Genomic DNA, 115343 nt, shown 5'->3' with positions numbered 1-115343 from the left:
GTTCTCTACAAAGGTGGTGCCGGTTTCGGCCACTTCGCCTACGTTAAAATCGCTTTGCGGAAGCACATTTATATTAAGCGGGCTAAGCATATTGGCCAGCTCGTTAACTTTGCCAGGGTTGCCTGTGGCAAGCACTAATGTTTTGGTCATGTTTTTAATCTACGTAAAATTTTTGCTGAAACGTGAGTTTTTGAGACTGACTACCTTGCTGGATGTTTATCTCAAAACGTAAAATCTCTTCGTTGGTGTAGTCTACTTGCGCAAGGTAATAAATTGATTCACCTTCTTTTACTTCTTTAAAAGTAAGGGCTTGCTTATTGCCGAGTAGGTTTTTTGCCGTGCCGCTGAGCTGAGCGGTTTGCGCGGTTTTATCGCTATTGTTTTTCAGAACTGAAATATTAACAATGCCTTTATAACCACTACGCTCAAGACCATATGTTGTAGCTATTTGCGGCTGAATAAAGGTAGATGGAAAAGCAATATAATGCACTTGCCAAGGCCCTAGCTCTTTGTACTGTGCGCCTTGCATATCTTCACTGTGGGCATTAAAAGCAAAGGCTAAAAAACTAATAAAGCAAAACTTAATTAAACGGTTCATTATGATGTCCTATATAAAAAAGAGGCCAAAGGGCCTCTTTTGCTTATAACAAAAAATTTAGGCTAAAAAGTCCATTAGCAGCATTTGTAAAAACTGAATACCAATAATTAGTACAAGCACCGATAAATCTAAGCCACCCATTGGTGGAATAATTTTACGAAGTGGCTTGAGCATTGGCTCAGTAAGCTGATGGAAAACCGCTTCTATTGGGTTATAACCTTGACTTACCCAGCTTAAAATAGCGCGAATAATCAATACCCAAAATACAAGGTTTAAGCCTTCTTTAAGTACGGTAATAAGTGCTTGTATAAACACAGGTTGCGCAGCCCATGCGCCGTATATCACCAGCATTAAAGTACTAATTTTGGCAACGGCTACAATAAATGCCAGCAATAGAGAGGCTAAATCAAGCCCTCCTAGGCCAGGTATAATTTTACGTAACGGGTTAACTGCAAACGAGGTTGCTTTAACCACAAATTGGCTCATTGGGTTGTAAAAGTCGGCTTTTGCCCACTGTAGCCAAAAACGCAGTAGTACCACCATTAAAAACAAATCAAACAGGGTACTGATCAAAAATTGCATGGCATTCATAGTGTAACCTTCAATAAAAAGTAATTTTAAAGTTCTTTTTCCATTTGCATTGCACGCGCAATACACGCATCCATTGCATCGCTAACTGTTTGCACTAGGCCTTCGCCTTTTAAATGCTCAACCGCAGCATGGGTGGTGCCGCCTTTAGAAGTTACATTAGCGCGTAATTGCGAAATGCTTATCTCTGGTTGGCTCAATGCCATTTCGGCTGCACCTAGCGCAGTTTGCTGTACTAAGCGGCGCGCATCTTCATCGTTAAAGCCAAGTGCTTTCGCTTTTTCTTCAATGGCTTCCATAAATAAGAAAAAGTAAGCGGGTGATGAGCCTGTCACAGCAATGACATCGTTAATTTGCGACTCTTGCTCTACCCAAACAACAATACCTGTGCACTCAAACACTTGTTGTACAAAGTCGTGCTCTTCGGCTGTTTCATCTGCGCCAAATAAACCCGATACACCACGCCCTAGTAGCGATGGCGTGTTTGGCATACAACGTACCATTTTAACGTTTTGGCCAAGCATTTCGCGTAAACGCTTAACGGTTAAGCCTGCCGCTACCGAAATAAACAGTTTATCACTAAAGTCGATACCCGATTCTTGAAACGATTTACATAAATCGCCCATCATTTGTGGTTTAACAGACAATACAATGACATCAGCATCGCGTAAGGCTTCGTTATTGTCGCTGGTGGTTTTCACCTTGAAATCGTCTGCTACCTTGGCAAGCTTTTCTTGGTTGCGGTTTGTAGCAATGATGTTGTTTGCATTAAAACCGTTTTTTACCATGCCACCAATAATGGCGTAGCTCATGTTACCTGTGCCTATAAATGCGATTGTTTTATCTGACATATGTCTGTTATCACCTTTTAAGTTCGAGTTCCAAAAATATCTGTGCCGATCCTCACCATGGTTGAACCTGCGCTAACGGCGGCTTCAACATCATTGCTCATCCCCATCGACAACGTATCTATATGAGGATATTGGGCCTTTAGTTTATCAAAGCAAGTTTGTAATTGCTCAAAAGATTGACTTTGCTCACTCGGATCGTCGCTTTTAGCCGGAATAGCCATTAAACCACGCAAAGTGAGTTGCTCACATTGGTCAATAAACTCAGCTAGTTCGGGTATTTGCTCTACGCTACAGCCCGATTTAGCCTCCTCGGCGCTTATATTTACTTGAATAAGCACATTTAAAGGGGCTAGGTTTTCTGGACGTTGACTGTTTAAACGCTTAGCTATTTTTATTCTATCTACGCTTTGTACCCAATCAAAATGTGCAGCAACAAGGGCGCTTTTATTTGATTGAATAGGGCCAATGAAATGCCAAATGATGTCGCTAAATGTGTGTAGTTGAGCTATTTTATCTACAGCCTCTTGAACATAAGACTCACCAAATTGGCGCTGGCCATGCTCGTAGGCAGCAATAATATCGTCGCTTGGTTTTGTTTTTGATACTGCTAGCAGCGTAATAGCGTCGCTACTACGTTTAGCATTTTTAGCCGCGCTGGCAATTCTAGCGTAGGCGGATGTGAGTCGTTCTGCTATTGTAACCATATATTTATCAGTTAGTTGTGGAGTCATAAATGGATATTACCGAATTATTAGCGTTTAGTGTGCAACACAAAGCATCTGATTTACACTTATCGTCAGGTGTTTCACCTATGATACGCGTAGATGGTGATGTTCGCCGCATTAATATACCTGCACTTGCAGACAAAGACGTAAACAGCCTTGTTTACGACATTATGAACGATAATCAGCGCAAGGACTACGAACAAAATCTAGAAGTGGATTTTTCGTTTGAAGTGCCTAACCTTGCTCGATTTCGTGTTAACGCATTTAACTCAAACCGCGGCCCTGCAGCGGTGTTTCGTACCATCCCTAGCGATGTACTGACGCTTGAGGATTTAGGTGCGCCAGATATTTTTAAAACAATATCAGATAACCCGCGTGGTTTAGTATTGGTTACCGGCCCAACTGGTTCGGGTAAATCAACAACGCTTGCGGCTATGGTCGATTATATTAATCAAACAAAACATCACCATATCCTCACCATTGAAGATCCTATCGAATTTGTACACGATAATAAACTCAGTCTTATTAACCAACGTGAAGTACACCGAGATACGCATAGCTTCTCTAATGCACTGCGCAGCGCGCTGCGTGAAGACCCGGATGTAATACTCGTTGGTGAGCTACGTGACTTAGAAACCATTCGCCTTGCGATGACCGCCGCTGAAACCGGCCACTTAGTGTTTGGTACGCTACATACCACCTCGGCACCAAAAACGATTGACCGTATTATTGATGTATTCCCAGGTGAAGAAAAAGATATGGTGCGCTCAATGCTTTCTGAGTCACTGCGTGCCGTTATTTCGCAAACACTACTTAAAAAAATTGGCGGTGGACGCGTGGCCGCGCACGAAATTATGATTGGTGTACCGGCGATTCGTAACTTAATTCGTGAAGATAAAATTGCACAAATGTATTCGTCTATTCAAACGGGTGCATCACACGGCATGCAAACCATGGATCAATGTTTAAATAATTTAGTTAATCACGGTATTGTGACAACCGCAGCCGCAAAAGAAAAAGCCCAAGATAAAACCCAGTTTGGTGGCTAAGGACATATTATGAATTTATCTTTAAATCACTTTTTACACATAATGATTGATAAAAAAGGCTCGGATTTATTTGTCTCTAGCCAATTACCAGTCAGTGCAAAAATTAATGGTGAGCTTATCGCTCTTAGCGACGATAAGTTAAGTGATGAGCAATCGCTTGCGCTAGTAGAGTCAGCGATGAGCGATAAACAAAAAAACGAATTTCATACTACTAAAGAGTGTAACTTTGCGATAGCCACAGACGAAGGGCGTTTTCGTATATCGGCTTTTTGGCAGCGCGATAGAGCGGGTATGGTTATTCGCCGCATTGTAACGCAAATACCTGATATAAGTGATTTAGGGCTGCCCTCTACACTTACCGATGTGATTATGTCAAAACGCGGGTTAGTGCTGTTTGTTGGTGGTACTGGCACGGGTAAATCAACTTCACTGGCTGCCTTAATTGGCTACAGAAATCGTCATCAGCGTGGCCATATACTCACCATTGAAGATCCGATTGAGTTTGTACACGAGCACCGTAAAAGTATTATTACTCAGCGCGAAGTAGGGCTTGATACCGACAGTTTTGAGTCGGCACTTAAAAGCTCTTTACGCCAAGCACCCGATGTCATATTAATTGGTGAAATACGCTCGCAAGAAACCATGGAATACGCACTGAGCTTTGCCGAAACGGGTCACTTATGTGTGGCTACATTGCATGCTAATAATGCCAACCAAGCCATTGACCGTATTATGCACTTAGTGCCTAAAGAAAAACACGACAAGCTTAAGTACGACTTAGCGCTAAATTTACGCGCCATTGTTGCACAGCAACTTATTCCCACTTCTGATGGGGAAGGGCGTGTAGCCGCGATTGAAATATTATTAAACTCACCTATGGTGGCAGAGCTAATTAAAAATGGGGATATTGGTGGCATAAAAGAGGCCATGTCTAAATCTAAAGAAATGGGTATGCAAACCTTTGACCAAGCCTTATTTGAGCTATACAAACAGCAACGTATTAATTACGCCGATGCACTGCATCATGCTGATTCGCCAAACGATTTACGCTTAATGATTAAGCTGCGCAATAATGAGCAACAAGGTGCAGGATTTTTACAAGGTGTAACTATTGATGGACTAGATGATAAAAACAGCAATTAACATTGTATTTGTCCCGTCCTGAAATAGGTTGACGGTTTTAATGAAAGGCTTGGTGCGAAAGCGCCAGGTCTTTTTTATGCACTTGATTTGGTGTTTTCATATCCAAACTTAAGTGCGGTCGCATTTCATTGTATATAAATATCGATTCTTCAACGAGCTGTTTTAACTCTGCCATATTGCGACATTTATACAGTAAAAACTCTTGCTTTAATATCCCGTTAATACGCTCTGCTAATGCGTTTTGATAACAGTCATACCCATCGGTCATCGATGGTCTAATGCCCTCTTTTAATAGCGCATTTTGATATACTTCAGAGCAATATTGTAAACCTCTATCTGAATGATGAATGGCATCACGTTTATATACGCGTTGCTTAATTGTCATTTCTAATGCTTTGGCTACATCGGTTGCTTTCATTTCATCACTCAGCTCATAACCCATTATTTTTCGACTGTAAGCATCAGTGACTAACGATAGGTAATGCACGCCTTGCGCTGACTTTACGTATGTAATGTCACTAACGAAGACTTCCTCGGCCGCAGTAGGCATGTATTCCTTTAGTAAATTGGGATGCTTGCGCATCCAATGGTTACTGTTTGTTGTTTTAGTGTAATTTTTCTTTGGTTTTACAAGAAAGTCATGCTCTCTCAAATAATCAAAAAAACAATCACGACCTAGTTTAATGCCACGCTCTTGCAGGTCTGGCTTTATCATCAGATAAAGTTTCTTCCCACCAATACGAGGCATGAATTGCCGCCAGTACATCACTAATTCTTTGACTGGCTCCAATTCTTTATTCCGAGCATCTATTCTGCGCATAGCTTGATAGTAACCTTGTCGCGTTATGCCATATGCACGGCATAACGGAGTAAGCTTTATTTGAAGGTTTTCTTTTGCGCGCGTGATAGCTCGGATATGTACTTTTTTCGCAAGCCCGCTCCATATTCTTCATCCATAATATTAATCATTTCATCTTTGATTAAATCCTTTAGGCGTAACTCTTCTATCTCGCGCTCTAAACGTTTAATTTTTTGTGCTGGGGTTTCTTTCGATTTAGGCATGTTGGCTATATAAGTTGGTTTAGACCAATCTAATTTACCATGTTTTCGCAGCCATACCAGAACGGTACTGCGGCCTTGAATACCGTAATGACTTTGCGCTTGTTTATAGGTGAAGTCGCCTTTTTCTACTTGCTCAACAATAGATAATTTAAAGCCTAATGTATAATCTCGCTGAGTACGCTTAACGTCTTTAGTTTTAGTGGTTTTCATAAAATAAGTCCTAAATGTGTAAACACATTTCAGGACAAGACAATTTTATCCATAAAAAAAGCGCCACCGGGCGCTTTTTTTATGGATAAAATTACTTATAACGTTTTATACCACTGCAGTGTTTTTCTACCTTTAAAATAGATTACGTAATTAAAGGAGTCGGCATTACTTATTCACCATAACTGGCTTCAAAAAAACTCTCTAAAATAATCACTGCCGACATATTATCGACATTTCCTTTCCCTAAATTTTTATAGCCACCGTGTTCAAATAAACGCGCTTTAGCATCGGCGGTTGTGAGTCGCTCATCTTGTGTTTGCACCGGTATGCCGTAATGATTGTGCAAGCGGTTAGCAAACTTTTTAGCCTTAAAGGTTACCTCTTGCGAAGTACCATCCATATTAAGGGGTAACCCGACGACCATTAAGTCGGGTTGCCACTCTTTAACTTGAACCGCAATATGATCCCAATTAGGAATACCATCTTGGGCTTTTACCGCTTTTAAGCTAGACGCACTGCCTGTTAGTTCTTGTCCTATGGCAATACCAATGCTTTTGGTGCCAAAGTCAAAGCCCATTACGGTGCGCTGGCCTTGCGGCTTAAGGTTTTTTTTCGTCATTATCGTTCTTTAAGCGTGTCCAGCTTCGCTGCAAAGTTGGCTAACATCAAAGCCCAGCATCGAAACTGCTTTTTCCCAGCGTTTTTCTACCGGCGTATCAAAAATGATCTTCGGATCGGCTTTAATGATCAACCAACTGTTATCTAAAAGCTCTTTCTCAAGTTGTCCTTGCTCCCAGCCCGAATAACCAAGCGTAATAATAAATTGCTCAGGTGCGTGGGCGGTGGTCAGGTTGGCAAGTACGTCTTTTGATGTGGTGATCATTATATCACTGCTAAGCTTTTGGCTTGCAGAATAGCCTGGCTGAGGTGAATGAAGTACAAAACCTCGGTCGGTTTTAACCGGACCACCTGCAAACACAGAGACTTGCGCGGCTTGTTGGGTTTTGTCGTTGTCTATTTCTATTTTATCTAAAAGCTCACCAACGGTCACATCAATAGGCTGGTTGATCACCAATCCCATAGCCCCATCTTCATTGTGCTCACAAATATAGGTAACGGCACGTTTAAAAAAAGGGTCTTGCATCGACGGCATAGCGATTAAAAAATGATTTTCTAATGATTGCATTGATTTCACCCTTTTAGTTTATGAATACTTATTGAACTTTGAGTATGGCATAGATATATACGTAGCGTATAAAAAGTCCATTAATTGTATGAAATACTTAAATTAATGGACTTTTAAATGGTGTTTATTTAGCGAGCTTACGCTCAATTGCGTCAAACAAAATACCGGTAATAGATATATCGTAAGCGGCTTCAATTTCACGTACGCAGGTTGGTGCTGTTACGTTAATTTCGGTGAGCTTGTCGCCAATAATATCTAACCCTACAAACACTAACCCTTTTTCTTTAAGCGTAGGGGCAACTGCTTGAGCTATTTTAAGGTCTGACTCGCTAAGGGGGCGGGCTTCACCACGGCCGCCTGCAGCTAAGTTACCGCGGGTTTCACCATTTTGTGGAATACGCGCTAAACAATACGGAATAACTTCACCATCAACAACCAATACGCGTTTATCACCTTGTTTGATCTCTGGAATGTAATTTTGCACCATGGCAAAGCGACTACCATGCTCAGTTAAGGTTTCGCAAATAACGCCAATGTTTGCATCATCTTCTTTAATACGAAAAATAGATGCGCCGCCCATGCCATCAAGTGGTTTTAAAATAATGTCTTTATGCTCAGCTAAAAACGCGCGTATTTGAGCTTGGCTGCGTGTTACTAGCGTATCTGGCGTATGCTCGCTAAACCACGCTGTAAATAGCTTTTCGTTAGCATCACGCAGGCTTTGTGGTTTATTAATAATTAACGTACCTTCTTGCTCTGCACGCTCTAAGATATAAGTTGCGTAGATGTACTCCGTATCGAACGGTGGATCTTTTCGCATTAAAATAACGTCTAGGTCGGCAAGCGCGATTGTGGTTTTTTCTCCAAGCTCGTACCACTTTTCGGTGTTGTTAAATACCTGCGCTTTTGCTGCGGTTGCATACGATTTACCTTGGCGAAGCGATAAGTCATCCATCTCCATGTAGTAAATTTCGTAGCCACGTTTTTGCGCTTGCATCATCATTGCAAAACCGGTGTCTTTTTTGATGTTAAATCCACTAATAGGATCAGAAATAATACCTAACTTTATCGCCATGCGCTGTGCCTTAATCTAATTATAATGACTACTAGAGTGCTAATAGTTTTAATATGAGGGTGCCATTGAGCTATTTCAATTAGCTAAATCGCCAAATTGTAATTGTAATGCACTTAAGACCGTTAAAGCGGCCGTTTCTGTTCGTAAAACACGCGGCCCTAAGCGAATATCAATAAAGTGCTGATCTTTAGTTTGCAGCATTTCTTCATCGGTAAAGCCGCCTTCAGGGCCTACTAAAAAGCGTACACCGGTACTTGGAACGGTTATTGTTTTAATGCTGTGCTCGGCACGAGGGTGCAAAGTGAGCTTAATGGCGTCCGTTTGTTGTTCAAGCCATTGCTTTAAATCAACCGGTGTGTGAACAACTGGCACAAAGTTACGCCCCGATTGTTCGGCGGCTGAAATTGCAATTTTTTGCCATTGTTGGTGTTTTTTTTCTAACCTGTCGCCACTAAGTTTAACGCCACAGCGCTGACTAAAAATAGGGGTGATTTCGCTAATGCCAAGTTCAACAGATTTTTGGATGGTAAAGTCCATTTTGTCGCCACGTGATACACATTGCCCTAAATGAATTTTAAGCGGCGATTCGACATCATGCTCATCAAAACGTTGTGGCATAACAACAACTGATTTTTTAGTTACCTCAATAATTTCACTGAAGTATTCACCGCCTTCGCCATTAAAAATAGACACATGTTCGCCTACTTTCATGCGCAATACGCGGCCAATATGGCCCGCTGCATCGTCGTTTAAAGAAACCGGGGTGTTTAAGGCAATACTCGATGCCTGATAAATATGAGGTACTCGCATGGGGGTCACTTATTTTATAGCGTAAAGGTGTATAGCGCTATGGTAAGTAAGCAGGGCGTTGTACGCAATTATTTATTTTTGTTTAAGTGCCTTGGCAAGAGCGATTAAATCTTTAGGTGTTTCGGCAATATCGGTATCGCACGATAAGTGATTTTTAAAGCCTTCGTCAGTAATACGATTAAATGTATAGCCGTTGCCGTCAAAGCTAACTACGTAGCGCTTTTCATGCAGGGAGTTATATATAAAACGTTGTTTGTCGTCGGCAAGTAGATAGTCGGTGTTATTAAATAACACGCCCTGAATATCGTGGTGCTCGTGCAGGTAAGTGGCCAGTTCAGATACGCTAATTTCGTTTTCTAGGTCGCAATAGCAATAGTCTTTAATGAGTTCGTCAAACATCATTTTTACCAGCTTACGGGTGTTACTGCCTGCAACTATTAAGGTGCTGGGTGTATTGGGTGCCGCGTGCTTAAAATAATACTCGGCAAATGTACGACTAAATTCGTTATCTATATCAATTAACAAATAGTTAGTTACTTCAAATGACATAGGGCCCCGTTGCTTTATGCAAATGTGTTATGCCAGTTAACTAAATACGGGGCGCTTGGCGACTTATTTAATAGCGTGGCGTTAAAGTGAAAACATGCTAATAAGTAAATAGCCTATAGCACAAAAAACAGCAAACTCAATGCATGCTATGCCTATATTGTCCTGATGGTCGACCTCTAAAGCGGCATCAATATTGGGTAATGAAATAGCTTTTATTACAAAACTTAAACAATATAATAACACCCACATTACACCGCAATGCATTACCAGTGTAAATATATTTTCGACCATTTTTCCATTTTGAAAGGCCGCACTAGATAATCCTGCATACACGGCTAGAGCTAAACCTATTGATTTTCCAGCATATCTAATGCCGATAGAGGTGTTTTCAAGGTTAAAGTTACTTTGCAGTGAGGCACCTTGGTTTGCTTTAGCGAAGCGGTATTCACGGATTTTGCTATCTAGCGCAAACATCCCTTGTAGCGTAAAAAAGCTAACAAAAGCAATAAGTAAGTTACTAAACCCTTGTGCATGAGTCCAGGTATACAAGCCAAGTGCAATAATACAGTTGGCTAATAACATACCAGAATCAACCAATGCAGCGCATACATTTTGCTTTAATATGGCAGCTTCTTCATTAAATCTATGTAATATCCATTTTCTATGAATTAAATGTCCGGCTTTTATAAATGTAAATAATAGAACAATTAAAATAACCACTTTTAATGGATTATGTTGTGCCGTACTCATACTTATTTCATCAAATAAAAACGCCATAGTGGCAATAACCACGGTAATTTCTGAGGCGAAACTAATCCCCATTGCAAAATTATCATGCTGCGCTAGTTCGTCTTTAAGTGCCTGTTTTGCTTTTATTTGAGCGACAATTCTAAGACTAAAAATAGTAATGCATATAACCGCAAAACTAATGGCAATCGCAACTAAACTAGTGTTAGATAATGATAAATATGACATGCTGATCCTAAGTAGAGATAACCTTTCTTGGTTTTAGTTATTCTAGTATGGTTAGCGCATATATAAAAGAGAGGATTGATGAGTAACAAAATGCAACTTCCTATTCAATTACAAAAACTTGGCTCAACACGCTTTGCACAGCTGTATCCGCAGCAACCTATACAAGAAGAAGTTGTAAAATTATGTGCTTTGAGCGACTTTGCTTTTCGTAGTTTAGAGTCGCAACCTCAATTAAAAGACTGGTTAATAAACCCCGATGAGCAATTTAGCCGAGATGTTCCCGCGCCATTCGACGGCCTTGACTTACAGCAGGTAGATGAAAACCAGTGCAATAGGATTTTAAGACAGTACCGAGAAAAATACTGGTTAAAAGTAGCGTACCTCGATTTGTGTTGCGATAACCCAATCAGTGACAGCATAAAATACATAAGCCTATTAGCTGATATGCTTATTAATAGCGCAAATAGATGGGCCCATGCGCAAACGGCAAAAACAGCAGGGGAGCCATTAGATGAGCAAGGTAACTCTTTGCCTTTAATGGTTTTAGGCATGGGTAAATTGGGCGGCCACGAGCTTAATTATTCATCAGATATAGATTTGATTTTTGCCTACCCGCGCAATGTACCGACCCAAGGTGGGCGTAAACGTATTGAAGCCCAAGTGTTTTACACCAAAGTAGCGCAAAAACTGATTAATGCACTTAATCAAGTAACCGGTGATGGCCAAGTATTTAGGGTTGATATGCGCTTGCGCCCATTTGGTGAAAGTGGGCCTTTAGTGATGAGCTTTCACGCCATAGAAGATTACTACCAAGAGCAAGGCCGCGATTGGGAGCGTTACGCCATGTTAAAAGGGCGGCTAATTGGCACACCCAATCAATATTGGGATGAGTTTATACAGCTTTTAAAGCCCTTTGTTTATCGTCGATATATTGACTTTTCGGTGATTGAATCGCTCAGAAAAATGAAGCTTATGATAGCCCAAGAGGTTCGCCGAAAACGCCTGACCAACAATATAAAACTAGGTGCTGGTGGCATTCGCGAGGTTGAATTTATTGTACAAGCTTTGCAAATGGTGCGTGGTGGGCGAGAAGCTAACTTACAAACCCAATCATTACTGTACGCCTTAGAGCAGTTAACGTTAAACCAAGCGATGGATGAGCAAGAAGCGAATGAGCTAAAGCGCAACTACTTACACTTACGTAAAGTAGAGCAATACTTGCAAATGTTTGACGATCAACAAACACAAACCCTGCCCGATGATGACCTCAATCAAGAGCGCTTAAATTACTTACTCGAGTCTGAAAGCTTTGACCATACCATGAGCGATATTGAGCAGGTCATGGCTAAAATTCACGATGAATTTTTATTGGTGATAGGGGAGGAAACTGTTCCCCTTGATACCTGCGAAGGTGCGTTTATAAGTGCTTGGGATCATGGTGATGTTAGCTTTTTAAACGATATAAAAGAGCAATGGCAAGTGCCACTTCATGATTTTAAACAACGTTTGAGTAAGGTAAATATAGGTAATCGTGGGCGAGATATTCTCGACAAGCTAATGCCTTTATTGCTCAAACAGCTCAGTGACTTTAATGCCAGTGGTGAGACATTTACCTTGGTATGCCAAATTTTAAATAAAATTGTATCGCGTACTGCTTACCTTGAATTGCTTTACGAAAACCAAGGTGCGCTAAAGCAGCTTGTTTTATTATGTTGCCATAGTAAATGGATAGGGGAGCATATTTCCCGTTATCCTATTTTGCTTGATGAGCTAATAGACCCTGCTGCCCTTTACAAACCTACGCCGTTGAGCGCCTATAAAGATGAAATACGGCAATATTTTTTACGTATAGAACACGACGACCTAGAGCTACAAATGGAAGCGCTTAGGCAATTTAAGCAAACACATCAATTACGTATCGCGGCTGCCGATGCAACCGGTGTGATTGATGTTATGAAAGTAAGCGATCACTTAACTGCTCTTGCCGAGGCTGTGGTAGACCAAGCAGTTAATATAGCGTGGTATAACACGGTTAAGCGCTTTGGCATGCCACCAAACACTGATGATGAACACAAAGGCTTTGCCGTTATTGCGTACGGTAAAACGGGCGGCTTTGAAGTAGGCTACGACTCCGACCTAGACCTTGTGTTTGTGCATAATCACGACGGTAATAGCAGTACCAATGGCGATAAATCGATTACCTCACGACAGTTTTATTTAAAACTTGCACAGCGCTTAATGCATTTATTTAATACCCGTACCGCCTCGGGCATATTGTATGAGCTTGATACACGCCTGCGCCCTGAAGGCGCCTCTGGTTTATTGGCTATTAACTTAGAGAGCTTTAATCATTATCAGCAAACGCAAGCATGGACTTGGGAGCACCAAGCGCTTGTGCGCGCCCGCGTTATATTAGGCCAAGATGAGCTAAGAGCGCGCTTTGCACAAATTCGTAAAGAGATATTATGTGCCCCACGGGATGTAGATACACTCAAACAGGATGTGCTTAAAATGCGCGAAAAAATGCGCACGCACTTAGCTAAGGGAAACTCTGAGCAATTTGATTTAAAACAAGATGTAGGCGCCATGACCGACATTGAATTTATAACTCAATACCTAGTGCTCAAAAACGCAAATCAGTTTAGCCAGCTAACGGTGTTTTCCGATAATGTAAGAATACTTACAGACGCTGCCGCGATTGGTTGTATCACTAAAACCCAAAAGCAGCAGTTAATCCAGGCGTATATTGATTATCGCTCACGTTACCACGTTTTAAGCCTAAATCAGCAAGGTCGTTTGGTGTCGCGTAAGGAGTATCAAACCGATATAGAAAGTGTAACGGCATGCTGGAATACAATATTTGAACTAGGGCGTGTTGATCTTTGCGGATTGAAATTTGTTCAACCTAGGGACGATTAAATCGCGGCGCGAGGTTTGTAACCTAGTGGGCTCGATAACTGCTCCTGCGTTATTCTAATGACTTACATCCCTGTAAGAATAAGTAAAAACCGAGCAAAGCTTCCGCGTCCTGCTCACGCCCCTTACCTACATCCATGTAGGCAACAAAGAGTTTATCGCCCCTAGGCAGAACCCGAAGGGCAGCGCATGTTTGGCATTTATGCTGCGTTATCGCCTATTTATGTGGAATAACCACACTTCATAGGCTCTGTCTTGCCTAAAAACCAAACATGCTGCTGCAAATTCAACCATCAAAGTTCAACACGCCCTCGAAACATAAACACTAAAAGCCCAAGCACAGGCTTGGGTTTTTATTATGTATGGGGTTGGTTTATTTACGCTGCTAAGTATTAAGTTTTAAACAATTGCTGCGCACAAATTCAGAGGGCAGCTCAGTGATCACCGCTGCGCGCTGTTTGTGGCAAAGGTAGGTATACACTTCGTATTCAAAGTCATCATTAATTGCGCGGCCAACTTGATAAAGCGCTGAGGTAAAACTGCTATCAACCCTAAAATGATCTTTTACAACGTAGTCTTTACTCAAATACCAATATAATTGAATACCTTCGCTTTTTGCGTATTGGTTAAGTACGTCTTTTAACGTTGAGCCGTTTTCAAAGCGTCTTGGTGCACTTGTTCCTGTCCAGCTAGCAGGCATAGGGTCAACGGCTCTGCCGCGCTCTGCTAAAACACGATCAAGTGTTTGCTCGGGCTTTTTAAGTTGTAATACAAACTTATCGCGCTCCCTATCGGATTTAACTTGGTTACGGATAGACGAATAAAAGCGAGAAAGCCCCTCGGCAGCTGCGTTTTTACTCTCTTTTATGTCAAACAATGGACCCGTACCAACTAACACATAGGTAGCTAGTAAGATTAATGCAACTGCTAGTATTAAATGCTTAACCCAAAACCACATAACTCATGCTCATTTATTATCATTATTTATTTATACCACTACTTTTTATAAAAAGAAGGGGTATTTTTATCAGGGCGTGTTTTAAAACGGCGGTGCAGCCACATGTATTGCTCAGGCGCAGCGTTAATTGATTGCTCAACGCGCTGATTTACACGTGTTACATCTGCTTTATCATCGCCGCTTGGGAAATTTTCTAGCTCAGGTACAATTTCTAAATGGTATTTACCGTGCTCATCACGACGGCTAATTAGGCTCATGGTTTCGCAGTGTTTACTTGCTGCAAAAAGTAATGTACCTGTGGTTGTGGCTGTATCTGGCACTGCGTAAAAAGGCACAAATTCACAGCGGTTACGGCCGTAGTCTTGGTCGGGTAGGTAATAACACACCTTTTTATTTTTTAGTGACTTTAACAAGCCTTTTACGTCTTTTCGTCCAATTAAATACTCGTTAGAACGAAGGCGGCCATTGGTTGTAAAGTATTCCATGAGTGCATTGTTGTGTGGGCGGTAAAATCCCAGCCCTTGGCATTTGGTGCCCATAACACGACTCGCCATTTCTAAATGCAAAATATGCGGCACCAATAGCAATACGCCTTTACCTTGAGCCTGCACGCGCTCAAAGTGCTCTAATCCTTTAATAGAGCCATACGCTTTTTTAACGCGCCACTGCGGCCACCACCAAGCCATGCCAGTTTCAACCATGGCAATACCGGTGTTTTCCATGTTTTTTAGCACAAGCTGTTGTTGCTCGGCTTCGCTCATATCAGGAAAACACAGCTTTATATTAACCTCGGCAATATGGCGACGACGTTTCATAAATTTATGTACTAAGCGCCCCAATAACTTACCTAAGCTAAGCTGAATTTTTTGTGGCAGCCACGAAATCAAATACAAAAAGAAAACGCCAATCCAAGTTAGCCAATAACGAGGGCCTAAAAACGAGGCTTTAAAAGGAGATGAGGTGACCACAAAATACTCTCTAAAATAAAAACGCTAGTTTAACGCTTAGTGTTGTAAAATACAAAAGCCAGCAATGGCTGGCTTTATACGTTACTTTTTAACTTATTAGGCTTTTTTTAAGCCTTGGTTAATACTCAGTAAATCGGCAGTTGTTAGTGTACCTGCAGCTTGCTTTAAGCGAAGCGTAGATAACACGTAACGATAGCGTACATCAGCTAGGTTACGTTTTGCATCATACAAGTTTTGCGTGCTTACAAGTACATCAACAATAGTACGCGTGCCTACTTCAAAACCAGCTTCTGTTGCTTTAAGCGCACTTTGGGCTGATACCACAGCTTGCTCTAGAGCTTTGTAAGTCGCGATGTCTGATACAACCTGGTTGTATGAGGTAATAACGGTACGCGTTACGGCGCGGTAATTTGTTTCGTAATCTTGGCTGGCTGAAACATAAAACGCACGGGCTTGTTTAGTTGCAGCTACGGTTGCGCCGCCTGAATATAAAGGCACGCTAAAGTTAAGTGCTACAGAGCTTGAGTCCGAGCGAGGCTGATCATCAAAGTTAACCCCGTTTCTTTCTGTGTCAGTGAGTGAATCGCCGTAGCTTGCACTAAGAGTTAACTTTGGATAATGACCTGCTTTAGCAAGTACAATTTGATCTTTTGCAATATCAACAGTGACTTTAGCCACTTGTAAGTTAATATTATTTTCTTCAGCTATTTTTACAAAATCACTAGATTGTTTAACTGGCTTGGTCGTTGAAAACGTTTCAGTGTTTAAAAAATCAAGTTTTGCATGGTACTTACCGGTTATTTCACGCAGTTGCTCGCGTGCGGTTTCAACGGCATTACTGGCAATAATTTCTTGTGCTACAGAGTTATCGTATTGTGCTTGAGCTTCGTGAACATCTGTAATCGCTGTAAGGCCAACTGCGTAGCGCTGTTTTGTTTGCTCTAACTGGCGTTCAATGGCACGCTTTTCGGCTTGCACAAATTCAAGGTTATCAATGGCGCTTAATACGTTAAAATAGCCTTCAGCAACGCGTATAATTAAGTTTTGCTTGGCTGCATCGTATTGACCATTTGCTTGAAGTGCTTGTTTATCTGCAATGTCTAATGTGTTCCATGCACCTAAATCAAACAGAGTTTGGCTTAAGCTAACGCCTCGGCTGAAATCATCAGTTTCAGACTCAACTTTAACTTGATTAGATAAGTCTTCATTACTTTGAAAAGAAGTTGAGTCACTTTTTGTATAGCTCGCAGTTAAACCAATTTGCGGCAGTAATGCGCTCATTGCTAAATCGCTCTCGTACGATTGCGCATCTGCTTGGGCTTTTGCTTTTAAAACAGTGGGATCGTTAGCAGTAGCAATTTCAAAAACTTGCATTAAATCTTCAGCACTTGCTGTGGTTGTGCCTAATGCGCACGACAAACTAACGAGCGCTGCAAGGATGTTCTTTTTCATGTTAGGTTCAGTCCTTAGACAAATTTTGTACTAAAAGCATGGTAACGTGTTTTGCTTAATAACTAAAAAAGAAATTAGTAAAACTGTATGTTCAAATGTAACAGAATATATTAACAAACTTTAATCGTTTAAATAAGCGGGATGTATAATATGGCAGATAAAAGCTTGGTTCAATTTACACATAAAGATGTGAGCTTAAAAGCAGTTAAAAGTCTGTATAATGGCTTTTTTAAGGTGGATATGTATGAGTTTGAGCATAGCCTGTTTAATGGTGGTACATCGCAACTTATAAAGCGCGAAATACTAGAGCGGGGTGATGCAATCGCTGTTCTACCTTATGATGTAACTACGCAAAGTGTACTATTAATAGAGCAAATACGTATTGGCGCTATTAACAGCAAACACTCGCCCTGGCTGCTAGAATGTATTGCCGGTATGACCGATGGCAGTACCGATTACGAAGGGGTGGTAAAAAAAGAAGCCTATGAAGAGGCTGGACTTGAGCTTACTGATCTTGAATTTATGCTCTCTTACCTTTCAAGTCCGGGCGGTACCACTGAGCGCTTACATTTATACCTAGCGCGGGCAGATTTAAGCCAAGTACAAAGTGGTGTATATGGCCTTGAAAGCGAAGGTGAAGACATCAAAACCCATATTTTAAGCCTTGATGATGCGCTTTCGCGCCTCAATAACGGTGAAATAGATAACGCGGCAACGGTAATCTGTTTACAGTGGTTGGCGTTAAATCGTGAAAAAATAAGCAGTAAGTGGACATAATTTTAACTTTTTAATACGGCGGTACTTTGACAGCACTTTTAGCAACCCAACGATATATTCAGAGCCTCCCAAAGTACATGACGCTTTGCGAGCATAATTACGTACGTCTTTCAAAACTATTACCTAAAGAGCGCAGCGCTAATAGTGTGCGTAAAGTTAAACTAGGTCATAGTGAATTTGCCATTATCATTGACGATAGTGCTAAGTACACACTGGATATTTCTATCAAACAGCTAACAGGGATGGTTAAAGGCGTTTCTCCTTTGTATTTAACAGTCAGGCTTTATCAAGATGCAAAAGTGGCTGAAATTATTCACCACGATTATCATCAACGGATAAAGCCATCTTATGGTTATCCAAATCCTAAAATGCACCAAAAAGATGAAAAGTATCAACTTAATGCATTTTTATATGACTGGTTAGTAGCCTGTGTAGAGCATGGCCGAGCAGTACTAAACTGGGATATAAACAATGGCTTGGTTTGATGAGCATTATCACTTTAACCGCTCATCGCTGCGTGTTGCGCATATAACCGATAGCCATTTATTTGCCGACCCTAACGCTGAGTACTTTAACGTAAACACCGCCGCGCATTTTGCACAAGCATTAGCGCACATGGCCACGCAGTCATTAGATGCGGTTATATTTGGTGGTGATTTAACACAAGATCATAGTTTTGAATCTTATTTATTATTTGCTGAGCTTATTAATAACGCTGATTTGACCTGCCCAGTATTTTGGGTACCAGGCAATCATGATGAGATTACCATGCTTAATCGCATCAGTGGTGGGCAAATAGTGTCAGCTAAACGCATTATCGCACAAGGATTTGAGCTGCTACTTATAAATTCAAAAGGCCCTACACCTGCAGGGTGGGTGTCTAGCGAGCACTTAAATGAAATCGCGGATTGTTTAGCAAGTTCGCAATCACAGCATGTGGTGTTTTGTCATCACAACCCGCTTGCTATTAATGGCTATCTTGATAAACACATGCTTGAAAACGGCCCGCAGTTATTAAACGTGTTAGTTAATAGCGCTAATGTAGCGGCGTTGCTGCACGGTCATGTGCATAATCACTATACGCAAACTTTTAGAGAGCTGAGTATTTATGCAACGCCCGCCAGTTCGGTGCAATTTACAAAAAATTGCCCGCAATGGCAGCAAGAAAACCACGGCCCCGCTTATCGAATGTTGCATTTAACTACACAGGACAATGCTTTAACAGTTAAAACGGATGTTGTATGGTTAAACGCGTAATTTATATTCATGGCTTTAATAGTTCTGAAAAATCATATAAAGCTGTGCGCTTTGGCGAGCTTATGGCAAACTATGACGTTGACTATTGCGTACCGCGTTTAAATCACGAGCCCTTACAAGCTATTTTACAGCTTGAGCATTTATTAACGCCAGATACCGCGTTACTTGGGAGCTCACTAGGTGGATTTTATGCCACCTATTTGTCGCAGCGTTATAACCTGCGAGCAGCATTAATAAACCCAGCAGTAGCACCGTTTAACTTATTAGCGCCGCTTATTGGCCACAATTATAATCCGTATCAAGATTATCATTATGAGTTAAATACCAGCCACATGGATGCTTTAAAAGCATTGTATGTGCCTAAATTAACATCCCCCGAATTGCTCTATTTGTTGCAGCAAACGGGAGATGAAGTGTTAAATTATCAACACGCAGTAAATTATTTTTCACAATGCAAACAGTTAGTTGAGTTTGGTGGCGATCACAGCTTTGTTGGTTTTGAACGCACCTTAGATAGTATTGTAGAGTTTCTTAAATTACCTAAAACAAATTAGCCTAAGCGCATATAAAGATAAAAATTATGAGTCAGCAAAATTATAACGCCGAAGCCATTGAGGTTCTCAATGGATTAGAGCCGGTAAAACGCCGCCCTGGTATGTATACCGACACGGTACGTCCAAATCATTTAGGCCAAGAGGTTATCGATAACAGTGTCGATGAAGCCATGGCGGGCCATGCCACTAAAATTGATGTGATCTTACACGAAGATAACTCTCTTGAAGTTATAGACGATGGCCGTGGTATGCCTATAGATATTCACCCTGAGGAAGGTATTCCTGGGGTGGAGCTGATTTTTACCAAGCTGCATGCAGGTGGTAAATTCTCTAACAAAAACTATCAGTTTTCGGGCGGTTTACACGGGGTAGGTATTTCGGTTGTAAATGCGTTATCGCACCGTGTTGAAGTAACGGTAAGGCGCGACGCTCAACAATTTAGAATGGCCTTTGAAAACGGCGATAAAGTTGAAGACTTAAATGTCATTGGCACTGTTGGTAAGCGCAACACCGGTACAACCGTTCGATTTTGGCCCGATGCGAGTTACTTTGACTCAGCTAACTTTTCAATTACTAAATTAAACCACCTATTAAAAGCTAAAGCGGTTTTATGCCCAGGCTTGCGCATTAAGTTTGTTAATAAGCAAACTAAAGAAACTCAAGAATGGTTTTACGAAACAGGCTTAAAGGATTACTTAATTGAAGCTGTTAAAGGCTTTGAAGTACTGCCAAAAGACCCATTTGTAGGCGAGTTTTCAAGCTCGATTGAAGGGGCTGATTGGGCTGTTGTATGGCAACCTGAAGGCGGCGAGTCGATTGCTGAGAGCTATGTAAACCTTATTCCTACCGCACAAGGTGGTACTCACGTAAATGGTTTGCGCCAAGGCTTACTTGAAGCAATGCGCGAATTTTGTGAATTTAGAAACTTATTACCGCGTGGCGTAAAGCTTACCCCAGATGATATTTGGGAGCGCTGTAGCTATGTGTTATCGGTAAAAATGCAAGACCCACAATTTGCTGGTCAAACTAAAGAAAAGCTTTCTTCTCGCTCATGTGCAGCGTTTGTATCGGGTGTGGTTAAAGACTCATTTAGCTTATGGTTAAACGAGCACACAGACACTGCAGAATTGCTTGCTGAACTGTGTATTTCAAATGCACAGCGCCGATTGCGAGCGGCTAAAAAAGTGGTGCGTAAACGCGTTACCTCAGGCCCTGCGTTACCCGGTAAACTAACCGACTGTAGTGCCGCCGATAACGACCGTACAGAACTATTTTTGGTAGAGGGTGACTCAGCAGGTGGCTCGGCTAAGCAGGCGCGCGATCGTGAGTTTCAGGCAATAATGCCACTGCGCGGTAAAATCTTGAATACGTGGGAAGTTGAATCAGGGCAAATATTAGCCTCGCAAGAGGTGCATGATATTTCGGTGGCGCTGGGTATTGACCCAGACTCAACTGATTTAACCGGCCTGCGTTATAATAAAATTTGTATATTGGCCGATGCTGACTCGGATGGACTACACATTGCCACCTTATTGTGTGCTTTGTTTGTGCGTCATTTTCCGCAATTGGTTAAAACAGGGCATGTATACGTGGCTATGCCACCACTGTTTAGAATCGACATTGGTAAAGAGGTGTATTACGCCCTCGATGAAGATGAAAAAACAGGTATTTTGGCCCGCATAGAAGCAGAGAAAAAACGCGGTAAAGTAAACGTGCAACGATTTAAAGGGTTGGGCGAAATGAACCCGCTGCAGCTGCGCGAAACGACAATGGACCCAAATACTCGCCGCTTAGTGCAACTTACGCTAGATGAAGAAGAGCAAACATTAGAAATGATGGATATGCTACTTGCTAAAAAGCGCTCGTCAGACAGACGCCAGTGGCTAGAAGATCACGGTAATAAAGCACAAGTATAATAAGCTTGTGTTTAACACTTGGAGAGGCAAATGAATAAAATACTAGGAAGTTTATTATTGCTTGGCTTAACAACAGCACCAGCAATGGCAAAAGACATACTAGACAAACTCACCGTAGCACCTGGGTTTGAGGTAAGCTTATTTGCTGATGATGTTGAAAATGCACGCCAAATAGCAGTATCAAAAAAAGGCATTGTTTACGCAGGTTCGCGCAAAGCAGGAAATGTGTATGCGTTAATCGATCATAACAGTGATGGCGTAGCAGATAAAAAAATGGTGATTGCTGAGGGGCTAAACATGCCCTCTGGTTTAGCAATTAAAGATGGCGACCTATACGTAGGTGAAGTACACCGTATTATTCGCTTTAAAAACGTAGACACGCAGTTAAAAGACCCTAAATTTGACGTGGTTTACAACGCGTTGCCATCGGATCGTCACCACGGGTGGAAGTTTTTACGCTTTGCACCCACCGGAGAGCTTATTATTCCGGTTGGTGTTCCGTGTAATATATGCGCCGAAGATGAGCGTTACGGGCGTATTTTTGCACTTGATGTAGAAACCAAACAAATTAAAACAATAGCCCAAGGGGTACGCAACTCAGTGGGGTTTGACTTTCATCCAAGCACGCAAGCATTATGGTTTAGTGATAATGGCCGCGACATGATGGGTGATGATATTCCACCTGATGAAATTAACCGCGTAAGTAAAGAAAACGAGCATTTTGGTTTTCCTTATGTTCACGCCGGTGCCATTGTAGATCCTGAGTTTGGTAAAGGTAAAAACATTAGCGACTACAGCCCGCCAGCGCTTGCGCTAGGTGCTCACGTTGCGCCCCTTGGTATTCATTTTTATACCGGTAAACAGTTCCCGGGCTCTTACAAAGAGCAACTATTTGTTGCTGAACATGGCTCGTGGAATCGTACTAAAAAATCAGGTTATAAAGTGGCTGTAGCCAATGTAGAGCAAGGGCGTATTACTAAATACACGCCATTTATTACCGGCTTTATGCATAACGAAACAACCTTTGGACGCCCAGTTGCATTTGCACAATTAAATGACGGCAGTCTGCTAATAAGCGACGATTACGCAAACGTGATCTACCGCGTAAGCTATAAGAAAAACTAGGTAAGCTTTAATGAGTGATACAGATACCTTGCTAATGCAAGGAATTGAACAACAAACAATGGGGCGTTTTACTGAAGACGCCTACTTAAATTACTCTATGTACGTAATTATGGACCGTGCATTACCGCATGTTGGTGATGGTTTAAAACCGGTTCAACGTCGTATTATTTATGCTATGAGCGAGCTGGGTTTATCGGCCGCTGCTAAATATAAAAAATCGGCTCGTACGGTAGGTGATGTATTAGGTAAATACCACCCACATGGCGACAGTGCCTGTTACGAGGCTATGGTATTAATGGCGCAGCCGTTTTCTTACCGTTACCCATTAGTCGATGGGCAAGGTAACTGGGGGGCAGCAGATGACCCTAAATCGTTTGCGGCAATGCGTTATACCGAAGCACGCTTATCAAAGTTCTCTGAGGTATTACTTAAAGAGCTAGGCCAAGGCACCGTTGATTGGACGCCAAACTTTGACGGCACCATGGACGAGCCATTAGTATTACCGGCGCGCTTACCGCATATTTTGTTAAATGGCGTAACGGGTATTGCAGTAGGTATGGCAACCGATATTCCACCACATAATGTGCGTGAAGTAGCCAGTGCCTGTTGTTTATTACTTGATAAGCCTAAAACCGAGCTTGATGAGTTACTTGAGCTTGTACACGCACCTGATTATCCAACCGACGCTGAAATAATTACTCCAAAAGCCGATATTCATAAAATATACAAAACCGGCCGAGGCTCAATTAAAATGCGCGCGGTGTATACTGAAGAGCATGGCGATATTGTTATTACTGCGCTACCGCATCAGTGTTCAGGGGCTAAGGTGCTTGAGCAAATAGCAGCGCAAATGAATGCTAAAAAGCTGCCAATGGTCGCTGATTTACGAGATGAGTCTGATCACGAAAATCCAACCCGTATTGTGATTGTACCGCGTTCAAACCGCATTAAAGCTGAGCCGTTAATGGCGCACTTATTTGCCACCACCGACCTTGAAAAAAACTACCGTGTAAACTTAAACATGCTAGGCCTTGATGGCCGCCCGCAAGTAAAAGACCTACGCAGTATTTTATCTGAGTGGCTAACGTTTAGACGCGAAACAGTACGTAGGCGCTTACAGCACCGTTTAGATAAAGTACTGGCACGATTGCATATTTTAGAAGGTTTACTTGCTGCCTTTTTAAATATTGATGAAGTAATTGAAATTATTCGCACAGAAGATAAACCAAAACCTGTGTTGATGGAGCGCTTTGATTTAACCGATACTCAAGCCGAAGCCATTTTAGAATTAAAACTTCGTCATTTAGCAAAACTAGAAGAATTTAAAATACGTGGCGAGCAAGATGAGCTGGCCAAAGAACGTGACAAGTTAGAGCAAACGCTTGGCTCAGACCGTCGTATGTCAACGCTTCTTAAAAAAGAAATTCAAGAAGCGGCCGACATGTATGGCGACGATCGCCGCTCACCTGTTATTGAGCGCGTAGAAGCTAAAGCACTGAGTGAAAAAGATTTAATTCCTTCAGAGTCGGTAACAGTCGTGCTTTCTGATAAAGGCTGGGCACGTGTTGGTAAAGGCCATGACATTGACGTAGAAGGGCTTAATTACCGTGCTGGCGATGAGTACAAAGCCTCCGCTAAGGGTAAGAGTAATCAGCCTGCGGTATTTTTAGACTCAGCAGGGCGTGCATTTGCAACCGATGCACACAGCTTGCCATCGGCACGTAGCCAGGGCGAGCCAATGACTGGGCGCTTTAACCTCACCACTGGGGCTAATTTTGAGCACGTGGTAATGGGTGAAGACAATCAGGTGCTACTTATGGCCTCTGACGCGGGTTATGGTTTTATTACTGACTTTAAAGATTTAGTAAGTAAAAATAAAAACGGTAAAGCCTTAGTGAGCGTGCCTAAGGGCGGAATTTTACTCTCACCAATCAGAGTAAACGATGTAGCAACCGATTACTGCATGGCCATTTCGAACGAAGGACGCATGCTGTTGTTCCCACTGCGCGACTTACCAAAACTAGGTAAAGGTAAAGGCAATAAAATTATCTCTATACCAGGGGCTAAAGTGCAAGCACGTGAAGAGTTTGTCAAAGTGCTGGCGGTGGTACCACAAGGCAGTAGCGTTACCCTTCATGCTGGTAAACGAAAGCTAACGCTTAAACCGAGCGACTTGGAGCATTATCATGGTGAGCGCGGGCGTAGAGGTAATAAGTTACCGCGAGGCTTACAGCGTGTTGATGAAGCAGTGGTGGAGTTTACGCCGGCAGATGAGCAAAGTGATGACACATTAGCCGAAGAATAAACCCGTAATATATACCTCTAACGGCCTGCTTTTGCAGGCCGTTTTTGTTTATCCTGTATTTTTCAGCTTACAGCTGTTCGCTATTGTCTCGTGATCGTCATAAAATCACGTTATAATAGTGAAATATGCGTGGCTTATAGCGCATTGCACACACATTTTGGAGAGAAGTTTGTTAGCTGTTATACGTATTTTAATTATGGTGCTGTTTATATTTTTCAGCTGCGTGTTTGGGTTGTTATTGTCGATTGTGAGACCGTTTCACCCTAATAATGTGCATGTGATAGCCGGCTGGTTTGGCTCAATGGCTAAAATGTTAGGGGTTAAACTTGTCCTTAAGCGCCACCCAGATGCGCTCAATATTGGCCCTGCGGTTTACCTATCAAACCATCAAAACAATTACGATTTATTTACTGTATCGGCTATGGTGCCTGAAAACTGCGTTAGCTTAGGCAAAAAAAGCTTAAAGTGGATCCCATTTTTTGGACAACTTTACTGGTTGTCGGGCAACATACTGATTGATAGAGCTAATCGCTCAAAAGCGGCAGGTACAATTTCAAAAGCCGCTGAAAAAATTAAACAAAAAGGCCTATCTATTTGGGTATTTCCCGAAGGCACAAGAAGCTATGGCCGCGGTTTACTGCCATTTAAAACCGGTGCATTTCACACCGCTTTAAGCGCAGATGTACCCATAGTACCGGTATGTATGAGCACAACTGATAAAACTATTAAGCTAAACCGCTGGGATAATGGTACAATTTACATTGAAATGTTAGCGCCTATATCACTTGATAAAAAAGTGAGTGCCCGTGAACAGGCCACACAAGTGCATAGTATTATGGCTGCTAAAATAACTGAATTAGATGCTCAAGCGAGAGATAAATAATGGAAAACTGGCGTGAAATAAGTGAAGACATCGTAAGTTCACTACTTGAAGATGGCTCTGATCCTGAAATACTTTATGAAGTTGAGCATCATTTTGTATGCGAAGATTTTAGCAAATTAGAGCAAGCGGCACTGGCTGCCTTTAAATTAGGCTACGATGTTGAAGAACCGGCAGAGCTTGAGTTAGAAGATGGCAGCAAAATTTGGAGCTTTGATATTGTAGTCGAAGCTGAGCTAGACGTTGAAGTTATAATGGAAGACGTTGATAAACTTGCAGCGCTAGCTGTTGAGTGTGACGTTGAATACGACGGTTGGGGCACTTACTTTCAAGAGTAAGGCGTTAGCTAGTTGATAAAGGCGAGCATTTATATATGCTCGCTTTTTTTGTGCACAGAGTAAACATGACTCTTTAAATCGCAGCCTATTTTCAGATATTAATTCATTTTTAGTGTAATGGCGCATTAATACCCCCTTTATTTTGCCTTATTTAACGGCAAAAATTTAATACTTTTCGTGTTACCAATTTTATTTTTGTTATAACCAATTATTATCTTTCATATAAAAAACTTAATTCTCCTTAATTTATTCATTAAAAGTTAAGCTTGTTCATATTCCTATTGGTAATAGGGCTTATTTCGACGTACTACTTATTCATTAAATTGAAAAAATATTTTTATTTATTGCTAACCTGTCCCTAATATATAACCTGTTGAATAGACATAACTATTTACAAGTTGTAAATGCAATATTTAATAAAACTAATACTTATTTGCTATTACATCCTCTGTTGACATATTGGTAACAAAAAATATAGCCTTTAGCTCGCCATATGGCATTAATATTGGTAAGGCCAATTTAAGGGTTTTAGATTGATTTTTGTAACCCGAGTGTTCTTGCCAAATCTATTCATACACAAAAATAGAAACCTGTTTACACAGGGTGATCTAAGTTTTAGTGACTGACACAAAACTAGGTAGTTAGGTTATTTTTATATTCAGGTTTAAAGGAATAAAGATAATGATTAACCATAAAAAACTGTTTTTTTACAGCGCAATTGCGACAAGTTCAGCGCTATCTCATGCTGCAACAATTAATAATGCAGGCTTTGAAAGTGGCTTTAGTAACTGGAACGAAACCGACCCAGCCGCTATTTCTTCAGATGCTTACAGTGGCTCAAAATCGTTAAAAATTCAGGGCAGTCCAGCACGGGTTTATCAAGTGGTAGATATACAGCCTAACACTGAATACACCCTAAGTGCTTATGTGCTGGGTAAAGGGCAAATTGGTGTAAACGATTTAAATGGTTTATTTAAAAACCAAACCTTTAATGTTTCTTCGTGGACTAAAGTAACAAAAACATTTACCTCAGCAAACACCAATTCACTTCAGGTTTTTGCTAAACATTACAACAACACCAGCGATGTAAGGTTTGATAATTTTGCCTTGGTTGAGGGTAGCGGCAGCAATGATGGTGGCTCAGATGGCGGCAGCGATAACTCAAATGGTTCAACAATTCCTAGCAGCATAACCAGTGGTAGCATTTTTGATTTAGAAGGGGATAACCCAAATCCTCTCGTTGACGATAGCACCTTAGTGTTTGTGCCGTTAGAGGCACAACATATTACGCCTAATGGTAATGGCTGGCGTCATGAGTATAAGGTTAAAGAAAGTTTACGCGTTGCTATGACTCAAACCTATGAAGTGTTCGAAGCTACGGTAAAAGTTGAGATGTCTGATGGCGGAAAAACAATTATATCGCAGCACCATGCTAGCGATACCGGCACTATATCTAAAGTGTATGTGTCGGATACTGATGAATCGGGCTTTAATGATAGCGTAGCGAACAACGGAATTTTTGATGTGTACGTACGTTTACGTAATACCAGCGGTAATGAAGAAAAATTTGCTTTGGGTACAATGACCAGCGGTGAGACATTTAACTTGCGGGTAGTTAATAACTACGGCGATGTAGAGGTTACGGCATTCGGTAACTCGTTCGGTATACCGGTAGAGGATGATTCGCAGTCATACTTTAAGTTTGGTAACTACCTGCAATCGCAAGACCCATACACATTAGATAAATGTGGTGAGGCCGGAAACTCTAACTCGTTTAAAAACTGTTTTGAGGATTTAGGCATTACAGAGTCAAAAGTGACGATGACCAATGTGAGTTATACGCGCGAAACTAATTAATTAGTGACTTATTATGGCCACTCAATTGAGTGGCCATAATAAAAAAACTTTATCTTATAACCATTTTTTATTTTTAAAGTACACGCCAATACCGCCAGTAAGCACAATTAAAAAAATCACAAATGCACTAAATGCATAAGGGTTTTCGGTACCAGGTATGCCACCTACATTTACCCCTAAAAGGCCCGTTAAAAAGCCCAGTGGTAAAAAAGCGCAGCCACAACTGACATTACATACATGCGTTGATTTAATTGCTCAGACACCTGGTTAGTAATGGTTTGCTGAATAATTTGCGCACGCTCTATGGCGCTATCTAGCTCTTCTAAATAACGAATAAGTAAGTTAGTGGTTTCGTTTAGCTTTGCTTTATCTTCATCTAAAAGCCAAGGGTAATGGTTATTTACCATTAAACTCAACGCTTCTTTTTGCGGTTTTAAGTAACGTTTTAAGGCAATAGTTTGACGGCGTAGTTGAGATAAACCTTGGTTATCAAACTTTTTACTTGGCTCGTCTATTTCTTCTTCAAATTCATCCAGGGTTTCATCAAGCGTATCAATGACACTTTGCATGCGCGATGTCAGTTTTTGCGTAATAGAGCCGACCAACTCTGATATTGAGCATGGGCCGTGGCCAGCATTAAGCTCTGCTAATATATCTTGAATCGAAAGTAAGCGACGTTTGCGCGTTGTAATAACCACAGATTCGCTAATAAATAAACGTATTGACACCATGTCCTCAGGGCTTTGCGCTGGGTTTAAATTTACACCACGCAAAAACAGCATATGGCCATTGGTGCTAGGTGTTAAGCGAGGGCGAGTTTCATCAGCAATAAGCGAATCAAGCTCAAAGTCGGTAAGGTGAGCCTGGCTTTTAAGCCACGTTACTGCCTCGCTTTGGCTGTAGTCCATATGTATCCACAGTTTACCTTGGCTAGGGTGCCAGTTATTTAAATCGCGGGTGTTTTCTATGGCGAGCGCGCCGCCTTTTTCATCAAGCACCAGTGCATGCAGTAAACCATTAATCATATTTTAAACTCATATAATAGTGTATTTTTAATACAGTTAACTATAGTGTATCTGCATAGTGCTTTACAAACTTACCTTAACTTTTAATAAGTTAGCGTTCAGGTAAAACCTATATGCAGGCTTTAATTGCTAAATAAGGCACTAAATAGCAAGGCGCGCATTGTGTGATTAGTTCCTATAAAAGATCAATTTAATTTACTCATCGACTAGATAAATTTATTTCGCTGGTGTTTTTTGCACCGTAGCGTATAAGTCACTTTTTTATTAAGGGCACATTTATGACAGCAAAGTTAACTGTTGGTTGGCGTGAGTGGTTAAGTTTACCCGAGCTTGGCATCGAAAAGATAAAAGCAAAAGTTGATACTGGCGCCCGTACTTCATGTATTCATGCAATTAACATTGAAGAGTACGAAGAGGGCGGTGAAAAGTGGGTAAAATTTATAGCCCAGCCTTTGCAAGACGATGAGCAAGCACGCATTACTTGCAAAGCAAAGGTTAAAAAAATTAAGGCGGTAACCAGCTCAAGTGGGCAAAAAGAGTTACGCTACTTTATAGAAACAACATTGCATGCAGGGCAGCACAGCTGGCCAATAGAAGTTACTTTAACGAGTAGAGCAACAATGAAGTTTAGAATGTTACTAGGGCGTACAGCCATGGAAAATCGTATAGTCGTTGATCCGGCTTTATCTCATTTATTAGATAGTTAAGGTTTTAACTATGAAAATTGGTATTTTATCTCGCAACAGAAATTTATATTCAACGCGTCGCTTAATTGAAGCGGCAGAGGCACGCGGTCACGAGGTAAAGGTGATTGATGCGCTTCGTTGCTATATGAATATAAACTCAGAACAGCCAGAAATTCACTACCGTGGTGAAAATTTAAAAGATTTTGACGCCATTGTTCCGCGTATTGGCGCATCGGTGACGTTTTATGGTTGCTCTGTTTTACGTCAGTTCGAAATGATGGGGGTTTATCCTGTTAACGAATCGGTGGCTATTTCTCGTTCGCGCGATAAATTACGCTCACTTCAGCTGTTATCACGTAAAGGGGTAGGCATGCCGGTAACCGGTTTTGCCAGCAAACCAGATGACGTTAAAGATTTACTAGAAATGGTAGGCGGTGCTCCGGTTGTTATTAAATTACTTGAAGGCACACAAGGCATTGGTGTTGTACTTGCTGAAACACGTAAAGCGGCTGAAAGTGTTATTGAAGCGTTTATGGGTTTAAAAGCCAATATTATGGTTCAAGAATACATTAAAGAAGCCGGCGGAGCCGACATTCGTTGTTTTGTACTTGGCGATAAAGTAATAGCGGCCATGAAGCGCCAAGCGCAAGAAGGCGAGTTTCGCTCAAACCTTCACCGTGGTGGTAGCGCTACATTGGTACGCATTACCCCAGAAGAGCGTAAAACCGCCGTTGCTGCAGCAAAAGCAATGGGCTTAAATGTAGCGGGCGTTGATTTACTTCGCTCATCTCGTGGGCCGTTGGTAATGGAAGTAAACTCTTCTCCAGGCCTTGAAGGGATTGAAGTGGCAACAGGTAAAGATATTGCCGGTATGGTGATTGATTTCATCGAAAAAAATGCTGCTATTAAAGGAACCGCAACCCGTGGCAAAGGTTAAAATTAATCGTCCTTTTACCTTACTAGGTGAAAGTGTAGGCGTGGGCGAGCGTAAAACCCTTGCCTTAGAGGCTGCTAAACTTTACACCCATTCACCGCTCAATATTCCTATTGAAGTGGTTAATGGTGTAATGGAAGGTCCAGTGCTGATGGTGTGTGCCGCTATTCATGGGGATGAGCTAAATGGTGTAGAAGTTGTACGCCAGCTGCTCTCTAAAATAGATGCAAGCCAACTGCGCGGAACCATAATTGCTGTGCCGATTGTTAATGTGTTTGGATTTATTCATAAATCACGTTATTTACCCGATAGACGTGATATGAACCGCAGCTTTCCGGGCTCTGAGCGTGGATCGCTAGCGGGGCGTATGGCACATATGTTTTTTAATCAGGTGGCGGTACATTGTACCCACATTATTGATTTACATACGGGGGCTATTCACCGAACTAACTTACCGCAAATACGCGCTAACTTAGATGATGAAGCAACCGCTGATATGGCCAAAGCATTCGGTACGCCAGCGGTTATAAATGCATCCCTTCGTAATGGCTCATTACGTAGTGAAGCCGCTAATTTAGGTATACCGGTTATTACTTACGAAGCCGGTGAAGCCTTACGCTTTGACCCTATTGCCATTGCAGCAGGTGTGCAGGGTGTGGATTATGTGATGCGGCATTTAAAAATGATCCGCGGCAAACGTCCTAAAAAGCTGCCCGATCCTATTATTGCAGGGTCTACAAGTTGGATACGCGCTGAGGTAGATGGCATTGTACGTGCACAAGTATCGCTAGGTGAACACGTAGAAAAAGGCCAAGTGCTGGCGTACATAAGTAGCCCATTAGGTGATGCCGAACTTGAGCTTTTAGCGCCTAAAGGCGGTATTGTGATAGGCCAGCAAACTATGCCATTAGTAAACGAAGGGGATGCGGTATTCCACCTTGCTTACTTTGCAAATGATAACAGCTTAGTAGAGCAGCAATTAGAGCATTTTATTGACGAAATAAATGATTTAGATGAAGAGCTTAAAACAGCTGAGCTAAATAATTAGCATTATGTTAGCTAGTAAAAAGCCGCAGTGAGGTTTGCCTTACTGCGGCTTTTTTGCGGATATGACTTTTAAAACTATGTCTTTTTAGGGCCAATAATCCGTTTTATTACCGGTGCCTTTGTAGGCTTAGGTTCTTTATTTAATACCATAACCGGGCGTGTCACAAACAGGTTATTTGGGTAAACAACTCGGTGCCCATCCACATGCTCAAGTAGCACGTTCATTAAACCTAATTCGACAATGCGCCCTTCTATATGGTTTGCGCCATCAACAATACGCACCCAATTTCCCACATGAAAACCATTTTGAATAAACATGAGTAAAAAAGCGGTAAGGTTACTAAGCAGCGACCAAGCGGCAAATAAAGCGACTCCGAGCATAGCAAATAATGATGAGCCCAAAACTAATAGCCCGCGCAGCTCTATACCCCAAAATATAAGCACTAAGCACAGCACTACAAACGCGAGTATTATTTTTAATAACAGCTCAGCTCTAAATTTACGATGAACATCTACTTTTCCTTTTATGGTTTTTTCGAGCAACTTTTTAGTGACTTTTAATAAAAGAGGAAAAAGTAAAATGGCCATAAGGGTAACAATCAATTTATATTGCGTACCCATTAGCTCTAAAAGTGCAAACAATTCCAAAGTGTGATCCCGTACTTTTTTTAGGAAAATTAAAGCGCTAGTGTAACGCTTTCGTTTATTGCTCGCTATTTAAAAGGTGTTTTTAACACTCACGAGCCACTGCACCGAATCAACATCGCCGTAGCTATCAAGCGGGGCGGCAATATCAAGGTGGATCATGGTGCCGGAGTTTGCTCTGCTAGGTGCTAAACGCAAACCCACCCCAACATTTTTTAAAACATGATCGTTTTCGCCGTTGTCTTCATCGTTAAACCAAGCGCGGCCAACATCAACAAAGCCCGCTGCACCGACTTTAAATAGCTGCAGTAAATCGTACTCCCAGTAATAGCGTTTTTCTAAGCTGACTAAAAAGCTTCGGTCGCCATGCTGGTAATCCATAGGATAGCCACGAAGGCCCGTTTCGCCGCCAAGTGTTAGCTGCTTATCGGCGGTTAGGTTTTTAGCATACTGAGCACGGGCTTTAACAAACCAGGATTGGTTTTCGCTGGTATTTAAGTAGTACTGCACTTCGCTGGTGGCTAAAAAGTTTTCTAGTTGTTTTTGCTCTTTATTCCAATAACCATCCACTTGAGCACTAAAACGCCACAGCGTTCTGTCGGTAGTAAAGTGTGCTTTTTTAGCTTTTAACGAATACACGGCTCTGCTGTCATCATTACTTAGTGATTCATCTGAGTAACCTAATAGGGCTTTAATATTCCACCCTAAATTTAAATCTTCGGTGCGCGAAATACTGTCAAAATTACGCACTTTTATATAACTGTCTTCAAACCAATGACCACTCACATAGGGGTAACTTAGTTGTCTGTTTTTGGCCAAGGGAGCAAAGGTTGTTTCTATTTCTGCAAAGCTGTCTTCTTGGTTTACATAGCCAAGCGTTAAGCGCTGTGTCCAGCTATCAGATAATGCTTTAGAGTGGCCTAAAAAAGTGCTAAAAAAATCGGTTGTTTGATCAAACTCACTGTATTCATCACCACGGCGATACAACGACTCTTCTCGCTGTTCAGAAAAGCTTTTAATACCATAGCTATAAGGTGTATCTATGGCGTAAAACGGATAGGTTAGCTCTAATAAGTGGCGTTTACCGTCACTGTTGTCGGCATACTCTAAGCGCCCGCGATACCGGCTAGATAATATATTAGGATCGTCATAAACAAATAAATAACCATTACGATCACTGTCGGTGGTGCGTGAAAACGACAAACGCTTACCCCAACCCAGTAAATTGGACTCACGAAAACCAATGCTCGATTTATTTTCGCCACCGCTGCGACTAAAGCTTATTTCGGGTAGTAAGGTCCATAAATCGCGAGTTACCACCGTTACATCTACGTTGCCGTCGCAGTTTTCAACCGCGCTTATTTGCGCATCATATAAATAGTTTTGTTGGCGTAATAAACGCTCTGACTCAGCGAGTTTTCTGGCATTGTAATTATCGCCTTGTTTAAATAACAGAATATTACTAATAACGTCTGGCTCGGTTTGAATATGCGCGCGGTTGGCAAAACGAAAAAGCGCGTTATTTTCCTCCTCCAACTCGGTATTAAAAACGTTAAGTTGTTTAAGGGTAATTGAGGTTATTTGGGCGTCGCTGCGACTATTAATCAGTGTGGTTTTATCTTCAACCTCACGGCGTAAATTATTGCTTTTGTCTGAGTGAGTTTGCACAGCGGAGCAGGTATTAGTTTTATTGGGTGGTTGTTGTGCAAAGGCCTTAGGCGCACTAAAGCTTACAAGGGCTAAGCTTATACAACAGTGTGCAATCCATTTTCTATTCACCATTCAACCTCTTCAATACTACTGCAAATATGAGTCGTAATATCAGCTTACATCATTGTTATTACAATGTAAGTAAAAGGTATGGATTTTGAAACTAATTAATTGTTACCGTTACGCACCTTTGTTAATTAGTGCATATGCGAAGTGTTTTAGCTTAAGTAAAAAGCAAGGGCTGCTAATAAATGCTCGGCTTCTTGGCCTTCGCCATTAATCCAAATACTTTCGCTGTAGTGTTCAAAATTTAAATTAAAGGTTTGCTGTTGATAGCTAAAGCGCAATTGATGACGGTCAGCACCCCCTGCGTAGTCAATAATTGTTATTTCATCGGCGTGTAAAAACAGTGTGCTCCACAGCTCAAAGTCTTCATCGTGTGGGGCTTCTACCGGGCTTATAACAATGCATTTATGGGCGTGATTATATTCAATTTGGGTCATAGTTTACTTAATTGCTAGCAAGGTAATTACGAATGGCCGTTAAAAATTCGCCGCCATATTTATTGAGTTTGGTAAAGCCAACGCCCGATACCTTTAAAAATTCGCTGTCGTTGGTGGGCATTAATTGCGCCATTTCGGCTAAGGTTTTATCGTTAAATACAACGTACGGCGGTACATCGTCGGCATCAGCGAGTTCTTTACGCAGAGCCCGTAACCGGGCAAATAGTTTTTTGTCGTAGTTAAACTGCGCCAGTTTATCTTGGTATACGTGTTTAGCTTGTAAGCGCGGCTCGGCAAGCTGTAGAGCGTATTCACTTTTAAGCACTGCGCGTGCTGCTTCGGTTAAGCGCAGCGAGGCGCCTTGGGTAATATCTTGGCTTAACAAGCCTTGGTGTATAAGTTGGCGTAATATACTGAGCCAAAATTCACTGCTTTTGTCTTTGCCTATGCCATAGGTGCTGAGTTCGTGGTGGTTGTTGTCGCGTATGCGGCTGGTATTAGCCCCGCGTAATAATTCTACAATATAGCCTAAGCCAAAACGCTGCCCAGCTCGATACACACACGAAAGCGCTTGTTGCGCTACTAATGTGCCATCAAAGCTTTTTGGTGGGTTAATGCAAATATCACAGTTGCCACATTGCTCGCGTTTATACTCGCTAAAGTAGTTTAATAGTATTTGCCGGCGGCATGTTTGCGCCTCGGCAAAGCTGGCCATGGCATTAAAGCGTTGTTCTTCTACGCGGCGGCGTTGTTCATCGTCTATGTCTTCAAAAAAGCGCCTAACGCGGCCTATATCGGCGGGATCAAAATACATAATGGCTTCTGCGGCTAAGCCATCACGCCCAGCGCGGCCAGTTTCTTGATAGTAGGCTTCAATACTTTTTGGAATATCGTAATGCAGAACAAAACGCACATTTGGTTTATTTATGCCCATACCAAAGGCAACGGTCGCAACGACTATTTGAATATCATCGCGGGCAAATCCGGTTTGCACAAATTGGCGTTGCTCGTTGCTCATGCCGGCATGGTACGCGGCGGCATTTAAACCTGCATCAGCGAGTTTTTCGGCAATGTCATCAACGCGTTTACGGCTAGTGCAGTAAATAATGCCACTTTGATTTTTTTGCTCTTTTAAATAGCGCAGTAGTTGCGCCATTGGCTTGAACTTTTCTTCGATGGTGTAACGAATATTCGGTCTGTCGAAGCTGCCGGTATGTATATAGGGCTGTTGTAATTTTAATTGCTCAACTATATCAAAGCGGGTCGCTTTATCGGCCGTGGCGGTCAGTGCCATCATAGGTACATGGGGAAAGCGCTGCTTAAGCTCATTTAATCTAAAGTAATGAGGTCTAAAGTCATGCCCCCAATGCGATACACAATGTGCTTCGTCAATTGCAAATAAGCTGATATTTAAGTGGCTGAGTCGCTCAGTAAATTCATGCTGAAGCACTTTTTCAGGGGCTACATACAGTAATTTTATTAGCCCTTGGTGCAATTGTTGGTACACTAATTGTTGCTCTTCGCGAGCCAGGCTATTATTAATGTAAGCGGCTTTAACACCTAATGCTTGCAGTTGCGTTACTTGGTCTTGCATGAGCGAGATAAGCGGTGAAATTACCACAGTAACCCCTTCAAGCACTAACGCTGGTACTTGGTAACACACTGATTTACCGCCGCCTGTAGGCAGTAGTACCAAAGAGTCTTGGCCATTAATGGCCGCGTCGATCACCGCTTTTTGGCCATCACGAAACTCGCTGTAGCCAAACACTTGTTTAAGAACCGTGTCGGGCTTGCGGACCAATGTGCTAGGTGTAGGGGTTAGAGTATTCATCGGCGGCTATTTTAGTGGTTTTTTTATAGGATGTCTTTAGCTTAGAGGTAAATGATTTAATTAGTGCCTCGTGGTTTTGCTTCAGGTATGCTTAACTCATCGTACCAGTGTTAATTTAAACATAGAGAATAATAATGAATAAAGAAATGTTAATTGAACAAGTTGGCGCACTGTTTGTAAATGGCATGCCATTTAATCAGTTTTTAAATATCTCGGTAGAGTCGCTCAGCCCTGAGCAAGCTAAAATTACCTTTCCTTGGCAGGATGTGTTTATAGGCAATCCTGCGCAAAAAATTCTTCACGGCGGTATTATATCGGCGGTGCTCGATAATGTGGGCGGCATGCTTGCAGCAGCCAGTGTTATTGATAAATTAACCGAGCTCGATATCCCTAGCGTTCAGCAAAAGCTGGCTACCTTAGGCACTATTGATTTGCGCACAGATTATTTGCGCCCTGGCAAAGGGGAGACATTTACAGCCAGTGCTACTTTGATCCGCTCTGGAAATAAAGTGTGTGTATGTAGAATGGAGCTACACAATGAAAAGGCAATCCAAATCGCCTTTGGTACAGGTACGTATTTAGTAGGTTAAAGCTGCTAATTACGCACGGCTAAAATAAAAAGCTTTGCCTTACGCTGAGCTTTAGTTACCGCAAAATAAATCACTTAATAGCGCGAATTGGTATAAACTGTCGGCCTTTTAGTATGAATAAGTAGTATGTATGTCGATTGCAAACGAGCAGCGTAAAGGTGGTATTTTTGCCTGTTTAGCTTTTTTAATGTGGGGCTTAGCGCCTATTTATTTCAAACAAATACAACATGTTTCTGCTTTTGAAATTTTAACTCACCGTGTTGTCTGGTCTGTGGTTTTTTTAGTACTTGTGGTCAGTGTGCTTAAATACTGGGATAAGGTTAAGCGCATAGTTGCCCAGCCAAAAATTATTTTAATGTTAGTACTTACCTCCTCTATATTGGGTTTTAATTGGGGGCTGTTTATTTGGGCGGTTAATAATAACCATATGCTCGATGCCAGTTTAGGGTATTACATAAACCCATTACTTAATGTGCTGTTGGGCATGCTATTTTTAGGCGAGCGGCTGCGAAAGTTACAAGGGTTTGCAGTGTTTTTAGCCTTTGCGGGCGTAGTATTGCAATTGGTCAGTTTTGGCTCGTTTCCGGTGGTGGCGTTTTCGCTTGCCACGTCTTTTGCTATTTATGGCTTACTGCGTAAAAAGTTACCTGTTGAAGCGCTGCCAGGCATTTTACTCGAAGCCCTAATTTTACTGCCGGTTGCATTAATTTACTGGTGGGTAATGGCACCAACGCCTACTTCCGATTTAGCCCTGAACGATTGGCATACCAATGCGCTGTTAATTAGTGCCGGTATTATTACTACGTTGCCGCTGCTTTGCTTTACCGGAGCGGCCAAGCGTTTGCAGTACACAACATTGGGCTTTTTTCAGTACATAGGGCCAAGTTTAATGTTTATGCTTGCTGTGGTGTTTTACGATGAAGTATTTGATGCAGAGCGGGTGATTACGTTTGCCTGTATTTGGAGTGCGCTGGCTATATTTACCTGGGACTCTTATCATCAATCGCGTAAGCGTAAAAAAGCGGCTGTAACCGCCGCCGAAGTTTAATACCTATGCGCAATAATAGTTTAAGCAAGTTGCTATAAAGCAGCGTTAAGGTTTAGCTTATTACTTTATTACGGCCGGTTTCTTTTGCATCATATAGCTTTAAATCGGCCTGTTTAAGTAACTCATCTATTTGGTAAATAGGGCCGCTTGCAAAACCAATAGAAATTGTAAATTTAATTTTTTCTTGGCTAAACTCTTGGCTATTAAGCTCTATAAATTGCCTAAATCCTTCAAGGCGTTTTAGCGCTTGCGCTGTGGTTGCATCAGTAAAGTAAACGGCAAATTCTTCACCGCCTAAGCGAGCGACTAGCTGCTTTTCAAAGTACTTTTTAAAACACACCGCCAACCCTTTGAGAACCTCATCGCCTGAATCGTGACCGTATGTATCGTTAATCGATTTAAAGTGGTCTATATCAAGCATGGCGAGTGCGCCATCTTGATTTGATTTTTTTAAATACTTGAGAGACTTGCTCGACTCTTCAAAAAAGTAACGTCGATTAGGCAGGTTAGTTAAGTAGTCAGTATTTGCTTGGCGTTTGATTGTTGCGATTTGCTCAAGCATGTCGACGTTTTGACTTAGTCGGCAGTAAAACTCTTCGCTGTTAAAGGGTTTATGAAGGTAGTCGTTGGCACCATTTTTTAAAAATAGGCTCGATAATGCTGACGAGTCAGCACCTGAAATACCGATAATGGCTTTTTCATCATTACTGTAAAGCCGGCGAATTTCGGCGCATAGCTCATCACCATTCATGTTTGGCATTTCGTTATCGGTAATAATAACAGACACATCTTTTTGGCTTTCAAGTACCTCTAGCGCGTCTTTGCCGTCCTTTGCTTCGAGTATTTGATACTTATGGCGCTTTAGTAAACTGCAAATGTATCTACGGGTAGAGGTTGAGTCGTCGACGACCAACACTTTTACGTTCTCGTTACGTGGTAAACGGCTTAGTTGTTTTTCTAGGTATTGGTAAGCCTGTTTGTTTTCTTTGATTATGTAATCAATTATTGGGTATTTTTCTACCGTGTCGCGAGTTTGTTTATCTATGTTGCCAGTCATTACTATGGTGGGAATGTCGGCATTAATAGTATACGGAATCGCCTCACCGGCAGGAGCATCGGGAAGGATAAAATCAACAACAGCGCAAAAGTAGCTATTGTGTTTTATTAGCTCTTTTGTTGCCGCTAAAGACTCGGCTATATCTACTTCGTAACCTGCTTTAAGCGCGATATGCTTTTGCACACGCGCTATAGTAGGCGTATCTTCAACTATGAGTATTTTTCGCGTCACGTAACAACCTTGTTTGATATTTTGCAAAAGTATTTGCTTATACAAGTTGTAACTGTTAAAACGCAAAAAAGCAAATATCTTAGAGGCTTATACGCTATCTGATTCGCTATAATCGTCTTGGCTTATTGGTACCGGCCCTGACATTTTTGAACGGCCAAAAAGTGTATGAAACTTGGTTTTACAGGTTGTTAGTTTTAAATATTTAACCCAGGCTTTTTCGATTGGGTTTGTAGGTTCTTTACTGCCACAAACTACGTCAACAAATTGCTCTTGTAGCGTATTTTGGGGTGCTAAAGTTTTATTATAAAGGCCTTTTAGTACAACGCCGTGTTGCTCTAATATGCTGGCTTCTAATAAGGTGAAGTTTCCGCTGCGGCTAAACCCGCGAGGAAAGTTTTGATCATCATAAAATTGACGTTGGCTAACAAACGCTTGGCGAAGTAGTGAAATATCGTTGCTCATAACTGTATCCTCATACCCTGTTTATTGCTGGAGTATGATGCAAGTTTGACAATTTATTAAACAAGTTATTTTTATCGTGAGGATAAAAAATTGGATATAGATTTATTAAAAACATTTGTAGAGGTTGTGCGCACGCGTCACTTTGGTAAAGCGGCCGAAAACCTGTATATCACTCAATCGGCAGTAAGCTTTCGAATTCGCCAATTAGAGCAGGGGTTGGGTGTAAACTTGTTTATTCGCCAGCGTAACAATATTCAATTAACGGCGCCAGGAGAGCGATTGCTTCCGCACGCTAAAATGATCATCACCGGCATGCAGCGTGCCAAAGTCGATGTGGCACTTGCCGATAACATGCACAAGCAAATAAGTTTAGCGGGTACGCCTAATATATGGGATGCGTTTTTACAATTTGGCATTACTAATATTGTGTCGGCTATGCCTGGGGTCTCGTTGGTCGCAGAGGTTAAAGCCCAACAAGAAAGCACGCGGTTATTATTAGAGCGTACGCTTGATTTGGCCATTTTATTTGACCCCCCTAAAGTAGACGAGCTTGTGGTAGAGCGAATTTGCGAGCTGCCAATTATTCCGGTTAGTGGCTATGACACGGCCACTAACGAGAACTTTTTTGATAACCAATATGTATATGTTGATTGGGGTACTACGTTTTCGCTATGGCATGCGCGCCAATTTACCGGTAAAACGCCGCCTTATTTTAGAACCAGTACGGGGCGTATTGCCCTTGATTTAATTCTTCAGTGTGGCGGCAGTGCGTTTATCCCCGAGGTACTTGTTGAGTCTCACCTAGAAAAGGGTGAGCTGTTTCATGTAAAAGATGTAGAACATACTTCGCGTGATATTTTTGTGGCTTACCACAGAGACAACGAACAAAAAGAGTTAATAGAAACCCTGATTAACTTATTACCTAAAATAAATGCTTATCAGCCTGTTGATGAACACTAAATACCGACTATGATTTTTAATGAGGTTGAATAGGTACAATTTTGTTTATTAAATATTCATGTCGGTTTGTTTTCAGAATTTAGACACTTTTATTAAAATAAAAAGACAAAAATGTTTCCTTTGTAATATATCTGTCATTTAACGGTGACAAACTGCAGCTGTTTTAAAAATTAGTCTTGTGATTATCGAGGAAATAACATGAATTTTGTAAAATCGAGCTTATGTGTTGCACTAGTAAGTGGTTTATCTTTTAGCGCGTTTGCAGACGTTGATGTATACGGTAAAGCGAATGTTACTGTGCAATCGTCTAATGATGGTGAAGGGTCTTTCACTGAAATTAAAAGTAATGCATCTCGCTTTGGACTAAAAGGGTCTGAAAAGATTACTGATGGATTAGAAGCAGTTTATAAGTTTGAGTTTCAAGTTGATGTATCTGATGCTGACTCTAAAGGTGATAACGACGACAATATTTCTGCACGTAACCAGTATGTAGGTTTAAAAGGTACATATGGTCAAGTTGTTGTGGGTCGTAACGATACAGCGCTTAAACAATCGCAAGGTAAGTTAGATTTATTTAATGACCTTGAAGGCGATATTAAAAATGTCTTTAAAGGTGAAAACCGCCTAGGTGATTCAATCACTTATACATCTAAAAGCTACGAAGGCTTTAAAGTACTTGCTACATTTGTTGCCGAAGATGACGTAGATGCAGATAACGGCTATTCAATGGCGGTTACTTACGGTGACTCTGCACTTAAAAAGAGTGCGGTATACGCCTCGGTTGCAGCCGATAGCGAAGTAAATGGCTACGATGTAGTGCGTGCGTCAATTCAAGGTAAAGTAGAGAGCTTTAAATTAGGCGCTATGTACCAAACTCAAGAAAAAGTAGACGGTAGCGCAGAAGCTGACGGCTATTTATTAAACGCAGCCTACAGCATGGGTAAAAACACGTTTAAAGTGCAATACCAAGCAATGGACTTTGATGACAGCGACGACAAAACGGCAGTTTCTGTAGGTGTTGATCATAAGTTTAATAAAAACATTAAAGTATTTGGTTTTTACTCAAGCTTTGATATGGACAACAATGTTGACCAAGACTACGTTGGCCTAGGTATGGAATACAAGTTTTAAGCGTTGCTTAAACACTCCCTTTATTAACCGCGCTCTAATGAGCGCGGTTTTTTTTGCTTTAAATTATTTACTTACCCGCCCATAATAGACCCTCATTTGGAATGGGGTGAAATTCCTCAACTATTCCCGTAACTGTAATTAGCACCACGCTTTAAGTCAGATACAAATGAGACATATCAATCAGCATGAGAAGTTCTAGATTGGTATACTTTTTTAACGAGCGGGTAAACTCATTTTTATTGATGCACTAGTCTTTTAGCTGTGTGTTAGTGAGTGCACGCTTTCCAAGGACTCACTTTTGCAAACTACATTAGCGCCAAATACACCCTTATTAAACGTTCAAAATGTGTCGTGGGAAGTCGATGATCACGCCATTTTAAACAATATTAATTTACACATAGCTAAGGGTAAGTTTATTGGGTTAATTGGCCCAAATGGGGCGGGTAAGTCGAGCTTATTGCGCTGTTTGTATCGCTTTAATAAACCCACCGCTGGTAACGTTACCTTTAATCAGCAGGATATTTGGCAGCTTAAAAGTGAAGACTACGCAAAATATGTTGCTGTAGTTCTACAAGAAGCGCCTGCGCAATTTAACCTAACATTATTTGATGTGGTTGCCCTTGGGCTTACACCTCATAAGTCATTATTTAGCGCCACCACCCACAGCGACAAACAAAAAATTACACAGGCAATAAAAACCGTAGGGCTTGAGCAACAGTGTAAGCAAAATTTTGAGTCGCTTTCGGGGGGCGAAAAGCAACGTGCATTGATTGCCCGCGCTATAGTGCAGCAACCGCAATTGCTCATCATGGATGAGCCAACCAGCCATTTAGATGTTAAATACCAAATACAAGTGATGGAACTGGCAAAATCGCTAGGGGTTACTGTGTTTGCCTCATTTCATGATTTAAATTTAGCAGCCGCGATGTGCGATGAGCTGGTGGTTATTAATAAAGGTAAAATAACACATGCAGGCTCGCCTGCGCAGGTACTTAGTGAGGACATGCTAGCGGATGTTTTTGGGGTATGTGCGCGCGTAACTAGCCACCCTCAGCGCACAGAAAATGGCCAAACTATTCCTCATATTACTTACTTTTATGGCTATTAATTAAATGTATATAACAAAAATAAACCAGTGGACAATATTTATAGCAGCCGTATTAATTGCACTGGGCAGCCTTTTTAGCGCACTGAGCTTTGGCGCCGCAGATACGCCGTTAAGTGATGTGCTCACAGGGGTTTTATCAGCAGGGGAGGGCTCGTTTAACGCGCGTATTATTTATGAGCTTAGGTTACCTCGTACCTTACTTGCCTTTATGGCGGGGGCAGGTTTGGCTATTGCAGGGCTTATTTTACAAACGGTTACCCGTAACCCGCTCGCTGATCCGTATTTATTTGGCATATCGTCAGGCGCGTCGTTTGGGGTCGTACTGCTTATGGCTGTTGCGGGTATTAGTGCAGGTTTTATGTTATCGGCTGCTGCCTTATTAGGGAGCTTTTTAGCAATGGGCTTATTGATACTTATTGCTGGGCGGCAAAAAAGCACGCAAGTAGAGTCTATGTTGTTAGCGGGGGTGGCACTGTCGTTTTTATTTAGCGCATTTACAAGTTTATTGCTGTATTGGAGTGACCCGCAAGCAGTGGCTGGTATTTTGTTTTGGACGTTAGGCAGCTTTGCCCGCGCACAATGGGGCACGTTATGGTTGCCATGCGTGGTTATAGTGGTGTGTATTAGCTTTATGTTGAGCTTTAAAAGGCAGTTAAATGCGTTGCTTCTTGGCGATGAAAGCGCGATAACGCTTGGGGTCCGTGTACACCGTTTTAGAATTTTAATGTTGGTATTGAGCTCGTTAATAACGGCCGTGCTGGTGGCCTTATGTGGCGGTATTGGTTTTGTAGGTTTAATGGTGCCGCACATAGTGCGCTTTTTTATATCTCAGGGCAGTACTGCAGGCTTACTAATTACTAGCTTAGTGGGCGGCACGTTTATGGTGTGGGTCGATGTGCTTTCGCGCTCATTACTTAAAAACCAAGAGCTCCCTGTAGGGGTGATCACAGCAGCCATGGGTAGCGTATTTTTTTTAAGCTTACTCTTTTTTAGAAAAACAAAGGCATAGTGCTGATGAAAACCTTAATGATTCAAGGCACTACGTCAGATGCCGGAAAAAGCACCTTAGTTGCTGCGCTTTGTAGAGTGTTTGCAAAGCGAGGTGTAAAGGTCGCGCCTTTTAAACCGCAAAATATGGCGCTTAATAGCGCGGTTACAAAAGAAGGCGGCGAAATAGGCCGTGCGCAAGCTTTGCAAGCTATAGCCGCTAAAGTAGAGCCTCAAAACGACTTTAACCCCATATTGCTCAAACCCAATAGTGATACGGGGGCACAAGTCATTGTACATGGAAAAGCCATTAGTAATATGGAGGCCGGGGCGTATCATAACTATAAACAGGTTGCGATGGATGCAGTGCTTGCCTCGCATAAACGCCTAGCAAAGCAGTTTGATTTATTATTGGTTGAGGGCGCAGGCAGCCCCGCAGAAATAAACCTACGCGAGAACGACATTGCCAATATGGGTTACGCAGAAGCGGTAGATTGCCCTGTCATTATTATTGCCGATATAGACAAGGGCGGTGTGTTTGCGCATTTAGTGGGCACACTTGCGTTATTAAGCGAATCCGAGCAAGCGCGCGTAAAAGGCTTTGTTATAAACCGCTTTAGAGGCGATATAAGCTTGCTACAAAGTGGGCTAGATTGGCTTGAGCGCTACACAAAAAAACCAGTGCTTGGAGTGCTGCCTTATTTGCATGATTTAGCACTTGATGCCGAAGATGCTGTAGCAATAGATAACACGGTGACGACTGCCACCATTAATATAGCCGTGCTTTTATTGCCGCATATTAGTAACCATACCGATTTTGATGCATTGCGGCTGCACCCAAATATTAATATAAATTATGTACGCCACACACACGCGATCCCACCGGTTGATCTGATTATTATTCCTGGCAGTAAAAACGTGCTGGGCGATTTAAGTTTTGTAAAAAATGAAGGCTGGGATATGCAAATAAAGCGCCACATACGTTATGGTGGCAAAGTACTTGGTATCTGCGGTGGTATGCAAATGTTGGGGTATACCATAAATGATCCCAACGGAGTCGAGTCGTCCTTAAAGCAAGTAACGGGGCTTGCCCTATGCGATTTTGAAACCACACTTAGCACCCAAAAAGTACTCACTAAAGTAACGGCGGCTATGCAGTTAAATGATTTGCAAACACCGTGTAGCGGCTACGAAATTCATGCCGGCATTAGTGAAGGCGCAGCACTTGATAAGCCATTTTTAACGTTTAACGCGCACCCTCATGGGTTTGAAAACGATGGCTTTATTAGTGATGACAATGCCATTGCTGGTACTTATTTACACGGCTTGTTTGATGAACCTGCTGCCACACTGCAAATTTTAAAGTGGGTAAAAAGCGATGCAGCCATACAACCTGTGAGTATTGTAGCGCACCGCGAGCAACAACTAGAGCGCTTAGCCACTATGTGCGAGGCGCATTTGAACATACAACACATTATATCGATTTATGAAGGAGATAATAATGACGGATACAAATAACGATAAGCACCAGCAGCGCCAACAAAAAGTAAAAGAGCAGGTAGATGCACGCGTGGCTGCTGCGCAAGATGTTAAAGGGATATTTCAGGTAATTACGGGTAATGGTAAAGGTAAATCTACCTCAGGCTTTGGTGTGGTTGCTCGCTGCGTAGGTCATGGTAAAAAAGCCGCTGTTTGTCAGTTCATTAAAGGCACATGGGAGTGTGGAGAGCGTAACTTATTACAAGGCGCAGGGGTTGAATTTGCCGTTATGAATACCGGTTTTACATGGGATACGCAAAATAAAGAAGCCGACACCGCAGCCGCGCAAGCAACGTGGCAAGAGTCAAAGCGTATGCTTGCAGATAGCAGTATTGATTTAGTATTACTTGATGAACTTACCTACATGGTGACTTACGGTTATATTGATTTAGATGAGGTAGTAAACGCGCTAAATAATCGCCCTCCCATGCAATCGGTTATTATTACAGGTCGCGCAGCGCACCGCACGTTAACAGACCTTGCCGATACAGTAAGCGAAGTGCGCAATGTTAAACACGCCTTCGACTCGGGTATAAAAGCACTAGAAGGGTTTGATTACTAATGTATAAAGCGTTTTTTACTGCACTGCTGTTATTGTGTTCAGGGGGCAGTGCCGTGGCCAATGATACAGCTACGCCAGATAAACTGCGCGTTGTAGCACTTGCACCGCATATAGTAGAAAACCTATTTGCTATAGGTGCGGGAAGTAATATTGTTGGCACTGTTGATTACGCCGATTACCCAAATGAAGCTAAAAGTATTGAACGCATTGGTGGTTACTATGGTATTTCTCTTGAAAAATTATTAGCGCTAAAACCCGATTTAGTGATTGGTTGGAAAAGCGGTAATCAAAGTGAAGATTTAGAACAAATTAAACGCCTTGGTATAAAAGTACATTTAAGTGATCCCAAAAAAATAGAAGAAGTTGCAAACGAGCTGATTGCTTTTGGAAAATTTACAGGGCGTATTGAGCAAAGCAAGCAAGTAGCAAACGCATTTATTACTAAGCTCAAAAAAATTAAAAAGCAGCAGCAAAGCAAAAAAATATTAACTGGTTTTTATCAATTATGGCCAGAGCCAATGATGACGGTAAGTGAAAATACATGGATAAACCAGCTTATAGAAACATGTCATGTAAGCAATGTATTTGCACACAGCCCAACCGACTACCCGCAAATAAGTATTGAAAACGTGGTGATTAAAAAACCACAGATTATTATTATTCCTGATGAACAAGCCGATAAGCCACAACCTAAAATTAATTGGCAAAAATGGCCAGAAGTCCCCGCTGTAAAACAGAACCAATTTATACGTGTAAATGCCGATTTATTACATCGTTTTACACCGCGCATGCTAGATGGACTGGCAAATATGTGTGATAAAATAGACGCATCACGCAAACAAATTAAGAGTATACAATGAGCGATTGGCCAGCCTTTTTAGAATATGAATTACAGCAACCTTATATGCAGCAAACATTAGATTATGTAGCAAAACGCCGTGTCGAAGGTGTTGCTGTGTACCCACCCAAAGAGCAAGTATTTAGTGCCTTTGAAGCGACAGCCCTTAACAATATTCGCGTGGTTATTTTAGGCCAAGACCCATACCACGGAGAAGGCCAAGCCCATGGCTTATGTTTTTCTGTGTTGCCAGAGGTTAAAACGTTACCGCCGTCGTTAAAAAATATGTACAAAGAATTGGCAACGGATATTCCCGGTTTTGAAATACCAGACCATGGCTACTTACAAAGCTGGGCAGAGCAGGGCGTGTTTTTACTCAATACGGTACTCACGGTTGAGCAAGGCCAAGCGCACTCGCATAAGCATTTAGGGTGGGAGCAATTTACCGATAATGTGATAGCCCATATAAATGCAAACTGCAAAGGAGTGGTGTTTATTTTATGGGGCGCTCATGCGCAAAAAAAAGGTAAAAATATTAACAGCGCTCGCCATCATATTTTAAAAGGGCCGCACCCATCGCCGCTTTCTGCGCATCGTGGTTTTTTTGGCTGTAAGCACTTTTCACAAACAAATGAATTGTTACAAGCCCAAGGCGATACGCCCATTAACTGGCAGGTTTAATTGATATATTAAAAAAGGCTTTCGTATTATGAAAGCCTTTTGCTTAGTTATTGAGTATTAATGCCCATGCGCAATAATTATCAATTATTTTGAAGGGGTAAAACCTGGCGTTAGCTTTACTATCGATACGGTTTTCCTGCCGCAAAATAAATTGCCTAATTGAGCGCAATTAGTTTGAAATTAAAAATCTAACTCATCAATTTCAATGCTGTCTGTAAAAAAGTCTAACTCCTGTAGTTCTTTACGTAACCGTTGTTTGTCTTTTATGGCCTCAATCTCGCGCCACTTTCTTTTTTTATTCTTTTGAGAGGTTTTTCTTGTTGTATCAGGACCTTCTAATATCTCTAATATATCGTTTAGGCTATCCATGACTATCTCCTATTGATTTTAGTGAACCTCGAGAATACCTATACCACAGGCCTAGCTAAAATAGAATAAAAAAGTGACGAATTTGTTACAGATATGTGATGCATTGATGAAGTTTAATACTAACTAGCTTTATTGAGCACGTTATTTTTAGATAGAAAAAATAAATAAAAAAATACTAAAAGTTAGTTATTTAGCTGTGTAGGTAATGGTACATGCTGTGGCAGGTTAGTATAAAGCAGTGCGGATTATATTAAGGGCATAAAAAAACGCCGCAGGTGCGGCGTTTAATACATAATTAGCGCGTATTACATTGCTTTAAAACGTGCTTCTAGCTGCTCTTGTGCATCTGCGAATGAGCGGATACCTTCAGCTAGTTTTTCAGTGGCCATTGCATCTTGGTTATGTAACCAACGGAACTGCGACTCAGTAAGTGGAGCAGGCTTTGGCTCTTTAGGAATATCACTTTGTAGTAAGTATTCTTCTGCGCCTTCTAAATTGCTTAAGTCTTCTAGTAGGTTAGGGCTAATCGTTAGCTTGTCACAACCTGTAAGGGCAATAATTTCGCCAGTGTTACGGAAGCTTGCGCCCATAACAACGGTTTTGTAATCATGGCGTTTATAAAACTCAAAAATGCTACGTACAGATTGAACACCTGGATCTTGTAGCGGATCGGTTGGTTTTTCCATACCATTTGCTACGTGCCAATCTAAAATACGGCCAACAAATGGTGAGATTAAAAATACGTTTGCATCAGCACATGCACGCGCTTGAGCATCGCTAAATAATAAAGTCAGGTTACATTTAGTCCCTTCTTTTTCTAGCTGTTCGGCCGCTTTAATGCCTTCCCATGTAGACGCAACTTTGATTAAAATTTTGTCTTTGCTTACACCTTCTTTTTCATAAAGGCTAAGCAGGGTATGTGCTTTATCAATAGTTGCTTGGGTGTCGAATGATAAACGAGCATCTACTTCAGTAGAAATATAACCAGGTACAATTTCGCTAATTTCTTTACCAAGTAATACGGCAAAGTAGTCACATGCAAGTTCAAGCTGTTTAGCTGCATCTTGCTCTGTTTCTTTTGCATAGCTCCAAGCTTTATCTAAATAAGGCTTGTAAGCTTCAATCTCGCTCGCTTTTAATAAAAGCGACGGGTTTGTGGTTGCATCTTCTGGTTGATGCTTTTTGATCGCTTCAATATCGCCAGTGTCGGCTACGATAGATGAATGTTGTTTTAGCCTTTGTAGAGCGCTAGTCATTTGCCTTCCTCATTCCAAGCAAGTTAAAAGAAAATCTAAACTACCTTAATATAAGTATTCAATACTGCAACAGTGTGACAATGCTTGATAGGTCTTATGTCCTTATCAATAGAAAAACGACGATGCATGGTTTATTAAGGTAGGATTTAGGCCATTGCGATTAATTTTCAATGGTATTTTATAAACAAAACGTGCTTTTCGTCTCATTTAATGTTGAAATTGACATTAAATAAATTACAAGTCAATAGCTAACTATGATCACTGTTATTTCACCAGCAAAAAATCTTGATTACGAAACGCCACCCGCAACAGATAAGTTCACTCAACCTGAATTACTAGAGCACAGCGAAGAGCTCATGAAAGTATGCCGTGAACTAACTCCAGCGCAAATTGGCAGTCTAATGAAAATTAGCGATAAGCTTGCAGGGCTTAACGCTGCGCGCTTTAGCGAATGGTCGCAACCATTTACACAAAGTAATGCTAAACAAGCGGTACTAGCCTTTAACGGCGATGTGTACGGTGGTTTAGATGCCGCAACACTCACTGCCGCTAACCTCGATTATGCGCAAAGCCATTTACGTATACTTTCGGGTTTATACGGCTTATTAAAGCCGCTTGATTTAATGCAAGCTTACCGCCTAGAAATGGGCACTAGGCTTGATAACCCTCGCGGGAAAAATTTGTATGAATTTTGGGGCAGCATTATTGCTAATAAACTAAACGAGGAATTAAAAGCGCAAGACGCACAATACCTCGTTAATCTTGCTTCAAACGAGTACTTTAAAGCAGTAGATAAAAAAGCACTCAATGCGCAAATTATTACCCCGCATTTTAAAGACTGCAAAAATGGTCAATATAAGGTAATTAGCTTTTACGCTAAAAAAGCGCGCGGCATGATGGCCCGTTACATTATAGAAAACCAGGTAACACAGCTTAGCCAATTAAAAGAGTTTACTGTGGCGGGTTATTACTTTAGCCCTGAAGCAACAGCAAAAGAGCTTGAGCCAGTATTTATGCGCGACGAGCAAAACTAAGTATTTATACTCAGCAAACAATGAGTTAAAAAGCCATGCATTGCGTGGCTTTTTTTATGCTGGCGCTAAACTTGCTAACTTCACCTACTATTAATGAGATAAAAAATAGATAGGTGTAAAAATATGATCAGCATACCTTCAGTAGCCGAAGCCGAAAAACTCATCGAAGAAAAACTCGGAGGGTGGTTTGATGTAGTAATAAGCCACATCCCAAACTTTATTGTGGCAGTGGTGATAGCCATTGTATTTTCAATAATAGCGCGCTTTGCCGGCCAGCTAATGAAAAACCTATTAAGGCGCTCACTCGACTCTAAGCAAATTGCTGATTTAATGGCGTCTATTTTTAAGGTTATGGTGTTATGTGTGGGCCTATTTATCGCTTTAGATTTTATGGGGTTAAAAGGCACAGTCACATCGTTACTAGCGGGTGCGGGTATTGTGGGTTTAGCCATTGGCTTTGCTTTTCAAGACATGACCGAGAACTTAATTGCCGGTATTGCTATGGGAATACGCAAGCCATTTAAAGCGGGTGATGTAATTGAAACCGACGATGTATTTGGCTCTGTACATTCTATAAACCTGCGTAACACGCTAATAGAGAGCTTTTACGGGCAGTTAATACTGGTACCTAACAAGGTATTATTTAGAAACGTGTTAAAGAATTACACCACGTTAGGCGTTAGGCGCATAGAGGTACCGGTGGGTATTTCATACGGCGACGACATTGAAAAAGCCAAAGAAGTTATCGTTGATAAAATTAACGAGTTTGACTTTGTAATACGTAAAGATGAAACCGCTGTGTACGCAGAAGGTTTTGGCGACAGTAGTATTAATTTACTGGTGTGGTTTTGGATAAAATACCCAGGCGAGCCAGACTTTATGACAGTACGCCATAAAGGCGTAGTCGCTGTTAAACAAGCGCTTGATGCTGCAGATATAAGTATTCCATTCCCAATACGTACGTTAGATTTTGGCATTAAAGGCGGTGAAAAGCTCGATGCCATGATAAGCGATAAAATAAACCAACAGTCACCCAAACAACAAGGCGGGAGTAATACGGGTTCAAATCAAAGCGAATGAGCGACTAATACTGCTTTAAACTAGCCCAGTAATAGTTACCCACTAGCAGCGCATTTTTACATAAAAAGTGCGCTGCTAGTAATTTCAAAGCGCTAAGTCGGGTTAAATTTAACTACATACTTTTAATAAATTTATTTTAAGTTAATACTTATTTGCTTTTCGCTGCCATCGAATTTTTGATTAGTAGTAAAAGCGTTTCACCACTGCTTTTTGTCATCGATTTTTTTGTAACCTCAGCAGGGCGACCTGGAATAGCGCAGCCATCTAACTCTATTACCTTGTCGCCTACTTTTAATCCTGCCAAATCAGCAAAGACTTTTATAATATCTATTTCACTAATTTCTGGGCTAAAAAAAAGCCGGATACAGACACATCTGCAGCAAAGCCAAAAGTACCTTCCTCTGCATGGCCAATAAGAGGGATTAGCAGTAGTAAATAAATCGTTTCATGTATTAGCTTCCTTGTGTAAGTGATGGGGCATTTGCATGCGTTAAGCCATATATTATTAACTGCTATTCATGGTGAGGTTGATTAGCAAACACTTGTAGGTTGCCAACGGTATTAAAAATGCGCTGATTAGATGAACTTTACAGCCTTGTTATAGCATTCTTTTATCAAAGCTGTAGTAAGTCACTAATTTAAAAGAGTGGGAAAGGGCGGCTAAGTGTTTGCTCTATTTTTAATAGGGGAGCTAAAGCTAGAAGTTTAGATACTAAAGTGTGCTGTTAAGCATAAAAAAGCGCGGCTTGTGTTGGAGAAACAAGCCACGCAGAGGAATAAGTTATATAAACAAAAATTGTAATGCGGTATTAGATAACACTAATTTTATTACGGATAATTTTAACGCCATCCATATTTTCTAAAAACTTTTGCGCAAGTGCACGCTGAAAACCTGTTTGCGCTTCACCGTATAGGTCAACTTCACCGTCTTCAACCTGCACGCGAATATCGCTTAATGCTAAGTTTGGGTTAGTGCGTAACGTATTGGTGATTGTTTGTTGTAAGTTAGGTTGAGTAGCCACACTGCTTACTACGGCTAAGTTAGTTGCTGCACTTACTTTTGTAGCGCAAGCTAATAAAAATAAACAACAAAATGATACTAAAGCGATAGTTAACTTAAAGCGGTTCATAACTTCATCCTTACATTACGGTTAATCGTGCAGCTATTCTTAGCTGAGTTACTTTCTCAGTTACAATTTCGATGCCAGTTTTAATTTGTTGAAATATAAGGTTATTTTATTAAGTGGGAATTCAGGTGGGCAATAATTACATTTTAATGGGAATGAGTTACATGCTTGGGTTACATTTGTAACGGGTACAAAAAAGCCGGCAACTGCCGGCTTGTTTATTTATGGTGTGCTATTTCTTTTTAATTTTAGCTTTGGCTTTTTTCTTAGCTTTCATTTTTACTGGATCTTTACGCTTTTTAGCGGGTGGCTTAGCTTCTTTATGCTGTGGCTCAAGCCCTTTAATTATGCGGCGCTTAAGTTTTTGCTCTGTGTATCGCTCAACCTTGTATAAAATGCCAATGTCGTGCGCTTCAACTAATGATATAGCGATCCCTTTTTTACCTGCACGGCCAGTACGGCCAATACGGTGTACATAGACATCGGCAGTGCGCGGCATATCAAAGTTAATTACGTGGCTAATGTCAGAAACATCAATACCGCGGGCCGCAACATCGGTTGCTATTAATATGCGCGTTTTGCCACTGTGGAAATTTTCCATCGCTTTCATGCGCTTATCTTGCGGCATTTCGCCACGCAGCCACGCGGCTTTTACGCCATTGTTAGTTAGCTCACCAATTAGCGTTTCTAGGCGCTCACGGGTTTTTACAAATACAATGGCTTTACTTACATCTGGGCCGTTTAGGGTATTAACCAACAGCTCAAGCTTGTGGTGGTAGTCATCAGCAAGGTGAACCCATTGATGAATTTTTGCTTTTTCTTTGCGTGACGATTCAGCTTCAAGTAAAGCTGGGTCGTTTAAAATACGCTCAGCAAATAACTCAACGCTATCGCCTTCTAACGTTGCAGAGAATAAAAAGCACTGACGACGGTTTTTAGCTTCGTCACATATGCGCAGCATTTCTTTTCTAAAGCCCATATCTAACATGCGGTCGGCTTCATCAAGAATAAGCATTTCTACGTTTTCAGCATGGAAATTTTCGGTTTCAAGATATTCCATTAAACGTCCTGGTGTGGCGATTAAAATATCGTTATTGTTTTCAAAAATTTCTTTATGGGTGCCGTAGTTTATACCACCTGTTACTACACCAATTTTAAGGTGAGTGCCTTTAGCAAGTAGTTCACATTGCTCATGAATTTGATAAGCCAGTTCACGGGTTGGGGTCATTATTAACACACGTGCAAAACCTGGGTCGCGACGCGGAAAATCCATTAAGTATTGAATAGCCGGAATTAAAAATGCCGCCGTTTTACCTGTGCCAGTAGGTGCTGATGCTAAAATATCGCGACCTTGCAGCGCTTCAGGAATAGCTTGTTGTTGAATGCTGGTTGGTGTCTCGTAGCCCATTTTATCAATGGCGTTGAGTAGTTTAGTATCAAGATCAAATTCAGAAAATTGCATAGAGTGTCTAAAATAAGGGACAATTACCTGCAATTATACGCGCTATACGCCAGTTGGTGAATGAAAAGGTGAAAAAATGTCAGGGTTTACGTTTAAACAATTTAAGGTTGAGCACGATAGCTGTGCTATGAAGGTCTCAACCGATGGCATTTTACTTGGCGCATGGGCGTATTTAAAAGGCGCCAACACATTACTCGATATAGGCACAGGTACCGGTTTACTTGCGCTTATGTGTAAACAGCGCCAACCAGCACTTAGCATAACCGCTGTTGAAATTGATGAAGCTGCTTACAAGCAAGCGCAGCAAAATATAGCCTCTAGCCCGTGGCCAAATATCACAGTAAAGCACACCACTATACAAGCGTTTAAACAGGCGGCGCCATTTGATGTTGTGATTTCTAACCCCCCTTATTTTAACCGTAGTTTAAAAGGGCTAAGCGATGCCCGTAACACCGCACGCCATACCGATGGTTTAAGTTTTGACGAACTAATACATGCCTATATGCGTTTAAGTCATGAGCAATCGTGCTTTAACGTAATTTTACCTACCACAGAGGCGGGCTTATTCATTGAATTGGCAAAACAAAGCGGGCTTTATTTAAACGCGCATTGCCAAGTAAAAACCACACCAAGTAAAGCATTTAGCCGCAGTTTGATGCGCTTTAGCTTAGTAAACACTTTGCCTGAGCTTACCTCCCTATGCATAAAAGATGACAACAACCGCTACAGCGATGATTATATTGCGTTATGCAAAGCGTTTTACTTGAAAATGTAATTTTTTAGGCAGGTAATTATCTAGTAATAAAGGATAGTTTACCCATTATGCATACGTATTCAGTTTTTATTTGAGCAACTCTCAAACTAGTGTTAACTACTTGTAAATAACGTCGAGTATGTTGTTTAACTCGCCCAACACTGGAAACACACACTATGAAACTCAGTAAAATGATCACCACTGCAGGTTTTAGCTTAGGTTTAACCTTACCAAGTTTAGTATCGGCTGCGCCTACAACATTTGTGCATTTATTTGAATGGAATTGGCAAGATGTAGCCCAAGAATGTGAGCAGTTTTTAGGACCAAAAGGGTACGCTGCTGTACAGGTGTCTCCGCCTAACGAGCATATTACAGGTAGCCAATGGTGGACTCGTTATCAACCTGTGAGCTACCAACTACAAAGCCGAGGCGGTAACCGTTCGCAATTTATAGATATGGTTAATCGCTGTAACGCCGCAGGCGTCGATATATATGTTGATACATTAATAAACCATATGGCAGCCGGCAGTGGTACGGGCACTGCTGGTAACACTTTTGGTAATAAACAATACCCTATTTATAGCCCACAAGATTTTCACGAAAGTTGTTCTATTAACCCAGAAGATTACGGTAATAACCGTTATCGCGTGCAAAACTGTGAGCTAGTAGGGCTGGCCGATTTAAATACTTCTTCAAATTATGTGCAAAATACATTAGCGGCATATATTAATGACCTTCAAGCTATGGGTGTTAAAGGTTTTAGGTTTGATGCTGCTAAGCATGTTGCTGCAAGTGATATTCAAGGTTTAATGGCAAAAATAAATGGCTCGCCAGTGGTGTTTCATGAGGTGATAGATCAAGGTACTGAAGCGGTTGCAGCCTCAGAGTATTTAAGTACAGGGCTAGTTACCGAGTTTAAATACAGTACGCAGCTTGGTAATACCTTTAGAAATGGCTCGCTTGCATGGTTAAGTAATTTTGGTGAAGGCTGGGGCTTTATGCCAAGTTCATCAGCTGTGGTATTTGTAGATAACCACGACAATCAGCGCGGCGATGGTGGTGCGGGTAATGTAATTACTTTTGAAGATGGCCGTTTATACGACCTAGCTAACGTATTTATGTTGGCATACCCGTATGGGTATCCAAAAGTAATGTCGAGTTATGATTTTCACGGCGATACAGATGCGGGTGGGCCAAGTGTACCGGTGCACAATAATGGTAATTTAGAATGTTTTGCAAGTAGCTGGAAGTGCGAGCATCGCTGGTCTTATATTGCGGGTGGTGTCGATTTTAGAAATAACACAGCCGACAACTGGGTAGTAACAAATTGGTGGGATAACACCCATAACCAGATTGCATTTGGACGTGGTAGCTCAGGTCATATGGCAATTAATAAAGAAGACTCAACGCTTAATGCAACAATTCAAACAGATATGGCGCCTGGACAGTACTGCAATGTGTTAAAAGGCGAGCTTTTGGGTAATGCTACTAGCTGTAGCGGTGAAGTAATAACAGTTAATAGCAACGGCACCATAAATTTAAATGTAGCGCCATGGGGTGCAATAGCAATTCATAAAAATGCTAAATTAACCCAAGAGGCAGTGCCTAATAATAGCGACTGGCAAAGAACCGTTATTTTTATTAATGCTCAAACACAAAGTGGACAAGACATGTTTGTACGCGGTGGTATAGACCACACCTATGCAAATATAAACCTTGCTAGAAACTGCCAAACAACAAATGTTGAATGTGCTATGCCAATTCGCCATAACAATCTAAAAAACAACACCACAACACCTTGGAAAGCAAACGATAACTACCTAGATTGGTATGGAATTGAACAAGGCCAAAGCAGTGAAGCGCAAGGTACTGCCATGGATTGGACTACAAATGTTTGGCCAAGTGAATATGGCGCCCAAAAATCGGTAACAGTAGATGGCTTTGGTGTTACACCCCTTAATATATGGGGCGAACACTATTGGATGCTGGATGTTGATATGGATTGCAGTAAAGCTGTTAACGGATGGTTTGAATTAAAAGCATTTATAAAAAATGGCCAAGAGTGGGAAGGCGATATAAGCCAAGCAAATACCCCCTATACAAGTACTAACCATATGGCACAGTGTGGCAAAATTAATATGTTTGAATTTAACAGCTCAAATGTAGAGGTACGTAACTTTTAAATACGTACTTTAAAACGCGTACGTTAAAAAACTATCAGCCAATTTAAAACCAAGTGGGTTAACGCGTACTTGGTTTTTTACTTTTATAAGTACCTAAATAGCAGTTTAATTTAATAGTGCGTTTATAAATCAGCTGGTATTATCGTTTTATTCGCCATTTTTAATTTAGGCAACACAATGAAAAAGTTAAACAAATTACCGTTACTAACAACACTCGCTGCGGCTTTATTTATAAGCCAAGGTGCGCTTGCAAACATGACTCCTGTTGGGCTTTGGAAAACCATAGATGAAGACACCAACGAGGCTAAATCGTACGTACGCATTACTCAAAATGATAAGGTGCTCAGTGGTAAAGTTGAGACTATTTTAGACCCAGCTAAACAAACCGGTATTTGTAAAGAGTGTGATGGGGCATTAAAAAATCAGCCTATTTTAGGAATGACCATAATCACTGATGTAAAACCAGAAGATGATGGCGTGTGGGGCGATGGTGAAATACTTGACCCTACAAATGGTAAAACTTATACCGTGCAACTAACGCCACAAAACGACGGTAAAACATTGGAAGTACGTGGCTATATAGGCTTTTTTTACCGTAACCAATATTGGCAACGTGTGGAGTAGCACTACTCGTTTGCTGTTTTTAAAAACTCGCGTTTAAGCCATGCTCGTAATGCGCTTACCTGTGGGTGATTAAGCATGGCGTGGCTCGTTGCAAAATAAAACTGCTGATGCGGATTTACAATGCTTTGGCCAATTTGCGTGAGCATGCCGTGCTTTATATCGTCGCGTACAAATTGTTTGTGGGTGACCAAAACGCCAAGCTGGCGCATCGCGGCTTGTGTTGCTTGCACTGAAATATTAAAGGTTAAGTTATTATGCTGCTTAGGCTGCGCTAAATTATTAGCCTCGCACCACGTTTGCCAATCGTTTTGCCTACGTGGGTTGGTAACGTAGATTGCTTTAAAACGCTGCAGCAAATTTTGCGCGGTTAACTCATCTTTATTTAAGCCAACTAAAAGCTGTGGGTTACAGACTAAAATTAACTGATCGTCGGCTAGTTTTTCACAGTGATATTTTTGCCACTTATCGGGCTGGCCATGAATAATCGCTGCATCAATCCCTTCACGCTCTAAATCAAATTCTCCCACCAAGTTAGAAATACGAATGTCGCTGTTTGGCGAAATGCGCTGAAAATCAGCCACCCTAGGGATCCACCAGTGCAGAGCTAGCGAGTTAACCATATTGAGTGTTAAATAAGTTGGCTCATTCGCTGTGTTACTTGTCTCTTGGCTGGCTGCTAAAATTTCAGCCATGGCCGGGGCTATGCGTTTGTAATAGCGCTCACCCACAGGGTTGAGCTCAACGCGGCGACCAATGCGATTAAAAAGCGGTGTATTAAGTTGTAACTCTAACGCTTTAATAGACTGACTTACCGCCGAGTGACTAATACTTAGCTGCTCAGCCGCGAGCACCATGCTGCCAGTTTCGGCAACAGCTATAAACGTATAGAGAGATTTTAACGGCGCTGATTTGATCATAGGTTATTTATTAACAGTTAAGTTTTACTTACAGGTTAGTTTAATATTATTCGCTTTTAAATTTATAAAGTACACGTAAAATTAGCGCCATAAAAGCCAATGCCAATTTTTTGAAAAATAATAAATAGATTAAAAAAATTAAGCCTTTAATTTTGCTTTTTACATTCATTTTTTATTCAAAGGATAACTGCGGTGACGTTAAATTTTCGTGCTAGTGTGTTTATGCTGCTCTCTACATTTACCTTGGCGTTAAATAGCTTTATAGCCAAGTTACTTACCGATTACTTTAGCACCAGCGAAGTGGTTTTTTTACGGGTGTTTTTACCCGCGATTATTATGCTGGCTTTGGCGGCAGGTATTAAATGGCAGCTACCTAATAAATCAGCATGGCGAACCTTTGCTATTCGCGCAATTTTTATAGTGCTGTGCCAAAACTGCTTTTTAGTGGCGCTAAATACTTTAACGCTGGTGGAAGCGGTTATTTTATTTAGCACTGGGCCGTTATTTATACCGCTAATAGAACGGGTGCTTTTTAAAACTAAATTAAATTGGTTATTGCTACCTACAATGGCGCTGATGTTTGCGGGTGTGATTATTCAAAATATTCATAGCGACGGCATACAATGGCGCTGGAGCTTATTAATTGGTTTAGGGGCTGGTATTTTTAATGCCTGCTCGCAAATCACCTTGTTTAGAGCCAGTAAAATTAAGCTTCCGATGATGGTTATTAACGGTTGGAGTTTTACACTGGCTGCCATTTTTATGGTGCCAGTATTAATGTTTACCAGCGAAGGTGAGCGCTTTTACCAAGGTTTTGCAATCGATATAAGCAATTACAGTTTATTACTGATGGTGGCGTTAATTGGGTTTTCGACTGCTGCAACGCAGTTTTTTAGAGGAAAGGCGTACCGATTAGCCAGTTCTAACTCGCAGCTAGCACCGCTTATTTATTCTAACTTGTTATTTGCGTTGTTATTTCAGCTAATTTTTTACGATACAACATTAAGTCTATCGCAAGTAATAGGCTCAGCGCTTATTGTACTGGCATGTATTATTAATACCTTTGCGCCTAATTGGCTATTGCAAAGGCAAGCAAAAATACGTGAAAAAAAGTGCGCTAAAAAACTTAGTTATTTGTAATGTATTGGCCTAAACATGGTTTAGGCCAAACTCGTTATAGCGTTTCGCTATACTCTGTCATTATTTGTTCAACCCAGCTGGCTATGCGCTCATCGCTTAGCTCGTATTGGCTGTCTTCATCAAGCGCTAGGCCCACAAAGTGTTTGCCATCGGGGGTAAGTGCTTTTGACGCTTCAAACTCGTAGTTTTCATCGTTTGGCCAAAAACCAAGTTGCGTAAACGACTGGGTATTTATTTCATCGTGAAGCATACCAAGGGCGTCTTGAAACCATTGTCCGTAACCTTGTTGGTCGCCCATGCCAAATAAAGCAATGGTTTTACCATTTAGGTTTACATCTTTAATGTCGTCCCACTTAGACTCCCAGTCTTCTTGTATTTCTCCAAAATCCCATGTTGAAATACCAAAGATGATAAAGTCGTACTGCTCTGCATTTTTAAGTGGTTCGTCTTTAATATTGTGTAAGGTCACTACATCGGCGCCAATAAGGTCGCGAATTTTTTCTGCTGCCATCTCTGTGTAGCATGTAGTAGAGCCAAAAAATAAACCAATCTGCATCGTATTTATCACTGTGTAATTGCCTGTTATGATAGGGCGCAGTTTACCGTAAGGTATTTTTAATTGATACCTTCTACCGTGGGTATTACCAACATGAGATCACAACGTGACAACGCTACCTGACGATTTACCTGAACCAAATACCGAGCTAAACAGCAACAGCGACTTTTTAGAAACCTTTTTAGATAGCTTGTACTTAGAGCAAGGTGTAAGCGAAAACACCCTTAGCGCGTATCGCAGTGACCTAGATAAGTTTTGTCAGTTTTTAAAAGGCGAAAGCTTAATGACGGTAACCAGCTTAGATATAGAAAGCTACCTAGCGTATCGCGTAGATTTAGGGTTAAAACCACGTAGCACGGCACGCAGCATAAGTGCGTTAAAGCGGTTTTATCAGTATTTTGTACGTGAAAAACGTATTGCAAGCTCACCGCTTGAAAACATTGCGCAACCAAAAGCGGGTCAATCGTTACCTAAAACGCTCTCAGAAGCCGAAGTAGAGGCATTATTAAGTGCGCCCAATATTGAAGAGCCAATGGGGCTGCGCGATAAAGCCATGCTAGAGCTACTCTATGCTACGGGCTTGCGTGTAACCGAGCTTGTAGGGCTGCGTATGGAGCAAATTAACTTGCGCCAGTCGGTTGTGTTTGTAAAAGGTAAGGGCAACAAAGAGCGCTTAGTACCCTTAGGCGAAGAAGCCATGTACTGGCTTGAGCAGTTTTTAAAAGGGGGGCGTGCACAAATGATAAAACACGCCACCGATTTTGTGTTTCCTTCAAAACGCGGCGTAGGTATGACCCGACAAACCTTTTGGCATCGTATTAAACACTATGCTATTTTGGCGTCTATTGAGTCAGATTTATCGCCGCATACATTGCGTCATGCCTTTGCAACACATTTACTTAATCATGGTGCCGACTTAAGAGTGGTGCAGATGATGTTAGGGCACAGCGACTTATCGACTACACAAATTTATACCCATGTTGCCAATGAGCGATTAAAATCGGTACACTCAGAGCATCATCCGCGCGCGTAATATGAAATTTAATATCAGCTTAGCGGTCAATTTAGTACGTATTATTAGATAGAGAAAATTATGAAAAAATTAATGTTAGCAGGTGCAATGTTGTGCACAAGTATTAGTGCATTTGCAAATGGCGTAGCCACAACGCCAGATGCTAATGATCCTATTGTTACTAAATTTGCCACGTTAGGTGTAACAGTTAAGCAAATAAACCCAAGCCCTGTTGCCGGTTTAAAAGAGCTTATTACAAATAAAGGTGTACTTTACGCCAGCCCAGACGGCCAGTTTTTAATGCAAGGCACGCTAATTGATTTAAACAACCGCAGCAACTTAACCGAGCAAGCGTTAAATGGTGTCCGTGTTGAAGGTATTAAAGAATACCAAGATTCAATGATTGTTTATAAAGCGCCTAACGAAAAACACCAAATTACGGTATTTACTGATATTAGTTGTGGCTATTGTCGTAAATTACACCGCGAACTAGACGACTTGCTTGATGCAGGCATTACTGTTCGTTATTTAGCATTTCCGCGTGGTGGACTGCAAGGTTCGGGCTACGCCGATTTAATGAACGTATGGTGTGCACGCGACCAACAAGAAGCACTAACAGAAGCTAAATCAGGCGAAGACACTAAAGTAGTTGCCGGTTGTAGCGCACCAGTAGCTGAGCATTACCAGCTAGGCCAAAGCTTTGGTATTAGCGGCACGCCAGCCATTATTTTAGAAGACGGTACAATGATCCCAGGCTACCAGCCAGCCGCGGCATTAAGTGCAGCGCTTGAGGCGAACAAAGCAGGTTAATTAAAAATCTGAGTAACTGTTTAATACCAATCCGCGATAATATTTAATCATTTTGCGGGGCTAAACATGCTGCTACAGGCGTTAAAAAATGCTTATTTACGACTGCATGGATGCAGAAGATAGAGCAATGCAGGAGCAATTGCCGAGAACAACTAAATAGCGGATTTTTTGCCTAGCTATCAACACGTTTTTCCAGCCTCAAAATAGATTACTTAATTAAGCGAATTGGTTTAAAAAGGCCTTTATGGCCTTTTTTTGTCTTTTTATTATGAACACCATAAGTTAAAAACCAGCATGAAAAAACTGATCATTGCGCGCGAAAATGTAGACGATTCTTACCTGCCAAGCGATCTGCACCCTGTTATTAAGCAAATTTATGCCACGCGTAACGTGCAAAATGCACACGAGCTAAATAATAGTGCAGCCACGCTAATCGATTTTAAACTGTTTAAAGACATCGACAAAGCCACCGAGCTATTAATTGATGCGCTGAATGCGCAAAGCCGCATTTTAATTGTTGGCGACTTCGATGCCGATGGCGCAACCAGTACAGCCACCTTAATGCAAGGCTTGGCAATGTTTGGCTTTAATAACTTAGACTACCTTGTACCGGACAGGTTTAGCTTAGGCTATGGTTTAAGCCCTGCGCTTGCTGAGCAAATTGTTGATATAAAACCAGAGCTGGTCATTACGGTAGATAACGGTATTTCGTGTATTGCAGGCATAGACATACTGAAAAAAGTGGGCATTAAAGTACTGGTTACTGATCACCACTTGCAAGGGGAGCAGCTCCCTAATGCCGATGCAATTGTTAACCCAAACCGCCATGATTGCCGTTTTCCTTCAAAATCAATTGCGGGTGTCGGCGTTGCCTTTTACTTGCTTATAGCCCTTAGAAGCACGTTACGAGAGCAAGGTTATTTTGAACGCCATGCTATGCCAAATTTGGCCGACTTGCTTGATATAGTTGCCCTAGGCACCGTGGCCGATGTAGTCGCGCTTGATGCAAATAACCGCACTTTAGTACACCAAGGGTTGGCGCGTATTCGCAGCGGTAAAACACGCCCAGGTATTACTGCGCTTATTGAAGTGGCTAATCGTAATGCTGCGCGTTTAAGCGCCAGTGATTTTGGTTTTTCGTTGGCCCCGCGTTTAAACGCAGCAGGGCGACTAGATGACATGAGTTTGGGTATAGCGTGCTTATTAAGTACCGATATAAACCAAGCAAGGCGTATTGCCAGCGAATTAGATAGCTTAAACCATGCACGACGCGAAATAGAACAGGGCATGCAAGCCGAGGCGCAAGCTGTGCTTGATAGGCTCGCGTTTAGTGACGACAACATTCCCGATGCCATTTGTTTATACCAAGAAGATTGGCACCAAGGTGTTATTGGTATTTTGGCGGGTCGCTTAAAAGAAAAATACCACCGCCCAACCGTTATTTTTGCCGGTGGCGAAAACGGTGAAATAAAAGGCTCGTGCCGCTCTATTGAAGGGCTGCACATGCGCGATTTACTCGAAGGGCTAAATACCGCCGACCCGCACTTAATTAATAAATTTGGCGGCCACGCCATGGCGGCAGGGCTAAGTATTGATGAGCAAAACTTTAATGACTTTAAAAACGCGTTTGATGCAGCTGTAAGCGCGCAGTTAAGCGAAGAAAGTAAACGCTGCATTGTATTTACCGATGGCGAGCTGCCAAACGAGTGCTTTACAATGGACTTTGCTCAGCTATTAAAGCAATCAGGCCCATGGGGGCAGCAATTTCCTGAGCCGGTATTTGAGCACACCTTTGAAGTTATTCAGCAGCGTATAGTAGGCGAAAAACACTTAAAGCTGGTGCTTAAACATCAATCTGGGCGCTTAGTTGACGCCATTGTATTTGGAATAGATGTAAAAGCATGGCCCGACACCGAGGCCCGTTATGTCAAAGTGGCTTATCAGCTCGACATAAACGAATTTAGAGGTAAGTTTAGCCTGCAATTAATTGTTCGCGAGCTTGAAAAAGTGCATTAAAAAATATGCACAATGCATGCATAAAAGGCTAATAAAGCGCGCGGTTTTTTGTTAAAATCGGGCGTTTTTATCATTTGACGATAATTTATTGCGTTTAGTGCTAATTTTAGCGCGCAATAATCTAGCCATTTTGGAGTAATGTACATGTTTGAAGTGAATCCTGTGATTAATCAAATCAAGGAAATTCGCGAACGTACTGAACTGCTTCGGGGGTACCTTTGACTACGCTCATAAACAAGAGCGCCTAGAAGAAGTAAACGCCGAACTTGAAGATTCAGCCGTATGGAATGAACCTGAGCGCGCACAAGCACTAGGCCGTGAAAAATCAGCCTTAGAAGCGGTTGTTGAAACAATCGACAACTTAGTAGCAGGTGCTGACGACGTAGAAGGTTTATTAGAGCTTGCAGTAGAAGCAGAAGACGAAGACACGTTTGTTGAAGCGCAAACTGAACTTGAAGGCTTAAATAAACAGCTTGAGGGTTTAGAGTTTCGCCGTATGTTTTCGGGCTCTCACGATGCAAACGATGCTTACCTTGATTTACAGTCTGGGTCTGGCGGTACTGAAGCACAAGACTGGTGTAACATGTTATTACGCATGTATTTACGCTGGGGCGAAGCTAAAGGCTTTAAAGTTGAGCTAGTAGAAGCAACCGATGGCGATGTGGCCGGTATTAAAGGTGCAACAGTGCGCTTTGTAGGCGAATACGCATATGGTTGGCTGCGCACAGAAACAGGCGTACACCGTTTAGTACGTAAAAGCCCATTTGATTCAAGTGGTCGTCGTCATACCTCGTTTGCCTCTGCGTTTGTTTACCCAGAAGTAGATGACAATATTGAAATTGATATTAATCCGGCTGACTTACGTATAGACGTTTACCGTGCATCGGGCGCGGGTGGTCAGCACGTTAATACCACCGAATCGGCAGTACGTATTACTCACGTACCTACCAACACGGTTGTTCAGTGTCAAAACGAGCGTTCACAACACAAAAATAAAGCCCAAGCAATGAAGCAGTTAAAAGCAAAATTATTTGAGCTTGAACTTCAGCAGCAAAATGCTGAAAAGCAATCGCAAGAAGACGCAAAGTCGGATATTGGCTGGGGAAGCCAAATTCGTTCTTACGTACTTGATGATGCACGTATTAAAGATTTACGAACTGGCGTTGAAAACCGTAATACGCAATCGGTACTTGACGGCAACCTAGACAAATTTATTGAAGCCAGCCTAAAATCTGGCCTATAACCACCAAGCTAAAAAAGAGCTAAAAAATGACTGATCAAATCCAAGACGAAAATAAGTTAATCGCTGAGCGTCGCGGCAAATTAGACGCTATTCGCGAAAATTGCCCAGCCAACGGTCATCCTAATCAGTTCCGTCGTGAACATTACACGGCTGATTTACAGGCTGAGTTTGGTGATAAGAGTAAAGAAGAATTAGTAGAGCTTAAGCACGTTGTATCAATTGCTGGCCGTATTTTAGCTAAGCGTGGTCCTTTTATGGCCATTCAAGACATGAAAGGCCGTGTACAAGCTTACGCATCTAAAGATGTGCAAAAAGACTTAAAAGCAAAATATGGCCAACTAGATATTGGCGATATTATTGGTGTTAAAGGTGCGCTTAATAAATCAGGTAAAGGCGATTTATACGTAGAAATGACCGAGTACGAACTACTTACTAAGTCACTACGCCCATTACCAGAGAAGTTTCATGGTTTATCAGATCAAGAAACCAAGTACCGTCAACGTTATGTTGATTTAATTACTAACGAAGCAACGCGCGAAACATTCCGCATTCGCTCACAAGTAGTTGAAGGTATTCGCCGCTTTTTAGCAGAGCGCGACTTTATGGAAGTAGAAACGCCAATGCTACAGGTTATTCCTGGCGGTGCGTCTGCGCGTCCATTTGTGACTCACCATAACGCACTTGATATAGACATGTACTTACGTATAGCGCCTGAGCTTTACCTTAAGCGTTTAGTAGTAGGTGGTTTTGACCGCGTATTTGAAATTAACCGTAACTTCCGTAACGAAGGGTTATCAACGCGCCACAACCCAGAATTCACTATGATTGAATTTTACCAAGCCTACGCTGATTACATCGACCTGATGAATATTACCGAAGACATGCTACGTACAGTTGCAACAAACGTTTTAGGTAGCCCAATTGTTGTTAATACCACTAAAGATGAAAACGGCGAAGTTATCGACTCAGTAGAGTACGACTTTGGCCAACCTTTTGAGCGCCTAAGCATGGCTGATGCTATCTTAAAATATAACCCTGAGTTTGATGCTGCGGTATTTAATGACCCAGAAAACCACTTTGAAGAATTAAAAGCGTACGCTAAACAAGTGCATGTAAAAATTCCTGAAAATTGTGTATGGGGCCCAGGTAAGTTTTTATGTGAAATATTTGAAGAAACGGCTGAGCACATGCTTATCCAACCTACATTTATTACAGGCTACCCGTGGGAAGTATCGCCACTTGCGCGCCGTAACGACGAAAACCCATTTGTTACCGACCGCTTTGAGTTTTTTGTTGGCGGACGTGAGCTTGCAAATGGCTTCTCGGAGCTTAACGATGCGCAAGATCAAGCAGAGCGCTTTACTCGCCAAGTTGAAGAAAAAGACGCCGGCGATGATGAAGCAATGCATTACGATGAAGACTACATACGCGCACTAGAGTACGGCTTACCGCCTACTGCCGGTGAAGGTATTGGTATTGACCGCTTAGTAATGTTATTTACTGATTCACCAACCATTAAAGATGTTATTTTGTTCCCGCATATGCGCCCACAAGCTGACTAAGAAGCTTAAACAAAATAAATGTGATAAACGCCGCTAAATTTTAGCGGCGTTTTTGTGTGAGTACAAAAATAAGCGCCAATGCAGGAAAAGTTGGAGAGTAAATTGCTTTATAAAAACAGACGAAAGAGAGGATAAGATTGTTCGCTTTTTAATTAATTAGTACTAAGCTAAATTTTAAAGCTAGTTATTAGTACTTATTAATAGTTAATTCAGATTAGGTTATTTAATGTAGTCTTGTTTTAAATAACCTTAATAACAGTGCTATAACGTAATTTTATGACTGTTTTTTAAACATTATGTTGTATTTATGTAAAAAACTTAGCTAAAATACGCCAAAATTTTGAGCTGGGTAAAAATAGCACTCTAAATATGAATTCTCAAATGGACTTAGAATATAATATGAAAGACAACCGAGTTGAAGAATCGCCAGAAACTGACACCACAGAGCAAAAGCGACAAGCTTATTACCGAGCCTGTATTGCTGAGTTTCAGCAATTAGGTTACCAAGAGCAATATTTAGCGCAGCTCAAAGATGATTTAGTGCCTTTAATGGGCGTTAACCCACAAGACAAAAATATTTAAATCGTTTACTTTTCAAACCAATTATACAATTAAAGCTGACTTATGTGCGTTCTGTAACCAGATAGTCATTTTTGGCATAAAAGTGTTTGACATATTTTCTGAAATCTTTATTATACGCCCCACAAGACGGAGAGGTGTCCGAGTGGCCGAAGGAGCTCCCCTGCTAAGGGAGTATAGAGTTTGTAGCTCTATCGAGGGTTCGAATCCCTCCTTCTCCACCATTTCTTTTAATGGCAGTCTTGTAAAGTAAAGATTGGGCGCATAGCTCAGCTGGATAGAGTACCTGGCTACGAACCAGGCGGTCGGAGGTTCGAATCCTCCTGCGCCCACCACTCTTTACACACTCTGCTTAGAGTATAAATAAGTTAAAGTGTTTGGTTTAAAACCAAATCGGTCGGAGGTTCATTCTTACAAGATACGTCCTGCTTCCAGCACTTTTTACACACTCTGCTTAGAGTATAAACAAGCAAACAGTAAAAGTGGGCGCATAGCTCAGCTGGATAGAGTACCTGGCTACGAACCAGGCGGTCGGAGGTTCGAATCCTCCTGCGCCCACCACTTTTACAGACTCTAACTTAGAGTATAAAAAAGTAGAAAGTGTTGGCTAAAGCCAAACGGTCGGAGGTTCACTCTTAGAAGTTACGTCCTGCGTCCACCACTTTTACACACTCTAACTTAGAGTATAAACAAGTAACTAATGAAAGTGGGCGCATAGCTCAGCTGGATAGAGTACCTGGCTACGAACCAGGCGGTCGGAGGTTCGAATCCTCCTGCGCCCACCACTTTCATACATAAGCCGACAAAAGTCGGTTTTTTTGTGTCTGAAATAACATATAAGTTAAGCGCATATTTTACGATGTATACTTATATTTATTGTTTCAGAAACTCAACTTAGAGTATAAACAAGTAACTAATGAAAGTGGGCGCATAGCTCAGCTGGATAGAGTACCTGGCTACGAACCAGGCGGTCGGAGGTTCGAATCCTCCTGCGCCCACCACTTTCTATTACTACTTAAGTTAATAGAAAAGAAGCCGACAAAAGTCGGTTTTTTTGTGTCTGAATTTTGAGAAAGTTTTCAGCTATCAGCTATCAGTTAAGCCAAACAAACACCTCAGCTAAAAATTTCAGCGTAGATGTAGAGCTTGCTCACGTTAGAAGCGCAGCTTCTAATTACTTATGCATATATTCAAATCCATTTACATGCGATGCTCGTCGCGCTAGCAAGCTTAGCGCCTACGGGTGAACCCTAAATTCTGAGTTTAATTGTCTTAGATGTAAAGCTTGCTCACGTTAGAAGCGCAGCTTCTAATTACTTACGTACAGCTCAAAACCATTCACTGCTCTTTAACTTAAGCTGTGGTATTTTAAACACCTTGTTTAAAAGGAACTTGCTGTATGTTTAAAGCTGTATTCATCACCTTTGTTTTACTATTTATCACTATTTTTAATGTGGGCGCGCACGCTCACACAGCTCAAACAACGCCAATTGTTGGCGCTGCTCAATACAAACATTATTTGCCGCAGCTACAAAATAAACGTGTTGGCCTTGTGGTAAATCAAACATCGCTTGTCGAAAATACTCATTTGGTTGATGCTTTACTCACTAAAAATATAACCATAACCAAAATTTTTGCACCTGAGCATGGCTTTAGAGGCGATCACGACGCTGGAGCCCATGTTAAAAATGCGGTTGATAGTAAAACCGGTATCCCGCTTATTTCTATTTATGGTAAAAACAAAAAACCAAGCGCTGAGGCTCTGAGCGAAGTAGATGTTATTATTTTTGATATACAAGATGTGGGCGTGCGCTTTTATACCTACATAAGCTCTATGCATTACATGATGGAAGCCGCAGCCGAGCAAGGTATTGAGTTTATTGTGCTTGATAGGCCAAACCCCAATATTGCCTACGTTGATGGGCCAATACTTGAGCGCCAATTTAAATCGTTTGTAGGCATGCACCCAATACCCGTGCTGCACGGCATGACGGTAGGCGAGCTTGCAAAAATGATCAAAGGCGAAAGCTGGATCAATAAAGCGGCTGATTTAAAACTTACTGTGATCCCAGTTGATCATTACACGCGCTCAACATCCTACAATTTACCTGTAAAACCCAGCCCTAATTTACCGAACGATCAATCAATTGCGCTGTATCCGTCGCTTTGCTTTTTTGAGTCAACCCCTGTAAGTATTGGCAGAGGCACCGACTTTGCGTTTCAAGTCATTGGCTACTCGCCCGTTGCGCTTGGGGATTTTAGTTTTACACCGCGCTCTATTAAAGGGGCGGCAGCAAACCCTAAATTTAAAAATACTCCTGTAAAAGGGCTCGATTTACGCACAGCAAACACGCGTGGGCTTGATTTAAGTTATTTAATTACGGCTTATAATAAATTATCTAAAAACAATATTACCTTTTTTGAACGCGCTGATTTTATGGATAAATTGGCTGGCACTAACAAACTACGGTTAGCTATTGAAGCAGGGCAATCAGAGCGACAAATAAAACAAAGTTGGCAGCAAGGGCTTGCAGCATTTAAAAAGCAACGAGCGCCGTATTTGCTGTACAAGTAAGGGGTATAAATGGCTTTAGTAATAAACAAAAAATTAAGCAGCTGTTTTAAAACGGCTTTACTGGCGCTTGTTAGTGTTACTCTTGTAGCGTGCAGTACGGCAAATGAGCCAAATGAGTTTACAGCAAGTGAGCTTAAGCAAAGCAAATTAGTAACGCTTCCAAACGCCCAAGTTATTGTCACTTTTCCTGAGGCTAACCCAAGTAGCCGTGAGTACGTAAATAACCGTGGCACATTCAAAGCGTATAAAGGGCGAGGGCAGTTATTAATTCAAAATAATAACGCGATAAGCGCCGATATTTTTATAAATAACCAAAAGCTTAATATTACCAACCAATTAGCCGCTAATACTTTATATGAGTATTCGCTAGCAAGGCGCACCCACAACGGGGTAAATACGTTTAAGGTTGAAAATATTAAACCTAAAGGCGCAAGCCTTACCTTGCGCTTTGAGTTTCCGACCTTGAATACCGCTGCGCAAAGTAATATAGACTTTAGCCAGGTCGATGCCCTTATTGAAAAAGACATACAAGCAGGTTTTCCGGGGGCGGTATTAGCCGTTATTAAAAGTGGCGAACTTATAAAGCTTAGTGCCTATGGCGATGCCAAACAGTACCAGCAAAGTGATTTAATGCTACTACGCCCAGAGCCAATGCAAACACACACTCTGTTTGATTTAGCCTCTAACACCAAAATATTTGCCACTAATTTTGCCCTTATGAAACTTGTAAGCGAAGGGCTTTTAAATATAAACAACTCCGTACAAAGTTACTTACCCGAATACAAAGGTGATGGCCGCGAGTTGCGCACAGTTAAAAATTTACTCACGCATACTGCGGGTTACCCGCCTGTATTTGATTTTCATCGTAAAGGTGCTAAAACTGGCGATGCGTATTTTTCGCAAAATAGCCAAACCACAAAGCAGCTGTTACTTACGCAAGTACCGCTGAGCAATAAATACCCCGCACAAGCCGTTTACTCCGATATTGATTACATGATTTTAGGAGTACTGGTTGAGCGTATAACCGGGCAACCACTTGATGACTACCTCGAGCAACACATTTACGCCCCACTTAAACTGACCAATACGGTATTTAACCCACTTAAAAAGGGCTTTAAACGCGCTGAATTTGCAGCAACCGAGCTTAGCGGCAATACCCGTGATGGCCGTATTACCTTTGATAATATTCGTACTAATGTTTTGCAAGGCGAAGTGCATGACGAGCGAGCATTTTATTCGTTTAATGGCGTAGCAGGGCATGCCGGTTTATTTAGTAATGCACCCGATTTAGCTGTGCTTTGCCAAGTACTATTAAACCAAGGTGGCTTTGGCAATACCCAGTTATTTAGCGCATCAACCTTAGCGCAGTTTGTAACGCCACAATTAAACAACGAAACCTATGGCCTAGGCTTTAGGCTTGCAGGTAACAACCAAGCTAGGCGTTGGCATTTTGGCCCTTATGCAAGTGCACAAGCGTATGGTCACACCGGCTGGACGGGCACAGTAACGGTTATTGATCCAACCTACGACTTAGCCATTATTTTATTGACCAATGCGCGGCACACAAAAATAAAAGGAAGCCAAAAACATTACCAGTTTTTGGGCAAACAATACGAGACCGCGCAATATGGCTCGGTGGTATCGCTTATTTACGAAGCACTACTAAATCAATAAATTATCGTTTAGGTTAAAACGGCCTAAGTGCAGTGCCTGAAGTGATTTATTTGCAGGTGACTTAACTAAGCCAATCCATTAAGCTAAGCGGTTTACAAATTCAGGCCACATTTTTAAAACGGCCTGTAAAATAAGCGTTTCAACGTGAATAAAGCGAACGCACTTCGCTATTAATAAAGGTTAATTTATGTCTTGGTATTCTATATTACCGCCGCTCATTGCTATCGCTATCGTATTTTGGCGAAAAGAAGTAATAATGGCACTTTTGGTGGCCGTGGCTTCATCAGAATTTTTACTCGCTATACAAGGCGAGGGTAATACCTTATTTGCTACATTTTTAAATACCATTGAGCGCATAATATCGGTAGCCAGCTCGCCGGGTAACACTCGCATTTTAATATTCAGTATTATGATTGGTGCCTTGCTTGCCTACATACGTGAATCTGGCGGCGTAGCAGCCACCGTTAATATGCTTATGAATAAAGGCATTGCAAAAAGTAAGCGCCAAGTTGGCTTTTTAACCATGTTTACCGGCATCGCGGTATTTATAGAGTCAAACCTCAGCGTATTAACCTCAGGTATTGTATCGCGTGGCCTGTTCGACAAATTTAAAATGAGCCGAGCGCGTCTTGCTTATATTATTGATAGTACCAGTGCACCGGTGTGTATTTTAATATTACTTAACGGTTGGGGCGCATTTGTACTGGGTTTACTTGGCAATTACGAGCTAAGCGAATCGGCGGTTTCTATTTTATGGGGCAGCGTAGGGTACAACTTTTACGCCATTATCACGTTAGTCATTGTGTTTTACACTATCGCGTTTGATAAAGTACACGGCCCAATGAAAGAAGCCGAGCAAAAGCTAGAGCTGCAAAAAACCGACCTAAAAGAAGAAGTAAAAGGCTCTAAAGCGCGTTACATGCTAGTGCCATTACTTACCCTAATTGTGAGCATGGTAGGCTTTATGTTTTACACCGGCAACGGCGTACTTGCAGAAGGCAGCGGCTCTAAATCGGTTTTATACGCAACGGTACTAGCCATTGTAGTTGCATATGTTTTAATGATTAGCTCGCGCCAATTTACTCACCATCAATTAGTCGACACCGGCTTTAAAGGCATGGGCGAGTTATTACCGCTGGTGAGCATTGTATTGCTTTCACTTACACTGGGCGCAAGCTTAAAAGAGCTAGGCACGGGCGTATTTGTCGCATCACTAGTGGGCGATTACCTACCTATTTACTTAATTGTACCAGTGCTGTTTTTAACCGGCGCGGTTATGTCGTTTACTACGGGTACATCGTGGGGCACATTTGCCATACTTATTCCTATTGGCGTACCGCTTATTCAAGCACTCGGTTTGCCACCTTCACTGGTGGTAGGCGCTATTTTAGGCGGCGGTATATTTGGCGATCACTGCTCGCCTATATCCGACACCAGCGCCGTATCGGCACTCGCCTCGGGGTGTGACTTACTCACCCACGTTAAAACGCAGCTACCGTATGCGTTATTTGGCGGCGCACTGACGTTTATAGCGTACTTAGTAACAAGCATAATAGTGTTGTAAAATTTGCCCGTTTAAATACTCAAAGGCCTGCTTAATCGCAGGCTTTTTTGTTTTAAATATGCAGTTAAGTACCCGTATTTATATTTTTTAGGTTATTGTATGGCATGAGCTTTAAGCTTTTTAATAGCTATAAATTCTTACTTTTTAACTTATACAAGGCTGTAAACCCACACTATGTTTGTAATAGATAATATCATTCTTGTTAGTGCCATTTTAATTTTACTAGGGGTTATCTCGAGTAAGCTATCTGCGCGCGTTGGCTTACCCGTGCTGGTGCTATTTTTACTGGTGGGCATGCTTGCAGGTGAAGACGGTATTGCAGGTATATCATTTGATAACGCAGAGGCGGCGCATGCTCTGGGCACGTTAGCACTGGCTATTATTCTATTTGATGGTGGGCTACAAACGCCAACCAGCTCTATTAAACAAGTGTGGAAACCTGCTTCGGCTTTAGCAACGGTCGGGGTGCTATTAACGGCTGTAATTACCGGCCTTGTCGCCACTTATATTTTAGACTTACCCGTATTACAAGGCGTTTTGCTGGGCGCTATTGTGGGCTCTACAGATGCCGCTGCCGTATTTGCACTTTTACGTAGCGCCGGTATTCACTTAAATAAAAAGCTTAAATCAACCCTTGAAATAGAAAGTGCCTCGAACGACCCAATGGCTATTTTTTTAACGGTTGGTTTGCTCGAAATGCTAGTGAACGACATGCCAATAGGGCTGGGTTTACTGCAGTTATTTGCCCAGCAAATGGGCGTAGGCGCCGTTTGTGGGTTTTTAATTGGTAAGGTGTCGGTGTGGTTTATTAATCGAATAAAATTAAATGCATCAGGTTTGTATTTAGTAATGGTAACCGCATTTGGGCTGCTTTCTTTTGGCCTTTCTGCAACGCTTGGTGGCAGTGGCTTTTTAGCTGTATTTATAACCGGCGTTATTTTAGGTAACAGTAAATTTGTATATAAACGCGGTATTTTTCTGTTTCACGATGGTTTAGCGTGGCTTGGGCAAATAACCATGTTTGTTGTGTTAGGGCTTTTAATTAACCCCTCGTCGTTGGTTGATGTATGGCTAGAAGGGTTGTTAATTGCACTGGCACTTATTTTTGTTGCTCGCCCACTAGCGGTAGCGCCAATTTTAAAATTATTTGGCTTTAATAATCGCGAAACTTTATTTGTATCTTGGGTGGGGTTAAGAGGCTCAGTGCCGATTATTTTAGCTATATTCCCACTGTTGTTTGGCCTTTCAGGGGCAGAGCTTATTTTTAATGTGGTTTTTTTCGTGGTGTTAATCTCGGCCACGTTGCAAGGCTCAACTATGCCTTGGATGGCTAAAAAGTTAAGTTTAATAGAGCCGCCACCCGATTTAGCAGCTGCAACGCTCGAAATTACCGCCTTAAACGATATTGATATAGAAATTGTAGAGTACACGTTAAGTGAGGTTTCTCGCGTTTCTGGGCGCAGTTTGTCACATGCTGCACTACCAGAAAGTGTAGTTGTAGCCATGATCACACGAGGGCCTTCAATCATACCGCCACGCGGGTCTACTAAATTAAAACCAAACGATCATTTATTTGTTGTTTTAAAACCCGCTAACAGACCTTTTGTTGATTTAGTTTTTACAGCAACCGATAAAACAAACCACCAAGACAGTCACTTAGCGCGCAACGAACTTAAAGTGAAAGGGGTTACGCTAGTAGGCGATATATTTTACTCATATCACATGAAAATAGACGCCCCAGAGGGCATAAGCTTGGAAGAGGTGATCAACCAAAAGCTCTCAGGAGAAATCAGTAAAGGCTCAATTGTGGTTATTGGTAATGTTCAACTACGCGTTATAACAATGGTACATACACGTATAGTGACCATCGGCTTAAAGTACTTACACAATCCAGAACAACGACTTTTAAAGCAGTAGCCATTAACGCTGATTTATAAGATATTAGTGACGTAGGTTGGGTTGAGTGACACGAAACCCAACGTATCAACAATATATTTCACCGCTTTAAAGCCAAGTATATAAACTGTTTTGTAGGCGCTTAGCTTGCTAGCGCGTCGGGCGTTTACCGGAAATAAGTGCGAAAAAACTTAATCAGTTTTTGCTTGATTGATGAACGCAAGTCTACGTTTTAAAAGCTACCCTTTTTATATTCTTCGAATCTATTTGTTGTAACTAAGGTAAAGTCTTTTAGGCCCAAGCTATCTGCATATTTTTCTATAATTTTCTTTGATGATGAATGATCATCTTCTTTTTCTGAATTTCTAAGTAAGCTGATATCATCATTAAGTTCTTCACTAGATATACCAAGCTTTAAAGTAGATGCTAAAGATATAGCTTTATATTTTTTATTGTCAATTTCAACTATTGATTCGAGAATCTTTTCTCTATTTCTAGGTTGTATGAAATCATAATATTTTTTGAAATTAATAATATCTGATATGGAGTACGTTTTTACAGAAGTATCTATCCCATTACTTTGTAAAAAACCTTCAGCTTCGCTTGGAAATTTTTTCTGATCACCTTCTTCTTTGTCGATTAAATCTTGATACATACTTAAGCGATTGTTGTACTCTCTGATAATCTGATTCAATATAAATATAGATACTAAGGTTTCGATAAATTCATTTTCTTTTTGATATTTAAATTGGTCAAACCAAGAGTTTCCCGCTATGTAAGCCGCGACCAAAAGTAATGTAGTTGTGTACGCTATTATGAAAGTGAACGTAGCTATAATAACATCGCTTAATGTCCCCCACTTTCCGTTAGGTACCCAAAGAATATAGGAAATAAATACTAAAAGTAATAAAATAAAATTAGCAAATGTTAACCGTTGAAACCATATTTTAAAATTATCCATAGTTTTCCTTTGGCTTATTCATACTTTATTCTGTTTTTCTTTATCTTACACAAATTAAACTTTTTAATCTTCTCGAACCCTTGGTATACCTATGTTAGAAAATAGATTCAGATGAATAAACTCATTGTAATCTAAGCCCCACACTGCCTAACTCCAGCACCCGCATGTTTAAGTGCTACAATCTGCCCTTTACCGTTATGCGCCATAGCCAGCATATCGCCCGTATTTAGGCCAATTTCTACCGCATGTTTACCCTTTAAATCACTGAGCAGTGATTGCTTAATTTGCACCAGTACCTCGTCATTACAGCTGGCTATGTACCAGTCGTTATTAACCTTTACGAGCGTGCCGTATTCTATGTGGCGTTGTTGGTGTAAGCGCAAGCTATTAGCGTGCTGAGTATCGAGTGCGTGTTTTTGCTCGGTAATGGCGCTTGTGTAACTGCCCGATGGGGTTATTTCGTGGGTTTTAATAATTGAGTAGTTGTGAATATCGATAGTGTTAAGCACCGTTTTAGGTGCGTAGTTAATGCCATTGCTGTTATCAAATACAATAAATGCGAATACGCCCAGTGCGCAGGCAAGGCTGGTTAACTGTAGCGTAAAACTAAGCCTTGAGGGCTTTTTATGGCTGGCATTATTAAGTAACGCTTTTTGTTGGGAAGCGCTGAGTGTAGTGCGTGCTTTTCGCTCTTTGTAGTGTTGAGTGAGCTTTTGAGCAAACTGCTCATCAGGCTTATTCATTGTTTGCTCCTAATAAACGTTTAAGGTTTTGCTTGGCATAGCGCAGCCTTGTTTTTACGCTCTCATGGTTGCTTTGCGTTATAAGCTCTATGTCGGCAAGGCTAAAGCCTTCTTGTTGTAAGGTAATGGCTTCGCGTTGCACAAAGCTCAGTTGCTTGAGTGCGCTATCGAACGCTTGGTAATTTATATTGCTAATACTGTTGTTATTACCTTGCTCATTTTGCTGCGCGGGTAGGTGGGTGTTTTCGTCAAGCTCTACAAAGCGCTGCTGTTTGCGGTATTCGTCTACTAATGTGTTGCGCGCGAGTTTAAATAACCACGCTTTTGGCGTGGTTTGCGCTTGGTAAAGGTGGCGTTTTTCGATTACTTTTAGCCAGGTTTGTTGGCTTACGTCGTATGCTAAATGCGTATTAGATTGCGTCACTAGGTAGTGATATAAATCGTTACTGTATAGGGAAATAAGCTGCTCTAAGTAGCGGTTGTCGCCACTTTTTGCGTAACTTGCCATGCAATCCTTGCTTGGCGTTTCAAATAACCATGACTTAATACTGAGTAGCATAGGCGTTTAGTCCGTTAAATAGAGTTATCTAATTTAAAATCGAGCTGTACGGTTTGATCTGTTTGTAATTGTGCCACACCTTCTATTACTTTGGGGCGATATTTCCAGCGCTTTATGGCTCTTATTGCTTCGCGGTCAAAGGTGCGTTTGGGCTCGGCGTTTATTACCACTGGGTTTATTACTTCGCCGGTGGGCGAAATACTAAAGCTCAGTTGTACCCAGCCTTCTATGCCATTACGAGCAGCAGATGTTGGGTATTTTGGATTTATGCGCACTATGGGTGTTGCATCGCCTGTTGGGCGGTTAATCGTGCTATTTATATCATCTCCAAAATCATCAATAGTGATAGGTGTTAATTCGTTAATCGCTATTACAGGGTCGTTTGAGGTATCTATTGGTGGTGCTTTAGGCGGTGTTTTTGGCACAGGCGGTGGTGGCTGTATTTTTTGTATATGCCTTACTTGTGAATCCTCTGGTGCCTTAAAAATCTCTACTATAATATCGTCGCCGAGTTTTATAGGTGCGCGCTGCTCGCCACTAATTAAGTATTGCATAAATGCAAAGGCGACAAAGGTCATTACTGCGCCGCCAATAACGGCGGTTGATGTTTTAATAAATGCTGAATTATTGGGTATTTCAAGTGTGTGCATAAGCCGCTCCGAGTAAACTTATTGGGTTGTTTAAAAGCTATAACGGGGGGGAAATCAAAAAGGGGTTAAATAATTTTATAAAAATTGCGGGGTTTAGTTACAATAGCGTTCGCTATATTTTTACTTATTAATTTTTTAGGCTGTTATGCAACTCATACAAATAGATAAAGCACGTTACCGCAAACATTTAAATAGGGTAATTGCTGGGTGTGCGGCGGGTTTAGCTGTTGGCAGCTTGGCTATATCGCAAACGTTAATTGCGTTGTTTCCTGATGAAAGCGGGAGCCACTTTCATTGGAATTTAACCGGTGTTGTTATAACAAGTTTGGCCATTGGTTGGCTGTTAAATAAATACCGTACCCATAGTTTTATGACCGAAGTGGTATATGTGTGGGAGCTTAAACAAGCGCTTAATAAAATAACCCGCAAAATGCCAAAGCTAAAAGCGGCAGGGCGCGAGGGTAATGCCGATGCATTGTTAGCGATTCATTATAGTTATGCGGGCTCACGGCTTTTATGGCAGCTTGACGATAACACCATTACTATGGATGAGTTAGCTATAAAACAAGCCGAGCTTGATAGTGTGGCGGCCAAGTATAACCTGACTTTAAATGCCGATGACTATAACGAGGCTATATTAAAACAGTTTTAAAGCCAAGGTGGTTAAATTAGCTAAAGGAGCCTTAATGAAAAAAGTACTGATAGTGTGTTTAGGTAATATTTGCCGCTCGCCCACAGCAGAGGCGGTGTTAAAAGCGCGTGCTAAAAAATTAGGCGTTGAGGTAAAAGTCGACTCGGCAGGGACTATTGGCTACCACGAAGGTAAAACGCCAGATAGCCGCTCAATGGCTGCAGGCGAAAAACGCGGTTATAGCTTTAAAGGTATATTTTCGCGCCCAGTGCGCAGCAGCGATTTTACTGAGTTTGATTTAATTTTAGCGGCCGACACACAAAACTTAGCTGACTTAAAAGCGCAATGCCCCACCCATTTACATTACAAGCTGGCATTGTTTTTAGAATACGGCGAGCAAAGCCAAAGCGCCATACCCGACCCATACTACGGCGGCGATGATGGTTTTGAAAATGTGCTCGATTTAATTGAAGCCGCAAGCGATAAAATACTCGCAAAGCTTTGAGTAAAACTACCTGAACAAAAAGACGCTATAATACCTTGCGTGTTATCTGGCTATTTTAAAGTCGAGCTGTACTTGCGTGCTTGCAACAACTGGTTGGCCGTCTTCAAATTTTGGTGCATAACGCCACTTTTTAAGTGCTGTAAGTGCCGACCTTTCAAACTCTTTCCCCCCTTGTGAGCTAACTACCTCTGGGTTTTTAACAAAGCCTGCGGTATCTACGTCAAATTCAACAACGACAATACCGTCTCGCATTTGGCGCGCTTTGTTTTGTGGGTACTCAGGATTTTTGCGGTATATAGGTGTTTGCTCTTGTGTTTTTTTCCACGGCACCATTTTAGCAATTGCTAAACAATGCTTAGTGGCTTGTTCGCTTTGGCCTGTTTTTTCGTAAAGGTTAACAAGCTTTGAGTGCGCAGTAAGCTCAGCGCTGTGATCAAAGCTTAAGTTGTTATCAAATACCGATACAACATGGTTTAGTCGTTCAATGGCTTCATTGTATTTTTTCTTACCTTGAGCAAACGACGCCATTAAAAAGTCGGCTTTAATGCGCTCTACGGTGTTGTCGTCTAGGTTATTACGGTAGTAGTCATCGGCTTGGTTAAGCAGCGTTTTAGCTTTATGGTATTTTTTATGAGCAAATTTTTTGGCAAGCAGCGAGGCTGCTTCAAACTGCATGTCGGCAACAAATTTAGGGTTGTTTTGTGTTTTAGCTATTTCAATTATACGGTCGTAATCGTTATCGGCTTGATAGGCCGAGCGGGTGTTTTCCGCCTTGCCTATTAGGGCGTCGATTGTTTCTATTGCATTTTTACCGTGGTTATTTGCCAGTATTGTATAGGCTTGCGAGTAAAGTTCGAAGCGTTGCTCTGATACATTTTTTTTGTCGTTGGTAGAGCGCGGCGCTGTAATTGCTTTGGCGTAATTAATAGCAAGGCTTGCGGTGTTATCACTTTTATCACCATAAAGCGTAAGGCCTGTAATATAGGCATGTTTAGCTGCTTGCTCTATGTTATCGTCTTTTTTAACAGCCGTTAAATAACTTTGGTATGCATCAGAAAAGGCGGCTTTATCATCGCTTACTTGGCTTGCATTGGCCTGGCTTGCAAAAGCCGTAAAGGTTAATCCGATAACTAAGGCGAGGTGTTGTGCTTTCATAATAATCCCTATTAGTGTTCAATCTAGAAACAAAATACCACAAGTGATAATGGTTTTCATTATCTTTTGTGTGGGCGCTTGCTTATAAAACTAACTAATTACCTAACTACCAATGTGCACTAAGCTGTAACTAATTTTCGTCATTAAACTGTACTAAAAGTGCCTGCTGAGATAACTAGGTAACACCGTTTTAGCTTTTTATAGGTGCGGTGTATTAACTTAATGTATAAGCAGCGTGGTAAAAGTAATAAAATTAAAATAGCAAATGCGTTCAAGTTTGTCATTGTTTTGGGGAAATAGCCCTAGGTAGTGGGAGTTTATTGCATATTAAGATTGAAAATAGGCTGTGTAATCGCCATATATTTGCCATAAACCTAGTGTACTACGATCTAACTTTAAACATTTGTGATATTATCACCTTATGGTGTCGTAGTTATTTAATTATTTGGATTTGTCGTGGCGCAAGTAAGAGCAAGAGCCCAGCTTAATGTTGGCAAAAATAGTGATATTCCCGCAGAAATAGTGTCTTTTAGTGGCTTAAAAGACGGCCAAGAACACGTTGCGTTTGTATTTAACAATGCTGATGTAAATCAAAATGTGCCGCTTATTCGCATGCACTCTGAGTGTTTAACCGGTGATGTGTTTCATTCATCGCGCTGCGATTGTGGCGAGCAGTTAAATGAGTGTATTGAAATGATGCACGAGCAAGGCGGGGTGTTATTGTATTTACGCCAAGAGGGCCGAGGTATTGGTTTATATAATAAAATTGATGCTTACGTGCTGCAATCTCAAGGTATGAACACTTACGAGGCTAATAACCACTTAGGCTTTGCCGACGACTTACGTGATTTTTCGGACGCGGTATTAATGCTCAACGCACTTAATTTAAGCCACGTTAAATTAATGACCAATAACCCTAAAAAGCTTAATGCATTAAAAGATGCCGGCATTGAAGTAGACACCGTTATTGGTACCCATGCGCATATTAAAGCAGGCCTTACAGGTAACAAAGCTTACCTAGAAACCAAAATAAAACACGGCGCACATATGTTAGATATTAAAAAAATTAAAAAACCTTAACTATTTAATCATGTAGTGTCTGTTAATCCCCCCTCACGCCAAGTTATACTTGGCGTGTTTTGTTTAATTTAAGAGCCAGTATGTCTAACGAATTACGAATTTTTAAAGCCGATGCCGGGCTAAAGTGGTTTAAAGCCGGTTGGCATATTTTTAAAACCCAGCCATTTACCTTTGTAGTTATGCACTTATTAATAGGCATAGTGGGCATACTGTCGTTATTTTTACCTTTGCTGCAAGTTGTTGCGGCACTTGCTACGCCTTTTTTAACCGCCGGTTTTTACCAAGCGGTACTTAGCAAGCAGCAGGGCGGTAAAATTATGCTGGCCGACATACTCAAACCCTTTAGCGCAAAAGGTAACCGTTTAGGGCTACTACGTTTAGCGCTTTACCAAATGGGAGCGGGTATTTTAATGGCCTTATTGGCTAATGGCTTATTTGCCGATGCCGTGGCTATTATGAGCCAAGAGGGGCTTGATCCTAACATTGCGCTTGAGCAAACTTTAAATAGTATTTCGGGCGCCAGTGTGGTGCTATTTTTAGTGGCAATGGCGGTGTATTTAATGGCGTTTGCTTACGCGGTACCGCTTATTTATTTTAGTAAAGAAAAACGCATTTTAACGGCGCTTAAAAATTCGCTATTGGTTTTTTATCATAACCTGTTCGCATTGAGTGTTTTTGGCATTATTTGTGTGTTATTTATGGCGCTTTCTATGTTCTTATCGTTCTTACCGCTGTTGATTTTAATGCCAATTTGCTACATTAGTTTCTTTGTATCTTATCAGGCTATTTTTATGCCAGTTGTACCGCCAAGTGACGATAGTAATGTTAAACCACTTAGCAGTGAACAAAGCGGGCGCTTTGACGCTTAATGGATGATAAGTTAAAACAAAAGCTTAAAAACTATGTACTGTGGTTACTTGGGCGCCAAGAGTATTCGCGCCGCGAGTTAACCTTTAAGCTTCAGCAAAAAGAAGCCAGCGACGAGTTTATAGAAACCCTGCTTAATTGGTGCGAAGAGCACAATTTTATTAATGAGCAACGCTATTGCGAAGGGTTTGTCAGAAAACACATTTTTAAAGGCCATGGCTTAAAGCGCATTCAAAGCGAAGCCATAGGCAAAGGGATTGACCGTTCACTACTTGAAAGAGTGGTTGAAGAGCTTGAAATAGACTGGTTTGAGCTTGCGCAGGAAGCGTACAACAAAAAGTATTCAACTACACCGGCCAACCTCGAGTACAAAGATAAAGCTAAGCGCGTGCGCTACTTAATGTACCGAGGATTTAGCTACGAACAAATTGATTTTGCAATGCAAGCACAGTAAATACAGGTGAGATTTTCACATGCAGCACATGACTACGGCACAACTTAGGCAACAGTTTTTAGACTTTTTTGCCAGCAAACAGCACCAAATTGTCCAATCGGCTTCACTTATTCCGGGTAACGATGCCACGTTGTTATTTAACAATGCCGGCATGGTTCCTTTTAAGGATGTGTTTTTAGGCGCCGAAACTCGCCCTTACACGCGTGCTACAAGTGCACAGCGTTGTGTGCGTGCTGGTGGTAAACATAACGATTTAGAAAACGTAGGTTACACAGCGCGTCACCATACATTTTTTGAAATGCTAGGTAACTTTAGTTTTGGCGATTACTTTAAACAAGACGCTATTAAGTTTGCGTGGGAGTTTTTAACTGAGGTTGTTAAATTACCACAAGAAAAACTACTTGTTACTATTTACCACGACGATGAAGATGCATTTGGCTTTTGGCACAATGATATTGGCCTAAGCGAAGATCGTATTATTCGTATTGCTACCTCAGATAACTTTTGGTCAATGGGCGATACTGGCCCATGTGGTCCGTGTTCTGAAATATTTTACGATCACGGTGAGCACATTTGGGGTGGTCCTCCGGGCTCGCCTGAAGAAGATGGCGACCGCTTTATAGAAATTTGGAACCTTGTATTTATGCAGTACAACCGTCAAAGCGACGGTACTATGGAGCCGCTGCCTAAACAATCTGTTGATACAGGTATGGGCCTTGAGCGTATTGCTGCTATTTTACAAGGCGTGCATTCAAACTACGAAATCGACTTGTTCCAAGGCTTAATCGCAGCTGCGGCAAGTGTAACTAACGCACAAGATTTAAACGATAAATCGCTACGCGTTGTTGCGGATCATATTCGTTCGTGTGCGTTTTTAATTTCTGATGGTGTTATGCCATCAAATGAAGGCCGTGGTTATGTATTGCGTCGTATTATTCGTCGTGCAGTACGCCATGGTAACAAGCTTGGTGCACAAGGTGCGTTTTTCTATAAACTGGTTGCAGCGCTTATTGAACAAATGGGCCAAGCCTACCCAGAGCTTGCAAAGCAGCAAGAAATTATCGAAAAAGTACTGCGTATTGAAGAAGAACAATTTGGTAAAACCCTTGAGCGTGGCTTAGCTATTTTAGAAGAGAGCCTAAGCGAGCTTAAAGGCGATGTTATTCCTGGTGATTTAGTATTTAAATTATACGACACCTATGGTTTCCCTGCTGATTTAACGGCCGATGTAGCCCGTGAGCGCCAAATGACAATAGACCATGCAGGCTTTGAAGAGTGCATGGCTGTACAGCGTAAAACAGCGCAGCAAGCTGGTAAATTTGGTGCCGATTACAACGAGCAATTAAAGTCAGAAAAACACACTGAGTTTAAAGGCTACGACAGCACACATCATAGCGCTACAGTAGTAGAAGTGTTTGCAAATGGTGAGTCGGTTTCTATTTTAGAAGACGGCCAACAAGGCATTGTTGTACTTAACCATACGCCATTTTATGCTGAATCTGGTGGCCAAACAGGCGATACCGGTACCATTACTGTTGCAGGTGGCGAGTTTACAGTAACTAACACTACTAAGCTGGGTAATGCGTTTGCGCACCATGGTAGCGTACAAGGGCGCATTGCGGTTAACGATAAAGTAGATGCCACTATTGATGATGCACGCCGTGAACGCATTAAGAAAAATCACACAGCTACGCATATTTTACACGAAGCATTGCGCCAATTACTAGGTGAACACGTAAGCCAAAAAGGCTCGCTGGTTGAGCCTGAGCGTTTACGTTTTGACTTCTCGCACTTTGAAGCTGTTACTAAAGACGAGCTACGTGAAATTGAGCGTGTAGTTAACGATGAAATTCGTCGTAACTTTGCCCTAAACACTGAGCTTATGGCGATTGATGACGCTAAAGCAAAAGGGGCAATGGCGCTGTTTGGCGAAAAGTACGACGATGAAGTACGCGTAGTAACCATTGGCGATTACTCAATTGAACTGTGTGGCGGTACGCATGTAGAGCGCGCGGGTGATATTGGCTTATTTAAAATTGTATCTGAAAGCGGTATTGCTGCAGGCGTACGCCGTATTGAAGCAGTAACAGGCGCAGATGCAGTGGCGTATGTAAGCGAGCAAGAAAAACAGCTAAACGATGTAGCGGCGCTGGTAAAAGGTGATAGCGCATCGGTACTTGAAAAAGTAACTGCGCTTCTTGAAAAGTCTAAAGGTCTTGAAAAGCAAATTGCACAGCTTAACGATAAGCTAGCCAGTGCAGCGGGTGCATCTTTACTTGATTCGATTGTTGAAATTAATGGCGTTAAGCTACTAGTGGCAAACGTTGAAGGGACTGAATCTAAAGCGCTTCGTGGTATGGTTGACGACCTTAAAAACAAGATTGGCTCAGGTGTTATTGCACTGGGTGTTGCCAGCGGCGAAAAAGTAAGCCTAATTGCCGGTGTAACGAAAGATTTAACCGGTAAAGTTAAAGCTGGTGAGCTTGTAAACCACATGGCAGGCCAAGTAGGCGGTAAAGGGGGCGGTCGTCCTGATATGGCACAAGCGGGTGGTTCACAGCCTGAAAACCTAAACGCCGCGCTTGAAAGCGTAACAGCCTGGGTAAGCGAGAAAGTTTAAGCTTACGTGGCACTTATTGTCCAAAAGTTTGGCGGCACTTCGGTTGGCTCTATTGAGCGAATAGAAGCGGTCGCCGACCTTGTTGTTAAAACTAAGCAGCAAGGTCATCAAGTGGTTGTGGTTCTTTCGGCCATGTCGGGAGAAACCAACCGCTTAATTAACCTCGCCAAGCAAATAGATACTCGCCCGAGTAGCCGAGAATTAGACGTACTTATTAGCACTGGAGAACAGGTTTCTGTTTCGCTCCTTGCTATGGCTATTATAAAACGTGGCCATTCGGCTGTAAGCCTACTAGCCGATCAGGTTAATATTCAAACCGATAACATGTTTGGTAAAGCCCGTATTGAAGAGGTTGCTGCAACGCGTTTAAAGCATGAGCTTGAGCATAATCGGGTTGCGATTATTGCCGGTTTTCAGGGGCGCGATGTAGAGGGCAATATTACAACCCTTGGACGCGGCGGCACCGATACCTCTGCGGTGGAAATAGCCGCGGCAATAAAAGCCGATGAATGTCAGATCTATACCGACGTTGATGGCGTATACACTACTGATCCTCGTGTAGAACCAAATGCACAGCGAATGCGTCATGTAACGTTTGCCGAAATGCTAGAGCTGGCAAGCTTAGGCGCAAAAGTATTGCATATTCGTGCTGTTGAGTCGGCTGGTAATCATAAAATGCCGCTAAGGGTGCTTTCGAGTTTTGAGCCCGATGAAGGAACGCTAATAAGTTTTGAGGAGAGCGATATGCCAACTAAGGTTGTGTCGGGGATTGCGTTTAATCGTGACGAATGCTTGATAAAGGTACATGGCGTACCATACTGTGTTCATTCTCTTACAAAAATTTTGAAACTTTTTGCAGAAAATGGCATCGAAATAGATATGATTAGTCAAGTTAATCATAACTTTGAAAAAATAGACTATGCTTTTACTGTGCATTCAAATGACTATTTGCAAGCACACGATTTACTAACTCAACAACAGGTAAATCTGCAGGCTGATAGCATTTCTAGTGATACAACAGTTGCAAAAGTGTCGGCTGTTGGCATAGGAATGAAGTCTCACAGTGGTGTAGCGCATCAATTTTTTGATGCATTGGCGCAAGAAGGCATACACATAGTTTTAGTATCGACGTCTGAAATCAAGGTATCGGTTTTAATTGACGAGAAGTATTTAGAACTAGCAGCAAGAGCGTTACACTCAGAATTTTTAACAGAAAATGGATAGTTTGGGAGTTTTTACTTACTTTTCAATCAATTTTTCATTAAAATGGTCAAGCGGAATCTTATAATTTATTGGAACATGGGAGCAAGAGAATGCTAATACTAACTCGTAGAGTAGGTGAAACCCTAATGATTGGTGACGAAGTAACTGTTACTGTATTAGGTGTTAAAGGAAATCAAGTTCGAATTGGTGTTAACGCACCTAAAGACGTTTCAGTGCATCGTGAAGAGATTTACATGCGTATACAAGCTGAAAAGTCTAACCCTAATCCGGGCAATGCTTAATCAACACGTATACTTAGCTGAGTAATGCACTTAGCTATACCAAAAGCCACTCACTGAGTGGCTTTTTTGTTTATAAAATCGCGCATTTCATCGGTTAATACACTGCTAGAAATATATTGCATACCTTTATTATGGTGCACTAAGTAGCCGTGGTTGGTTTTAATAATATGGGTTATTTCTGCCCACTTAAATGTATGGCTTTTATAGTGGTTTTCGGTGCTAATAGCGTCATCGGTAAACGAAAGAGTAACCTCTGAGCCCGAAGCACGACTAAACATTTGGCGCGTAACCCACCAAGGCCTACGGTAATAAAAGGCAACGCATTCTAATACACCTAGCATTATTAAAAATGTACCTAGGTAATGATCGTCCATAGCGTAAATACTAATTAAACCTAAGCACACCAGTAATGCCAGCAAAAAATACTTTGGCTTAGCTGCTTTACTATAAGAGTGGGACTCGTCAAAGCATTCGTAGTAGTAGGGTTTATCGAGTGTGTAAGTGGTGGTCAGTGCCATAATTGCTAATAAGTAATAGTTTTCGCTATTTTAACAAGCTAGCGTAAAAATCACACCCGTTAATGTAGGCTATGCATTATAAGAGTTAGAAGCCGCTTTTTATTAGCGCACAAAAAAACGGCTTATTAAAAGCCGTTTTTTACGTTACCAAACAGATTAACAGTTAGTTTCTTCTGCGTTAACGCCTTCTTTTACATTTTCACATGCATCTTCAACAGAGTTTTGCACGTCAGTTACTGCTTCATCAATACGCTCACCTGCTTCTTCTGCGTGGTTGTCTTCACAACCCATCATAAAGAAACCTGCAAATACGGCGATTAGTGCTGCTTTTAAAGTTGTTGAGTTCATAATGTAATTCCTTGTATATGTTGATTGTTTAGTGTTTTAAGTATGTTAGTAGCTACCTGGGCGATTTACCGCGCAGCGCACCTGAAACTAAAGAAATCACTAAAAGTACTAAAAAGATAAAGAATATAATTTTTGCTATACCAGCTGCGGCACCTGCGATACCACCAAAACCTAACACTGCAGCGATTAAAGCAATAACTAAAAATGTAATTGTCCAGCGTAACATTGTTTTCTCCTTGGTTATCAAATTCGTTCGAAAGTAATAATGCCAGTTGCGTGCCAGAGTTTAATTTTATTAATTTTCAATATGTTATGGTTTTTTGAACGAAGGTTGTAAATTTAGGATTGGTAAGTTTTACGTTTAACGATGTAACTTATTCACACTATTGTAAAGAGAGTGAAAAAATAAATATTTTTTGTGCGCTGCTTTACTAGTCTTGGTAAGACCAATTTACATTTTAGCCCAAGCTGATTTTTTACCTGCCGTTTAACTTACTATTTTTTATGATTTTTAAGTTGTTTTGGGTTTAACCATATAACCTTTGCCTATAACGGTTATTTTTATCATCTATATCTAAGCTAATTTAACCCTGTATTAGCTATGTTAACTATTGTGGCTGTATGTTAGTTTAATTTTAATTGGTTTTACCAATTGACAGGTGGTGGACAAAGTTAAAAGTTTTGTTATCATTCGGTGAATAATTATTTAAATAAAGCGGTTTTTTATATCGCTATATAGTGCAGGGGGAGAAAAATGGATATAGGAGCTGTACTCACAACCGCAGGTAGCTTGATGCTTACGGGCATGGTGGGCGTGTTTGTATTTCTTTCAATATTGATTGGTGCTGTGTCACTCATGTCTAACTTGGTTGCTCGTTTTGACGAGGCTGAAGTTGCAATACCGGTTAAATCACCATCTTTAAAATCTCAAGGTGTGCCAAACGAGCACATCGCTGCTATTAGTGCTGCCATTGCTCAGTACAAATCAAATAATAAATAAGAGGCACACATGGCTAAATTAAAATTAACAGAACTTGTTTTACGCGATGCTCATCAGTCTTTACTTGCAACCCGTATGCGCTTAGATGACATGCTACCTATTGCTAGCAAACTTGATGATGCCGGTTATTGGTCTATTGAGTCGTGGGGCGGCGCTACGTTTGACTCGTGTATTCGTTATTTAGGTGAAGATCCGTGGGAGCGTATTCGTGCCCTTAAAAAAGCAATGCCCAATACTAAACAGCAAATGCTATTACGTGGGCAAAATTTATTGGGTTACCGCCACTATGCCGATGACGTGGTAGAAAAGTTTGTAGAGCGTGCCCACAAAAATGGTGTAGATGTATTTCGTATTTTTGACGCCATGAACGATGTGCGTAACTTAGAAACGGCAATTAAAGCGGCTGTAAAAGTAGGAGCACACGCACAAGGCACTATTTCTTATACTGTAAGCCCTGTGCATACCCTTGATATGTGGTTAACCCTTGCAAAACAGCTAGAGGATTTAGGTTGTCACTCTATTTGTATTAAAGATATGGCAGGCTTATTAAAACCATACGATGCAGAGCAACTTATTAAAGGGCTAAAAGAAACCGTTTCTATCCCTATTGCTATGCAGTGCCATGCAACCACAGGTTTAAGTACCGCTACGTATCAAAAAGCCATTGATGCAGGTATTGATATGCTTGATACCGCAATTTCTTCAATGAGTATGACTTACGGTCATTCAGCTACAGAAACCATTGTAGCGATTGTTGAAGGAACGCCCCGCGATACCGAATTAGATTTAAACCAGCTAGAAGAAATAGCGGCTTACTTTAGAGATGTACGTAAAAAGTACGCTGCCTTTGAGGGGAGCCTTAAAGGTGTTGATGGCCGTATTTTACTCGCGCAAGTACCTGGTGGCATGTTAACCAACATGGAAAACCAACTTAAAGAGCAAGGCGCAGCAGATAAGCTAAATGAAGTATTACTTGAGATCCCACGCGTGCGTGAGGATTTAGGTTTTATTCCGCTAGTTACTCCAACATCGCAAATTGTAGGCACACAAGCAGTACTAAATGTGCTTACGGGTGAGCGTTATAAAACAATTACCAAAGAAACCGCCGGTGTTTTAAAAGGCGAGTATGGTTTAACACCTGCGCCTATGAACAAAGAGCTGCAAGAGCGAGTGCTTGATGGCTGTGAGGTTATTACGTGTCGCCCTGCAGATAATATAGCCCCAGAGCTTGCATCGCTTGAAGCAGAGCTGCAAAAAGAAGCGCAAGAACAAGGTTTAACACTTGCTGATGAGCAAATAGATGATGTGCTTACCTATGCATTATTCCCACAGGTTGGCCTTAAATTTATTAAAAACCGTAACAACCCAGATGCCTTTGAAGCAGTGCCAAGTGCTGATGATGCAAACACTAAGCCTGCAGCAAAACCTGCAAGTAACAAAGGTGTTAGCGCTGAGCAATACAGCGTTAAAGTTGACGGTAAAGTTTACGATGTAGTGGTTGCGCAAGGTGGCGAGCTTAAAGAGGTAACGCTAAAAGATTCAGAGCACTTACCACAATCAGCATCGGTTGCATCAGGTGAAACACTGAATGCGCCACTGGCAGGTAATATTTTTAAAGTAAAAGTAAAAGCAGGCCAAGCCGTAAACGAAGGCGATGTGGTTGTTATTATGGAAGCGATGAAAATGGAAACCGAGGTTCGTGCAATGCACTCAGGTACTGTGGCTGAGGTCTTAGTGTCTGAAGGTGATGCTGTGACAACGGGCGATGCAATTATAGCGATGGCGTAGGAGTAGCTTTAATGGAAGGTCTTTTAAACCTTTGGCATGCTACCGGCATTGCTAACTTTACGTTTCCTGGCTTAATAATGATTGCGGTAGGGTGTTTGTTGTTGTTTTTAGCCATTGCTAAAAACTTTGAGCCCCTATTACTGCTGCCGATTGGCTTTGGCGCAATACTGACTAATATTCCGGTTGCTGGGCTTTCTGACCCAGGTGGTTTGCTTTATTACGTGTACTACGTTGGTATTGATACGGGGATCTTCCCTTTATTAATTTTTATGGGAGTAGGGGCGCTGACTGATTTTAGTGCGCTTATTGCCAACCCGCGTATGTTATTACTGGGTGCAGCCGCGCAGTTTGGTATTTTTGCCACCTTGTTTGGGGCAATTTTATTAAACTATGTACCTGGCTTTGAATTTAGCTTACAAGATGCCTCAGCCATTGCCATTATTGGTGGTGCCGATGGCCCTACAGCCATATTTTTAGCATCTAAGCTTGCCCCTGATTTACTAGGTGCCATTGCGGTTGCTGCTTATTCTTATATGGCGTTAGTGCCAATTATTCAGCCGCCAATTATGCGCGCATTAACTACACCTGATGAGCGTGCTATTAAAATGCCAGAGCTGCGCAAAGTATCTAAAAAAGAGAAAATAGTATTTCCTTTAATGGTACTGAGCTTAACCGCTATGTTTTTACCAGCGGCTATTCCACTGGTAGGCATGTTCTGTTTAGGTAATTTAATGCGTGAGTCTGGTGTTGTAGATAGGCTTAGTAACAGTGCCCAAAACGAAATTATTAATATAACCACGATATTTTTAGGTTTGGCAGTAGGCTCTAAACTAGCGGCTGATCAGTTTTTAACTGTAGAAACCATTGGTATTTTGGTGCTCGGTGCGCTGGCATTTGCTATTGGTACAGCATCGGGTGTGTTTATGGCAAAAGGCCTTAACAAGCTTTCTAAAACACCTATTAACCCTTTAATTGGTGCTGCGGGTGTATCGGCAGTACCGATGGCGGCGCGTGTAGTTAATAAAGTTGGGCTTGAGAATAACCCACATAACTTTTTACTTATGCATGCTATGGGGCCAAACGTAGCTGGGGTGCTAGGAAGTGCCGTAGCCGCAGGTATATTACTGGCGCTTGTTGGCTAGTATTTAGGATTTAATCCAACCGATTAGCGCAGTTTACTGCGCTTTTTTTATGCCTATAAAACTGCACGTATTAAAGTTTGTTTGCAGACGTGTTTTTGTTTACAGTGAGGGCTATGCACACTAATAAGGATAGTCATCATGCTTCACACCCCTTTGGCAAAATATTTACCTCATGTTAGTAGACTCGTTTTTGGCTGTATGGGCCTAGGCGGCGGTTGGAATAAAGACGCCATTACTAAGGCTCACTTAAAGCAAACTCACGAGTGTATTGATGCAGCCATAGCTGGCGGCATTAACTTTTTTGATCACGCCGATATTTATACCTTTGGCAAAGCCGAGCAGGTATTTGGCCAAGCACTAGCTGAGCGACCAGAGCTGCGCGAGCACATGTATATTCAATCTAAATGCGGTATACGCTTTGAAGATGATAAAGGCCCTAAGCGTTACGATTTTTCGGCCAAGTGGATTGAAGAGTCAGTTGAAGGTTCACTTAAACGTTTAAACACAGATTATCTTGATGTGCTTATGCTTCATCGCCCTGATCCGCTAATGGAAGTAGAAGAAATTGCACAAGTATTTAGCTGCCTTCAAGAAAGTGGCAAAGTACGTAATTTTGCCGTATCGAACATGCAGCAGCACCAAATGAACTTTTTACAACATGCCCTAGATATGCCAATTGTTGCTAACCAAATTGAAGCAAGTTTACAAAAACACCAATTTGTTGATGAAGGTGTTTATGCAGGTAATGCAGATGGAAAAGATCTTAACTTTACACCGGGCAGTGTAGAGTATTGCCGCCACTTTGATATTCAAATACAAAGCTGGGGGAGTTTATGCCAAGGGCTATACACAGGGGGCGATTTAATAAATGCATCGCAAGCCGATATAAATACCAGCATACTCGTAAATAAGCTTGCTGCACTTTACGATACAACGCCTGAGGCAATTGTTTTAGCTTGGTTATTACGCCACCCTGCATTAATACAGCCAATTATTGGCACAACGAACGTTGAGCGTATTGCAGCGTCATGCGGTGCGCTAAATGTTACGTTAAGTCGCGAACATTGGTATGCATTGTATGTAAGCGCCAAAGGCCATGAATTACCATAATTAAGGTTTAGGAATGAATATATTTGTTATTTTAATTTGCTTGTTTGTCGCTCTAGCGGTGCTGATACCTTTGCTTGAAAAGTACCAAGGTAAAATGGGGTTGGATGGCGCAACCAAATACAGCAAATATATTTGGCCGCTGGTTATGGTTTCTTTAGTCGTACAGCTAATTTATGTATTAATGAACTAATAAACTAATAAACTAATAAACTAATAAACTAATAAAAAACACAAAAAAGCCTTTGCAGGTTAACCCTGCAAAGGCTTTTTTAGTATCTATAACTTATACGTTACTTAAGTGCTAGCTGTAGTTCGCGATTGCGTTCAAGCTGTGCAATAAAGTTTTCGGCAATAGGTTTAAACTTAGCAAGTTCAGAGCGTGGTAATGGCTCAGACTTAGGTAACTTAACGGTTTTAGGGTTACGGTGTACACCATTTACTAAAAATTCGTAGTGTAGGTGCGCGCCTGTTACACGGCCGGTAGAACCCACGGTACCAATTTTGTCACCTTGTTTAACCTTTTGGCCTGTTTTAACAAGTTTTTTGTTAAGGTGTAAGTACTTAGTTACGTACTGTGTGCCATGGCTTATAAATACATAGTTACCATTGTACTTACTATAACCTGCTTTAATTACTTTACCGTTACCCGAGGCTACAACCGGTGTGCCTGTACGTGCTGCGTAATCAATACCACGGTGCGCTCTTACTTGCCCTGTTACTGGGTGTAAGCGACGTGGGTTAAAGCTCGAGCTAATATACTTAAAGTTTACCGGCGCACGTAAAAATGCTTTTTTCATGCTGCGCCCTTCAGGCGTATAAAAGCTGCCGTCGGTATGGCGAATAGCCGCATAACGCTGGCCTTGGTTTATAAATTCTGCAGCAATAATTTTACCAGTGCCAATAAACTCGCCATCAACATAATGCGACTCGTAAATTAGCCCAAACTGATCGCCCTTACGAATATCGTTGGCAAAATCCACATCCCAACCAAATATATCAGCAAAGTTCATTATTTGGCGCTCGCTTAAGCCTGCAGCAATTGCTGAGGTCCAAAAGCTGCTAGAAATTTCGCCACCGGCTGTTTTGCTCAGTGTTTCTATTTCTTTGCTATCTATTGATGTGTCGTAATTACCTTCGTCATTTAAGGTAACAAACAAAGTATCTGTTTTTGAAATAACATAACGAAGCTGAGCTAAATCACCGTTTTCTGCTGTTGCAAAACTAAGTATTTCACCTGGGTGAATTTTAGTTAGTTTGCGTGTTTCAGCATTGGTGTTAATTAGCTTGTGAAGCGTTTGCGCTGAAAAGCCAGCACGCTTGAAGATAATTGCTAAATTATCGCCGTTTTTAACTTGATGATCGACTAAGTCGTATTCTGGCAGCTTTTCTGCTGCTTCTGGCGAATTTAATTCAGTTAATTTTTCGTTGTCTTCAACTTTAACTTGTAACTCGTAACGCTTACCAATTTCTAGTGCATTTGCACTATTGTCTTTGGATGCAGTCGCTTTTTCTGAAGGAAGAAAGGCTAAGCCAACAATAGCAGAAACCAAACCTAGAATAAGCAATTTGTGTTTTTTGGGAAGCGTGTTAACCACGTGAACCATAACGTGCCTTTTCTGCTGTCGTGAAAATAAAATATATATTAATGCAGGATATACGTAATAAGGTACGAATACTAGTAAATAAAGCTAAAAGCCCCGCAAATGTTAGTAAAATGACAATTTATAGTTGTTTAAGTTTATCGATTTAAACTGTTTCTAAAGTGCGCTAAAATCGGCGTTTAAACACCATTTCTAATTGCCTAACACAGTGAGACTAAGCTTATTGAGTTTAGTTGCATTATTCGCATAAAAAATTGTTTTAATTAGGTAGAAATTTGTTATGTTAGCAACATAAGTGCTTTTGGTTTAAATCTGTTTTAAACCCTTATGTAGCAAGTCATCTAGTTGCCCCTTCGTTGGCAGAATTTTGGAGTAATACACAGTGGATTTACAAACCGCTCTAGCAGAGATAAAACGCGGTGCAGAAGAGATATTAATTGAAGACGAATTAGTTGAAAAACTAAAGTCGGGCAAAAAGTTAAAAATTAAAGCCGGTTTCGATCCTACCGCGCCAGACTTACATTTAGGTCACACTGTACTAATTAATAAAATGAAAACCTTTCAAGATTTAGGTCATGAGGTTATTTTCTTAATTGGTGACTTTACCGGCATGATTGGCGATCCAACAGGCAAAAATGTAACACGTAAACCACTGACCCGTGAAGATGTACTTGCCAATGCTGAGACTTATAAAGAGCAGGTTTTTAAGATTCTAGACCCAGCTAAAACCACCGTTGCCTTTAACTCTTCGTGGATGGAAAACCTCGGTGCCGCAGGTATGATCAAACTTGCAGCTAATCAAACTGTAGCGCGTATGCTAGAGCGTGACGACTTTAAAAAGCGTTACGGCAACGGACAACCCATTGCAATTCACGAATTTTTATACCCACTCGTACAAGGCTGGGATTCGGTTGCACTTGAGTCAGACGTAGAGCTTGGTGGTACTGATCAGCGCTTTAATCTTTTAATGGGCCGCGAGCTTCAAAAAGTAGAAGGCCAAAAGCCTCAAACAGTATTAATGATGCCATTGCTTGAAGGCACTGACGGCGTTCAAAAAATGTCTAAGTCGCTTGGTAATTACATTGGTATTACTGATGCGCCAAACGATATGTTTGGTAAAGTAATGTCGATTAGCGACGTACTTATGTGGCGCTACTACGACTTACTAAGTAGCTTATCAATCGAAGAAATTGCAGCGCAAAAACAACGCGTAGAGCAGGGCACTAACCCGCGTGATATTAAGATTGAGCTGGCGAAAGAGTTAATTGCACGTTTTCACAGTGAAGAAGCTGCGCAAGCCGCACACGATGACTTTATCAAACGTTTTCAGAAAAAAGCGCTACCTGATGAAATCCCTGAGCTGACAATTACCATTGCAGAAGAAGGTATTTTAATTGCTAACTTACTTAAAGAAGCTAATTTAGTAGCCAGTACCTCTGAAGCAATGCGCATGATTAAGCAAGGTGCAGTAAAACTTAACGGTGAAGATAAAATCACTGATACAAAACTTGAAGTAGCAAAAGGCACGACCGCTATTTACCAAGTAGGTAAACGTAAGTTTGCCAACATTACTGTAGCGTAAGCGCAGTTAAAACTAAAAAACCAGCTTAGGCTGGTTTTTTTGTGCGCGTATTTTGGCTGCTAAAAAACCACTAAATCAGCTTTAATATCTCAATACTGATAATAACTAACAGCCAAAAGGCACGCGCTTGATTTAATCTGTTTATAAACACGGGTACGTCTTCGGCTTTTGGGAGTCGCTCGGTTCCAATTCGCATTTTATTAAAACGCTTACCAAAATAAACCGCAGGGCCGCCTAGCTGTACGCCAATAGAGGCGGAGCACACACTTAAAATCCACCCCGTATTTGTTTGATAAAAGTGTCTGCCATAGTGCTTTATATAATGCATACTTTGTTTACTGGCTTTGTTTGCGGCAATGGTTAATGCAAGTAAGCGTACGGGGATAAATTCGATTATAAACAAAAGTATTTTAAGCGGTTTTAAAAAGTGGCTATTAGGTGAAATATCGGCGCGCCAAGCATGCTGCATTAAAGTCAGTAGCCGATACGCTAAAGTGGCAATTGGCCCAAGTAATAAAAATATAAATATAACGGTAAAGTAATTACGGGCAGTTCGTAAAATTAAGCTTTCAATTAAGGCTTTTATAATACCTGGCGCTGAGAGCTTATTGACCTCTCGGGCAAGCAGTGGCTTTACGAGTTCACGCGCGGTAGATTTTTGGTTTTGTTTTACTAACTTTGCAACACGCAGGGCTTTTTTTTCAATCGCTTTGCTTTCTAGGCACAAATATAAAATGAGGCCCGCTAGCAGCTCAGGATAAAAGGCAAATTCAAGCAGTAACACAATAATAATAAGAATAACGCTTAAAACTAGCGCACAGGCAAGAGTGGAGGCTAAATAAAGGTAACTTTTAGGCTCACTTGGTTTATAAACCCGTTTTCCTATAGCACTAAATACAGCGGTTAATACTGTATTAGGGTGATACCAGCTTTTTAACGGGAAAAAGCGCTCAGCAATGAGCGCCACAAAAAAGGCAATAAAGTCCAAATGGTTTTGAACAATATTGCTTAGCATTTACAGTGTAACTTTTGTTAGTTTTTCCAATAGTGCAACAACCATTTTTGATGAATTGATTGATGCAGTCTCTAAGTATTCTTCAAACGATTGCGGCGACTCTTTACCGGCAATGTCAGACATAGAGCGAATAACCACAAATGGCGTATTAAGCGCAAAACACGTTTGTGCAATAGATGCGCCTTCCATTTCTACTGCAAGCATTGTAGGAAAGTCGCTGCGTGCTTTATCAATTCGCACTGGGTCACACATAAATGAATCACCCGTACAAATTAAGCCTACTAAGGTTTTTACTTCGCTAATTTGCGCAATGGTTTGCTCGGCAGCTTCAACTAGTTTTGGGTGTGCGGCAAAGCCTGCTGGCATTTGTGGAACTTGGCCAATTTCGTAGCCAAAAGCGGTTACATCTACATCGTGATGGCGTACTTCTGAAGAGATAACAACATCGCCAACACTTAAAGAGGGATCAAAGCCACCGGCAGAACCTGTGTTAATAACACAGTCAGGATTAAAGTTATCAATTAATAACGTGGTTGCAATCGTTGATGCCACTTTACCAATACCCGATTGCACAAGTGTTACTGTATTACCTGCTAATTCGCCTGTGTAAAAGGTAAACCCTGCTTTAGTCAGCACTTGTGGGTTTTGCATTGCTTCACGTAAAATTTTAACTTCTGGCTCCATTGCGCCAATAATACCAACATTCATAGTGTTTGATTCCTGAGTTTGAATACGTAGATTATACGTGAAGTTAGCAATAAAAAACAAAAAAGCGAGCTGTTTTACGGCTCGCTTTAAATACTTTTAGGAGAGTATTTAATTCTATTTTAAATTTCGGCTAACGCAGTGGTTTGCGCTTTAGCCTGAGAAGGTGACAATACCGCAGGTTTACTTACACGATTACGTGTTGGACGAGCCGATTGCACCGCTGCAGGTTTGCCTAATTTAAACATAATTGCATCGCGCACCTCTGAAGGGCGGTAGCCTGATTTTACTTTCATACGAATATGTGGAATGCCAGCAGATTCTAAAGCGCCGTTTACAAACCAGTCGCGCTGCGCTTTGTGGCCATCTTTATTGGCGTTGTTAACTAAATCGACCGCAGCGACTATCGTCATTTTCTCTTTATCTACCAGCACAAAATCGAGTTGCTTATTTTTAGCTTTAGCTAAAGCTGCACGTTTTGATTTAGCAGAGAGGCCTTGCTTGCAGTCGATTACATCGATGAGTTTGACGCGGCTCACAATTTTGTATTGATCGCCTACCGCACGCTCTAAAAGATTTAAAAATGCACCCTCAACCTGTGTAAACACAGTTTGTTTGCGGGTAAAAGGATAGGGATTGCCGCCATCATCACTAAATTTTGACGCAACCACAGAGGCCCCAACCACTAATACTAAAATTGATAATAAAGCGAATTCCATACGGTAACTCCATAACAACAAATTGACACTGCTCAAGTAAAGCAATTTACGTGCCTAAAAATTGGTTGTTATAGCTAATTACCGTATGTATTTATTATTAATGCAGCAGGGCTGTTAGGCTTTGTAACCGCCCTCAATTCCTTTAACGGCAATCGCGACTGCATCATGCGCATGGAGTGATTCGTAATGATTAATTTGCAGCCAGTAATCACTAAAGTTATCGTTTTCAAGAACCGCTTTAATTTTACGTGCAGCGTCTTCACAAAACATTAAATTTTGACCGTTAAGGCGGGCAAATTCTTGCTCATCTTCACGTTTTACTGCCGCTTGTACGGGGGTTTTTAGTTCAGCTTCTAATGTATCAATTAAATTTACTACGTCAAATTCACTAATCGTGTTATCTAGTTTTACTTTAACGTTTGCAATTGAACGCTGTGAGTGAGGCGTTGCCACAATACCCTGCGTTGTACCTAGCCATGCTAAAACATCTTTTTGATTAAGTGTTTCTTGGTTAAACTTTTCGCTAAAAGCATTTTGAATAAGTTGGCGAGCAAGTGCTGCAGAGCATGGACAGGTTGATGAATAAGTAACATCAACGCTTAGCTCGTAGCTAATTACGCTATTTTCAATAGTGCTGGTTAGGGTAATTGGGTAGCTTTTCCAACCTGCTTTACCGCTTAACAACGATTTACGACGCAGCGGTAATTCAAATTTAAACTCTATTTGAGCTTTGTCACTTAATCCTTCGTGGCTGGTGATAAAGGTATCGAGTGCTTGAGCTAAAGTTTGTGGGTTAACTTGTTGCTCTGTTGAGAGTAAATCAAGCGCTAAAAATAAACGCGACATATGAATGCCTTTAGCGTCTTCTTTATGCAAATTAACAAAGGCACGCGCTTTTGCGTTAACGGTAACGGGTGCTAAATCTTTCGATTCAAAAATAAATGGCAGTTCTATTTCGCCCATACCAACCCAGTCTAACTTACCTGTTTGTAAGGCGGGAGCCGTATCAGCTATATCGGGCATGTTGGTTTGCATGTGCGCTACTCGTTATTGGTCATAATAAAGCGCAGCATTTTACACTAAATAATTTATTGCTGAAATGATGAGTTTAACAAGTAGGCAAAAGTAAACATGAAAATTTTCTGTTTTTGTCGCACAACATGAATATAGCTAATAGAAAAATGCTAAAATCTGCTGCAAAATGCGTTTGACTATTAATAGGCACTTTTTATTTATGCCTAGTAACGAGATACACTGACCTATGACCGATTCTTCTTTGAGCCCTTGGGCTCGAGTACTTTCTAGTTTAATAACTCGCTTTGGTGAGTTAAAAACCGCGGCAATGTGCTACGCGCTTTTATTAGGCGTGTCGCTTATATTGTCGAGTATGTTTTATTATGTGGCACTGGGTGAGGTTAATTTAGTTGATATTTTAGCTGTGGTATTTTTTACCGCGGTTGTATCTCCTTTTATGATCAGTATTTTACTCAACTCGATTAGACAATTAGATGCCTCATACGCTTATTTAGACAGCGCCACAAAACAAGAAAAGCTGTTAAACCAAACATTAAAAGATAATATCAACCGCCTCAACATTGAAATAGATGAGCGAAAAATGGCTTTTCATGCCAAGCATCGCGCCATTGAAGAGCTTCGCCGCGAAATAGCAGAGCGTAAAAAAACACAACAAGAACTTGCTCAGCAAGGCATGCTCCTTCGCTCTATTGTCGACTCTTCCCCCGATTTATTTTATTACCGAGATAACAACGGCGTGTTTGCCGGCTGTAATAAAATGTTTGAAGAGGTTATGGGCAAAACCAGTGCTGAATTAATTGGTAAAACAGTTGAGCAAATTTTCCCGAGCTACTTTTTAGCAGAAGTACTCAGAACCGATAAACAAGTAGAGCAAACGCATCAAGCGCTGACAATTGATGTTGAATATATGGTTAATGGTGAAAACCGTTGGTTTGAGCTGCGTAAATTACCGTTTATAAACGATCAAGGTGACTACATAGGTTTGCTTGCATTTGGCCGTGATATAACCAGCCGTAAAGAAGCAGCACAAGCGCTTGAAACAGCCTATAAGGATAAAGGTAAGTTTATAGCAACGCTTAGTCATGAGCTGCGCACGCCATTAAATGGCATTGTAGGTTTAACCCGAATGCTACTTGATACAGAGCTTAATAAGCAGCAACGCAGTTGGTGTAATACGGTATTTTCGAGCGCTGAAACCTTAGGTAATATTTTTAACGATATTATAGATTTAGATAAAATAGACCGAGAGCAGTTAGATATAGCAACCGACTCTATTAACGTTTCAGACTTTATTAACGATGTAGTGAACTTTGCAGGTTTAATTGCTGAACAAAAAGAGCTTGAATTTTCAATTGAGCGAAATGGCACATTAGATGTTTATGCACTCCTAGATCCAACGCGTTTACGCCAAGTGGTATGGAACTTAATTAATAATGCCGTTAAGTTTACCCAGCATGGCGAGGTAAAACTCACATGTAGCCGAGAAGAGCGTAACGATGGACCGTGGCTTGAACTTAAAATATCAGACACAGGGCAGGGGATCCCAGAGGATCAACTCTCGCGCATATTTGATATGTACTACAAAGCCCCAGATTTAAGCGGTAAAAACGCGATTGGCTCAGGCATTGGTTTAGCCGTTACCAAAGCGTTAGTCAGTGCAATGAAAGGCACTATTTCGGTAACCAGTGCAGAAGGTGAAGGCAGCTGCTTTACCGTGCACATACCGCTTAGCTTATGTGTAGCGCCTACTGAACAAAGCTATGCCGGTAGAGGTTTATATATTTTACTTGTAGAGGATGTGCCATTAAATGCTGAAATTGCGACTAACCTGTTAGAGCAGCGCGGCCATGAAGTAATTTGGGCCGAAACGGGTGAAGATGCACTCTCGTTTGTAGAAACCGAAGACGAGCTAGATTTAGTACTACTTGATATGCAACTGCCCGATATAAATGGTGATGAGGTGGCAAGACAAATACGTGCCGATAGCCATTTTGATAAACTACCTATCGTTGCGCTTACAGCGAATGTACGTAGCGCCGAAGAAGACTTAGAAGGTATTTCGGTGCAAGGGGCGCTTGCTAAACCGATTAATACAATAAAGCTTGATAAAATGCTAGCTGATTTGTTTGATATTCAACAAAGTGAATCAGACAAACCGCTGCTCACGGTAAGTAAAGAAGCGCTTGAGGGTATTAATGCAGGTGTGCTTGATGTTGAAACCATTGAAGACTTTGTAAACTCTATGGGGCTTGAAGTATTTAAGCGCAGCAGTGGTTTATTTGAAAAACTAAACCCGCAATATCAGCAAGAGCTGCAAAGCGCGTTAAATGAAAACGACAGGGAAGAGTACAAATCGGTGGCGCATAAGCTTAAAGGTGCTGCGGGCTCTGTAGGATTAAACGACGTACAGTTACATGCTAAAAAGATGGAACACGGTGCGCTTGATGAATCAGATGAAGTACTAAAAGAATGGTTAGATACATTGGCAGATAAAATAAATGAAGGACAAATTGCCCTTCATTCGTTTTTACAATTATTAGAGTAAGCGGTTTACTCTAATTAAGCGTCGATTTTACCAATAAAGCGGTAACCTTCACCATGGATGGTGCTGATTAGCTCAGAAGTAGAATTATCACTTTCGAAGTGCTTACGAATACGACGAATCGTTACATCTACTGTACGGTCATTAGCGCGAAGCTCACGGCCAGTCATATGCTTAATAAGTTGCTCACGGCTAAAAATACGCCCTGGAGAATCAAGCATTAAACGCAGCGCTCTGTATTCACCTTTAGGTAAACGCTTAGCATCACCATTTGGTGACGTTAAACAACGGCTGTTTTCGTCAAGTTCCCAACCGTTAAATGTAATTACACCGTTGGTTTCTAGCACTGACTCTTCGCCGCCTAGCGCTGTACGGGTAATTAAGTTGCGAGCGCGTATAGTCAATTCACGAGGGTTAAAAGGTTTAGTGATGTAATCATCAGCACCAATTTCTAAACCTAAAATACGGTCTACATCGTTATCACGGCCGGTTAAAAAGATTAAACCGACTTTACGTTTTTGGCGTAATTCACGTGCTAAAATTAGCCCGTTTTTACCCGGTAGGTTGATGTCCATAACTACAAGATTGACGTCATCATTATTTGTAAGCTTGTCATGCATATCATCGCCATCAATGGCTTCAATAACTTTGTAACCTTCAGCTTCAAATAAACTCACGAGGTTTAGTCGAGTTACGTCTTCATCCTCTACGATTAGAATGACTGGCGTTTGCATTATTAATTAACCTTTTTGGAATATTTTATTTACAAAAAATCGAATCTTAACTAAATAATTCGATTACTAGAGATTATAGGATTATACCCAAATGTTAACAAGAAAAAACAAGTTGGATAAAAATAAAACAGTAGGGGTGTTCCAAACTAACCAAAAGGCATTGTGCAAAAACTACTGTTTAATGATATATAACGGATGCAGCTTTTGAATTATGAAAACGAAGCCATTTCCTTTAATAATTGATACATCCACCAATCGCTTAAAGGTACTAAAAATAATCGCGCAAATTCAAAACGGAATTATATCATTTTATAACCTTTCATCAATGTATGTGATACTGCAAAAGCAATAAAGTTCAGAAATTGTATCGCTTAATTATTAGATCAAGTTAAATAATTAAACATGAAATACCACATGCTCTCTCTATAAGGTCATTAAATGGTAATTCAAGTAAAAAGCGTAAATAAATACTCTTTTTTTAAACACTTTTTATGGAATTGTAATAACAAAGCGTACGCCGGGTTTTGCATCTAGGTCATACAGTATATGCCCACCTAATGCTTGGGTTACTAAGTTGTACACTAAGTGCATGCCTAAACCACTTGCCCCTTGGCCTCGCTTAGAGGTTACAAATGGGTCAAATATCCTGTTTTTGACATTTTTATCAACGCCTTGGCCGTTATCTGTGTAGATTATTTTTATTTGTGGGCCTGTTATTTCTATATCAAACTTAATTTCGTTATTTTCGCTATTGCTAAAACCATGAATGGCAGAGTTTAAAATAAGCTGTTGGAAAATTTGTTGTAGTGGCTCAGACTTACTTTCAATGGTTAAATCACTCGGACAATTGATCACAACGTTAGGCTTTGACTTTATTAACTCTGATTGAATCGACATTAACACATCAGATATTAACCTATGGATGTTTACATGGGTTTTAATCCCATCATCTTGAATTACAGCTACCTTTTTAAAGTTAGAGATAAGGTCGGCCGCACGGTTTAGGTTTCTATAAATTAAATCAAGGTTTTCGATACCTTCGTCAATAAAGCGTTTTAGTTGGTTAGAAGTTAGAGACTTATTATCAAAACTAAGCTGAATATCGGCAAGTTTATCGCGCAGCAAGGTTGAGCCAGTAATACCTAGGCCAATTGGGGTGTTAACCTCATGGGCTACGCCGGCTACCATTTGCCCTAAAGATGCCATTTTTTCGTTTTCTACTATTTGTTCTTGGTATTGGTGCATTCGCTCAAGGGTAGAAAGCAGTTCTTGGTTTGCTTCGCGCAGGGCTATTGTTCTTTGGCTTACCTTTTCTTCTAAGCTTTGGTTGAGTTGTTTTATCTCTAGTTTGTCTTTTTCATGACGTTCTATTTGCTTACGGGTGCGAGTAAGCATGATATTTAAGCTGTTTGATAAGGCTGTAACCTCTTTTACGCTGGTGCTGGGTGCGCGTACGTCATAGTTATGATTTTTTGATACGTCTTGTAGCAATACACTTAAGTGTTCAATAGGGTTAGCGATACTTTTTTGTGTTTTTATCGCTATAAAGTACACAAAAAACAAAATAAACAGGGTAAGGAAAATATCTATAATAATTTTTTGTTTTATAAATTCATCTAGGCTTTCTAAACTACCACGCATGTAAACGTAACCCACCACCTGCTCGTTATTAAGCACAGGTGTTATTAGCTCAATGTAGTTGTTGGTCGCTCTTGGCTCGTTAAGCTCTTTAATGCTGTCTACGCGCAGCGGAACAGGTGGGGTTTTTTTAGCATTAAAGCTAATAAAAAATACAGGTTTACTCGATGTTTTCTCTATTGCGTAAATATGAATGTTTTTAACAAGGGGGATTTTATCAAACGACTTTAGGCGTTTTTCTTCTGTTTTTCTGTCGTCTTTTACCAATGAATCTGCGGCATCGAAAGCAACAATATCGGAAAGGATCACGAGCTTGTTTATGATCAGTTCCTTTTGTTCTTTTACACTCATATAAGTGGAAATTGAAACCGATAAAGTTAAACAAATAGCAGTGATAAGCATGATGGTGTTGATCAGCGCTTTTCGAATACTTTTTTGATGTACTTTTTTTGGCATTATTGCTGCATCGCCTAAGTATGAATATTTATATTTAGAACTTTAGTTTAGCAAAAACCATAGAAAGTGAAGGGAAATAGTGAAATTAATTCTGATATTTATTCGAAAGTTAGGCTAAGTATTAATTACACTTAGCCTAATTAAGTGTAATTAGTTAGCTACTGTAAACGGCAAATTTGTTATTTTTGTACACAGTGTGGAAGCTACCAAACTGCGCCTCTAAAATTGGCGGGTATTTTAAAAAGCTATTAGCCACTATGCTTAGCTTTCCTACCTTGGTTAAGTGCTGCTTAGCATTTGATAAAAATGCTTCTGCAATTGTGTAGTCGGTCGCTATGCCAGTATGAAAAGGCGGGTTACTAACTATTAAATCAAACTTGCCGCTAATACTTTTTAAGCCATCACTTAAAATAGTGCCGCCTTTAATATTATTAAGCTTTAATGTTTGCTCAGTAGCATAAGTTGCAAGTGCGCTCACATCGCTGCAAGTAAAAGTTAGTGCTGGGTTTTTAATACCTAAAAAAGTGGCTATTAAGCCCGCACCACAGCCAAAATCCAGTACATTACCTTGTTTAGTGGTCGGGGCATTTTCTAGTAGCATTTTTGTGCCAGCATCTAAAGCGCCGTGGTTAAATACTCCCGGAACACTGATAGCATCAAACTCTACTCCTGCTACATTTACTCTAAACGTTTTATGGTAGCGGCTAATCTCAAAGGTTGGGTTGTTCTCTAGTTGCTCAAATGAAAACAAAATACAATGTTTAGCAGAGTCAATTTTATTACTGTACTGCGCTTTGCCCGCGAGCTGTTTTTCTATCGATTTAACGCCACTTTTATTTTCGCCTACCACAAGTAGCTGTGCTTTTTCGTTAATAACGGCGCGAATATTATCAAGTGCCATTAATACTTCAGGCTTTGATTTTGGGTAGTAAAGAATGACTAAATCGTAATCGTTGGCGGCCATTTCATGGTTAACACACACGTTTATGCCATTTATTTTTTTAGCAAATTCCCCATTAGCATGGTTATAACTAAATGCGGTGATGGCACTTTGAGGATTTAGCTGCTTTAGCTCTGCTAAAAAGCCATCTTGAACAAAGTTGACAACCAAGATAGATTTTCCCACTAGTTCTTCGCTATTACGAAGTAACAGTAAACTTGGGTTGGTTAATACGCTCATAAATGGCTTTGCCTTACAAATTATTGATTAGTAAATTGGTGTAATTATTTTTTGCGCTCAAACATTAAGTCCCATACGCCGTGACCTAAACGGTGGCCGCGCTGTTCAAACTTAGTTAGCGGGCGCGAATCAGGGCGAGGTACGTAGTCATTGGTAGATGACTGATTTTTATAGCCTGGCGCTGCTTGCATAACTTCTAGCATGTGCTCGGCGTAGTTTTCCCAGTCAGTAGCCATATGAAAAACACCGCCAATTTTTAATTTGCTACGCAGTTTTTCAGCAAATTCTGTTTGTACTATACGGCGTTTATGATGACGCTTTTTATGCCATGGATCAGGGAAGAATAACTGCAGCGTTGTTAAGCTTTCATCTGCAAGGCAGTCAGCGAGTACTTCTACTGCATCGTGTTCAAATACACGTAAATTAGTAACACCGGCTTCATCTGCATCCATTAAACATGCGCCAACGCCTGGGCGATGTACTTCAATACCAATAAAGTTTAGGTGCGGTGCATTTTTTGCCATTTCAACTAATGACTTGCCCATACCAAAACCAATTTCTAATACTACATCATTGTTATTGCCAAATACTTGAGCTAAGTCGAGTAGGCCGTTTTTATGCTCAAGCCCCATAGTTGGCCAGCATTTTTCAATTGCGGCAGCTTGGCCTTTAGTTAAGCGGCCTTCGCGTTTTACAAAACTGCGAATTGTGCGGATATACTTACCTTCTTGCTTAGCTTGCTCAAGGTTGTTGTTACTTGATTCACTCATATTATTGGCCTGACAAAAACAATGTGTTTAAAAATGGTTGCGTATTATCCCTGACCACGCAGCTAATCACAAGTATTAGCGTGTTATAGCGCCTTCATAGCTTGATCTTTTTATTAACTGCAATAGACTGAGCCGCTATTGAGCATGAGTAAAAGTAGTATATGTTGGATTTAAATAAACAGCAGTCAGACAAATTTGCTAACCAAGTGGTTCAGTGGTATCACCTTCATGGGCGTAAAACATTGCCTTGGCAACTAGGTAAAACACCGTATAAAGTGTGGGTATCAGAAGTAATGTTACAGCAAACGCAAGTTGTTACGGTTATCCCATACTTTGAAAAGTTTATGGCAAGCTTCCCAGATATCATTGCTTTAGCAAATGCAGATGAAGATTTAGTGCTGCATCATTGGACTGGCTTAGGTTACTACGCACGGGCACGTAACTTACATAAAACGGCCAAAATAGTGCGAGATAAATACCAAGGTAAATTTCCAACTACACTTGAAGAGGTCATGGATTTACCCGGAATAGGGCGCTCTACCGCTGGTGCGGTATTATCGCTGTCGCTTGGCCAGCACCACCCTATTTTAGATGGTAATGTTAAGCGAGTGCTTGCCCGTTATTTTATGGTTGAAGGATGGTATGGGGTAAAAAAAGTAGAAAACCAACTTTGGCATTTGTCTACCCAGTTAACCCCTAAAAACAATGTGACTGAATTTAACCAAGCCATGATGGACTTGGGCGCCAGCCTTTGCTCTCGCAGTCGCTTTGATTGCCAAGCGTGCCCACTTAATAGCGATTGTGGTGCGTTTAATGCCGGTAAAGTAAAAGAGTTTCCTCATTCTAAACCTAAAAAAGCGGTGCCTAAAAAGAGTTGTCACCAATTAATTATTCAGCATGACGAGAAAGTTTTAATGGAAAAACGCCCAAGTAGCGGTATTTGGGGCGGTCTGTTTGGCTTTTTTGAGTTTAACGAATACAGCGAAATGGTGTTATTTTTAAATCAGCAAGGCTTAAAAACCGAGCTGGAAGAGCTAACGCCTTTTACTCATGTGTTTTCGCATTTTGAGCTGACAATAAATCCACATGTGCTTAATATTAATAACGTACCGGATGTAGTAAACGATAAACAACTTGTGTGGTACCCACTCGATCAATCTATAGAGGTGGGTTTAGCCGCACCGACTAAAAAGTTGGTTAAACAAATGAGCCCAATAGGTTAAACTATTAGCATTTAGCGCTTAAGAGAGTCAATTATGGCACGTACAGTATTTTGTCAAAAGTTACAAAAAGAAGCCGAAGGGCTTGGATTTCAGTTATACCCTGGTGAACTAGGCGAGAAAATTTTTAATAATATTTCTAAAGAAGCATGGGGCCAGTGGCAGCATAAGCAAACTATGCTAATTAACGAAAAGCATTTAAATATGATGGACCCAGAGCACCGTACGTTTTTAGAAGAGCAAATGGTTGGCTTTTTGTTTGAAGACAAAGACGTAGAAATTGAAGGTTATCGACCTCCTGAAAAGTAATTTTTAGGCATAAAAAAAAGGGCTGTGTAGCCCTTTTTTTATAGCTATATTTTATAGCGTTTCTTCATCAGTATTCGCTGAGCGTACTTGTTCTTTTAAAAACTGCGCAGCTTTAGAGTATTCAATTTCAAGGGTATCTCTTTGCGCTATTAGCTCATCAGTATCAAGCTCGGCATTTCGACACTTCTCTTCAAACTCTTCTGCACATTGTGCAACGGCCTCTGCACCAATAGTTTTAGAGATTGCCTTGAGCTGATGACAAGCACTGCTTATCTCGTCTCTGTCATTAACCATAACGCCGGAATTAATGCTTTTAATTAGGCTTTGGCTTTGCTCTAAAAACATTTTGAAAAAGCGTAATTGTTTGGCTTCGTCGCCGTTTACATAAGTAGATACCGCGTCCATATTAATAGGCATGGCAGGCTTTTGATGAATAACAACAGTTTGGTCTTTATTATGCTTATCATACCAACGCTTTAAGGTATCTTCTAAGGCATTAAGCTCTATAGGCTTAGTAATAAAGTCATTAATACCTACCGCCAGGCAACGCTCTTTTTCACCTTTGAGCGCATTGGCAGTAACCGCAATTATATAAGGCTGAGCGTCTATAGAGTCTAACAGCTCGGCTTCATCACGAATTTTTTCAACCATATCGTAACCTGACATTTTTGGCATATGTAAGTCGGTTAATATGAGCGAGTAATTGTTTTGACGCCACATATCTAAACCTTCTTCACCGTTATTTGCCACTTCAACGCCATAGCCAAGTATATGCAGTTGGTCGGTTAAAACTTGCTGGTTTAGTAAGTTATCTTCTACTAATAAAATGAGTTTATTTGCATCGCGTGCTTGTTCAACATTTAAATAATTGTTGAGAGTTTTTGTTTTTTTAATTTGTTTAGGTTGATGCAAGCCTGCTGCTACCAATATCGACATCATAAAGTTAGATTTACAAAGCGGTGAGGCATTAATATAAAATACATTTTTATGGTTTATAGCGGCTTCATCAAGCTTACTTAATACCACCACTTGTTGATTATTATCTTCAAGTGAGTAAATAAGACGACGCAGTAAAGAGTTAACTTTTTCCATATCATCTATGCCATCGACAACCCATATAATGTCGTGCTGCTCTTGTTGAGCTTCTATTTCTTGCTGGTTGTGCACGTAGGTAATTTTAGCGCCCATAAATGATAAATAGCGGTACATTGCTTTTTCGCGCTCTAAATGATTGCTCACTACCACTACATGTTTGCCATTGAGCGCATTTTTATGTGCGTACTTAATTTTTCCTGAGGTACCAAATGGAAGCTCAACGGTAAATTCGCTACCAATGCCTGCATGGCTAGTTACATTAATAGTACCGAGCATAAGCTCGGTTAAACTTTTACAAATAGAAAGCCCTAAACCAGTGCCGCCGTATTCACGGGTAATTGAGTTTTCGGCTTGCACAAACGGGTTAAATATTTCTCGCAGTTGCGCTTGGGTCATGCCCTTGCCGTTATCGGTTACGCAAAAACGCAGCGTAAAATGATCCGCCGTATTATGGGCCACTTCTACCGATATTTTTACGTGCCCTTGGCGTTTATCATCAGTACTGGTGAACTTAATTGCATTACTACAAAGGTTATACAGTACTTGGCGAACTCGTATTGTATCGCCAGTTAAATTAGTTGGAATATCTGGCGCAATAGAAAGCTCTAAATCTAATTTGCGCTTTTTAGCAACAGATGAAAGCACGCGAGCCACTTCTTCAATCGTATCAGTAACTGAAAAAGGCGTAGGGTCAATATTTAGCTTACCCGCTTCAATTTTAGAGAAGTCTAAAATATCATCCAAAATACTTAATAGTGAAAACGCTGATTCACGGATAATAGTACTTAAACGATGCTGCGCGCCATCAAGCTCTGTTTGTCTTAATAAATCTATAGTGCCAATAACGCCGTTCATAGGCGTGCGAATTTCATGGCTCATAGTGGCTAAAAAGGTCGTTTTAGTTTCGCTAGCGCGTTGTGCTTTTAATGTCGCTTGCTCTAATGCAATTGTTCTTTGTTGTACTTCGCTCTCAAGGCCTGTTTGTAATTTTTGAAGCTCTTTTTGCGCAGCTTCTTTTTCAGACATTACTGAGTTAACTTTATCTAGCAGCAAGTTTATGTTTTTAGCCACGCCAGATAAGCCTAGGTCTAGTTTTTCACTTACTTTACTGTCGTAATTGCCATTTTCGGTAATCGCTTGAAGTTCTTCATTTAATAAATGGCTACTTTTACGCAAGCGAGTATTTATGTAGGTATTAAATAGTAGGGCTAATGCAAATAAGGCAAACACGCTTACAATTGCAATAATATAGGCTATTACTTGCGAGTCTTGCTGCGTTAAAGGCGGTGCTGGTAACTGCTGTTTTATTATTAGCTCACCAATAGGCTGGTCGTTCAAAAGCAATATATGGTGCAATACACCTTGCTCAGTTAAATGCTCATTTACTTTTTTAGACTCGATAGCGGGTTTAGTGCTGCTATATACAAGTTGGGTTTCTGAGGTGGCATTAAAGCGATAGAGCGTATATTCAAACTTATCATCTAATACTGAAGTAAGCTCAAGTAGCTGGCGAACCTTGCCTTGCCCATACATAGTAAGTGCATCTACCATTGGTAAATCAAGTTGCTGTGCTAGCTGCGTAATACTTACTTTTTGTTTGGCTGCTGGTGCAGGTTGTGTGTTTTGCGAATAAAACGCAAAGGCAACAATAGCAAGCGCTGTTACTGCAATATTAATTATTAAAAAAAGCGGCAGTAAGCCTTTCACCGGCGAAGAGAATTTACTCTGCATTGATTGTTCCCATTGGTATTTGTTTGTACGATAAGCCCTTATCGTATTTTCACAGTAATCGTATCATTTACGTAAAATAATTCACTACGTTTTTAGTCTGGTTTAATTGATTAAATTAAGGTTTTTTGTGAGTTTTTGTTGGATAAATAAACATTAGTATATAAAAACACGCTTTGTTGTGTGAAAACCGTTCAAACAGTTATAAAGAGTAAAAAAAAAGTTGACTTGTAAGGGCAAAACTCGTTTAATACGCCGCACGCCCAGATGGCTCAGTCGATAGCGCTGAGTGGGAATTGCATTAAAAATCATTTATGATTTTTAATTAGCACTGTTAAAGTGCCTCGATAGCTCAGTTGGTAGAGCAGAGGATTGAAAATCCTCGTGTCCCTGGTTCGATTCCGGGTCGAGGCACCATTTATTAAAGTAGTGGTGTTTAATCAATAGTTTAAACGTTATTACGCGTGCCTTAGCACACAGTTTAGTGTGCCGACTTAGCTCAGCTGGTAGAGCAACTGACTTGTAATCAGTAGGTCAACCGTTCGACTCGGTTAGTCGGCACCATTTATTTTAGTAATTTGAAAAGAACATTGTAATCAGTAGTCTGTTCAAGTTACCCGTCGACTCGGTTAGTCGGCACCATTTAATTGCACAGTTTATGTGCCTCGATAGCTCAGTTGGTAGAGCAGAGGATTGAAAATCCTCGTGTCCCTGGTTCGATTCCGGGTCGAGGCACCATTTACTTTAAGTTCTCAATCTTTAAAATTGAACGTGCCTTAGCACACAGTTTAGTGTGCCGACTTAGCTCAGCTGGTAGAGCAACTGACTTGTAATCAGTAGGTCAACCGTTCGACTCGGTTAGTCGGCACCATTTATTTTAGTAATTTGAAAAGAGCACTGTAATCAGTAGTCTGTTTAAGTTACCCGTCGACTCGGTTAGTCGGCACCATTTATTTTAAATTAAATGTTTTAAACATTTAATTGCACTGTTTAAGTGCCTCGATAGCTCAGTTGGTAGAGCAGAGGATTGAAAATCCTCGTGTCCCTGGTTCGATTCCGGGTCGAGGCACCATTTATATTAAAGCCCTGCATACACATGCAGGGCTTTTTTTTGCTTAAAATTTATTATGGACAAAACAGTCCATATTAATTGGGTATATCTTCTCTTTTTCTCCCTTGTTTGCATGCGCATAATTACCTCATCAAAAGGTTAGGTGCTGTTATTACTCACTCCATTTACTCACTCAATATGATTGATTTAAGTAATAAAGTGCAGGGTACCTTTAGCCCTAATAACGCCAATCCGCAATAATAATTAATCATTTTGCGGGGCTAAACGTGTCACTACCAGCGTTAAAAGTTCCTATTTAGAACAACTAAATAAGAATTTTTTTGCCTAGCTATCAACATGTTTTTCAAGCCTCAAAATAGATCACTTAATTAAGCGTATTGGTATAAGTAATTTAAAGCTGGAGCTAATTATGATCACGCAAATTGTTAAGTTTGATATTAAAGACGAGCACATCGCACAATTTAAAGCGCTACTAGAAGAAGACAAGCAAGGCGCTAAAGCCGAAGCAGGTCTTATAGAGATGCGTTTATATCAGGATAAAAACGAGCCAGGCGTCTTTTTTGCTTATGAGCGTTTTGAAGATCAAAATGCAGTTGATTACCATGGCGCACAAGATTACACACAAACGTTATTAAATGCGCTGCCTGAAATCAGCCAATCGGCGCCACAGGTCATGTTATTAGAAAATACAGTGCCAGCTCCGCTGCATGAGCGTAATACAAAAGTTGTTAACCCTGAAGATGATATATGTATTGTGTTTTTTATTTTTAAGATTAAGCCAAGTTTTAAAAATAAAGTCATTGAGCGTTTCGCAACTCATGTAACGCAAACGCGCAGCCAGGAGCCTGGTAACTTAGTGTTTGATTTATATAGTATTGAAAATAACGACGATACATTAGTTGTTTATGAACATTGGCGCAGTGAATCTGCGTTGTGGGATATTCACTTTAAACAGCCGTACGCAGTAAAAACAAGCGAATTATTAGCGCAAGCAGTTGTTGGCGATATGCAGCAATATATGAGCTTCGTTAAAGAAATTTAAAGGCTAGTGTTTAACAATATTACTTATCCCGTTTAGCAAATAGTGTATTACACGCTATTTGCTTTTTTGTATAAATACCCTCCAAATTCCCTGCCGCTTTTTATAATAACTGACTATTATGTTAATTCATCGCAACGTATGTAATGTTATGTAAAGTAAGTTGAGCAAAATTTGCCAAAGTGCTTGAATTACATTCATAAATGGCAGTAATTTAGGTTAACTATGATTTGGCAAACTAAGCCAACTTTATTGGCTCTTAGCTTGGTATTGTTGAGCGGTTGTGCGGGTACGCTAAACCCTCAGCAGCGCGAGCAAGCACCCAGCGACATTGCAGCGACATGGCAACATGGTTTAGCACAAAATACACTTGCAGTAGATCAGCAATGGCTGCAAACCTTAGAAAACCCTTATATTGAAAACCTTGTTAATAAAGCACTTAATAATAATCAGGCTTTGCTGCAAAGTGCCTACGATGTACAAATACAAAAGCAGCAATTAATAATTTCAGGCTCTGCGCTTTGGCCCGATCTTGATTTATCTGCGCAAACTAGGCGCAGTAAAGACAATAGACCTGTAAGTTATGATAATGCCAGCTCTGTTACGCTAGAGCTAAGCTATGAAGTAGATGTGTGGGGTAAGTTATCTGATGCTAAACGCCAAGCCAACCTAAACTACTTAGCGCAACAAGCTAGTTTTGAGCAAGCTAAGCAGCAATTGGTGGCCGATGTTGTCACCGGCTGGTTTGATTTAGTAACCGCCCAGCAGTTACTCGATTTATATAAACGCCGAGAAGAAAACGCACAGCAAAACTTAGATATTATTGAATCAGGCTACCGCCAAGGTATTAATGAAGCACTCGATGTATATTTAGCCCGTAATGAGCTTAATAACGAGCGTACGCGTATTGCTAATCAACAAGCCTCGCTTGTAAGCGCGTCGCGTTCTTTAGAGCGCTTATTAGGCGGCTACCCCAAAGGCGATATATCAGCAGAGGTTGAACTGCCAGTTTTTCTTTCGCCGATTAATACCGGTATTCCCTCTGAGCTAATTACACGCAAGCCTCAATTGCGCGCAAGCTGGTACCAGTTATTAGCAAGCGATGCAGGCCTAGCCTATGCACATAAACAGCGTTTCCCTAGTTTAAACTTATCAGCAAGCGTGAGTGATAGCACCGATAGAGTGAGCGATTTATTCTCGCCATCAAGCTTAGCGTGGTCTTTATTAGGCAGTATTTCTGCGCCAATATTTAATGGTGGCCAGCTAAAAGCAAATGAAGAAATAGCACGCTTAAATGCACAAAAACAAGAACAAGCATATTTAGATACCTTGTACGATGCATTCAGCGATGTAGAAAACGCAATTACTCAGCAGCAATCCTTGCAAGCCAGTTATAAAAGCACGCTAGAGGCGCAAGAAAACGCCCTTGCAGCAGAGCAACTGTCGTTTGAGCAGTACCAAAGCGGCTTAGTAACTTACACTACAGTGCTTGATGCCCAGTCGCGCTCTTTTGATGCGCAAAGCTCACTCATTGAAACAAAAAACCAGCTAATTGCTAACCGAATAAACCTATACGTTGCCCTTGGCGGCGATTTTAATGCCCCAACAAGCGAACCTAAGAGCAATAACGATGAAAACTAAATCAGCAAAACTTTTAATCCCAGCCGTAGTGGTGGTGGCCACCATTTTAATTGTTATGTTTATTAAGGGGAATCCACCTGAAGCAAAACGTTTTGGCTCACCTCCTAAAGCCACGGTGAGCGTATCGGTAAAAAAGATTGAGCCACAAGATTACTTAATTTTTATTGATAGCTATGGCACGGTAAAGCCGCGTACTCAAAGTTTGTTAGTTGCTCAAGCATCTGGGCAAATTAATAAAGTAAGTGATGATTTTAGAGAGGGCGGCTTTTTTGAAAAAGGCGATGTACTGCTACAGCTTGACGATAGAGATCATCAGGCTGAGGTTAAATCGGCGCAAGCAGCATTACTTACTGCAGAGCAAAGTTTGTTAGAAGAAAAAGCCCGCGGCCAACAAGCAATTACTGATTGGAAGCGTTTAGGCGGCTCATCGCAAGCGAGCAGCTTAGTACTTCGCGAGCCCCAACTAGCGGCTGCACAAGCACAAGTACTTTCAG

108 protein-coding genes, 10 tRNA genes and 1 pseudogene (2 of these 119 only partly in view) are annotated in these 115343 nt (G+C 41.1%); 72 read left to right on the top strand and 47 right to left on the bottom strand.

What is annotated here, in order from left to right; translation table 11 throughout:
* The 5 genes in view from SJY38_RS11990 to SJY38_RS11970 are tightly spaced (at most 57 nt apart) and all read right to left on the bottom strand, a layout consistent with a single transcriptional unit that may run on beyond the window.
* Window positions 1-150, bottom strand: the 5' end (the start) of a protein-coding gene (locus tag SJY38_RS11990) for an XTP/dITP diphosphatase (protein WP_377109828.1). 450 nt of this gene lie to the left of the window's left edge; 150 of the gene's 600 nt are visible here — the first part of the coding sequence; it begins with the start codon at window positions 148-150; its stop codon lies beyond the left edge, outside the window.
* Window positions 151-154: 4 nt separating this feature from the next.
* Window positions 155-598, bottom strand: a complete 444-nt coding sequence (locus SJY38_RS11985; RefSeq protein ID WP_377109827.1) for a DUF4426 domain-containing protein — start codon at window positions 596-598, stop codon at window positions 155-157.
* A 57-nt stretch (window positions 599-655) separates the two neighbouring features.
* Window positions 656-1189: a YggT family protein gene (locus SJY38_RS11980; RefSeq protein WP_004586837.1), complete on the bottom strand. Its 534-nt coding sequence runs from the start codon at window positions 1187-1189 to the stop codon at window positions 656-658.
* A 26-nt stretch (window positions 1190-1215) separates the two neighbouring features.
* Window positions 1216-2037: a pyrroline-5-carboxylate reductase gene (gene proC, locus SJY38_RS11975; RefSeq protein WP_004586838.1), complete on the bottom strand. Its 822-nt coding sequence runs from the start codon at window positions 2035-2037 to the stop codon at window positions 1216-1218.
* Window positions 2038-2054: 17 nt separating this feature from the next.
* The gene (locus SJY38_RS11970; protein WP_004586839.1) at window positions 2055-2768 is read right to left on the bottom strand and encodes a YggS family pyridoxal phosphate-dependent enzyme; all 714 of its coding nucleotides are present in this window, start codon (window positions 2766-2768) and stop codon (window positions 2055-2057) included.
* Between the two features lie 2 nt (window positions 2769-2770).
* On the opposite strand from SJY38_RS11970, the gene SJY38_RS11965 reads away from it, so the two are divergent.
* Window positions 2771-3811 (top strand): type IV pilus twitching motility protein PilT, encoded by a 1041-nt coding sequence (locus SJY38_RS11965; RefSeq protein ID WP_004586840.1) that lies wholly within the window; start codon window positions 2771-2773, stop codon window positions 3809-3811.
* A 9-nt stretch (window positions 3812-3820) separates the two neighbouring features.
* On the top strand, window positions 3821-4954 hold the full coding sequence (locus SJY38_RS11960) for a PilT/PilU family type 4a pilus ATPase (protein ID WP_029772387.1): 1134 nt from the start codon (window positions 3821-3823) through the stop codon (window positions 4952-4954).
* A gap of 37 nt (window positions 4955-4991) precedes the next feature.
* Here SJY38_RS11960 and SJY38_RS11955 read toward each other — a convergent pair.
* The 7 genes from SJY38_RS11955 to SJY38_RS11925 all read right to left on the bottom strand — a co-directional run bounded on the left by SJY38_RS11955 (window position 4992) and on the right by SJY38_RS11925 (window position 10821).
* Window positions 4992-6226 (bottom strand): IS3 family transposase gene (locus SJY38_RS11955; RefSeq protein WP_377109613.1). Its coding sequence is split into 2 segments (ribosomal slippage): window positions 4992-5875 and window positions 5875-6226, totalling 1236 coding nucleotides; the frame shifts between segments, so codons are not numbered across the junction.
* A gap of 169 nt (window positions 6227-6395) precedes the next feature.
* Complete coding sequence (gene ruvX, locus SJY38_RS11950) at window positions 6396-6845, bottom strand: Holliday junction resolvase RuvX (protein ID WP_004586842.1); 450 nt, start codon at window positions 6843-6845, stop codon at window positions 6396-6398.
* A gap of 9 nt (window positions 6846-6854) precedes the next feature.
* A complete protein-coding gene (locus SJY38_RS11945; RefSeq protein ID WP_004586843.1) occupies window positions 6855-7412 on the bottom strand; it encodes a YqgE/AlgH family protein in 558 nt (185 codons plus the stop codon).
* A 124-nt stretch (window positions 7413-7536) separates the two neighbouring features.
* Window positions 7537-8487, bottom strand: a complete 951-nt coding sequence (gene gshB, locus SJY38_RS11940) for a glutathione synthase (RefSeq protein ID WP_377109826.1) — start codon at window positions 8485-8487, stop codon at window positions 7537-7539.
* A gap of 75 nt (window positions 8488-8562) precedes the next feature.
* The gene (gene rsmE / locus SJY38_RS11935; RefSeq protein ID WP_273602713.1) at window positions 8563-9297 is read right to left on the bottom strand and encodes a 16S rRNA (uracil(1498)-N(3))-methyltransferase; all 735 of its coding nucleotides are present in this window, start codon (window positions 9295-9297) and stop codon (window positions 8563-8565) included.
* 72 nt (window positions 9298-9369) lie between these two features.
* Window positions 9370-9846, bottom strand: coding sequence for a hypothetical protein (locus SJY38_RS11930; RefSeq protein WP_377109825.1), 477 nt, complete (start codon window positions 9844-9846; stop codon window positions 9370-9372).
* 81 nt (window positions 9847-9927) lie between these two features.
* Window positions 9928-10821 (bottom strand): hypothetical protein, encoded by an 894-nt coding sequence (locus SJY38_RS11925; RefSeq protein ID WP_024031545.1) that lies wholly within the window; start codon window positions 10819-10821, stop codon window positions 9928-9930.
* A gap of 78 nt (window positions 10822-10899) precedes the next feature.
* Between SJY38_RS11925 and glnE the strand changes: the two genes are divergently transcribed.
* Window positions 10900-13740: a bifunctional [glutamate--ammonia ligase]-adenylyl-L-tyrosine phosphorylase/[glutamate--ammonia-ligase] adenylyltransferase gene (gene glnE, locus SJY38_RS11920; protein WP_377109824.1), complete on the top strand. Its 2841-nt coding sequence runs from the start codon at window positions 10900-10902 to the stop codon at window positions 13738-13740.
* Window positions 13741-14122: 382 nt separating this feature from the next.
* Here the strand turns inward: glnE and SJY38_RS11915 are convergent, their stop codons facing one another.
* The 3 genes from SJY38_RS11915 to tolC all read right to left on the bottom strand — a co-directional run bounded on the left by SJY38_RS11915 (window position 14123) and on the right by tolC (window position 17115).
* Window positions 14123-14695: a toxin co-regulated pilus biosynthesis Q family protein gene (locus tag SJY38_RS11915; protein ID WP_024031547.1), complete on the bottom strand. Its 573-nt coding sequence runs from the start codon at window positions 14693-14695 to the stop codon at window positions 14123-14125.
* Between the two features lie 38 nt (window positions 14696-14733).
* On the bottom strand, window positions 14734-15663 hold the full coding sequence (gene lpxL, locus SJY38_RS11910) for an LpxL/LpxP family Kdo(2)-lipid IV(A) lauroyl/palmitoleoyl acyltransferase (protein WP_054983765.1): 930 nt from the start codon (window positions 15661-15663) through the stop codon (window positions 14734-14736).
* 96 nt (window positions 15664-15759) lie between these two features.
* A complete protein-coding gene (gene tolC, locus SJY38_RS11905; RefSeq protein ID WP_377109822.1) occupies window positions 15760-17115 on the bottom strand; it encodes an outer membrane channel protein TolC in 1356 nt (451 codons plus the stop codon).
* Window positions 17116-17265: 150 nt separating this feature from the next.
* Between tolC and SJY38_RS11900 the strand changes: the two genes are divergently transcribed.
* From SJY38_RS11900 to SJY38_RS11855, 10 genes are all read left to right on the top strand, one after another.
* The gene (locus tag SJY38_RS11900) at window positions 17266-17892 is read left to right on the top strand and encodes an NUDIX domain-containing protein (protein WP_004587962.1); all 627 of its coding nucleotides are present in this window, start codon (window positions 17266-17268) and stop codon (window positions 17890-17892) included.
* Between the two features lie 26 nt (window positions 17893-17918).
* On the top strand, window positions 17919-18377 hold the full coding sequence (locus tag SJY38_RS11895; RefSeq protein WP_024031550.1) for a DUF1249 domain-containing protein: 459 nt from the start codon (window positions 17919-17921) through the stop codon (window positions 18375-18377).
* A complete protein-coding gene (locus SJY38_RS11890; protein WP_377109820.1) occupies window positions 18364-19149 on the top strand; it encodes a metallophosphoesterase in 786 nt (261 codons plus the stop codon). The genes SJY38_RS11895 and SJY38_RS11890 overlap by 14 nt, the downstream gene beginning before the upstream one ends.
* A complete protein-coding gene (locus SJY38_RS11885; RefSeq protein ID WP_004587965.1) occupies window positions 19134-19703 on the top strand; it encodes a YqiA/YcfP family alpha/beta fold hydrolase in 570 nt (189 codons plus the stop codon). Before SJY38_RS11890 ends, SJY38_RS11885 begins: the two co-directional genes overlap by 16 nt.
* 26 nt (window positions 19704-19729) lie before the next feature.
* Window positions 19730-21619 carry a DNA topoisomerase IV subunit B gene (gene parE, locus SJY38_RS11880; RefSeq protein ID WP_055254871.1) on the top strand — a complete coding sequence of 630 codons (1890 nt, stop codon included), beginning with the start codon at window positions 19730-19732 and terminating at the stop codon, window positions 21617-21619.
* A gap of 30 nt (window positions 21620-21649) precedes the next feature.
* On the top strand, window positions 21650-22744 hold the full coding sequence (locus SJY38_RS11875; protein ID WP_004587967.1) for a sorbosone dehydrogenase family protein: 1095 nt from the start codon (window positions 21650-21652) through the stop codon (window positions 22742-22744).
* 10 nt (window positions 22745-22754) lie between these two features.
* Window positions 22755-25049, top strand: a complete 2295-nt coding sequence (parC, locus tag SJY38_RS11870) for a DNA topoisomerase IV subunit A (protein WP_054983759.1) — start codon at window positions 22755-22757, stop codon at window positions 25047-25049.
* Between the two features lie 169 nt (window positions 25050-25218).
* On the top strand, window positions 25219-25932 hold the full coding sequence (locus tag SJY38_RS11865) for a 1-acylglycerol-3-phosphate O-acyltransferase (protein WP_024031555.1): 714 nt from the start codon (window positions 25219-25221) through the stop codon (window positions 25930-25932).
* The gene (rraB, locus tag SJY38_RS11860) at window positions 25932-26267 is read left to right on the top strand and encodes a ribonuclease E inhibitor RraB (protein WP_004587970.1); all 336 of its coding nucleotides are present in this window, start codon (window positions 25932-25934) and stop codon (window positions 26265-26267) included. Before SJY38_RS11865 ends, rraB begins: the two co-directional genes overlap by 1 nt.
* A gap of 681 nt (window positions 26268-26948) precedes the next feature.
* Window positions 26949-28124: a polysaccharide lyase family 7 protein gene (locus SJY38_RS11855; RefSeq protein WP_004587971.1), complete on the top strand. Its 1176-nt coding sequence runs from the start codon at window positions 26949-26951 to the stop codon at window positions 28122-28124.
* Between the two features lie 54 nt (window positions 28125-28178).
* Here the strand turns inward: SJY38_RS11855 and SJY38_RS11850 are convergent.
* A pseudogene (locus tag SJY38_RS11850) lies at window positions 28179-29149 on the bottom strand (zinc transporter ZntB).
* Window positions 29150-29427: 278 nt separating this feature from the next.
* On the opposite strand from SJY38_RS11850, the gene SJY38_RS11845 reads away from it, so the two are divergent.
* From SJY38_RS11845 to SJY38_RS11835, 3 genes are read left to right on the top strand one after another with little or no spacing between them, the layout of a single operon-like run.
* Window positions 29428-29856 (top strand): ATP-dependent zinc protease, encoded by a 429-nt coding sequence (locus SJY38_RS11845; protein ID WP_377109819.1) that lies wholly within the window; start codon window positions 29428-29430, stop codon window positions 29854-29856.
* A gap of 10 nt (window positions 29857-29866) precedes the next feature.
* Window positions 29867-30772 carry a 30S ribosomal protein S6--L-glutamate ligase gene (rimK, locus tag SJY38_RS11840; protein WP_004587974.1) on the top strand — a complete coding sequence of 302 codons (906 nt, stop codon included), beginning with the start codon at window positions 29867-29869 and terminating at the stop codon, window positions 30770-30772.
* Entirely contained in the window at window positions 30759-31817 is a 1059-nt protein-coding gene (locus SJY38_RS11835; protein WP_024031557.1) for a succinylglutamate desuccinylase/aspartoacylase family protein, read from the top strand. The genes rimK and SJY38_RS11835 overlap by 14 nt, the downstream gene beginning before the upstream one ends.
* Before the next feature lie 74 nt (window positions 31818-31891).
* On the opposite strand, the gene SJY38_RS11830 is transcribed toward SJY38_RS11835, so the two are convergent.
* The 4 genes from SJY38_RS11830 to recQ all read right to left on the bottom strand — a co-directional run bounded on the left by SJY38_RS11830 (window position 31892) and on the right by recQ (window position 36505).
* Window positions 31892-32464: a mechanosensitive ion channel domain-containing protein gene (locus SJY38_RS11830; RefSeq protein ID WP_024031558.1), complete on the bottom strand. Its 573-nt coding sequence runs from the start codon at window positions 32462-32464 to the stop codon at window positions 31892-31894.
* 69 nt (window positions 32465-32533) lie between these two features.
* The gene (locus tag SJY38_RS11825; RefSeq protein ID WP_377109818.1) at window positions 32534-34243 is read right to left on the bottom strand and encodes a POTRA domain-containing protein; all 1710 of its coding nucleotides are present in this window, start codon (window positions 34241-34243) and stop codon (window positions 32534-32536) included.
* Window positions 34244-34389: 146 nt separating this feature from the next.
* Entirely contained in the window at window positions 34390-34674 is a 285-nt protein-coding gene (locus tag SJY38_RS11820; protein WP_029772370.1) for a DUF3630 family protein, read from the bottom strand.
* A 7-nt stretch (window positions 34675-34681) separates the two neighbouring features.
* The gene (recQ, locus tag SJY38_RS11815; RefSeq protein ID WP_004587979.1) at window positions 34682-36505 is read right to left on the bottom strand and encodes a DNA helicase RecQ; all 1824 of its coding nucleotides are present in this window, start codon (window positions 36503-36505) and stop codon (window positions 34682-34684) included.
* A gap of 134 nt (window positions 36506-36639) precedes the next feature.
* Between recQ and SJY38_RS11810 the strand changes: the two genes are divergently transcribed.
* Window positions 36640-37095 (top strand): thioesterase family protein, encoded by a 456-nt coding sequence (locus SJY38_RS11810; RefSeq protein ID WP_004587980.1) that lies wholly within the window; start codon window positions 36640-36642, stop codon window positions 37093-37095.
* A 130-nt stretch (window positions 37096-37225) separates the two neighbouring features.
* Window positions 37226-38143, top strand: coding sequence for an EamA family transporter RarD (gene rarD, locus SJY38_RS11805; protein ID WP_004587981.1), 918 nt, complete (start codon window positions 37226-37228; stop codon window positions 38141-38143).
* Window positions 38144-38195: 52 nt separating this feature from the next.
* Here the strand turns inward: rarD and SJY38_RS11800 are convergent, their stop codons facing one another.
* Complete coding sequence (locus SJY38_RS11800) at window positions 38196-39431, bottom strand: response regulator (RefSeq protein WP_039972264.1); 1236 nt, start codon at window positions 39429-39431, stop codon at window positions 38196-38198.
* Between the two features lie 87 nt (window positions 39432-39518).
* Window positions 39519-39893, bottom strand: coding sequence for a DUF413 domain-containing protein (locus tag SJY38_RS11795; protein ID WP_004587983.1), 375 nt, complete (start codon window positions 39891-39893; stop codon window positions 39519-39521).
* 90 nt (window positions 39894-39983) lie between these two features.
* Here SJY38_RS11795 and SJY38_RS11790 point away from each other — a divergent pair, with 90 nt between their 5' ends.
* The 8 genes from SJY38_RS11790 to ung all read left to right on the top strand — a co-directional run bounded on the left by SJY38_RS11790 (window position 39984) and on the right by ung (window position 47699).
* Window positions 39984-40853, top strand: a complete 870-nt coding sequence (locus SJY38_RS11790; RefSeq protein ID WP_004587984.1) for a LysR family transcriptional regulator — start codon at window positions 39984-39986, stop codon at window positions 40851-40853.
* 198 nt (window positions 40854-41051) lie between these two features.
* Window positions 41052-41984, top strand: a complete 933-nt coding sequence (locus SJY38_RS11785; protein WP_377109817.1) for a porin — start codon at window positions 41052-41054, stop codon at window positions 41982-41984.
* Between the two features lie 298 nt (window positions 41985-42282).
* Window positions 42283-43092, top strand: coding sequence for an ABC transporter ATP-binding protein (locus tag SJY38_RS11780; RefSeq protein ID WP_377109816.1), 810 nt, complete (start codon window positions 42283-42285; stop codon window positions 43090-43092).
* Window positions 43093-43096: 4 nt separating this feature from the next.
* Window positions 43097-44101, top strand: a complete 1005-nt coding sequence (locus SJY38_RS11775) for an iron ABC transporter permease (RefSeq protein WP_064385684.1) — start codon at window positions 43097-43099, stop codon at window positions 44099-44101.
* A gap of 5 nt (window positions 44102-44106) precedes the next feature.
* Complete coding sequence (locus SJY38_RS11770; protein ID WP_377109815.1) at window positions 44107-45597, top strand: cobyric acid synthase; 1491 nt, start codon at window positions 44107-44109, stop codon at window positions 45595-45597.
* Window positions 45581-46180, top strand: coding sequence for a cob(I)yrinic acid a,c-diamide adenosyltransferase (gene cobO, locus SJY38_RS11765; RefSeq protein WP_004587989.1), 600 nt, complete (start codon window positions 45581-45583; stop codon window positions 46178-46180). Before SJY38_RS11770 ends, cobO begins: the two co-directional genes overlap by 17 nt.
* Window positions 46180-47040: a cobalamin-binding protein gene (locus tag SJY38_RS11760; RefSeq protein WP_377109814.1), complete on the top strand. Its 861-nt coding sequence runs from the start codon at window positions 46180-46182 to the stop codon at window positions 47038-47040. Before cobO ends, SJY38_RS11760 begins: the two co-directional genes overlap by 1 nt.
* On the top strand, window positions 47037-47699 hold the full coding sequence (gene ung / locus SJY38_RS11755; protein ID WP_377109813.1) for a uracil-DNA glycosylase: 663 nt from the start codon (window positions 47037-47039) through the stop codon (window positions 47697-47699). The genes SJY38_RS11760 and ung overlap by 4 nt, the downstream gene beginning before the upstream one ends.
* Before the next feature lie 180 nt (window positions 47700-47879).
* On the opposite strand, the gene SJY38_RS11750 is transcribed toward ung, so the two are convergent.
* The gene (locus SJY38_RS11750; RefSeq protein WP_004587992.1) at window positions 47880-48068 is read right to left on the bottom strand and encodes a DUF3545 family protein; all 189 of its coding nucleotides are present in this window, start codon (window positions 48066-48068) and stop codon (window positions 47880-47882) included.
* A 305-nt stretch (window positions 48069-48373) separates the two neighbouring features.
* Window positions 48374-49324, bottom strand: a complete 951-nt coding sequence (gene tal, locus SJY38_RS11745; RefSeq protein ID WP_377109812.1) for a transaldolase — start codon at window positions 49322-49324, stop codon at window positions 48374-48376.
* A 254-nt stretch (window positions 49325-49578) separates the two neighbouring features.
* Here tal and yaaA point away from each other — a divergent pair, with 254 nt between their 5' ends.
* On the top strand, window positions 49579-50358 hold the full coding sequence (gene yaaA / locus SJY38_RS11740) for a peroxide stress protein YaaA (protein WP_377109811.1): 780 nt from the start codon (window positions 49579-49581) through the stop codon (window positions 50356-50358).
* 123 nt (window positions 50359-50481) lie between these two features.
* Window positions 50482-51438, top strand: coding sequence for a mechanosensitive ion channel family protein (locus tag SJY38_RS11735; RefSeq protein ID WP_377109810.1), 957 nt, complete (start codon window positions 50482-50484; stop codon window positions 51436-51438).
* Between the two features lie 148 nt (window positions 51439-51586).
* On the opposite strand, the gene SJY38_RS11730 is transcribed toward SJY38_RS11735, so the two are convergent.
* From SJY38_RS11730 to srmB, 3 genes are all read right to left on the bottom strand, one after another.
* Entirely contained in the window at window positions 51587-51742 is a 156-nt protein-coding gene (locus SJY38_RS11730) for a hypothetical protein (RefSeq protein ID WP_377109809.1), read from the bottom strand.
* A gap of 505 nt (window positions 51743-52247) precedes the next feature.
* Window positions 52248-52568 carry a BON domain-containing protein gene (locus SJY38_RS11725; protein WP_004587996.1) on the bottom strand — a complete coding sequence of 107 codons (321 nt, stop codon included), beginning with the start codon at window positions 52566-52568 and terminating at the stop codon, window positions 52248-52250.
* A gap of 229 nt (window positions 52569-52797) precedes the next feature.
* Window positions 52798-54027: an ATP-dependent RNA helicase SrmB gene (srmB, locus tag SJY38_RS11720; RefSeq protein ID WP_004587997.1), complete on the bottom strand. Its 1230-nt coding sequence runs from the start codon at window positions 54025-54027 to the stop codon at window positions 52798-52800.
* A gap of 76 nt (window positions 54028-54103) precedes the next feature.
* On the opposite strand from srmB, the gene SJY38_RS11715 reads away from it, so the two are divergent.
* The 3 genes from SJY38_RS11715 (at window position 54104) to SJY38_RS11705 (ending at window position 57588) form a co-directional block, all read left to right on the top strand.
* Window positions 54104-54802 carry a tRNA1(Val) (adenine(37)-N6)-methyltransferase gene (locus tag SJY38_RS11715; protein WP_377109808.1) on the top strand — a complete coding sequence of 233 codons (699 nt, stop codon included), beginning with the start codon at window positions 54104-54106 and terminating at the stop codon, window positions 54800-54802.
* A gap of 155 nt (window positions 54803-54957) precedes the next feature.
* Window positions 54958-56964, top strand: a complete 2007-nt coding sequence (locus SJY38_RS11710) for an alpha-amylase family protein (protein WP_377109807.1) — start codon at window positions 54958-54960, stop codon at window positions 56962-56964.
* A gap of 177 nt (window positions 56965-57141) precedes the next feature.
* Window positions 57142-57588, top strand: a complete 447-nt coding sequence (locus SJY38_RS11705; protein WP_055254841.1) for a DUF2147 domain-containing protein — start codon at window positions 57142-57144, stop codon at window positions 57586-57588.
* A 2-nt stretch (window positions 57589-57590) separates the two neighbouring features.
* On the opposite strand, the gene SJY38_RS11700 is transcribed toward SJY38_RS11705, so the two are convergent.
* Complete coding sequence (locus SJY38_RS11700; RefSeq protein ID WP_377109806.1) at window positions 57591-58505, bottom strand: LysR substrate-binding domain-containing protein; 915 nt, start codon at window positions 58503-58505, stop codon at window positions 57591-57593.
* Window positions 58506-58697: 192 nt separating this feature from the next.
* Here SJY38_RS11700 and SJY38_RS11695 point away from each other — a divergent pair, with 192 nt between their 5' ends.
* A complete protein-coding gene (locus tag SJY38_RS11695; RefSeq protein WP_377109805.1) occupies window positions 58698-59645 on the top strand; it encodes a DMT family transporter in 948 nt (315 codons plus the stop codon).
* Between the two features lie 34 nt (window positions 59646-59679).
* On the opposite strand, the gene fldB is transcribed toward SJY38_RS11695, so the two are convergent.
* Window positions 59680-60201 (bottom strand): flavodoxin FldB, encoded by a 522-nt coding sequence (gene fldB, locus SJY38_RS11690; RefSeq protein WP_004588002.1) that lies wholly within the window; start codon window positions 60199-60201, stop codon window positions 59680-59682.
* A 106-nt stretch (window positions 60202-60307) separates the two neighbouring features.
* Here fldB and xerD point away from each other — a divergent pair, with 106 nt between their 5' ends.
* The 15 genes from xerD to SJY38_RS11615 all read left to right on the top strand — a co-directional run bounded on the left by xerD (window position 60308) and on the right by SJY38_RS11615 (window position 75153).
* Window positions 60308-61234, top strand: coding sequence for a site-specific tyrosine recombinase XerD (gene xerD, locus SJY38_RS11685; protein WP_055254835.1), 927 nt, complete (start codon window positions 60308-60310; stop codon window positions 61232-61234).
* A gap of 60 nt (window positions 61235-61294) precedes the next feature.
* Window positions 61295-62023: a bifunctional protein-disulfide isomerase/oxidoreductase DsbC gene (gene dsbC, locus SJY38_RS11680; protein ID WP_004588004.1), complete on the top strand. Its 729-nt coding sequence runs from the start codon at window positions 61295-61297 to the stop codon at window positions 62021-62023.
* Window positions 62024-62317: 294 nt separating this feature from the next.
* Window positions 62318-64039, top strand: coding sequence for a single-stranded-DNA-specific exonuclease RecJ (gene recJ / locus SJY38_RS11675; RefSeq protein WP_377109804.1), 1722 nt, complete (start codon window positions 62318-62320; stop codon window positions 64037-64039).
* Between the two features lie 144 nt (window positions 64040-64183).
* Window positions 64184-65282, top strand: a protein-coding gene (gene prfB / locus SJY38_RS11670; protein ID WP_096041210.1) for a peptide chain release factor 2 whose coding sequence is annotated in 2 segments (ribosomal slippage) — window positions 64184-64258 and window positions 64260-65282 — 1098 coding nt in all. Because the reading frame shifts where the segments join, the coding sequence is not laid out codon by codon here.
* 26 nt (window positions 65283-65308) lie between these two features.
* Window positions 65309-66844: a lysine--tRNA ligase gene (gene lysS, locus SJY38_RS11665; RefSeq protein WP_004588007.1), complete on the top strand. Its 1536-nt coding sequence runs from the start codon at window positions 65309-65311 to the stop codon at window positions 66842-66844.
* Between the two features lie 399 nt (window positions 66845-67243).
* Window positions 67244-67426, top strand: coding sequence for a hypothetical protein (locus SJY38_RS11660; RefSeq protein WP_024031585.1), 183 nt, complete (start codon window positions 67244-67246; stop codon window positions 67424-67426).
* A 128-nt stretch (window positions 67427-67554) separates the two neighbouring features.
* Window positions 67555-67647: transfer RNA gene (locus SJY38_RS11655), tRNA-Ser, on the top strand.
* A gap of 34 nt (window positions 67648-67681) precedes the next feature.
* A tRNA-Arg gene (locus tag SJY38_RS11650) sits at window positions 67682-67758 on the top strand.
* Window positions 67759-67907: 149 nt separating this feature from the next.
* Window positions 67908-67984, top strand: a tRNA-Arg gene (locus tag SJY38_RS11645).
* 147 nt (window positions 67985-68131) lie between these two features.
* Window positions 68132-68208, top strand: a tRNA-Arg gene (locus SJY38_RS11640).
* Window positions 68209-68347: 139 nt separating this feature from the next.
* Window positions 68348-68424: transfer RNA gene (locus SJY38_RS11635), tRNA-Arg, on the top strand.
* A 398-nt stretch (window positions 68425-68822) separates the two neighbouring features.
* The gene (locus tag SJY38_RS11630) at window positions 68823-69998 is read left to right on the top strand and encodes an exo-beta-N-acetylmuramidase NamZ domain-containing protein (RefSeq protein ID WP_377109803.1); all 1176 of its coding nucleotides are present in this window, start codon (window positions 68823-68825) and stop codon (window positions 69996-69998) included.
* A gap of 9 nt (window positions 69999-70007) precedes the next feature.
* Entirely contained in the window at window positions 70008-71672 is a 1665-nt protein-coding gene (gene pbp4b, locus SJY38_RS11625; RefSeq protein WP_377109802.1) for a penicillin binding protein PBP4B, read from the top strand.
* A gap of 187 nt (window positions 71673-71859) precedes the next feature.
* Window positions 71860-73236 (top strand): Na+/H+ antiporter NhaC family protein, encoded by a 1377-nt coding sequence (locus SJY38_RS11620; protein WP_029773935.1) that lies wholly within the window; start codon window positions 71860-71862, stop codon window positions 73234-73236.
* A gap of 174 nt (window positions 73237-73410) precedes the next feature.
* Window positions 73411-75153, top strand: coding sequence for a potassium/proton antiporter (locus tag SJY38_RS11615; RefSeq protein WP_004587502.1), 1743 nt, complete (start codon window positions 73411-73413; stop codon window positions 75151-75153).
* A gap of 211 nt (window positions 75154-75364) precedes the next feature.
* Here SJY38_RS11615 and SJY38_RS11610 read toward each other — a convergent pair whose 3' ends face one another.
* The 4 genes from SJY38_RS11610 to SJY38_RS11595 form a co-directional block, all read right to left on the bottom strand.
* A complete protein-coding gene (locus SJY38_RS11610) occupies window positions 75365-76093 on the bottom strand; it encodes a hypothetical protein (protein ID WP_377109801.1) in 729 nt (242 codons plus the stop codon).
* Between the two features lie 131 nt (window positions 76094-76224).
* Window positions 76225-76836, bottom strand: a complete 612-nt coding sequence (locus SJY38_RS11605; RefSeq protein ID WP_377109800.1) for a hypothetical protein — start codon at window positions 76834-76836, stop codon at window positions 76225-76227.
* On the bottom strand, window positions 76829-77395 hold the full coding sequence (locus SJY38_RS11600) for a sigma-70 family RNA polymerase sigma factor (protein ID WP_377109799.1): 567 nt from the start codon (window positions 77393-77395) through the stop codon (window positions 76829-76831). The genes SJY38_RS11605 and SJY38_RS11600 overlap by 8 nt, the downstream gene beginning before the upstream one ends.
* A 14-nt stretch (window positions 77396-77409) precedes the next feature.
* A complete protein-coding gene (locus tag SJY38_RS11595; protein WP_377109798.1) occupies window positions 77410-78045 on the bottom strand; it encodes an energy transducer TonB in 636 nt (211 codons plus the stop codon).
* Between the two features lie 145 nt (window positions 78046-78190).
* Here SJY38_RS11595 and SJY38_RS11590 point away from each other — a divergent pair, with 145 nt between their 5' ends.
* Window positions 78191-78697 (top strand): DUF3087 domain-containing protein, encoded by a 507-nt coding sequence (locus SJY38_RS11590; protein WP_004587507.1) that lies wholly within the window; start codon window positions 78191-78193, stop codon window positions 78695-78697.
* A 34-nt stretch (window positions 78698-78731) separates the two neighbouring features.
* Window positions 78732-79181: a low molecular weight protein-tyrosine-phosphatase gene (locus tag SJY38_RS11585; protein WP_024031596.1), complete on the top strand. Its 450-nt coding sequence runs from the start codon at window positions 78732-78734 to the stop codon at window positions 79179-79181.
* A gap of 42 nt (window positions 79182-79223) precedes the next feature.
* Here the strand turns inward: SJY38_RS11585 and SJY38_RS11580 are convergent, their stop codons facing one another.
* Window positions 79224-80336 (bottom strand): TonB family protein, encoded by a 1113-nt coding sequence (locus SJY38_RS11580; protein WP_377109797.1) that lies wholly within the window; start codon window positions 80334-80336, stop codon window positions 79224-79226.
* Between the two features lie 456 nt (window positions 80337-80792).
* On the opposite strand from SJY38_RS11580, the gene ribA reads away from it, so the two are divergent.
* The 6 genes from ribA (at window position 80793) to csrA (ending at window position 86862) form a co-directional block, all read left to right on the top strand.
* Complete coding sequence (ribA, locus tag SJY38_RS11575) at window positions 80793-81416, top strand: GTP cyclohydrolase II (RefSeq protein WP_024031598.1); 624 nt, start codon at window positions 80793-80795, stop codon at window positions 81414-81416.
* Window positions 81417-81496: 80 nt separating this feature from the next.
* Complete coding sequence (locus tag SJY38_RS11570) at window positions 81497-82285, top strand: BPSS1780 family membrane protein (RefSeq protein WP_004587511.1); 789 nt, start codon at window positions 81497-81499, stop codon at window positions 82283-82285.
* Window positions 82285-82737 (top strand): regulatory protein RecX, encoded by a 453-nt coding sequence (locus SJY38_RS11565; protein WP_004587512.1) that lies wholly within the window; start codon window positions 82285-82287, stop codon window positions 82735-82737. Before SJY38_RS11570 ends, SJY38_RS11565 begins: the two co-directional genes overlap by 1 nt.
* A gap of 19 nt (window positions 82738-82756) precedes the next feature.
* A complete protein-coding gene (alaS, locus tag SJY38_RS11560) occupies window positions 82757-85357 on the top strand; it encodes an alanine--tRNA ligase (protein ID WP_055254821.1) in 2601 nt (866 codons plus the stop codon).
* Window positions 85358-85363: 6 nt separating this feature from the next.
* Window positions 85364-86581: an aspartate kinase gene (locus SJY38_RS11555; RefSeq protein ID WP_377109795.1), complete on the top strand. Its 1218-nt coding sequence runs from the start codon at window positions 85364-85366 to the stop codon at window positions 86579-86581.
* Window positions 86582-86670: 89 nt separating this feature from the next.
* Window positions 86671-86862, top strand: a complete 192-nt coding sequence (gene csrA, locus SJY38_RS11550; protein WP_004587515.1) for a carbon storage regulator CsrA — start codon at window positions 86671-86673, stop codon at window positions 86860-86862.
* Window positions 86863-86912: 50 nt separating this feature from the next.
* On the opposite strand, the gene SJY38_RS11545 is transcribed toward csrA, so the two are convergent.
* The 3 genes from SJY38_RS11545 to SJY38_RS11535 form a co-directional block, all read right to left on the bottom strand.
* Window positions 86913-87380, bottom strand: coding sequence for a YcxB family protein (locus SJY38_RS11545; protein ID WP_024031601.1), 468 nt, complete (start codon window positions 87378-87380; stop codon window positions 86913-86915).
* A 156-nt stretch (window positions 87381-87536) separates the two neighbouring features.
* Window positions 87537-87728, bottom strand: a complete 192-nt coding sequence (locus SJY38_RS11540; RefSeq protein WP_004587517.1) for a hypothetical protein — start codon at window positions 87726-87728, stop codon at window positions 87537-87539.
* Between the two features lie 52 nt (window positions 87729-87780).
* Window positions 87781-87954: a DUF1328 domain-containing protein gene (locus SJY38_RS11535; protein WP_002961939.1), complete on the bottom strand. Its 174-nt coding sequence runs from the start codon at window positions 87952-87954 to the stop codon at window positions 87781-87783.
* A 528-nt stretch (window positions 87955-88482) separates the two neighbouring features.
* Between SJY38_RS11535 and SJY38_RS11530 the strand changes: the two genes are divergently transcribed.
* From SJY38_RS11530 to SJY38_RS11510, 5 genes are all read left to right on the top strand, one after another.
* Entirely contained in the window at window positions 88483-88728 is a 246-nt protein-coding gene (locus SJY38_RS11530; protein WP_024031602.1) for an OadG family protein, read from the top strand.
* Between the two features lie 9 nt (window positions 88729-88737).
* Window positions 88738-90516 carry a sodium-extruding oxaloacetate decarboxylase subunit alpha gene (oadA, locus tag SJY38_RS11525; protein ID WP_377109794.1) on the top strand — a complete coding sequence of 593 codons (1779 nt, stop codon included), beginning with the start codon at window positions 88738-88740 and terminating at the stop codon, window positions 90514-90516.
* Between the two features lie 11 nt (window positions 90517-90527).
* Entirely contained in the window at window positions 90528-91658 is a 1131-nt protein-coding gene (locus tag SJY38_RS11520; RefSeq protein WP_004587520.1) for a sodium ion-translocating decarboxylase subunit beta, read from the top strand.
* A gap of 138 nt (window positions 91659-91796) precedes the next feature.
* Window positions 91797-92768, top strand: a complete 972-nt coding sequence (locus SJY38_RS11515; protein WP_377109793.1) for an aldo/keto reductase family oxidoreductase — start codon at window positions 91797-91799, stop codon at window positions 92766-92768.
* 13 nt (window positions 92769-92781) lie between these two features.
* A complete protein-coding gene (locus SJY38_RS11510) occupies window positions 92782-92958 on the top strand; it encodes a hypothetical protein (protein WP_004587522.1) in 177 nt (58 codons plus the stop codon).
* Between the two features lie 100 nt (window positions 92959-93058).
* Here the strand turns inward: SJY38_RS11510 and SJY38_RS11505 are convergent, their stop codons facing one another.
* Entirely contained in the window at window positions 93059-94372 is a 1314-nt protein-coding gene (locus SJY38_RS11505; protein ID WP_004587523.1) for a peptidoglycan DD-metalloendopeptidase family protein, read from the bottom strand.
* A gap of 379 nt (window positions 94373-94751) precedes the next feature.
* Here SJY38_RS11505 and tyrS point away from each other — a divergent pair, with 379 nt between their 5' ends.
* Window positions 94752-95951 (top strand): tyrosine--tRNA ligase, encoded by a 1200-nt coding sequence (gene tyrS / locus SJY38_RS11500; RefSeq protein ID WP_055254812.1) that lies wholly within the window; start codon window positions 94752-94754, stop codon window positions 95949-95951.
* A gap of 70 nt (window positions 95952-96021) precedes the next feature.
* Here tyrS and SJY38_RS11495 read toward each other — a convergent pair whose 3' ends face one another.
* The 4 genes from SJY38_RS11495 to folE2 all read right to left on the bottom strand — a co-directional run bounded on the left by SJY38_RS11495 (window position 96022) and on the right by folE2 (window position 99425).
* Window positions 96022-96966 carry a cobalamin biosynthesis protein gene (locus SJY38_RS11495; protein WP_377109792.1) on the bottom strand — a complete coding sequence of 315 codons (945 nt, stop codon included), beginning with the start codon at window positions 96964-96966 and terminating at the stop codon, window positions 96022-96024.
* Window positions 96967-97674 carry a 5'-methylthioadenosine/S-adenosylhomocysteine nucleosidase gene (gene mtnN, locus SJY38_RS11490; protein ID WP_004587526.1) on the bottom strand — a complete coding sequence of 236 codons (708 nt, stop codon included), beginning with the start codon at window positions 97672-97674 and terminating at the stop codon, window positions 96967-96969.
* 119 nt (window positions 97675-97793) lie between these two features.
* The gene (locus SJY38_RS11485) at window positions 97794-98390 is read right to left on the bottom strand and encodes a DUF2726 domain-containing protein (RefSeq protein WP_024031608.1); all 597 of its coding nucleotides are present in this window, start codon (window positions 98388-98390) and stop codon (window positions 97794-97796) included.
* 114 nt (window positions 98391-98504) lie between these two features.
* Window positions 98505-99425 carry a GTP cyclohydrolase FolE2 gene (folE2, locus tag SJY38_RS11480; RefSeq protein ID WP_055254809.1) on the bottom strand — a complete coding sequence of 307 codons (921 nt, stop codon included), beginning with the start codon at window positions 99423-99425 and terminating at the stop codon, window positions 98505-98507.
* A 226-nt stretch (window positions 99426-99651) separates the two neighbouring features.
* On the opposite strand from folE2, the gene arcB reads away from it, so the two are divergent.
* The gene (arcB, locus tag SJY38_RS11475; protein WP_286938788.1) at window positions 99652-101970 is read left to right on the top strand and encodes an aerobic respiration two-component sensor histidine kinase ArcB; all 2319 of its coding nucleotides are present in this window, start codon (window positions 99652-99654) and stop codon (window positions 101968-101970) included.
* Between the two features lie 14 nt (window positions 101971-101984).
* Here arcB and arcA read toward each other — a convergent pair whose 3' ends face one another.
* The 4 genes from arcA to trmB all read right to left on the bottom strand — a co-directional run bounded on the left by arcA (window position 101985) and on the right by trmB (window position 106745).
* A complete protein-coding gene (gene arcA, locus SJY38_RS11470) occupies window positions 101985-102701 on the bottom strand; it encodes a two-component system response regulator ArcA (protein WP_004587530.1) in 717 nt (238 codons plus the stop codon).
* Between the two features lie 489 nt (window positions 102702-103190).
* On the bottom strand, window positions 103191-104795 hold the full coding sequence (locus SJY38_RS11465; protein WP_029772454.1) for a HAMP domain-containing sensor histidine kinase: 1605 nt from the start codon (window positions 104793-104795) through the stop codon (window positions 103191-103193).
* A 154-nt stretch (window positions 104796-104949) separates the two neighbouring features.
* Window positions 104950-105975 carry a methyltransferase gene (locus SJY38_RS11460; protein WP_054983843.1) on the bottom strand — a complete coding sequence of 342 codons (1026 nt, stop codon included), beginning with the start codon at window positions 105973-105975 and terminating at the stop codon, window positions 104950-104952.
* 44 nt (window positions 105976-106019) lie between these two features.
* Entirely contained in the window at window positions 106020-106745 is a 726-nt protein-coding gene (gene trmB, locus SJY38_RS11455; RefSeq protein ID WP_377109790.1) for a tRNA (guanosine(46)-N7)-methyltransferase TrmB, read from the bottom strand.
* A gap of 161 nt (window positions 106746-106906) precedes the next feature.
* Between trmB and mutY the strand changes: the two genes are divergently transcribed.
* Complete coding sequence (mutY, locus tag SJY38_RS11450; RefSeq protein WP_029772456.1) at window positions 106907-107968, top strand: A/G-specific adenine glycosylase; 1062 nt, start codon at window positions 106907-106909, stop codon at window positions 107966-107968.
* Between the two features lie 33 nt (window positions 107969-108001).
* Entirely contained in the window at window positions 108002-108274 is a 273-nt protein-coding gene (locus tag SJY38_RS11445) for an oxidative damage protection protein (RefSeq protein WP_004587535.1), read from the top strand.
* 51 nt (window positions 108275-108325) lie between these two features.
* On the opposite strand, the gene SJY38_RS11440 is transcribed toward SJY38_RS11445, so the two are convergent.
* On the bottom strand, window positions 108326-111100 hold the full coding sequence (locus tag SJY38_RS11440) for an ATP-binding protein (RefSeq protein ID WP_377109789.1): 2775 nt from the start codon (window positions 111098-111100) through the stop codon (window positions 108326-108328).
* A gap of 338 nt (window positions 111101-111438) precedes the next feature.
* Here SJY38_RS11440 and SJY38_RS11435 point away from each other — a divergent pair.
* The 8 genes from SJY38_RS11435 to SJY38_RS11400 all read left to right on the top strand — a co-directional run.
* A tRNA-Phe gene (locus SJY38_RS11435) sits at window positions 111439-111514 on the top strand.
* A 71-nt stretch (window positions 111515-111585) separates the two neighbouring features.
* Window positions 111586-111661, top strand: a tRNA-Thr gene (locus SJY38_RS11430).
* Window positions 111662-111759: 98 nt separating this feature from the next.
* Window positions 111760-111835 (top strand) — tRNA-Phe (locus SJY38_RS11425).
* A 57-nt stretch (window positions 111836-111892) separates the two neighbouring features.
* Window positions 111893-111968 (top strand) — tRNA-Thr (locus SJY38_RS11420).
* Window positions 111969-112093: 125 nt separating this feature from the next.
* Window positions 112094-112169, top strand: a tRNA-Phe gene (locus SJY38_RS11415).
* Between the two features lie 409 nt (window positions 112170-112578).
* The gene (locus SJY38_RS11410; RefSeq protein WP_377109788.1) at window positions 112579-113211 is read left to right on the top strand and encodes a putative quinol monooxygenase; all 633 of its coding nucleotides are present in this window, start codon (window positions 112579-112581) and stop codon (window positions 113209-113211) included.
* 222 nt (window positions 113212-113433) lie between these two features.
* A complete protein-coding gene (locus tag SJY38_RS11405) occupies window positions 113434-114849 on the top strand; it encodes a TolC family protein (RefSeq protein ID WP_377109787.1) in 1416 nt (471 codons plus the stop codon).
* Window positions 114839-115343: the 5' end (the start) of an efflux RND transporter periplasmic adaptor subunit gene (locus SJY38_RS11400; RefSeq protein WP_377109785.1), read on the top strand. Its footprint extends 812 nt past the window's final position; the window shows 505 of its 1317 coding nt (coding positions 1-505); its start codon is at window positions 114839-114841; its stop codon lies off the right edge, out of view. The genes SJY38_RS11405 and SJY38_RS11400 overlap by 11 nt, the downstream gene beginning before the upstream one ends.

Source organism: Pseudoalteromonas sp. R86517, from assembly GCF_042466295.1.
In the GTDB taxonomy this organism is placed as follows: Bacteria; Pseudomonadota; Gammaproteobacteria; order Enterobacterales; family Alteromonadaceae; genus Pseudoalteromonas; species Pseudoalteromonas atlantica.
This window is presented reverse-complemented; position numbering and strand designations above follow the sequence as displayed.

Coding starts and splice junctions, on each gene's coding strand:
- SJY38_RS11985 (WP_377109827.1), bottom strand. CDS start 598: ATGAACCGTTTAATTAAGTTTTGCTTTATTAGTTTTTTAGCCTTTGCT.
- SJY38_RS11980 (WP_004586837.1), bottom strand. CDS start 1,189: ATGAATGCCATGCAATTTTTGATCAGTACCCTGTTTGATTTGTTTTTA.
- proC (WP_004586838.1), bottom strand. CDS start 2,037: ATGTCAGATAAAACAATCGCATTTATAGGCACAGGTAACATGAGCTAC.
- SJY38_RS11970 (WP_004586839.1), bottom strand. CDS start 2,768: ATGACTCCACAACTAACTGATAAATATATGGTTACAATAGCAGAACGA.
- SJY38_RS11965 (WP_004586840.1), top strand. CDS start 2,771: ATGGATATTACCGAATTATTAGCGTTTAGTGTGCAACACAAAGCATCT.
- SJY38_RS11960 (WP_029772387.1), top strand. CDS start 3,821: ATGAATTTATCTTTAAATCACTTTTTACACATAATGATTGATAAAAAA.
- ruvX (WP_004586842.1), bottom strand. CDS start 6,845: ATGACGAAAAAAAACCTTAAGCCGCAAGGCCAGCGCACCGTAATGGGC.
- SJY38_RS11945 (WP_004586843.1), bottom strand. CDS start 7,412: ATGCAATCATTAGAAAATCATTTTTTAATCGCTATGCCGTCGATGCAA.
- gshB (WP_377109826.1), bottom strand. CDS start 8,487: ATGGCGATAAAGTTAGGTATTATTTCTGATCCTATTAGTGGATTTAAC.
- rsmE (WP_273602713.1), bottom strand. CDS start 9,297: ATGCGAGTACCTCATATTTATCAGGCATCGAGTATTGCCTTAAACACC.
- SJY38_RS11930 (WP_377109825.1), bottom strand. CDS start 9,846: ATGTCATTTGAAGTAACTAACTATTTGTTAATTGATATAGATAACGAA.
- SJY38_RS11925 (WP_024031545.1), bottom strand. CDS start 10,821: ATGTCATATTTATCATTATCTAACACTAGTTTAGTTGCGATTGCCATT.
- glnE (WP_377109824.1), top strand. CDS start 10,900: ATGAGTAACAAAATGCAACTTCCTATTCAATTACAAAAACTTGGCTCA.
- SJY38_RS11915 (WP_024031547.1), bottom strand. CDS start 14,695: ATGTGGTTTTGGGTTAAGCATTTAATACTAGCAGTTGCATTAATCTTA.
- tolC (WP_377109822.1), bottom strand. CDS start 17,115: ATGAAAAAGAACATCCTTGCAGCGCTCGTTAGTTTGTCGTGCGCATTA.
- SJY38_RS11900 (WP_004587962.1), top strand. CDS start 17,266: ATGGCAGATAAAAGCTTGGTTCAATTTACACATAAAGATGTGAGCTTA.
- SJY38_RS11890 (WP_377109820.1), top strand. CDS start 18,364: ATGGCTTGGTTTGATGAGCATTATCACTTTAACCGCTCATCGCTGCGT.
- SJY38_RS11885 (WP_004587965.1), top strand. CDS start 19,134: ATGGTTAAACGCGTAATTTATATTCATGGCTTTAATAGTTCTGAAAAA.
- parE (WP_055254871.1), top strand. CDS start 19,730: ATGAGTCAGCAAAATTATAACGCCGAAGCCATTGAGGTTCTCAATGGA.
- SJY38_RS11875 (WP_004587967.1), top strand. CDS start 21,650: ATGAATAAAATACTAGGAAGTTTATTATTGCTTGGCTTAACAACAGCA.
- parC (WP_054983759.1), top strand. CDS start 22,755: ATGAGTGATACAGATACCTTGCTAATGCAAGGAATTGAACAACAAACA.
- rraB (WP_004587970.1), top strand. CDS start 25,932: ATGGAAAACTGGCGTGAAATAAGTGAAGACATCGTAAGTTCACTACTT.
- SJY38_RS11855 (WP_004587971.1), top strand. CDS start 26,949: ATGATTAACCATAAAAAACTGTTTTTTTACAGCGCAATTGCGACAAGT.
- SJY38_RS11845 (WP_377109819.1), top strand. CDS start 29,428: ATGACAGCAAAGTTAACTGTTGGTTGGCGTGAGTGGTTAAGTTTACCC.
- rimK (WP_004587974.1), top strand. CDS start 29,867: ATGAAAATTGGTATTTTATCTCGCAACAGAAATTTATATTCAACGCGT.
- SJY38_RS11825 (WP_377109818.1), bottom strand. CDS start 34,243: ATGGTGAATAGAAAATGGATTGCACACTGTTGTATAAGCTTAGCCCTT.
- SJY38_RS11820 (WP_029772370.1), bottom strand. CDS start 34,674: ATGACCCAAATTGAATATAATCACGCCCATAAATGCATTGTTATAAGC.
- recQ (WP_004587979.1), bottom strand. CDS start 36,505: ATGAATACTCTAACCCCTACACCTAGCACATTGGTCCGCAAGCCCGAC.
- SJY38_RS11810 (WP_004587980.1), top strand. CDS start 36,640: ATGAATAAAGAAATGTTAATTGAACAAGTTGGCGCACTGTTTGTAAAT.
- rarD (WP_004587981.1), top strand. CDS start 37,226: ATGTCGATTGCAAACGAGCAGCGTAAAGGTGGTATTTTTGCCTGTTTA.
- SJY38_RS11795 (WP_004587983.1), bottom strand. CDS start 39,893: ATGAGCAACGATATTTCACTACTTCGCCAAGCGTTTGTTAGCCAACGT.
- SJY38_RS11785 (WP_377109817.1), top strand. CDS start 41,052: ATGAATTTTGTAAAATCGAGCTTATGTGTTGCACTAGTAAGTGGTTTA.
- SJY38_RS11775 (WP_064385684.1), top strand. CDS start 43,097: ATGTATATAACAAAAATAAACCAGTGGACAATATTTATAGCAGCCGTA.
- SJY38_RS11770 (WP_377109815.1), top strand. CDS start 44,107: ATGAAAACCTTAATGATTCAAGGCACTACGTCAGATGCCGGAAAAAGC.
- cobO (WP_004587989.1), top strand. CDS start 45,581: ATGACGGATACAAATAACGATAAGCACCAGCAGCGCCAACAAAAAGTA.
- SJY38_RS11760 (WP_377109814.1), top strand. CDS start 46,180: ATGTATAAAGCGTTTTTTACTGCACTGCTGTTATTGTGTTCAGGGGGC.
- ung (WP_377109813.1), top strand. CDS start 47,037: ATGAGCGATTGGCCAGCCTTTTTAGAATATGAATTACAGCAACCTTAT.
- SJY38_RS11750 (WP_004587992.1), bottom strand. CDS start 48,068: ATGGATAGCCTAAACGATATATTAGAGATATTAGAAGGTCCTGATACA.
- tal (WP_377109812.1), bottom strand. CDS start 49,324: ATGACTAGCGCTCTACAAAGGCTAAAACAACATTCATCTATCGTAGCC.
- yaaA (WP_377109811.1), top strand. CDS start 49,579: ATGATCACTGTTATTTCACCAGCAAAAAATCTTGATTACGAAACGCCA.
- SJY38_RS11735 (WP_377109810.1), top strand. CDS start 50,482: ATGATCAGCATACCTTCAGTAGCCGAAGCCGAAAAACTCATCGAAGAA.
- SJY38_RS11725 (WP_004587996.1), bottom strand. CDS start 52,568: ATGAACCGCTTTAAGTTAACTATCGCTTTAGTATCATTTTGTTGTTTA.
- srmB (WP_004587997.1), bottom strand. CDS start 54,027: ATGCAATTTTCTGAATTTGATCTTGATACTAAACTACTCAACGCCATT.
- SJY38_RS11715 (WP_377109808.1), top strand. CDS start 54,104: ATGTCAGGGTTTACGTTTAAACAATTTAAGGTTGAGCACGATAGCTGT.
- SJY38_RS11710 (WP_377109807.1), top strand. CDS start 54,958: ATGAAACTCAGTAAAATGATCACCACTGCAGGTTTTAGCTTAGGTTTA.
- SJY38_RS11705 (WP_055254841.1), top strand. CDS start 57,142: ATGAAAAAGTTAAACAAATTACCGTTACTAACAACACTCGCTGCGGCT.
- SJY38_RS11700 (WP_377109806.1), bottom strand. CDS start 58,505: ATGATCAAATCAGCGCCGTTAAAATCTCTCTATACGTTTATAGCTGTT.
- fldB (WP_004588002.1), bottom strand. CDS start 60,201: ATGCAGATTGGTTTATTTTTTGGCTCTACTACATGCTACACAGAGATG.
- dsbC (WP_004588004.1), top strand. CDS start 61,295: ATGAAAAAATTAATGTTAGCAGGTGCAATGTTGTGCACAAGTATTAGT.
- recJ (WP_377109804.1), top strand. CDS start 62,318: ATGAAAAAACTGATCATTGCGCGCGAAAATGTAGACGATTCTTACCTG.
- lysS (WP_004588007.1), top strand. CDS start 65,309: ATGACTGATCAAATCCAAGACGAAAATAAGTTAATCGCTGAGCGTCGC.
- SJY38_RS11660 (WP_024031585.1), top strand. CDS start 67,244: ATGAAAGACAACCGAGTTGAAGAATCGCCAGAAACTGACACCACAGAG.
- SJY38_RS11630 (WP_377109803.1), top strand. CDS start 68,823: ATGTTTAAAGCTGTATTCATCACCTTTGTTTTACTATTTATCACTATT.
- pbp4b (WP_377109802.1), top strand. CDS start 70,008: ATGGCTTTAGTAATAAACAAAAAATTAAGCAGCTGTTTTAAAACGGCT.
- SJY38_RS11620 (WP_029773935.1), top strand. CDS start 71,860: ATGTCTTGGTATTCTATATTACCGCCGCTCATTGCTATCGCTATCGTA.
- SJY38_RS11615 (WP_004587502.1), top strand. CDS start 73,411: ATGTTTGTAATAGATAATATCATTCTTGTTAGTGCCATTTTAATTTTA.
- SJY38_RS11610 (WP_377109801.1), bottom strand. CDS start 76,093: ATGGATAATTTTAAAATATGGTTTCAACGGTTAACATTTGCTAATTTT.
- SJY38_RS11605 (WP_377109800.1), bottom strand. CDS start 76,836: ATGAATAAGCCTGATGAGCAGTTTGCTCAAAAGCTCACTCAACACTAC.
- SJY38_RS11600 (WP_377109799.1), bottom strand. CDS start 77,395: ATGCTACTCAGTATTAAGTCATGGTTATTTGAAACGCCAAGCAAGGAT.
- SJY38_RS11595 (WP_377109798.1), bottom strand. CDS start 78,045: ATGCACACACTTGAAATACCCAATAATTCAGCATTTATTAAAACATCA.
- SJY38_RS11590 (WP_004587507.1), top strand. CDS start 78,191: ATGCAACTCATACAAATAGATAAAGCACGTTACCGCAAACATTTAAAT.
- SJY38_RS11585 (WP_024031596.1), top strand. CDS start 78,732: ATGAAAAAAGTACTGATAGTGTGTTTAGGTAATATTTGCCGCTCGCCC.
- SJY38_RS11580 (WP_377109797.1), bottom strand. CDS start 80,336: ATGAAAGCACAACACCTCGCCTTAGTTATCGGATTAACCTTTACGGCT.
- SJY38_RS11570 (WP_004587511.1), top strand. CDS start 81,497: ATGTCTAACGAATTACGAATTTTTAAAGCCGATGCCGGGCTAAAGTGG.
- SJY38_RS11565 (WP_004587512.1), top strand. CDS start 82,285: ATGGATGATAAGTTAAAACAAAAGCTTAAAAACTATGTACTGTGGTTA.
- alaS (WP_055254821.1), top strand. CDS start 82,757: ATGCAGCACATGACTACGGCACAACTTAGGCAACAGTTTTTAGACTTT.
- csrA (WP_004587515.1), top strand. CDS start 86,671: ATGCTAATACTAACTCGTAGAGTAGGTGAAACCCTAATGATTGGTGAC.
- SJY38_RS11545 (WP_024031601.1), bottom strand. CDS start 87,380: ATGGCACTGACCACCACTTACACACTCGATAAACCCTACTACTACGAA.
- SJY38_RS11540 (WP_004587517.1), bottom strand. CDS start 87,728: ATGAACTCAACAACTTTAAAAGCAGCACTAATCGCCGTATTTGCAGGT.
- SJY38_RS11535 (WP_002961939.1), bottom strand. CDS start 87,954: ATGTTACGCTGGACAATTACATTTTTAGTTATTGCTTTAATCGCTGCA.
- SJY38_RS11530 (WP_024031602.1), top strand. CDS start 88,483: ATGGATATAGGAGCTGTACTCACAACCGCAGGTAGCTTGATGCTTACG.
- oadA (WP_377109794.1), top strand. CDS start 88,738: ATGGCTAAATTAAAATTAACAGAACTTGTTTTACGCGATGCTCATCAG.
- SJY38_RS11520 (WP_004587520.1), top strand. CDS start 90,528: ATGGAAGGTCTTTTAAACCTTTGGCATGCTACCGGCATTGCTAACTTT.
- SJY38_RS11515 (WP_377109793.1), top strand. CDS start 91,797: ATGCTTCACACCCCTTTGGCAAAATATTTACCTCATGTTAGTAGACTC.
- SJY38_RS11510 (WP_004587522.1), top strand. CDS start 92,782: ATGAATATATTTGTTATTTTAATTTGCTTGTTTGTCGCTCTAGCGGTG.
- SJY38_RS11505 (WP_004587523.1), bottom strand. CDS start 94,372: ATGGTTCACGTGGTTAACACGCTTCCCAAAAAACACAAATTGCTTATT.
- SJY38_RS11495 (WP_377109792.1), bottom strand. CDS start 96,966: ATGCTAAGCAATATTGTTCAAAACCATTTGGACTTTATTGCCTTTTTT.
- mtnN (WP_004587526.1), bottom strand. CDS start 97,674: ATGAATGTTGGTATTATTGGCGCAATGGAGCCAGAAGTTAAAATTTTA.
- SJY38_RS11485 (WP_024031608.1), bottom strand. CDS start 98,390: ATGGAATTCGCTTTATTATCAATTTTAGTATTAGTGGTTGGGGCCTCT.
- folE2 (WP_055254809.1), bottom strand. CDS start 99,425: ATGCAAACCAACATGCCCGATATAGCTGATACGGCTCCCGCCTTACAA.
- arcB (WP_286938788.1), top strand. CDS start 99,652: ATGACCGATTCTTCTTTGAGCCCTTGGGCTCGAGTACTTTCTAGTTTA.
- arcA (WP_004587530.1), bottom strand. CDS start 102,701: ATGCAAACGCCAGTCATTCTAATCGTAGAGGATGAAGACGTAACTCGA.
- SJY38_RS11465 (WP_029772454.1), bottom strand. CDS start 104,795: ATGCCAAAAAAAGTACATCAAAAAAGTATTCGAAAAGCGCTGATCAAC.
- SJY38_RS11460 (WP_054983843.1), bottom strand. CDS start 105,975: ATGAGCGTATTAACCAACCCAAGTTTACTGTTACTTCGTAATAGCGAA.
- trmB (WP_377109790.1), bottom strand. CDS start 106,745: ATGAGTGAATCAAGTAACAACAACCTTGAGCAAGCTAAGCAAGAAGGT.
- mutY (WP_029772456.1), top strand. CDS start 106,907: ATGTTGGATTTAAATAAACAGCAGTCAGACAAATTTGCTAACCAAGTG.
- SJY38_RS11445 (WP_004587535.1), top strand. CDS start 108,002: ATGGCACGTACAGTATTTTGTCAAAAGTTACAAAAAGAAGCCGAAGGG.
- SJY38_RS11440 (WP_377109789.1), bottom strand. CDS start 111,100: ATGCAGAGTAAATTCTCTTCGCCGGTGAAAGGCTTACTGCCGCTTTTT.
- SJY38_RS11410 (WP_377109788.1), top strand. CDS start 112,579: ATGATCACGCAAATTGTTAAGTTTGATATTAAAGACGAGCACATCGCA.
- SJY38_RS11405 (WP_377109787.1), top strand. CDS start 113,434: ATGATTTGGCAAACTAAGCCAACTTTATTGGCTCTTAGCTTGGTATTG.